Here is an 85156-nt window from a genome sequence, read left to right as displayed (position 1 = left end):
GACCGAACCCCTCAAGGTTCGGTCCCCGGCCGCCGCCGTTTCTCCGTTACGTATCCTGTGCCCGAACTGCTTTGCGGCGAAGGGGATCCGGGCGTGCCACTGCACAAGGATGACCCGAAATCGGTCGGCGGGTACAAGCTCGTGGACCGGCTCGGGGCCGGCGGCATGGGGATCGTCTACTGGGGCAGATCGCGCTCGGGCCGTGACGTCGCCGTGAAGGTGGTGCACGCCCAGTACGCCGAGGACAGCGTCTTCCGCGCCCGGTTCCGTCAGGAGATCGAGGCCGTCCGCAAGGTGAGCGGAGCCTTCACCGCACCGGTCGTGGACGCCGACCCGGAGGCGGTACGGCCCTGGATGGCGACCCAGTACGTGCCCGGCAGCTCGCTCGCCCAGCGGATCCGCGACCAAGGGGGGCTCCGCGGCACCGAACTGCGGCGGCTGGCCCTGGGGCTGGTGGAGGCGCTGCGGGACATCCACCGGGCGGGGGTCGTGCACCGCGACCTCAAGCCGGCCAATGTCCTGATCGCCGAGGACGGCCCGCGCGTCATCGACTTCGGAATATCCCGCGCGGCCGAGAACCACAACACCCTGACCGAGACCGGCCAGATGATCGGCACCCCGCCCTTCATGTCCCCGGAACAGTTCACCGACGCCCGCACGGTCGGCCCCGCCTCGGACGTCTTCTCGCTCGGGGCGCTGCTGGTGTTCTCGGTCACCGGGCGGGGGCCCTTCGACGCCGACAGCCCCTATCTGACCGCCTTCCGGGTCGTCCACGAGGCGCCCAGGCTGGACGGCGTGGCACAGCCGCTGCGTGCGGTCCTGGAGCGCTGCCTGGCGAAGGAGGCCGCGGACCGTCCCGAACTGGACGAGCTGGCCCAGGAGTTCGCGGACGCCCTGCCCGAAGCGAACCCCGCCGACCCGGCCACCGTGACGCTCCGCCGGGATGTGCTGGGGACCGGCGAGGAGACCGCCTCCGGGGCGGTCCCGGCGGCGGTGACGAAGCTCCCGCGGATCCGCCGCCGGGGCCGCCGGGCCCGCCCGCTGCTGGCGGCGGCCGGCACGGTGGGCGCGGTGGCCCTGGGCCTGCTCGGATACCTCATGTTCAGCCCGGGATTCGAGGACAGCCCTCAGGACGCGGCGAGCGCACCGATCGCGGCGTCCCGCTGGGGGGCGCTGCCCACCGGCTGGCAGCCCTGGCAGACGACGGCGTACGAGACGGCACAGCGGGGCGAGGCCAAGCCGCTGGGGAAGGAGAGCGGCTCCCCGACCGACGTCACCTGCCGGAGGTACGAGGACGCGGTCTACTGCGCGGGCAACAACATCCTTCCGGTACGTCTGGACGGCCGTACCGGCACCACCGTCTGGCGCTCCTCCCTCGCGTCCGCCGACTCCGGCGACACGGCGGTGAACAACTTCACGCTCCTCGGCGTGCGGGACGGCGCGGTGCTCCTGCGGCAGGCCGTCTACAAGGGCGCCTCCCAGGACAGGACCAGCGTCGTCGCCCTCGACACGGAGAGCGGCGAGCAGCTGTGGTCTCGCGACGTGAACGACGCCGGCATCGACCAGATGCTCTCCGGCGACCTCGTCCTGACCGTCGACAGCAGCGGCCGGCTGGTGACGGCCCGCTCCCCGCGCACCGGCACCGACCTCTGGACCACGCAGGTGCCCGCCGACAACTACTGCCAGTTCCTGACGGTCGGTTCCGGCCTGTACCGGCACTGCTTCCCGGACGACGAGACCCAGGCCGCCGAGTTCCTGGAGCTGAAGCCGGCCGACGGGTCGGTGGTCCGACGCCTGAAGATCCCGTACACGACCGTCCTGCTCGGCACCGTCGACGGCAGGCTTGCCTTCGCGGTCGGCCCCACAGGACCGGCGCGCCCCGAGGAGCTGACGTTCAGCACGGTCCTGCTGGTCGACCCGGACACCGGCGCCCTCACCACCACGAAACTGCCGAAGACCTACGAGGGCGCGGTGACGCTGGCCGCCGACTCCCTGTGGATCACCGCGGCCAACGGCCAGGTGACCGCAGTGTCCCCGCTGACCGGCAAGCAGCTGTGGCAGAACCGGACCGACGCCGAGGGCTCGGGCAGACCCACGTACGACGCCCGCACCCGAACCCTGTATGTGGCCAGCCTCAGCGGCCGGGTCGCGGCCCTCGACGCCCGCAGGGGCACGCTGCTGTGGGAGACGGACGCGCACGCCGAGCAGCTCGCGAGCGGCGAAACGACCAAGTCCGCGGTGCAGTCGTACGGCGGCGCGCTGATCGTGAACACCCCGGACGGCACCGTCTTCACCCTCGACCCGGCTCACCCCGAGCGGAACTCGGGGTGAGCGCGGGGTGAGCGCTCCTCGCAACGGTCCTACGGCAGCGCAGCGGTCCTAAGGCAGCGCCAGCATCCGCTCCAGCGCCAGCTTCGCGAACGCCTCGGTCTCCTTGTCGACCTCGATCCGGTTGACCAGGTTGCCCTCGGCCAGCGACTCCAGGGCCCAGACCAGGTGCGGCAGGTCGATGCGGTTCATGGTCGAGCAGAAGCAGACCGTCTTGTCGAGGAAGACGATCTCCTTGCCCTCGGGCGCGAAACGGTTCGCCAGTCGGCGCACGAGATTCAGCTCGGTCCCGATGGCCCACTTGGAGCCGGCCGGCGCCGCCTCCAGCGCCTTGATGATGTACTCGGTCGAACCGACGTAGTCCGCCGCGGAGACGACCTCGTTCTTGCACTCGGGGTGGACGAGGACGTTGACGCCGGGGATGCGCTCACGGACGTCGTTCACCGAGTCCAGCGAGAAGCGGCCGTGCACCGAGCAGTGCCCCCGCCAGAGGATCATCTTGGCGTCGCGCAGCTGCTCCGCCGTCAGCCCGCCGTTCGGCTTGTGCGGGTTGTAGAGCACGCAGTCCTCGAGGGACATGCCCATGTCCCGCACCGCGGTGTTGCGGCCGAGGTGCTGGTCCGGCAGGAAGAGGACCTTCTCGCCCTGCTCGAAGGCCCACTCCAGGGCCCGCTGGGCATTGGACGACGTGCAGATCGTGCCGCCGTGCTTGCCCGTGAACGCCTTGATGTCCGCGGACGAGTTCATGTACGAGACGGGGACGACCTGCTCGGCGATCCCGGCCTCGGTCAGCACGTCCCAGCACTCGGCGACCTGCTCGGCCGTCGCCATGTCGGCCATCGAGCAGCCGGCGGCGAGGTCGGGCAGGACCACCTTCTGGTCGTCGGAGGTCAGGATGTCCGCCGACTCGGCCATGAAGTGCACACCGCAGAAGACGATGTACTCGGCCTCGGGGCGCGCGGCGGCGTCCCGGGCCAGCTTGAACGAGTCACCGGTCACATCCGCGAACTGGATGACCTCGTCGCGCTGGTAGTGGTGGCCGAGCACGAAGACCTTGCTGCCGAGCTTGGCCTTGGCCGCGCGGGCACGCTCGACCAGGTCCGGGTCGGACGGCGAGGGCAGGTCACCGGGACACTCGACGCCGCGTTCGCTCCTCGGGTCGGCCTCACGGCCGAGGAGCAGCAGGGCGAGGGGCGTCGGCTGTACGTCGAGCTCCTGGGTCTGGGCGGTGGTCACGACACGCACCCTTTCTGTTCTGCGGCTCGCCGGCCCGGGGGCGGGTCGGCGGGACATGCGGGACACCGTTCACCGGCGAGAAGAAGCGACTTCTCGTCGATTTGACGCTATCTATCATAACTGCTTCACGTCAGTTTGACGATGGCCATCGCGTCGATGTGACGTGAATCCCGACACCTCGTCGTCGCATGGCGTTGTCGCGTTGTCCGTGCCGCTGTCCACAGGCCGCTGTGCGCTCCCGGGCGCATGTGCGAGCATGAAGAGACAAGCCAAGGGAAAGTCTCGGGCGGGCCCGGAATGAATCCGCGGCCGCGCCGGTTGCAACCGTCGGCAAGCAGTCTCCGTACTACCCGGGAGAGATGTAGATGTCCGTATCGGACGAGACCAGCACCGTCACCGACGGCATCATCCTGTCCGACGCCGCCGCGGCGAAGGTCAAGGCCCTGCTCGACCAGGAAGGCCGTGAGGATCTGGCCCTGCGCGTCGCCGTTCAGCCCGGCGGCTGCTCCGGCCTGCGCTACCAGCTCTTCTTCGACGAGCGTTCCCTCGACGGTGACGTGGTCAAGGACTTCGGCGGCGTCAAGGTCGTCACCGACCGCATGAGCGCTCCGTACCTGGGCGGTGCCTCCATCGACTTCGTGGACACCATCGAGAAGCAGGGCTTCACGATCGACAACCCGAACGCGACGGGCTCCTGCGCCTGCGGTGACTCCTTCAGCTAAGCCAGCTAAGCCTCGAGCTTCAGCCTGGCCTTTTGTGCATAAAGTTTCTGGTGCGCCTCATGGTTTTTTTTATGGGGGCGGCCCCCTCTGTGGGGGCCGCCGCCTTCACGCTTGTGTTGTGCGGCAGATCACCGGGCGCCGGACGTCTCCGGCAGCCGCGCCCCCGCCTTCTCCAGCGGGACCGCCTTGCCGTCCGCCCCTACGACCTTCCGGTCGCCCAGCGGCTCGTCCAGCTGGACGGTCTGGTGGTACTCCTTCGCGATCATGATGCAGACCTTGCCCGGCCAGGGCTTCTCGGTCACCGTGACCGTCACCTTGTCGCCGTCCTCGGCCGCCGTCGCCTCGTAGTCGGCGCAGACCCCGCCGGTGAAGGCCACGGTCAGCTCGCTGCCCTCGGCCGTGTAGCCCTCCACCGCCACCTCACGGGGGGCCGGCGCGGAGGTCGGCTCGTCACCGGGCGAGGTCGGCAGCGTGCTGGGCTGCCCGCTCGGCGCGGACGTCGCCGGCGAGGCCAGGTACTTCGGGTCGACCGCCGGATGCGTCACCGTGAAGGCGTCCTCGGCCCCCGGCGCCCGCACCTCGTACAACCAGGACGGCACCAGCGCCGGCTGCCCGCCCACGGTGTGCGAGGCCAGCCCGAACACCGCCCTCTCGACGGTGATCGTCGACTGCTGTGGGGCGCCGGTCTCCGCACCGCACGGCGCCTCCTGCCGGTCCTTCAGCGGTACGGGACTGGCGCATCCGCCGATGCCCATCCGGTGGTCGGCCGCCGGCGCCTTGTTCATCAGACCCAGCGTCTTCTCGGCGCTCAGCACGGGATACGTGTCCCCCTTCACCGGCGCCTCCAACTGACCGCTGCCGCCCACGACTTCACCCTCGGCGCCGACCGTCAGTCCGGTCGTCCAGCCGTACGTCGGCATTCCGCCGACCACCGGATTCGCGTTCACCACGCGGTGGGCGCCGATGACCTGGCTGGTGTCGATCTTGGCGTCGTCCTGTCCGACGGCCTTGAGGATCGGCGCGGCTGCCTGCTCGGCGGCCTCGGGGCTCACCGGATCGTCCGCCGGATTGGCGGGGTCCTTGGAACAGACGGTGGTGCTCTCGCAGTCGTCCGTCCCGGGCGCGTACCGGTGGAACGTCCACGTACCCGGCGCCGCCTTGTTCACCTGCAGACTCGGCCCCGCCGCGTCCTTCGCGCCCACCGTCCAGGCCTGTCCCTGGGCGACCGGTGTCCCGTCCACGCCCAGTGCGGCAGCCAGCTCGGCCACCTGATCCTGGGTGACCTCACCGCTCACCCGGTACACCGGCGCGGAATCAGGACCGTCCGGCATCTCACCCCCGGCCTTGTACGTCACCCCGTTCGGATCGGGCTCACCCGGCGCGATACCGGCGCTGCCCTCGGAGTACCCGTCGAGCGCGAGCGGCGGGGGAGTGCCGTCGCCGCCGGGGGCCCCGGACGACGTACGCCCGTCCGAACCACCGGACGCGGTGGCGGCGAAGTACGCCCCACCACCACCGACGAGCAGCACGGCCGCGGCGACGGAGGCAATGGCGACGGGCGAACGCCGCCGAGGGGGCCGTGCCGCAGAGCCCTCTTCGGGGGCGACCACGTGGAGGTCGGAGGTTTCGGGGGGCGCTTCGGCGCCGGGGGCGGGGGCGTCGGTGTCGAGGGCTTCGGCGCCGGGAGGTGTGGGGGCGAGGGAGTCGGGGTCGGGGGCAGGCGCTTCCTCGTCGTCGGCTGTGGCCTCGGGCCCTTCGACGCCGGGCGCTTCCGCGTCAGGTGCCTCGTCCCCGGAGCCGTCGCTCTCCGCCGAAGTGCCTTCGTCCTCCGGGATGCCCGGCTCCTCGGAGTCGCCGCTTGCCTCCTGGGCGCTCAGCTCCTCGGAGGTGTCGCCCGCCTCCCGGGCGCCCTGCTCCTCCGAGGCACCCTTTCCGGCGGTGTCCATGGCGTCCCGAGTCGTCCCGGCGTCTTCGGCGGCACCGGCGGTGCCCTTCTCCGCCCGTGCCTCCTCCGCGTCCTTGCCGGAGGCGCCCGCGTCGTCGTTGTCGGGTCGCTCGGTGTTCACCGCATCGCTCCTTCGCCTGCACAACTGTCCCTGTTGACCCGGCCCTGCCAATTCAGCGCGGGCGATGGGTCGTATTCCGCATCCCCTCTACGGGGGACAGCGATGGGACGCAGCGGGGGAGCGCGCGGTTCCCCTGACGGCGCTGAATCAGTCGCCGTAGTCCGACATGGCGTCCAGCAGCCGCGCGGACTTCTTCGGCACGCTCACCCCGTGAATGAGGGACGGGGAGACGGGAAGGGCGGCGCTCCGGTCCGGAACCGTCCAGTGGGGAACCATCCGGGCACAATCGCCGCGCAGCGACGCCAGATCCCCTTCCAGATCGACCGGGACCGGAGCATGGACGTCGAGTTTCGTCATAACGGCACCGTACGCACGTCCGAGTCGGCGAAGAAAGATCTACTATCGGGTAGTTTTGGTCGCTTCAACGTCACCACGCCGACCCGGTAGCGTTAACTGTCAATCCGCCTCCGCATCCGTTGGAGATACCTAGCCGTGCGCATCGCAGTCACCGGCTCCATCGCCACCGACCACCTCATGACCTTCCCCGGCCGCTTCGCCGACCAGCTCGTCGCGGACCAACTGCACACGGTCTCGCTCTCCTTCCTGGTCGACAACCTCGACGTACGCCGGGGCGGGGTCGGCGCGAACATCGCCTTCGGCATGGGCCAGCTCGGCACCAAGCCGATCCTGGTCGGGGCCGCCGGCTTCGACTTCGACGACTACCGCTCCTGGCTCGGCCGGCACGGCGTCGACACCGACTCGGTCCGTATCTCCGAGACGCTGCACACCGCCCGCTTCGTGTGCACCACGGACGCCGACCACAACCAGATCGGCTCCTTCTACACCGGCGCGATGAGCGAGGCCCGTCTCATCGAGCTCAAGACCGTCGCGGACCGCGTCGGCGGCCTCGACCTGGTCCTGATCGGCGCCGACGACCCGGAGGCGATGCTCCGCCACACCGAGGAGTGCCGCTCCCGGTCCATCCCGTTCGCCGCCGACTTCTCCCAGCAGATCGCCCGCATGGACGGCGAGGAGATCCGGATCCTGCTGGACGGGGCGACGTACCTCTTCTCGAACGAGTACGAGAAGGGCCTCATCGAGTCCAAGACCGGCTGGACCGACGCGGAGATCCTCGCCAAGGTGGGCACCCGCGTCACCACGCTCGGCTCGCGCGGCGTCCGTATCGAGCGGGTCGGTGAGGACCCGATCGAGGTCGGCTGCCCCGAGGAGGAGCGCAAGGCCGACCCCACGGGCGTCGGCGACGCGTTCCGTGCCGGGTTCCTCTCCGGTCTTGCCTGGGGCGTCTCGCTGGAGCGCGCCGCGCAGGTCGGCTGCATGCTTGCCACGCTGGTCATCGAGACGGTCGGCACGCAGGAGTACCAGTTGCGCCGGGCGCACTTCATGGATCGGTTCACGAAGGCGTACGGGCATGACGCGGCCGAAGAGGTCAGGGCTCACCTGGGCTGACGCTCGACCACTCGTCTGCCGGGCAATCGAGCGTTGTCGTGTGCGGGGGCGTGGGGGCTGGTCGCGCAGTTCCCCGCGCCCCTGGGTGGGTCACGTCAACCGGCGGATCAGATACGCCGTTCCCTTCTCCGCCGGCTCTTCTCTTACGTACTCCTGGCCCCGCATCTCGCACCACGCCGGAATGTCCAGCCGTGCCGCCTCGTCGTCCGAGAGGACGCGGACCGTGCCGCCGACCGGGACGTCCCCGATGACCTTGGCGAGCTCGATGACGGGGATCGGGCACCGCTTGCCGAGCGCGTCCACGACCAGGGTGTCCTCCCGCACGGTCGTCGTCGCGGGTGTCGGCGCCCCTAGCTTCTCCCGGACCGCCGCCACGGCCCCCGGCAGCACCTCCAGGAACCGGTCGACATCCTCCGCCGGAGTCCCGGAGGGCAGCGAAACCCGCACGTTTCCCCCACTCAGCACCCCCATCGCCCTCAGCACATGGCTGGGCGTCAGCGTGCTGCTCGTGCAGGACGACCCGGACGACACGGAAAAACCGGCACGATCCAGCTCGTGCAGCAATGTCTCCCCGTCGACATAGAGACAGGAGAAGGTGACGATCCCGGGCAGCCGCCGTACCGGATCTCCCACCACCTCCACATCGGGCACCGACTCCGCCACCCGAGCCCGGATCCGCTCCGTCAACTCCCGTAGCCGTACCGCCTCCTGCGCCGCCTCCGCCCGCACCGCCCGCAACGAGGCCGCCGCCGCCACGATCCCCGGCAGATTCTCGAAGCCGGCCGCCCGCCCCGACTCCCGCTCGTCCACGGGCCCTTGAGCGGCGAACCGCACCCCCTTGCGCACCACGAGCAGCCCAACCCCCGACGGCCCACCCCACTTGTGCGCACTGGCTGCCAACAGCGACCACTCACCCTCGACCGGCCTCCACCCCAGCGACTGCGCCGCATCCACCAGCAACGGCACCCCGGCCTCCCGGCACAACTCCGCCACAGCGGCAACCGGCTGCTCCGTCCCCACCTCATGGTTGGCCGACTGCAGACAGGCGAGCGCGGTATCGGGCCGAAGAGCGGCGCCGTATGCCTGAGGCGGGACCGCGCCCATCCGATCCACGGCCACCTGCGTCACCGTCCCGCCGTCCGCCTCATGCGCATCGGCCGAATGGAGCACCGAGGAATGTTCGACCGCTGACACGATCAGGTGACGCCCCACCCGCCGCCGCCCCGCCAACGCCCCCGAGATTCCCGAGTGCACAGCCCGCGTACCGGACGACGTGAACACCAGCTCATCAGGCCGGCACCCCACAACCTCAGCAGCAGCCTCCCGAGCAGCATCCAACAACAACCGAGCCCGCCGCCCCTCGCGGTAGAGCCGGGACGGATCGGCCCACCCCTCATCAAGAGAGGCCTGCAAGGCCTGCCGAGCAACAGGATGAAGGGGAGCGGCCGAAGCGGCATCAAAGTAGGACACACAGCAACGCTAAACCGCCGCTCACTGCAACGCCCTAAAGGGGCGCGGGGAACTGCGCGACCAGCCCCAACGCACCCGCACCCGCCAAACCAGCGACCCGCCCGAGTAAGTAGGCACCCCTCCCCGCGAACCGTCGGAGACAGTCGGCTAGGGTTTGGTCCGCATAAACATCCAAACCCCTGCCCGACGCAGGGCGGCGACCGACCAGCGAGAAGGCCGCAGCCAATACGCGCGGGCGAGACTCTCGGGAAGGCGCTACGTGAGTCCCTACGGCTCCGACCGCTCGCCGCGGCGCCCGATGCGGCGGAAGCTGCTGCAGGCACTGACCGCGGGCTTGGTCCTGGCGACTGCAACCGGTTGCACATACGAGGACTTCCCCCGCCTTGGTATGCCCACCCCCACCACTGAAGAGGCTCCGCGGATCCTCTCCCTGTGGCAGGGATCGTGGGCCGCCGCGCTCGCCACCGGCGTGCTGGTCTGGGGCCTGATCCTGTGGAGCACCATCTTCCACCGGCGCAGCCGCACCAAGGTCGAGGTTCCTCCGCAGACTCGGTACAACATGCCGATCGAGGCGCTGTACACGGTGGTCCCGCTCATCATCGTCTCGGTCCTCTTCTACTTCACGGCCCGCGACGAGTCCGAGCTCCTCAGCCTCAAGAAGAAGCCGGACGTCACCGTCAACGTCGTCGGCTTCCAGTGGAGCTGGGGCTTCAACTACGTCGAGAACGTCGACGGTTCCACCGGCGACGCGAAGACCGACAAGAACCTGGCCGCGATCCCGGACCGGTTCAAGGAGGACTTCCCGGCGAACGCCGGCGGTGTCTACGACGTCGGCACGCCCGGCACGCGGAACCCGCAGACCGGCAACCCGGGCCCCACCCTGTGGCTGCCCAAGGGCAAGACGGTCCGCTTCGTCCTCACCTCGCGTGACGTCATCCACTCCTTCTGGGTGGTGCCGTTCCTGATGAAGCAGGACGTCATCCCGGGCCACACCAACTCCTTCCAGGTGACCCCCAACAGGGAGGGCACCTTCCTGGGCAAGTGCGCCGAGCTGTGCGGCGTCGACCACTCCCGGATGCTGTTCAACGTGAAGGTCGTCTCCCCGGAGCGCTACGAGCAGCACCTCAAGGACCTCGCCAAGAAGGGGCAGACCGGTTACGTTCCCGCCGGCATCGCGCAGACGAGCCACGAGAAGAACCGGGAGACGAACAACCTGTGAGCATCCTCAACGAACCCCAGGGTGCCGCCGCAGCGGAGTCCCACTACACGGACGAGCTGCCGGTCAGGCGCAAGCAGCCCGGCAACGTCGTGATCAAGTGGCTCACCACCACTGACCACAAGACGATCGGAACGCTCTACCTCGTCACGTCGTTCGCGTTCTTCTGCATCGGTGGCGTGATGGCGCTCTTCATGCGCGCCGAGCTGGCCCGTCCGGGCCTGCAGATCATGTCGAACGAGCAGTTCAACCAGGCGTTCACGATGCACGGCACGATCATGCTGCTGATGTTCGCGACGCCGCTGTTCGCCGGCTTCACGAACTGGATCATGCCGCTGCAGATCGGTGCCCCCGATGTGGCGTTCCCGCGGCTGAACATGTTCGCCTACTGGCTGTACCTGTTCGGCTCGCTGATCGCGGTGGGCGGCTTCCTCACCCCGCAGGGCGCGGCCGACTTCGGCTGGTTCGCCTACTCCCCGCTGTCGGACGCGGTCCGCTCGCCGGGCATCGGCGCCGACCTGTGGATCATGGGCCTGGCCTTCTCCGGCTTCGGCACCATCCTCGGCGCGGTCAACTTCATCACCACCATCATCTGCATGCGCGCCCCGGGCATGACCATGTTCCGCATGCCGATCTTCGTGTGGAACGTGCTGCTCACCGCGGTGCTGGTGCTGCTGGCCTTCCCGGTCCTCGCGGCCGCGCTGTTCGCCCTGGAGGCGGACCGAAAATTCGGTGCGCATATCTTCGACTCCGCCAATGGCGGGGCCTTGCTATGGCAACACCTCTTCTGGTTCTTCGGCCATCCAGAGGTGTACATCATCGCGTTGCCATTCTTCGGAATCATTTCCGAAGTCATCCCGGTCTTCTCCCGCAAGCCGATGTTCGGCTACATGGGCCTGATCGGCGCGACCATCGCGATCGCGGGTCTGTCCGTGACGGTGTGGGCCCACCACATGTACGTCACCGGCGGCGTATTGCTTCCGTTCTTCTCCTTCATGACGTTCCTCATCGCCGTACCGACCGGCGTGAAGTTCTTCAACTGGATCGGAACGATGTGGAAGGGCTCCTTGTCCTTCGAGACACCGATGCTGTGGGCGGTCGGCTTCCTGATCACCTTCACCTTCGGTGGTCTGACCGGCGTCATCCTGGCCTCGCCGCCGATGGACTTCCACGTCTCGGACTCGTACTTCGTGGTGGCGCACTTCCACTACGTCGTCTTCGGCACCGTCGTCTTCGCGATGTTCGCCGGCTTCCACTTCTGGTGGCCGAAGTTCACCGGCAAGATGCTCGACGAGCGCCTCGGCAAGATCACCTTCTGGACGCTGTTCGTCGGCTTCCACGGCACCTTCCTGGTCCAGCACTGGCTGGGCGCGGAGGGCATGCCGCGTCGGTACGCGGACTATCTCGCGGCCGACGGCTTCACGGCCCTGAACACGATCTCGACGATCAGCTCGTTCGTGCTCGGCCTGTCGATCCTGCCGTTCTTCTACAACGTGTGGAAGACCGCCAAGTACGGCAAGCCCGTCGAGGTCGACGACCCGTGGGGCTACGGCCGTTCGCTGGAGTGGGCGACGTCCTGCCCGCCGCCGCGGCACAACTTCCTCACCCTGCCGCGGATCCGCAGCGAATCCCCGGCCTTCGACCTGCATCACCCCGAGATCGCCGCCCTCGACCAGCTCGAGAACGCGCCTCACGGTGAGAAGGCTCTCGCGGGCGGCAAGGAGGCCGGCAAGTGAAGATCCAGGGCAAGATGTTCATGTGGCTGAGCGTCTTCATGCTCGCCATGGCGATCGTCTATGGCGTGTGGTCGAAGGAGCCGGCCGGTACCACGGCCCTCTTCCTGGCCTTCGGCCTGAGCATCATGATCGGCTTCTACCTGGGCTTCACCGCCAAGCGGGTCGACGTGGGCGCCCAGGACAACAAGGAGGCGGACGTCGCGGACGACGCCGGCGAGGTCGGGTTCTTCAGCCCGCACAGCTGGCAGCCGCTCTCCCTCGCGGTCGGCGGCGCGCTCGCCTTCCTGTCGATCGCGATCGGCTGGTGGCTGATGTACTTCTCGGCGCCGCTGATCCTGGTGGGCCTGTGGGGCTGGGTCTTCGAGTACTACCGCGGTGAGAACCGCACCCAGTAACACACACCGAGCGCTCCGGGGCCCGGACACTCCGTCAAGGAGGGTCCGGGCTCCTCCTTTTGCCGCAATCGCGTTCCCCCGTACGGGCCACCCAGCGCGCCACCGTTGACGAGGCTTCCTAGCGTGAAGCCATGAACGACTCACCCCGCACCACCCGCACCGCGGTCGGCTGCACGCTGCTCGTGATGGCCCTCGGCGCGGGCGTCACCGGCTGCGGCAGCGACGGCAACCCGCTGTCCGCCGCACCTTACGACGCGGCGGACCAGATCGCCTTCAACGGCTCCTCCAAGGGCGGGAAGAAGGCCGACCCGGACAAGCCCCTGGAGGTCGTCGCGGAGGGCTCCGAAGGGCGCATCACGGATGTCACGGCCCGGGACGGCAGAGGCAGGTTCGTGGCCGGCGAGCTCGCCGCCGACGGCAGCCGCTGGCACAGCACCTCACCGCTGGCCGCCAACGCCCACTACACCGTCCGGGTGAGCACGGAGGACGAGGACGGGGCGCCCGGCCGCAAGGTCCTCCGCTTCGACACCGGCAAGCCCCTCACCAAGAAGCGCCTGAAGGTGGAGTTCGGGCCGCGGGCGGGCAAGTACGGCGTCGGCCAGCCCATCACGGCCGAACTCGACCAGCCCATCAACCTCAAGGCCCAGCGCGCCATCATCGAACGGGCCCTCAAGGTCGAGTCCACGCCCGCGGCGGAGGGCGCCTGGCACTGGGTGGACGACCGCAAACTCCACTACCGCCCCAAGGAGTACTGGCCCACCCACGCCACCATCCGGGTCCGCAGCACCCTGGAGGGCATAAAGATCAGCGACCGGCTCTGGGGCGGCGAGACGAAGCCGCTGAAACTCACCACCGGCGACAAGGTCATCGCCGTCACGGACGCCTCGTCCCACTCCATGACGGTCTACAAGAACGGCGAGGCGATCAACCAGATCCCCGTCACCACCGGCAAGCCCGGCTTCGAGACCCGCAACGGCGTCAAGGTCGTACTCGGCAAGGAGTACTTCGTACGCATGCGCGGCACCAGCATCGGTATCGCCGAGGGCTCCTCGGAGTCGTACGACCTGCCCGTCTACTGGGCCACCCGCGTCACCTGGAGCGGCGAGTACGTCCACGCCGCCCCCTGGTCCGTCGGCTCCCAGGGCTACGCCAACGTCAGCCACGGCTGCACCGGCATGAGCACCGGCAACGCCGCCTGGTTCTACGAGAACGTCCGCGAGGGCGATCTCGTCGAGGTCGTCAACTCCTACGGCGACACCATGGAACCCTTCGGCAACGGCTTCGGTGACTGGAACCTCCAGTGGAAGCACTGGCGCAAGGGCAGCGCCCTCGTCAAGGGCAACCCGGAGGGCCCGGCCCCGGAGGACGCGGCACGGCTCAGGCCGGCGGCTGTGTGAGGCGCCCCGTCAGGCGCTCAGCGCCTTGTTGTCCCGCAGCAAGGAAGCCAGCGCCGCGGCGAACTCCACCGGATCCACCGGCAAGGTCACCGCCGCCTCCGCCCGGCTCCACGTAGCCAGCCACGCATCCTGCGGCCGCCCCATCAGCACCAGCACGGGCGGGCAGTTGAACACCTCGTCCTTGATCTGACGGCAGAGCCCCATGCCCCCCATCGGCACGGCCTCACCGTCCAGCACACAGACGTCGATGCCGCCCTTGTCCAACTCGGCGATCACCGCCGCAGGCGTGGCGCACTCCAGGAACTCGACCAGGGGGACATCGGGAGCCGGCCGCCGGCCGGAGGCCAACCGCACCTGCTCGCGGGTGTTGGAGTCGTCGCTGTAGACCAGCACCGTGGCGGTCGGCTGCATGGTTCCTCCGTGACATCAGCGTCGTAAGGATCAGGCCCGTTGGGCCGGATGCTACTCCCTTCAACACCACGTCAACACCGGTACGGGCGGTAGAGACACTCCGAACGGCACCCCCGGAGTGAGGGCGGGATAAGCGACCGACATAATGTCGGTCGTGGCGACAGCAACGACAGTAGACAAGGGTCACGCGCACCCGTCGGTCAATCGACCGAACCTCACCAGCGTCGGAACCATCATCTGGCTGAGTTCCGAGCTGATGTTCTTCGCGGCCCTCTTCGCGATGTACTTCACCCTGCGATCGGTGACCGGGCCGGATCACTGGAAGGAGATGGCGTCCAGCCTGAACTTCCCGTTCTCGGCGGCCAACACCACGATCCTGGTGCTCTCCTCCCTCACCTGTCAGCTCGGCGTGTTCGCCGCCGAGCGCGGGGATGTGAAGAAGCTCCGGGGCTGGTTCATCGTCACCTTCGTCATGGGCGCGATCTTCATCGGCGGTCAGGTCTTCGAGTACACGGAGCTGGTCAAGCACGAGGGTCTCTCGCTCTCGTCCGACCCGTACGGCTCGGTGTTCTACCTGACCACCGGTTTCCACGGCCTGCACGTGACGGGTGGCCTCATCGCCTTCCTGTTCGTCCTCGGCCGCACCTACGCGGCCAGAAGGTTCACTCACGAGCAGGCGACCGCCGCCATCGTCGTGTCCTACTACTGGCACTTCGTCGATGTCGTCTGGATCGGCCTCTTCGCCACGATCTACATGATCAAGTAGCCGGGGCCGCGGTCCCGCACCGTTTTCCAGAAGCATCGACGCAGAAGATCCTGACACCGGGGTAATCCGTGAAAAAGCTCTCCGCACGACGACGCCATCCGCTGGCGGCGGTCGTCGTTCTACTCCTCGCGCTGGCATGCACCGGGGGGCTGTACGCCGTGTTCGCACCCGCGGACAAGGCGCAGGCCGATGAAACAGCCCAGTCCCTCGCCATCGACGAGGGCAAGAAGCTCTACGCCGTCGGCTGCGCCAGCTGCCACGGCACCGGCGGTCAGGGCACCACCGACGGTCCGAGCCTGGTGGGCGTGGGCGCCGCGGCCGTCGACTTCCAGGTGGGCACCGGCCGTATGCCGGCCCAGCAGCCGGGCGCACAGGTCCCGAAGAAGAAGGTCGTCTACTCGCAGGCCGAGATCGACCAGCTCGCGGCCTACATCTCCTCGCTGGGTGCCGGCCCGTCCGTCCCCACCGAGCGGCAGTACAACCCCGAGGACGCCGACATCGCCAAGGGCGGTGAGCTGTTCCGCACCAACTGCGCGCAGTGCCACAACTTCACCGGCAAGGGCGGCGCGCTCACGCACGGCAAGTTCGCACCCGACCTCGAGGGCGTCTCCCCGAAGCACATCTACGAGGCCATGCAGACCGGCCCGCAGAACATGCCTTCGTTCCCCGACACCATCCTGTCGGAGCAGAACAAGAAGGACATCATCGCGTACCTCGACGCGGTCAACAGCGACGACACCGAGAGCCCCGGCGGCCTCGAGCTGGGCGGACTGGGTCCGGTCAGCGAGGGTCTGTTCTCGTGGGTCTTCGGACTCGGCGCACTGATCGCGGTCGCCGTCTGGGTCGCCGCTCGGACCGCAAAGGCCAAGAAGTCATGAGTAGCCAAGACATTCCAGAAGAGAACCTGCCCGCTGAGCAGGACACGCACGGCGCAGTAGGCGTCGCGGACGAGAAGCACCCGTTCGCGGACCCCGGCCTGCCGCCCCACGAGCACCGGGTGCAGGACATCGACGAGCGGGCCGCCAAGCGGTCCGAGCGCACGGTGGCCATGCTGTTCACGGTGTCGATGCTGGCGACCGTCGGCTTCATCGCCGCCTATGTGACGATCCCCGCCGACAAGTCGGTCTACATCTTCCCGCTGGGCCACATCAGCGGGCTGAACTTCGCGCTGGGCATGACGCTCGGCATCGCCCTCTTCGCCATCGGCGCCGGCGCGGTCCACTGGGCCCGCACGCTGATGTCGGACGAGGAGATGGTCGACGAGCGCCACCCGATCGAGGCGGAGCCCGAGGTCAAGGCCAAGGTCATGGCCGACTTCAAGCAGGGCGCCAAGGAGTCCGCGCTGGGCCGCCGCAAGCTGATCCGCAACACGATGTTCGGCGCGCTGGCCCTGGTCCCGCTCTCCGGCATCGTCCTGCTGCGCGACCTCGGCCCGCTGCCCGAGACCAAGCTCCGCCACACCAGCTGGCGCCGGGGCCTGCTGCTCGTCAACATGAACACCAACGAGCCGCTGCGTCCCTCCGACGTCGCCGTCGGCTCGCTCACCTTCGCCAAGCCCGAGGGCCTGGAGGAGCACGACCACGACTTCCAGGTCAACATCGCCAAGGACGCCCTGATGATCGTCCGGATCCAGCCGGGCGACATCAAGGACAAGCGCGAGCTGGAGTGGTCCCACGAGGGCATCGTGGCGTACTCGAAGATCTGCACCCACGTCGGTTGCCCGATCTCCCTGTACGAGCAGCAGACGCACCACGTGCTCTGCCCCTGCCACCAGTCCACCTTCGACCTCTCCGACGGTGCCCGAGTGATCTTCGGTCCCGCCGGTCACGCCCTGCCGCAGCTGCGCATCGGCGTGAACGACGAGGGCTACCTCGAGGCGCTCGGCGACTTCGAAGAGCCCGTCGGTCCTGCATTCTGGGAGCGCGGATGAGTACTGCGACCAACAAAGAGTCCCGCGACCGCGGGAAGGCACCGGGCGGCGAGCGCGTAGCCGACTGGGCCGACGGCCGGCTGGGGATCTACTCCCTCGCCAAGACCAACATGCGCAAGATCTTCCCCGACCACTGGTCGTTCATGCTGGGCGAGATCTGCCTGTACAGCTTCATCATCATCATCCTCACGGGCGTGTATCTGACGCTGTTCTTCCACCCGTCGATGAACGAGGTGGAGTACCACGGCAGTTACGTCCCGCTGCAGGGCCAGCTGATGTCGGAGGCGTTCAGCTCCACGCTGCACATCTCCTTCGACGTCCGCGGCGGTCTGCTCATCCGGCAGATCCACCACTGGGCGGCGCTGGTCTTCCTGGCCGGCATGTTCGTGCACATGATGCGCGTGTTCTTCACGGGCGCGTTCCGCAAGCCGCGTGAGATCAACTGGCTGTTCGGCTTCCTGCTGTTCGTCCTGGGCATGTTCACCGGTTTCACCGGCTACTCGCTCCCGGACGACCTGCTCTCCGGCACCGGTGTCCGCTTCATGGAGGGCGCGATCCTGTCCGTGCCGATCGTCGGCACGTATCTGTCGTTCTTCCTCTTCGGCGGGGAGTTCCCGGGCGGCGACTTCGTGGCCCGCTTCTACTCGATCCACATCCTGCTACTGCCGGGCATCATGCTCGGGCTGGTGGTCGGCCATCTGATCCTGGTCTTCTACCACAAGCACACGCAGTTCGCGGGCCCCGGCCGGACCAACAAGAACGTCGTCGGCATGCCGCTGCTGCCGGTCTACATGGCCAAGGCCGGAGGCTTCTTCTTCCTGGTCTTCGGTGTCATCGCGGTCATCTCGGCGATCGCCACGATCAACCCGATCTGGGCCCTGGGCCCCTACCGACCGGACCAGGTGTCCACCGGCGCTCAGCCCGACTGGTACATGGGCTTCTCCGAAGGCCTGATCCGTGTCATGCCGGGCTGGGAGGTCAACTTCTGGGGGCACACGCTCGTCCTGGGCGTGTTCATCCCACTGATGATCTTCCCGCTGGTGCTGGTCGCCATCGCGGTCTACCCGTTCATCGAGTCCTGGGTCACCGGCGACAAGCGCGAGCACCACATCCTGGACCGCCCGCGCAACGCGCCGACCCGTACGGCCTTCGGCGTCGCCTGGATCACCTGGTACATGGTGCTGCTGATCGGTGGTGGAAACGACCTCTGGGCCACCCACTTCCATCTGTCGATCAACGCCATCACCTGGTTCGTCCGCATCGGGTTCTTCGTCGCCCCGGTGATCGCGTTCGTCATCACCAAGCGGATCTGCCTCGGCCTCCAGCGCCGGGACCGGGAGAAGGTGCTGCACGGCCGTGAGTCGGGCATCATCAAGCGCCTGCCGCACGGTGAGTTCATCGAGGTGCACGAGCCGCTCAGCCAGGACGCGCTGTACACCCTCACCGCGCACGAGCAGTACGAGCCGGCCGAGATCGGCCCGACGGTCGACGAGAACGGTGTCGAGCGCAAGGTGAAGGGCTCCGAGAAGCTGCGCGCGAAGCTCAGCAAGGCGTACTACGGCGAGGAAGCCCAGATCCCCAAGCCGTCCGTCGAGGAGTACAAGGAGATCACGAGCGGCCACGGCCATCACTGATCGCTGCGCCAGCCACGTCACGGTCGAAGGGCCCCGTCCGGTGTTCGGACGGGGCCCTTCGCTGTGCCCGCGGCTGGATAGGGTGGGAGCACACTCTTCTACGACCCACAGGAGCGGCTATGAGCGCTGTGACCCCCGCTGGAGGCGACATCGCGGCGGGCCGTTCCTGGCCCGAGGTGCTGAACGGGCTGCTGGAGGGCCGTGACCAGAGTGCCGATGACACGGCCTGGGCGATGGACCGGATCATGCGTGGTGAGGCGACCGACGCGCAGATCGCCGGGTTCGCGGTGGCGCTGCGTGCCAAGGGCGAGACCGTGGAGGAGATCGCCGGGCTCGTGCGGACGATGTACGAGCACGCGAATGTGATCGAGGTGCCGGGGCACACGGTCGACATCGTCGGCACGGGCGGTGACGGCGCCAAGACGGTGAACATCTCCACCATGTCCTCGATCGTCGTCGCCGGCACCGGCGCGAAGGTCGTCAAGCACGGCAACCGGGCCGCGTCCTCGGCGTCCGGGGCCTCGGACGTCCTGGAGAAGCTCGGCGTCAATCTGGAGCTGACGCCGCAGCGGGTCGCAGAGGTCGCCGAGGAGGCCGGGATCACCTTCTGCTTCGCGGTGAAGTTCCATCCGGCGCTGCGTCATGTGGCAGCGGCACGCGGCCAGTTGGGGATCCGGACGACGTTCAACTTCCTGGGCCCGCTGACCAACCCGGCCAAGGTGAGGGCGCAGGCCGTCGGCGTCGCGGACCTCCGCATGGCGCCGATCGTGGCCGGCGTCTTCGCCGAGCGCGGCAACTCGTCCCTGGTGTTCCGCGGCGACGACGGCCTGGACGAGCTGACCACGACGGCCACCTCCCGGGTGTGGATCGTCCGCGACGGCAAGGTCACCGAGGAGTCCTTCGACCCGCGGGACGTCGGCCTCGAACTGGTGCCGGTGCAGGCCCTCCGCGGCGCCGACGCGTCCTTCAACGCCGAGGTCGCCCGGCGCCTCCTGGACGGCGAGACGGGCCCGGTGCGGGACGCCGTACTGCTGAACTCGGCGGCCGCCCTGGTGGCCCTGGATCCGACCGGTGCCCCGCTCGCCGAGCAGATCCGCGCCGGGATGGAGAAGGCGGCGGAGTCGATCGACTCCGGGGCGGCGAAGCTGACGCTGGAGCGCTGGGTGGCCGCGAGCCACAAGTAGCGCGAAGCGCGAGGAGACGTCCCGCGATCCGGACACGGGTTGCGGGACGTCGATCATTTGACGTAATTTCCTGCCCAGGTCATGAGTGACAGTCATGAGGCCCCGGCCGACTGTCCGGCAACCCTCCGTCCGTGGCGGGGTGCCCCGGGTGAAGACCAGGCCGTGTGCAGCAAGGCTCACGGCAAGCGCGGACCCCTCGCGATACACCAGGGGTCCTGGGTCGATCGAGGGAGTCTTCCGTGAGCAAGCGAATGCGATAGGGCCGCCGAGCCCCGCCTCCGCACACCCTTCTTCTCTTCTCGCCCACCCTCACGGGAGTTCCGTCATGTCTGTCTCCACCGCTGCCCTCGACCGATCCGTTTGTGCCCCGCTGCCCGTTCTCGGCCGGGATGTCACCGTCCCGCTCGTCACCGGCGGCGAGGTCACCTACGCCGCGCTCGACTACGCGGCCAGCGCCCCCGCCCTCCAGCGCGTCTGGGACGACGTGGCGGCGTACGCGCCGTACTACGGCAGCGTGCACCGCGGAGCCGGCTACCTCTCCCAGCTGTCGACCGACCTCTTCGAGAACGCCCGCGCCACGGTGGCCGAGTTCCTCGACTGCCGCGCCGACGACCAGCTGGTCTTCACCCGGTCCACCACCGACTCGCTCAACCTGCTCGCCGCCGCGCTCCCCGCCGACTGCCAGGTCTTCGTCTTCGAGACCGAGCACCACGCCTCGCTGCTGCCGTGGCAGGACGCCCACGTCAGCTACCTCAACGCACCCCGCACCCCGCGCCAGGCCGTCGAGACCCTGGAGCGCGCCCTCGCCGAGCGGGACCTCGATGGCCCGGCACTGGTCTGTGTCACCGGCGCCTCGAACGTCACCGGCGAGCTGTGGCCCGTACAAGAACTGGCCGCGGTGGCGCACGCGCACGGCGCACGGATCGTCCTGGACGCCGCTCAGCTGGCCCCGCACCACCCGGTGTCCGTGCAGGACCTCGACGTCGACTGGGTCGCGTTCTCCGGGCACAAGCTGTACGCCCCCTTCGGCTCCGGCGTCCTGGCCGGCCGGGCCGACTGGCTGCGTGCGGCCGAGCCGTATCTCGCGGGCGGCGGTGCCAGCCGGAAGGTCACCCGGCGCGCGGACGGGGGAGTGGACGTGGAGTGGCACGACACGGCCGCCCGGCACGAGGCGGGCTCCCCGAACGTCATCGGCGCCTACTCCATCGCCTCCGCCTGCAAGGCCCTGACGGAGGCGGGCTTCGACACCCTGGTGGCCCGTGAGCAGCACCTGATCGCGCAGGTCAGGGAAGGCCTCGCCGAGGTCCCGGACGTGCGCGTCCTCTCGCTCTTCGGCGACGACGCCCCCCGCGTCGGCGTCATCTCCTTCGTCGTCGACGGCTGGAACAGCTCGCACTTCGCCGCCGCCCTCTCCGCCGAGTACGGCATCGGCGTCCGCGACGGCCTGTTCTGCGCCCACCCCCTGGTCCGCACCCTGCTCGGCAGCGACCCGCAGACCCAGGGCGAGTGCGGCGCCCCCGAGGCCGCGCCCGGCGAGAAGTCCCTCAACGCGATCCGCGTGAGCTTCGGCGCGGGCACGCCGGACGAGCATGTCGAGCGTTTCGTGACGGCCGTCAAGGAGCTCGTGCGGGACGGCGCCCAGTGGAACTACCGTACGGAGGACGGGCGTTGCGTTCCCGACACCTCCGCGTGAACCGGTAGCCGGGCGCCCAGCAGGATCATCCTCAGCGCGCGCTCGGTGGCGTCGGTGAGCAGTTCCGAGGCCCGCACCAGGGCCTCGGCCAGAGCCATCGGCGCCGGCAGGATCCCGCTGCACGCGTCCACGCCCGGCACCTCGTGCGCGCCCTCGCCGAGGGTGCCCGCCAGCGCGAGCACCGGGCGTCCGTGCAGCTTGGCCCGCCGTGCCACCTCGGCGGGGACCTTCCCGCGCGGCGTCTGGTGGTCCAGGGCGCCCTCGGCGGTGACCACCAGGTCGGCGCGGGCCAGCCGGGCGTCCAGGTCGAGGTGGTCGAGCAGGACGTCGAAGCGGGGCAGCAGACGGGCGCCGAGTGCGGCGAGACCGGCACCCAGGCCACCGGAGGCGCCGGTGCCGGGACCGCCGTACAGATCGGTGCCGGTGACGGCCAGGTCGCGGGTGAGGACCTCGGCCCAGTTCTCCAGGCCGGCCGACAACTCCTCCACCTGCGCGGGCGTCGCCCCCTTCTGTGGTCCGAAGACCCGGGCCACGCCCCGCTCTCCGCACAGCACGTTGTACGGGTTGCAGGCGACGAGCAGCTCGACCTGTCGCAGGCGCGGGTCGAGGCCGGACCCGTCGATCCGGCGCAGGCGGCTCAACTCACGGCCACCGTGGGGGAGTTCGAACCCGTCCGCGTCCAGCAGCCGGGCCCCGAGCGCCTGGAGTGCGCCCGCGCCCCCGTCCGACGTACCCGAGTCGCCGCAGCCGACCAGGATCCGCCGTACGCCGGCGTCGAGCGCGGCGCGGATCAGCTCGCCGACGCCGTACGTCGTGGTGGCGCCCGGGTCGCGCAAGGCAGGGGGGACGAGGGAGAGGCCGGCCACCGCGGCCATCTCCACGACCGCCGTGTCCTCGGAACCGAGCAGCGCGAAGTGGGTGCTGAGGGTTTCGCCCACCGGGCCCGTGGCGGGCAGCGCGACGAGCCGCCCCCCGGTGGCGGCGGCCAGCGCGGCCGCGGTGCCCTCGCCGCCGTCCACCAGGGGGATGAGGTCGAGGTCGGCGTCCGGGAGAACCCGGCGGACGCCGTCCGCGATGGCGTCGGCGGCGGCCTGGGCGGACAGGGACTCCTTGAAGCCGCTGGGCGCTACGACGACTCGAGTCAGCATGGGGGGTCTCCTAGCGGGTCAGCGGGACGCCGAGCAGCGGCCATACCGCGACGGCGAAGAGCAGGACGAGCGCCGCCGTCAGCGGTGCCAGGACGGCGGACAGACGCAGCAGGTCGCGGGGTGTGTAGGTGGGGGTGCCGGGGATCTCCGCAAAGAGCGTGACCGGTTTGGCCGAGGCCGGGAGCGTGTGGCAGAAGCCCGCGGCGGCGGTGGACGCCAGGGCGGCGGCGACCGGGTTGACCCCGGCGCCGACGGAGGCCGCCACGACCAGCGGGACCAGCACCGACGAGCGGGCCGAGCGTGACTGGAGTACCAGGTGTGCGGCCGTGCTGACCGCGATCACGACCGCCAGGAAGACGGTCGGGGTGACCCCCGCGGGCAGCCCCGAGACCAGCCACTTCGCCGCGCCCGAGTCGGCGAGCGCGACGCCCATCGCCATGGTCGCCGCCATGAACAGCAGCAGTGACCACGGCACCGTCTTCAGGGCGTCCTTCAGGCGTACGGTGCCCAGCGCGGGCGAGGCTGCCACGACCGCGCCGATCAGCGCGACGACCGCGGGCGGCACCCGGTGCAGCGGCTCACAACACCACAGCAGCACGACCGTGCCGAGCAACAGCGCGCACCGCGTCTCGGCCTGCGTCCAGGGACCGGTGACCGGGGTGTCGGTGTGCCGCTGGATCTCCTCGGCGGTGATGTGCACGGGACCCCGGCGCTCCGCGCGGCGGGTGGTCGTCAGCAGAACGGCCTCCGCGGCCAGGTGGGAGGAGGCCACGGCCAGCGGCAGCCCCAGCAGCAGCCACTCGGTGAACCCGATCCGCTCGCCGGCCGCCTCCCACAGCACCGACACGGTGATCAGGTGTGCGCCCGCCCCGATCAGTGTCGCCACCGCCGACAGAAGGATCACGGTCGGGAACAGCAGCGCCAGCATCACGACCAGTCGTTTCCGGTCGGCGAGCGCCTTGGCGAGGGCCAGGAAGACCGGTAGCGCGAGCGCCGCCCGGCCCGAGGTCGCCGGTACCGCGAACGCCGTGACCACCAGCGCGGCCGTCGTCAGATGCACCAGCTGCCGTACCGTGCGGGCCCCGCCGACCAGGAACGCCGCCGCACGCCCGGCGAGCCCGGTCCGGGCCACCGCCGCCGCCAGCACGAAGGCACAGATCAGCAGCCACACCGTGGAGTCGCCGAGGGTGCCGAACAGGGTGTCGCTGCTGATCACCCCGGTGACCGTGAGAGCGAGTCCGGCGCCCAGCGCGATGTACGTGTCGTCGATCGGCGTACCGATCCAGGCGCATGTCGCCAGCGCGAACACGACGAGGGTCAGCCGTGCCTCCCCGCCAAGACCGGGGAAGTTGCCCGGGACCGCGAACAGTGCGCAGAGGGACAGCGCCACGCACAGGGCGGCGGTGAGGCGGAGGTTCAGGGTCACGTCATCGAGAGTTCACCCGGGCCGTGAGTCTGCGATGAGCCGTGGATGAAGGGAACTTCACGCGGGCAGCCGGTACCCCATGCCACGGACCGTCTCCAGCCGCTCGGCCCCCAGCTTCCTGCGCAGCGTCCGCACATACACGTCCACGATGTTGGAGCCCGGGTCGAAGTCGTAGCCCCACACGTGCGACAGGATCTGCTCACGGGAGAGCACCTGGCCCGGATGGCGCAGGAAGAGTTCCAGCAGGACGAACTCACGGGCCGTCAGGTCGACCGTGCGTTCCCCGGCCCGTGCCCTGCGGGTCCGCAGGTCCAGGCTCAGCGTGCCGGACCTGAGCACCGTCACCTCCGGCGCGCGGGCCGCCGTACGCAACCTGAGGCGCACCCGGGCAAGGAGTTCCTCGAAGCGGAACGGCTTGGTCATCCAGTCGTCGGCGCCGCCCTCCAGACCGGCCACCGTGTCCCGCACCGAGTCCCGTGCGGTCAGCACGATCACCGGGACGGTCACCCGGGCCTCGCGCAGCTGCCGCAGCACGGTGAAGCCGTCCTGGCCGGGCAGGCCGATGTCCAGGACGACCAGGTCGAAGCTGCCGGTCAGGGCGTACTCGTAGCCCGCGTCGCCGTCGCCGACGACGGTCGTGGTGAAGCCGTTGGCGCGCAGGCCCTTCTCCACGAAGGAGGCGATGCGCTCCTCGTCCTCGACGATGAGAATGCGGTTCACGTGTGTGCCTCTTCCAGGGTGAGTACGAAGGTGGCGCCGCCGCCCTCGGTGTCGTGCAGGCGGATCCGGCCGCCGTGCGCCTCCGCGATCGCCCGCACGATCGACAGGCCGAGCCCCGCGCCCGAACCCCGGGCGCCCCGCCGGGCCGAGCCCCGCCGGAAGCGATCGAAGATCACCTCGACGTCCTGTGGCTGGACGCCGGGCCCGGAGTCGGCGACGTACAGCTCGATGCGCTGCCCTTCGGCGCGGGAGCCGATGCGGACGGTCTGGCCGGGTGTGGTGTGCTGCACGGCGTTCTGCGCGAGCTGCACCATGGCCTGGGTGATCCGCTGGGCATCCAACTCGCTCTCCCGGTCGGCGACTTCGGCGAGCTTCCAGTCGCGGTCGCCGAGGGTGCGGGCCTTGACGTAGACATCGGCGGTGAGTTCGGCGAGCTGGACCGGCTCGGGGGTGACGAAGTCGGGGCGCTCCGCCTTGGCGAGCAGCAGCAGGTCCTCCACGATCCGGCTCATCCGGTCCAGTTCGTCGGTGACGAGGCGGATGGTCTCCTCCCGCTCTGCGGGATCGTCGCCCATCAGCTCCAGATGGCCCCGGACGATGGTGATCGGGGTGCGCAGCTCGTGGCCGGCGTCGTCGACGAACTCGCGCTGGGCGGCGAAGGCACGCTCCAGCCGGTCGAGCATCGCGTTGAACGTCTCGGCGAGGGCCGCGATGTCGTCGTGGCCGTGCACCGGGATACGGCGGGTGAGGTCCTGTTCGGTGAGCTGTGCGGCGGCGGTCCGCACCAGTCGTACCGGCTTCAGGATCCGTCCGGCGACCACCCAGCCGATGCCGGTCGTCAGTAGCAGCGCGACCCCGGAGATGGCGAGCAGGATGCGGAACACCTCGTCCGCGCGCGCCTGTTCACGCTCCGGGTGGAAGGCGACGACGAACGCCGCATCGGGTGCGCTGCCGTGCCGCGCGACGGCGACCTTGGCCCAGCGGATCGCGCCGGAGGGCCGGTCCAGGGTGCCGGTGGAGTCGGGGGAGTCGAAGATCCGGCGCCGGGCGTCGGCGTCCTTGTGCAGGGGCACGGCGACCGGGATGTCGCGTGGCTGGCGGATCTGCGCCGGATCGCGGTCCGCCCGGCCGACCAGGCCGATCAGCTCCTCGTCCAAGTCGACGTACTGCCGCTCCAGGAAGACCGTGAGCAGCCGGGCGGGGTCGGTGAAGGGGTGGCCCGTCGCCGGGTCGACGCCGCGTTCCTCGAAGTTGGTGAACTCGCCCGCCTCCTGGGCGAGCAGGCCGCCGATCCGGTGGTCGGTGTCACGCAGCAGGATCGAGCGGGTCGTGGTGGCCACCGAGGCGAGCGCGACCGCCATCACGAACAGCAGCCACAGCAGGATGCGGACTCGGGCGGTGATCCGGCGGGGCGGGCCGTCAGCCGTCGCCGGGCCCGTCGTCGCCGGGTCCGCCGTCCGATCCGTCCTGGCCTCGGTCGTCGTCATCGTCGTCCCCCGAGGGGCTGTCGGTCACCTCGGGCCGCGAGACCACCGCGTCGCTCGGGGTGGGCTCGGGCCGGGTGGGCGGGGCCGAGGGCGAGCCGCTGTCCAGCTCCACTTGGGAGGGGACCTTCGGGGACTGCGGGCTGTCGGCGAGAGCGAAACTGGTCGCGGCGATACCGAGGGGGATCACCACGACGGCGGCGAGGGTCGCCAACCGGCGGGAGAAGACCATGGGCCCGATCCTGGGTGTTTCTCCCGGCGGCCCGGATGAGTCCAGGATGAAGAACTCTTCATCCTGGAAGGCGCGGGACCCTCAGTTGTCGAGCCCGATCGCGAACGCCGCCTCCAGGTCGTGCTGGGAGTACGTCCGGAACGCCACGTGCGTGTCGGTGCCCTCCACGCCGGGGATCTTGCTGATGCGGCCGGGGATGACGTCGGCCAGGTCCTCGTGCTCCTTCACCCGGACCATGGCGATCAGGTCATACGTGCCGGTGACGGAGAAGACCTCACTGACGGAGTCCAGCGCCGCGATCGACTCCGCGATCTCGGGGATCCGGTCCACGCTGGTCTTGATGAGCACGATCGCGGTGATCACGGCTGTTTCTCTCCCTCGGGGGCGGGCTTCGCTGCGGTGCGCCTCACTCTAGTGGTACGGCCGAATCGGGCCCACGCGTAACAGAGGCCCAGGCCGAAGCCGGTCAGATGGGCCAGGTAGGCCACGCTCGGGCCCTGGGAGTGGCGGGCCGCGGCCAGCCACTGCAGCGCCGCCCAGAAGGGCAGGACCACCCAGGCCGGGAAGCGCAGCGGGAGGAAGAAGAGAAACGGGAGGAGACTGGTCACCCGGGCTCCGGGGAACAGGTACAGGAACGCACCGAGGACTGCCGAGATCGCCCCGGACGCACCGACCAGGGACTGCTCGGAGTCGGCGTTGGCAGCCGCGTAGGCCAGTAGGGCCAGATAGCCGCAGCCGACGTAGAAGAGGGTGAACTGCATGCGGCCCATCCGTTCCTCGGTCATCGCTCCGAAGACATAGAGGAAGAGCATGTTGCCCAGCAGATGCACCCAGCTGCCGTGGACGAACAGGGCCGTGGCCGGAGTGAGGGCGGCCCGCGGGGAGCCCTCGAACAGTTCTGCGGGGACCACCCCCCAGCGATGGAAGTAGTCCCGCTGGGCGGCGAGCAGCGTGTCGCCGGAGCCGTACGCCGGATTGAGCCCGGCCGCCGGGCCGGCCAGGAAGAGCAGACAGCAGGCGGCGATCAGGGTGTACGTCATCGGGGCCGACGGGATCCGGATGGCTTTGACCGCCGATGCGCTCCAGTTGCCGATCATGACCCCAGAGCATGACGTAACGGGACTCAGCAGCACAGACCGCCTCGCCGCCGGACCGGCCCGGTGGACGGACGGGCGTCGAGTACGCGCCAGGCCGTAGGGTTACGAGCCACACGCATCAGGGAAGCTGGCGTGACACGGACACTAGAAGGAAAGCGAACAGTCACGATGACGGTTCCCCTGCCGACCGCCTCCACGCGGTGGCGCTGCACCCTCTGCGGCAATCTCACGCGCTTCGACGTGACCCGCTCGTCGAAGGTCGTCGAGTACGTCCACCTTGATCTTGCCGGGGAGCCGAAGGTGGAGGAGCGCGAAGTGGTCAGTGAGACGATCGAATCGGTGCGCTGTCGCTGGTGCAACGCGGTGGACCAGGTGGAACTCGTGGACAGGCCGGGCGCCGGCTCCTGACGGGAGAGCGGCCCCCGCACAGCTAATGGGGTGTGACGGATGGTGGAGAGCGAAAGCGGGGGGCCGGGCGACGGCGCCGCTGAGGTGCTCGACCGTCCGCTGCCCGACGGAGTGCGCCGCCGGGTCGTGCAGATCGTCTCGGACGGTTTCGGCGGGCTGACCGTCGCCGAACTGCCCGCCCAGCTGCGGCAGTACGCCCGGTTCGCCCCCAATCGCCGGGCCAAGTTCGCCGGCAACGCGATGGCGGCCGCCCTGGAGACCGATCCGCTGTTCCGGCAGCGCATCGGCGAGAAGTTCAGAGAGACGCAGCCGGAGCTGTCCGGCGCCCTCGACTCAGGCTCGCCGCCCCCGGCCGCGGACCCGCTCGACGTGGCGGCCGCGGCCTATGTACTGCGTCCCACCGGCTGGGTGAAGCTGGTGACCGCGGCCGGCGAGGAGGCCCAGCGCGCCGACGCCGAGCGGGCCGACGAGGAGAACCGCGCCGAACTGGAGCGGCTGCGCACCGAACTCGACCAGGCCCGTGAGCACACCCGGGCCGAGGCCGAGCGGCTGCGCACCGAGCTGGACTCGGCGAAGAAGGAAGCCGATTCGCTGCACCGCAAGCTGCGCGCCGCCCTCAGTGACGTCAAGCGGGGCGAGGCGGCGCTGCGCAAGGTGCACGGCGAGATGGAGGCCGTACGCGCGGAGACGCAGGCGCAGGTGTCCGCCGCGGAGAGCGAGAGCCGGCGGCTCAAGGCGCGGCTCGGGGAGGCGGAGGCCGCCCTGGAGGCCACGCGCCGGGCGGCCAGGGAGGGCCGCAGCGTCGAGGACATGCGGGTACGGCTGCTGCTGGACACCGTGCTCGACGCGGCCCAAGGGCTGCGGCGGGAGCTGGCGTTGCCGCCGGTTTCGGTACGTCCGGCCGAGACCGTGGATGCGGTCGAACCGGGACGAATGACGCCGAAAGACATCGCGGCACGGGCGTTGTCCGAAAACGACCCCGCGATCCTCGATCAGCTGCTGGCGCTGCCGCAGGCGCATCTGGTCGTCGACGGCTACAACGTCACCAAGACCGGCTATCCCCAAATGCCCCTGGAGAAGCAGCGGTTGAGGCTGCTCGGGCAGCTCTCGCAGCTCGCCGCGCAGACCGGCGCCGAGGTGACCTGTGTCTTCGACGGGGCCGAGCTGGCCGCGCCGGTGTTGCTCGCGCCGCCGCGCGGAGTGCGGGTGCTGTTCTCCAAACCGGGCGTCACCGCGGACGAGTTGATCCGCCAGCTGGTGCGCGCGGAGCCGCCGGGGCGTCCGGTCATCGTCGCCTCGACCGACCGCGAGGTGGCCGACGGGGTCGCGAAGGCGGGCGCCCGACCCGTGGCGTCTGCGGTGCTTCTCAAGCGACTGTCCTGAAGGTCAACGTACAGACTCAATGCCCGAATTGGCTGATCTGTCACGCAACGTAGTGTCAATCGTGCATCACCGCATGTGAGTTGCGGGTAAAGAATGCGATCCGTAACCGGGATATTTCGCCCAGGGATTTGATCTGATCACAGCTGTGTCACTAGGGTCTGGCTTCGAACCTCCGAGCGGGTGATCACTCTCAAGAAGGAGTTCGCCTCCGTGGCGTCCCATCGTCGACTCAAGCAGCCCAGTCGCACGCGCGTGACCGTGCTGACCACCGCGGCCGCTGCCGCCGTAGCCCTCAGCTCGCAGGCCGCCAACGCCGCGCCGAGCGAGAAGCCGAGCAAGGACGAGGTCAAGGCCAAGGTCGACAAGCTCTACGAAGAGGCGGAGCACGCCACCGAGAAGTACAACGGGGCCAAGGAGAAGCAGGAGAAGCTCCAGAAGGAGGTCTCCACCATCCAGGACAACGTGGCCCGCGGTCAGGAAGACCTCAACGAGCTGCGTGACTCCATGGGTCTGGCGGCCGCCGCCCAGTACCGCACCGGCTCCATAGACTCCTCCCTCCAGCTCTTCCTGTCGTCGAACCCGGACGACTACCTGGACAAGGCGTCCACCGCCGATCAGCTCAGCTCCCAGCAGGTCGAGCAGCTGAAGAAGATCCAGGAGAAGCAGCGCGAACTCGCCCAGGACCGCGCCGAGGCCTCCGACAAGCTCAAGGACCTCGCCGCCACCCGCACCGAGCTGGGCAGCCAGAAGAAGGAAGTCCAGGCCAAGCTCGCCGAGGCGCAGAAGCTGCTCAACACGCTGACGGCCGCCGAGAAGGCCGCCCTCGCCGCCGCGGACGAACGTGCCAGCCGCTCCGCCTCCGAGCGCGTGGACCTCGGTAACACCGCCCCCGCCTCCGGCCGGGCCATGGCCGCCTTCCAGGCCGCCCAGTCCAAGATCGGCTCGCCCTACGTCTACGGCGCCTCCGGCCCGTCCTCCTTCGACTGCTCCGGCCTGACCTCCTGGGCCTTCGCCCAGGCCGGCGTCTCCATACCGCGCACCTCGCAGGCACAGGCCGGCGCCGGTACGCAGATCTACTCGCAGAGCGATCTCAAGGTCGGCGACCTGGTCATCTTCTACGGCGACCAGCACCACGTCGGCTTCTACGCGGGCAACGGCCAGATACTGCACGCCCCCCGCACCGGCACGGTCGTGCGCTACGAGTCGATCAACAACATGCCGTTCCAGTTCGGCGTCCGGATCTGAGCCCTCTTCCGGCCTAGCAAGATCAGGACACCGTGCCGCCCGTTCGGGCGAATCACCACCACCGAGCCTGACCCCGCGCCCCGCCCATGACCTGCGTCTGAGGCGGGGCGTCACTTTGTGTGTCCGCGAAGGTCTTTGGCCGTCACCCCACCACGGGGCTACTGTCTGCCGCGCTTCCCCCTGCCGGGGAAGGTCCTTGTCCGCCAGCGGAAGGAATGCGGCTTCCTGTGGGGTCTCATCGTCGCCTTGCACCGACCGGATTCGACCGTGGCGCCAGTGCCGCGGTCTGTGTGCTGTCCGCCGCCGCCGCGGCCCTGGGCGTGATTCCGGCGGAAGCCACGCCGTACGACGACACCCGTGCCGAGGTGGACCGCCTCTACGGGGAGGCCGAGAAGGCCACCGAGGCCTACAACAAGGCCGACGAGCGCGCCGACAAGCTGCGCAGGCAGGTCACCGGCGCCCAGGACCGGATCGCCCGGCAGCAGGAGAGCATCAACACCATGCGGGAGGCGCTCGGTTCGCTGGCCGGCGCCCAGTACCGCTCCGGCGGCATCGACCCCTCCCTCGCCCTGCTGTTCTCCGACAACCCGGAGGACTACCTCGACAAGGCGTCCGTCCTCGACCGGATCACCGCCCACCAGGCGGGCGAGCTGAAGGACCTCCAGGACGCGATGCGCGTCCTCGGCCGGGAGCGCGCCGAGGCGACCCGGAAACTCGCCGAGCTGGAGAAGAGCCGCAAGGCCGTCGCCGCGCACAAAAAGACCGTCGAACGCAAGCTCGCCAAGGCGCGGCAGCTGCTCAACTCCCTGCCGGACGCCGAGCGCGCCGCCTACGACCGCGCCTCCCGCTCCGGCCGCTCCGACCTGCCCGACCTCGGCGGCGCCGTCCCGCCCTCGGGCCGCGCGGCAGCCGCCGTCGCCGCCGCCATGTCCGCGGTGGGCAGGCCGTACGTCTGGGGCGCCAACGGCCCCACCGGCTTCGACTGCTCGGGCCTGATGCAGTGGTCGTACGCGCAGGCCGGAGTCGCCCTGCCCCGCACCTCGCAGGCCCAGGCCGGATCGGGCACCCGGGTCCCCCTGTCCGAGGCCCAGCCCGGCGACCTCGTCACCTACCACGACGCCTCCCACATCGGGATGTACATGGGCAACGGCCAGGTGATCCACGCGCCGTACCCCGGCGCACCGGTGCGCTACGACCCGGTCGGGATGATGCCCGTCAACTCGGTCACGAGGATCTGACGGAGTCGCTGAACGGAGTCGTTGAACGGGGTCTGACCCGTACTCGACAGCCCCCGTACGATCGGAGCCGTGGCTGGTCAAAGGCGGGCGTCGGGATCCCTGGTCGTGGCGCTCTGTCTGCTGCTCGTCGCCCTTGTGTCGTGCGGGGGCGGGCCGGCGGCCGACAGGACCGAGGACGAGGTGCAGCGGGTCCTCGACATCCGGGCCACGGCGATACTCGGCCGGGACCAGGCGGCCTTCCTGCGTACGGGGGCGCCGGACTGGTTCGGCAATCTGCGGGAAGTGCCCCTCTCCGACTGGTCGTACCGGGTCACGAGCGTGCGGGACTTGGGCGGCACGGCGACCGCCGAGGCCGAGCTGCGCTACCGCGTCGAGGGGTACGACAAGGCACCCATCACCGTCGGCCGTACGCTCACCCTCAGCCTGGACGACGAGGGGGAGTGGTACGTCGACACGGAGCGGCCGGAGAAGAAGTCCGCCGAGCAGCTGTGGGACCAGGGCGCGGTGAGCGTCGTCCAGGGGGAGCGGAGCCTGGTGATGGGGGTCGGGCAGTCGCGGGAGCGGCTGAGCGAGTTCGCCGGCCTGGCGGACCGGGCGGTGCCCGCGGTGTCGGAGGCGTGGGGCACGGACTGGTCCCGGCACGTCGTCGTGCTCGTACCGAAGTCCCTGGAGGGCATGGCGCGGCTGCTGGGCTCGCCCGCCTCCTCGTACCGGGGGATCGCCGCCGTCACCACCGGCGAGACCGGCGCCCCGGCGACGGCGCCCGCGGACCGGGTGATCGTCAACCCCGACGCGTACAGCGTCCTCGGCGACACCGGCAAGCAGGTCGTGCTCACCCACGAGACCACCCATGTCGCCACCCGCACCCACACCAGCCCCGCGACCCCGCTCTGGCTGTCCGAGGGGTACGCCGACTGGGTCGGCTACCGGGGTTCCGGGCGCACACCGGCCGAGGCCGCGCCCGAGCTGGAGCGTGCGGTGACCGCGGGGGAGGTGCCGGACGCGCTGCCCGAGGACGCGGACTTCGGCTTCTCCGGCGACGCCGCCCGGCTCGCCCGCGCCTACGAGAGCGGCTGGATCGCCTGCCGGCTGATCGCGGACCGCTGGGGCGAGGTGCGGCTCGGCGAGTTCTACCGCGCCGTCGGCGCCCACCCGGAGCGGGCGGGCGCCGTCGAGGACGCGATGAAGAAGGTGCTCGGGACGACACCGGCGGACTTCACCGAGCAGTGGCGGGAGTATCTGCGGGCCCAGTTCGGCTGAGGCCAGGCTCGCGCTGGCCAGCTCCTCCCGCACGGGTTCAGCCTGAGCGAAGGATCCGGAAGCGACCAGGTTCCGCCGGATCGCGGTCGACGACCTGGACCGGCGCCGAAGCCCACTGCCAGACGCTGATGCCCGGCACGCGGGAGAACCGGATCTGCCCGCGAGTGCCGTCGACCGCGACGCGCGGCCAGGATGCGGCGGTGCGTGCCCGGTTCGTGCCGTGAGAACGCAGCACATCGGCGAGGACGGCGATCGTGTCGTAGCCCTCGAAGGCGACGAACGAGGGCGCTTCGGCCAGCCGCTCGCGCAGGGCCGTCTCGACCCGTGCGCCGAGTGGGGTGAGGTGCTCGGGCAGGTAGCGCAGGAACGGGACCGCGGCGCCGTCGTCGCCCAGCAGCGCCGCCCATTCGGCGAACTCCGGCTGCCCGGCCGGGGCACCGATCAGGATCTCGGCGAGGCGCTGGTCGCCGCGGACGGCCTTGACGATCGACACGGCCGGTTCCGGTTGGCCGACCAGAAGGAGGAGGGCTGTCGCGCGGTGGCCGACGAGTTCGGCGCACACGGCCGCGGGGGTGAGCGCGCTCATGTCGAGTTCGATGAGAGTGCCGCCGCGTGAAGCGAGGTGGTCCCGCAGAATGCGGATCCCGGCAGCCCAGTACACACTCGGCTGGGCCGCTACGGCGACGCGGCTGTGGCCCGCGTCGAGGAGCAAGTCCGCGTACAGCTGCCAGCCGCGGGACTGCGGCGGAGGGAGACGTGCGACCCATTGCGTCGGCTGCTCGGTGAGCGCGTCGAGCACCGCCGACGAGCAGAGGAACGGCAGGCCGAGGGCGTCGGCCCGGGCGGCAGCGGCGCGGGCGACGACGCTGTGATACTCGCCCGCCACCGCGGCCACGCCCAGGCCGGCCAGCTCGTCCACGGCTGCCGTGGCCCGCTTCGGATCGGCCGCGGTGTCCCGGACCACCAGCTCCAGCGGGCTTCCGTCGATCCCGCCGGCCTCATTGACTTCGGATACGGCCAGCTCGAGCCCGGCGAGCAGGTGCCGCCCCGCCTCGGTCCAGCCGGGCCGGGTCAGCGGAACGAGCGCGCCGATCCGGACGGATGCCCCGTCGGTCCGTGGCGTATTCATGCGTGGGCGTCTCCCCAGTGATGGTGCGGTCGCGGTCCGTCGGTCAGCTCGACGTGCCGGCGAACATGCCGGGCTCGTACGAGCCTCCCGGATTGTGCACGATCACGCTCATCCGGGTGGCCGCATTGATCAAGGAGACCAGGCAGACCAGCGCACCGACCTCGTCGTCGTCGTAGTGCTTGCGCACCTCGGCCCAGGTCCCGTCGGACACACCGTGATCGCCGAGCCGGGTGCCCTCCTCGGCGAGCGCCAGCGCGGCCCGCTCGGCCTCGGTGAACACGGTGCTGTGCCGCCAGGCGGCGACCAGGTGGAGCCGGAGCGCGGTTTCACCGGCGGCGGCGGCCTCCTTGGTGTGGATGTCGACGCAGAAGCCGCAGCCGTTGAGCTGGCTGACCCGCAGCTGCACCAGTTCGCTCAGGGTCTTCGACAGTGTCGACCCTTCCAGGGCCAACGCGGCGTTGTAGAACCGCTTGGCGACCTTCGCTGCGGTCGGGCTGTCGAACAGGTTGAAACGGGGTTCCATGATGTCGTCCTCACTCGTGGTGTCGGGTGGTGCTGCCGTGCTGGACGAACACAAGATGCCGACGGCCCGGTCCTTGTGACGGTGCGGCGATGTGGCGTGCGTCACCGGTCGCAGGTGTCACAAAGCGGTGGGGACCGGCGTCTCGTGTACGGCCGCACTCGCGAGCGAACGGGCAGGAGACGGCGATGAACGACCGTATGGACAGCGTGACCCAGGCATTCGTCACCCACCGCAATCTGCTGTTCACCGTCGCCTACGAGATGCTCGGCTCCGCCGCCGACGCCGAGGACGTCCTCCAGGAGACCTGGTTGCGGTGGGCGGGCGTCGATCAGGGCATCGTGCGGGACCAGCGCGCGTACCTGGTCCGGATCACCACCCGGCAGGCGCTGAGCCATCTGCGGACGCTCGGCCGGCGCAAGGAGTCCTACGTCGGCCCCTGGCTGCCCGAGCCGCTGCTGACCGCGCCCGACGTGGCGGAGGACGTCGAGCTGGCCGACAGCGTCTCGATGGCGATGCTGCTGGTGCTGGAGACGCTCGCGCCGACCGAGCGGGCGGTGTTTGTGCTGCGCGAGGTGTTCGACCTCGGATACGACGAGATCGCCGAGGCCGTCGACAAGAGCCCGGCGGCGGTCCGCCAGATCGCCCACCGGGCACGGGCCCACGTCGCCGAGCGCCGACCGCGCGGGGTCGCCTCCGCCGCCGAGACCCGCCGCACCGTCGAGGCGTTCCGGCGGGCGGTCGAGACGGGCGACCTGCAACGCCTCCTCGACATCCTCGCGCCGGACGTCGTCCTGCTGACCGACGGCGGCGGAGTCGTACGGGCCGCACTGGCGCCCGTCGTCGGCGCCGACGAGGTCGCGCACGTGCTGGGCAGGATCGCCACCGCGATGTCGCTGCAGCCGACACAGGTCAACGGCGACCCGGCGCTGATCGTCCGGCTGGACGGCGAGATCGACACCGTCATCGCGCTGCGCATCGACGACGGCCTCATCACCGGGCTCTACGCCGTGCGCAACCCCGAGAAGCTGTCGCATCTGGAGCGGGAGACCACCTTGCGCCGCTGAGCGCCGGCCCCGTCTGCTGCCCTTGGGTCAGGAGGGGACCGAGGTCTCCTTCGCGCGGGTGGCCTGAGCGGGCAGGGGCAGTGCGTCGGCGCCCGAGACGGACGACCGCCACAGCTCCCGGGCCGCCAGGACAGTGGCGAGCACCAGCAGGCCGTTGCGGACGAACAGCAGGGTGACGCCGAGGGAGTCGCTCGCCACGACATGCGCGAAGAAGACCGGGAACTCCAGCACCGTCACGAAGGACGCCGCCAGGACCAGCCCCGCGGGCACCCGCATCGGACTGGCGCGGAAGCAGAGGCAGACGGCTGCCAGGCCGACCAGCCACACCATGTACTGAGGGCTGATCACCCGGCTCGTCGTCGTGAACATCAGCACCGCCACGAACGCGGCGTCGGCGAGCGTGTGCGTCACGAACCGCCCGGCCAGCAGCCGCCACAGCAGCAGCCAGCCGAAGGCGAGCCCGGTCAGGGCCAGGGCGCCGGTGCTCACGAGGCCCACGTACGGGCCGAGGAATTCGACCGAGCCGTAGTTGAGCAGCACCTCCCCGCTCCAGCCGAACTGCCGGGCCACATGGAACACCAGGGAGCCCAGCGACTCGACCTCGGTGCCGCGGTCCCGCTGGAAGGTCAGGAAGGCGAAGGCGCCGGGCATCGCGGCGGCGAAGAGCGCGGCCAGCGCCACGACCGTCACCCCGGCCGCCGCCCAGGCCCGCCGCTTCACCGCGCCGACCAGCAGCAGCACCGGCCACACCTTGAGCATCGCGCCGAACCCCACCAGCGCGCCCATCACCCGCGGATGCCGGGCACCGGCGAGCAGCGCGGCCACCGCCACGGCCGTGACCATCACGTCGTACCGCGCGTACACGGTCGGTCCGAGCAGCGGGACGCCCGCCACCCACACCCAGGCGCCCCGCAGGGAGCGGCCGGGGCGCAGTCCCGCGTACAGCAGCAGGCTGAGGACGGCCAGGTCGGCGAGGAAGGCGAGGACGAAGAAGGCGTTCGCGTAGTCCAGGAAGAACAGCAGCGCGGGGGAGAGGATCGCGAGGGCCGCGGCGGGCGGGTACTGCCAGGTGACGTCGCCGAGCGGGAAGGTGCCGGTGCGCAGCACCTCGTACCAGCCCTGGTAGATGACCGACACATCGCTGGTGACGTCCGGCCCCGGGAAGACGAACACCTTGAACACGTACAGCAGCAGCACCAGCCGGGTCAGGCCCCAGGTACCGAGCAGCCACACCAGCGACCGCCTCGCGCCCGCACTGTCCACCTGAGCCCCTGTTCGTCCCTGTCCGTCCTGGCAGGGCCATGATCCCCCACCCGGCTGTGCGCGAGCCATGAAGCACCGCCACTCGGAGGCGCCGGGTAGGGTCGGCCGCGATGGACAAGACCCTGATCGTCACGAACGACTTCCCGCCCCGGCCCGGCGGTATCCAGGCGTTTCTGCACAACATGGCGCTACGGCTCGACCCGGAACGGCTCGTCGTCTACGCGTCCACCTGGAAGCGCACCCGCGAGGGCATCGAGGCCACCGCCGCCTTCGACGCCGAGCAGCCCTTCACCGTCGTACGCGACCGTACGACGATGCTGCTGCCGACGCCGCAGGTCACCCGGCGTGCGGCCGGACTGCTGCGGGGGCACGGGTGCACGTCGGTGTGGTTCGGGGCGGCGGCACCGCTCGGGCTGATGGCACCGGCGCTGCGGGCGGCCGGCGCCGAACGGCTGGTGGCGACCACGCACGGCCATGAGGCCGGGTGGGCCCAGCTGCCCGCCGCGCGTCAGCTGCTGCGCCGGATCGGCGAGTCCACCGACACGATCACCTACCTCGGCGAGTACACGCGCTCGAGGATCGCTTCCGCCCTGACGCGGGACGCCGCCTCCCGGATGGTGCAGCTGCCGCCCGGCGTTGACGAGAAGACCTTCCACCCCGAGTCGGGAGGCGACGCGATCCGCGCCCGCCTCGGCCTGACCGACCGCCCGGTGATCGTCTGCGTCTCCCGCCTGGTCCCGCGCAAGGGCCAGGACACGCTGGTCCTCGCCATGCCCCGAATCCTGGCCAAGGAGCCGGAGGCCGTACTGCTCATCGTCGGCGGCGGCCCGTACGAGACCGAACTGCGCAAGCTGGCCGCCGAAACCCGCGTGACCGACTCCGTACGCTTCACCGGCCCCGTCCCCTGGTCCGAACTCCCCGCCCACTACGGCGCCGGCGACGTCTTCGCCATGCCCTGCCGAACCCGCCGCCGCGGCCTCGACGTAGAGGGCCTGGGCATCGTCTACCTGGAAGCCTCCGCAACCGGCCTCCCAGTGGTAGCCGGCGACTCGGGCGGCGCCCCGGACGCGGTACTGGACGGCGAAACGGGCTGGGTAGTCCGAGGCGGCTCCGTCGAGGAGTCCGCGGACCGGATCACCACACTCCTGGGAGACGCCGAGCTGCGCCGCAGGATGGGCGAACGGGGCAGGGAATGGGTCGAGGAGAGATGGCGCTGGGACCTGTTGGCGGAGAAGCTGAAAACGCTGCTGTAGTACAGCGCCCCGTCAGGGGCGCGGGGCTGTGTCGATATGCGGCTCCGCCGCGTGGGCGCGACAAGCCACAACGAACCCGCACCCGCCCACGACGAATAAGCCGCACCCCACTAGGCGGAACCCAAAAATCCGCACATGCTGCCAAACATGACAGCAAACCTGATGCAGCGTCAGCTGACAAGACGTCAAATCCTAGGCATGGCGGCCCTCCAAACCGCCGCCACCCTCGGCTTCACCCGCATCGCCCTCCAGTCCTCCCACGCCGCCGAGCCCGACGCAGTCGATTCCGCGCCGGCGATCGTCATCGGCTCGGGCTACGGCGGCGCCGTAGCCGCCCTCCGCCTCGGCCAGGCCGGCATCCGCACCCTCGTCCTGGAGATGGGCAGGCTGTGGAACACCCCCGGCGCCGACGGCAAGATCTTCTGCTCCACCAGCGCCCCCGACCAGCGCTCCATGTGGTTCCGCACCCGCACCGAGGCACCACTGTCGACGTTCCTCTGGCTGGACGTCGTCAACAAGGACATCAACCCCTACCCGGGCGTCCTGGACCGCGTCCGCTACGACGCCATGTCCGTGTACGTCGGCCGGGGCGTCGGCGGCGGCTCCCTGGTCAACGGCGGTATGGCGGTCACCCCGCTCCAGTCGTACTTCGCCGAGCAGTTCCCGACCGTCGACACCGCCGAGATGTACGGCACGTACTTCCCGCGCGCCCGTTCCATGCTCGGTGTCAACACCGTCGACCCCGCCTGGTTCGAGTCGACCGAGTGGTACCGGTTCACCCGGATCTCCCGCAAGCACGCCCAGAACACCGGCCTGAAGACCACCTTCGTGCCGAACGTCTACGACTTCGGCCACATGCAGCGCGAGGCGGCCGGCACGGCGACCAGGTCCGCGCTCGCGGGCGAGGTCATCTACGGCAACAACCACGGCAAGCGCAGCCTCGACAAGACCTACCTCGCCTCGGCCCTCGGCACCGGCAACGTCACCATCCACACACTGGAGAAGGTGACCGGGATACGGCGGGACACCGACGGCTCGTACCTGCTCACCGCCGACCGGATCGACAACACCGGCACGGTCGTCGGGACCAAGGAGTACGGCTGCACGTACCTCTTCCTCGGCGGCGGCAGCGTCGGCACCACCGAACTCCTCGTCCGCGCACGGGAGTCGGGCACCTTGCCCGCGCTGAACGCGACCGTCGGCACCGGGTGGGGGACCAACGGCAATGTGATGCTCGGCCGGGCCAATCACCTGTGGGACACGGTCGGCGCCAACCAGTCGACCATGCCGGTGATGGGCATCGACGACTGGGCCAATGCCGCCAACCCCGTCTTCGCCGAGATCGCCCCGCTGCCGACGGGACTGGAGCACTGGGTCAGCCTCTATCTGGCGATCACCAAGAACCCCGAGCGTGCGTCGTTCTCGTACTCGAACGGCTCGGTGAAGCTCGGCTGGACCACCGGACAGAGCGCGGTCTCGGTCGGCATGGCGAAGAAGCTCTTCGACCGGATCAACGCGGCGAACGCGACGATCTACCGCTACGACCTGTTCGGCTCCGGCAACAAGGTCTTCGCCGACGACTTCACCTACCACCCGCTGGGCGGCTGCGTGTTGGGGAAGGCGACCGACAACTACGGCCGGGTGAAGGGGTATTCGAAGCTGTACGTCACCGACGGCTCGCTCGTGCCCGGGTCGATCGGGGTGAACCCCTTCGTGACGATCACGGCGCTTGCCGAACGGACGATGGCGCGGGTCCTCGCCGAGGACGCCGCGCCATAAGATCCCACGTGCCGGTCTACTTCTGGTAGATGGCCTCGATCTCGTCCGCGAAGTCCTTCGCCACGACATTGCGCTTGAGCTTCAGCGACGGCGTCAGGTGGCCCGAATCCTCGGTGAACTGGGAGGACAGAATGCGGAACTTCCGCACCGATTCCGCCTTCGACACCGCGGCGTTGCCGTCGTCGACAGCGCTCTGGATCTCCGCGAGCAGATCCGGGTCCTGACGCAGCGACGCCGCGGTGGAGCCCTCCGGCTTGCCGTGCTCGGCCGCCCAGCGGCCGAGGAACTCCTCGTCGATGGTGATCAGCGCGCCGACGAACGGCCGCGCGTCACCGACGACCATGCACTCCGCGACCAGCGCATGCGCACGGATCCGGTCCTCGATCACGGCCGGGGCGACGTTCTTGCCGCCCGCGGTGACGATGATCTCCTTCTTGCGGCCGGTGATCCGGAGGTAGCCGTCCTCGTCGAGGGTGCCGATGTCCCCGGTGTGGAACCAGCCGTCGGCCAGCGCCTCCTCGGTTGCGCCCGGGTTGTTCCAGTACTCCTTGAACAGGTGCTCGCCGTGCAGCAGCACCTCGCCGTCGTCCGCGATCCGCACGACCGAGCCGGGCAGCGGCTGGCCGACCGTGCCGATCTTCTGGCGGTCCCAGGGGTTGAAGGCGGTCGCGGCGCAGGACTCGGTCAGGCCGTAACCCTCCACGACCGGGAAGCCGATGCCGCGGAAGAAGTGGCCCAGGCGCTCGCCCAGCGGGGCGCCGCCGGAGATGGCGTACTCACCCTTGCCGCCGAGCACCGCGCGCAGCTTGCTGTAGACGAGCTTGTCGAAGGTCTTGTGCTTGATCTTCAGGCCGAGCGACGGGCCCGACGGGGTGTCCAGCGCCCTGCTGTACGCGATCGCGGTGTCCGTGGCCTTGTCGAAGATCTTGCCCTTGCCGTCCGCCTGCGCCTTGGCGCGTGCGCTGTTGTAGACCTTCTCGAAGACGCGCGGCACGCCCAGGATCAGCGTCGGCCGGAACGAGGCCAGCTCGTCGGTGAGGTTCTTGATGTCGGGGACGTTGCCCAGCTTGATCGGCGCCATCATGGGCGCGACCTGCACGAGCCGGCCGAAGACATGGGCCAGCGGCAGGAAGAGCAGCACGGAGCACTCGCCGGTGCGGAAGAGGGGCCGCATCCGCTCCACGATGTTCCCGCACTCGGCGAAGAAGTTGCGGTGGGTCAGTACACAGCCCTTGGGCCGTCCGGTGGTGCCGCTCGTGTACACGATGGACGCCGGGTCGTCGGCCTTGGCGCGCGAGCTGTGCTCCTCGACCGTCTCGTCGGACACGTCCTGCCCGAGCCGGCCCAGCTCCTCGACCCCGCCGGCCTCGATCTGCCAGACGTGCTTCAGAGCGGGCAGCCGGTCGCGCACCGAGTCGACGGCGGCCGCGTGGCTGTCCATCTCCACGACACAGGCCGTGGCGCCCGAGTCACCGAGGATCCACTGGACCTGCTCCGGCGAACTGGTCTCGTACACCGGCACGGTGACCGCGCCCGCGCACCAGATCGCGAAGTCGAGCAGCGTCCACTCGTAGCGGGTACGGGACATCAGGCCGACCCGGTCACCCGGCAGCACACCGGACGCGATCAGGCCCTTGGCGGCCGCGTGCACCTCCGCCAGGAAGGCGGTGGCCGTCACGTCCTGCCACGCACCGCCCACCTTGCGGGCGATCACGGCGACGTCGGGATGCTGCGCGGCGTTTCTACGGACGATGTCGGTGAGATTGCCGTCCGCAGGGACTTCGTACAGAGCCGGAAGGCTGAACTCGCGCAAGACTGCTGCTCCTCATAGGGCGCCGGCGCCACGACGTTGTGCGATGCGACGGTGCGGTCCAAGGCTCGGGCAGGTACTCAATGATTGAAACCCTGAGTACTAGTGGACTGCCCGGACGTTACCCGCCGGTATGGCTTCTTCGACAGGGGGTCCCGGCGAGATGTTCGCTGCGTCACACAGATTGGTGTTCCTTCTTGCACAGTAGTTCACGGTTTTGATGCCGTGCCAGTAACCGCAGGTCCAGCCTGCACTGTTCACGTACATCGCACAGGCCTACCCTTGATCGCCATGGCACCCTCACGACCCGGTAACCGCACGGCACGCATTCATGTGGTCAGTGACGTGCACGGCAACGTCCGTGACCTGGCCAGAGCCGGTGACGGTGCGGACGCCCTGATCTGCCTCGGCGACCTGGTGCTGTTCCTCGACTACGCCGACCACTCGCGCGGCATCTTCCCCGACCTGTTCGGCGTGGAGAACGCCGACCGCATCGTCGAGCTGCGCACCGCCCGGCGCTTCGAGGAGGCACGGGAGTTCGGGGCGAGCCTGTGGGCGGGCATCGGCGGGGACCGCGCCGCCGCGATCGAGAAGGCGGTACGTAAACAGTACGCCGAGATGTTCGCGGTGTTCCCGACGCCGACGTACGCGACCTACGGCAATGTCGACATGCCGCCCTTGTGGGCCGAGTACGCCGGGCCGGGCACGACCGTCCTCGACGGGGAGCGGGTGGAGATCGGCGGCCGGGTCTTCGGCTTCGTCGGCGGCGGACTCCGCACGCCCATGCGCACGCCGTACGAGATCAGCGACGAGGAATACGCGGCGAAGATCGAGGCGGTGGGAGAGGTGGACGTGCTCTGCACGCACATCCCTCCGGAGGTCCCCGAGCTGGTCTACGACACCGTGGCGCGACGTTTCGAGCGGGGCAGCCGGGCGCTGCTGGCGGCGATCCGCCGGACCAGGCCGCGCTACGCCCTGTTCGGCCACGTCCACCAACCCCTCGTCCGCCGGATGCGGCTCGGGGCCACGGAGTGCGTGAACGTGGGGCACTTCGCGGGGACGGGGAAGCCGTGGGCGCTGGAGTGGTGAGCGGTTTCCGGCAAGACGGGCCATGCGGGTGAAGTCGGCAGATCGGGTGCGCGGTAGCCTTCACGCTGCACACATCGTGCGCATGAGATCTGGACGATCTACCGGCCCGCATCTGGAGGAGCCACGGCGATGGCGGAACACACCAGCTCGAGCATCACGATCGAGGCGGCACCGGCCGACGTCATGGGGGTGATCGCGGACTTCGCCCGCTATCCGGACTGGACCGGCGAGGTGAAGGAGGCGGAAGTCCTCCGGACGGACGGGCAGGGGCGTGCCGAGGAGGTCCGCCTGGTCATGGACGCCGGGGCGATCAAGGACGACCAGACGCTGGCGTACACCTGGACCGGTGAGCACGAGGTGTCGTGGACGCTGGTGAAGTCCCAGATGCTGCGGTCCCTCGACGGCTCCTACATCCTCAAGCCGGCCGGCGCGGGTTCGACCGAGGTCACCTACCAGCTGACCGTCGACGTCAAGATCCCCATGCTCGGCATGATCAAGCGCAAGGCGGAAAAGGTCATCACGGACCGGGCGCTGGCGGGACTGAAGAAGCGGGTGGAGTCGGGGCAGGGCGAGTAGCCCCAGCTGCGGGCGAGTGGGGGCTGATCGCGCAGTTCCCCGCGCCCCTACGGGGCGCCAAGCTGCGGGCATGCGTGCCGCCTGGGGCGGCACGGGTGGGCGCAGGCGGCACCCCGTCAGCGCCGGGCTGCGCGGCCTACCCCTGAGCAGCAGCGCCGGGCACCTTGATACGAGGGCTGAGCGGCACGTCCGTTACGGTTCCAACCCATGCGCACCATCCTGATCACCGGCCCGGGCGGCAGCGGACGTACGACCGTCGCCGCCGCCACCGCACTCGCCGCCGCCCGCGACGGCATCGAGACGCTGGTGCTGAGCGGCGATCGGACGGACACGCTGGGGGCCGCCCTGGGGGCGAGCGTCGGTCCGGCCCCGAGCCGCGTCGCCCCGCACCTGACCGCCTGGCGCCCGGACGCCGCCGCCGCGTTCCGGGACGACCTCGCCGCCTTCCAGGAACGGGCGACCGCGGCCTTCGACCTGCTCGGCGCCTCACGGCTGGACCCGGAGGAAGTCACCCCGCTCCCCGGCGCGAAAGAGCTCACGCTGCTGCGCGCCCTGCGGGACGCCGCGCTAGCGGAGGCGCACGAACTGCTCGTCGTAGACCTCCCGGCCATCCCCGACGCCCTGGCCCTCCTCTCCCTGCCCGAGGAGCTCCGCCGCTACCTGCGCCGCCTCCTCCCGCCCGAACGGCAGGCGGCCCGCGCCCTGCGCCCCGTGCTGGGGCGGCTCGCCGGGGTCCCCCTGCCCGCGGAGTGGCTGTACGAGACCGCCGCCCGCTGGGACACCGAGCTGGCCGCCGTCGAGGCCGTCGTCGCCGACCGGAACACCGTCGTACGACTCGTCGCGGAGCCCGGCCCGAGCGGCGCCGACGCCGTACGCACCGCCACCCTCGCCCTCGCCCTGCGCGGCCTGCGCCCCGACGTTCTCGTCGCCAACCGCGTCCTGCCCGACACCGCCGCCGACGACTGGCTCGCCGGTCCCGTCGCCCAGCAGCGCAAGACACTGGAGGAGTGGGAGGGGTCGTACGAGATCCAGAGCGTCGCCCACCTGGGACGGGACCCGCGCGGCAGCGACGACCTCACCGCCCTCACCGTCCCCGGTGTCAACACACGCCCCTCCACCGTCGAGTGGCCGGTCACCGACGGGCTCGCCGACGACGGCGGCAGCCGGGTCCTCGTCTGGCACATCCCGCTGCCCGGCGCCCAGCGCGACGACCTGGACCTCGTCCGGCGCGGCGATGAACTCGTCGTCACCGCAGGGCAGTTCCGGCGAATCCTCCCGCTGCCGTCCGCCCTGCGCCGCTGCACCGTCGACGGCGCCGCCCTGCGCGACGGCGAGCTGCGCATCCGATGCGTGCCGGACCCCGATCTATGGCCCCGGACACGGTGAAACCGGTACGCCCGTTCGGGTAACGTCGTAGAGACGAACCGTAGTCAGGAGAGTCCGCCATGAGCGAAGAGCGCCCCGCGTCCGACCCCGCTCAGGAGAAGCTCGAGAAGTACGAGACCGCCGAGCGGGAAGCCGTCGACGAGGTACGCGCGACCGACGCCGACGCCTGGGCGACAGCGTGTGCCGAGGATCTCGCGGCGGAGAAGGCCCGCCGCCGCTCCGCCTACGGCCCGCCGCCGGGCTCGGCCGCCGAGGAACTGCGCAAGCTCGTCGACACCGTCGCGGACAAGCTGTCCGGTCTGCAGTCCCCGCTGTTCGGCGCGGTCGCCGGGCCCGCCGCCGAGCAGGTGGTGCGCCAGGTCGTCCAGCAGGCCAAGGCCGCCGTGGAGCCCGTGATCGAGCGCAACCCGGACGTCTTCGACCACCTCGCGGCAGCCGGCAACGAACTCCTCGCCGCCTACCGCTCCGCCGTCCAGGCCCAGGAACAGCGCTGGACCGGCCGCATGGACGAACTGAACGAGTCCACCGACCGCGACGACCCCGACGAGGGCACCGGCCCCGGCCAGCGGATCGACTTGGACTGACGCCCCCCTTGAGGGCCTGCCGCCAGGTTCCCGCCTGCCTGGAGGGGCCTGGCACGCACATCTGCCGCGTTGTCGTCACTCGCCATGGCTCCGCCATGACTCCCTCCTCCGCCTTGCAGCTGCACGCACCAGGCCCCTCCAGGCCCGCCCTACGGGCGGACGACGGGAACCTGGCGGCAGGCCCTCGGGTACGGTTGGCCGTAGCGGGGCTCGACCGAAACTGAGGGATTCATGGGACTCACCATCGGCGTCGATATCGGCGGCACGAAGATCGCGGCCGGTGTGGTCGACGAGGAAGGCAACATCCTCTCGACCCACAAGGTGCCGACCCCGGGCACGCCCGAGGGCATCGTGGACGCCATCGCCGCTGCCGTGGAGGGTGCGCGCGCCGGGCACGACATCGTCGGCGTGGGCATCGGTGCCGCCGGCTACGTCAACCGTCAGCGCTCCACGGTCTACTTCGCGCCGAACATCGACTGGCGCCAGGAGCCGCTGAAGGAGAAGGTCGAGGCGCGCGTCCACCTGCCGGTCGTCGTGGAGAACGACGCCAACGCGGCCGCGTGGGGCGAGTACAAGTTCGGCGGCGGCAAGGGCCACCGCAACGTCATCTGCATCACCCTCGGCACCGGCCTCGGCGGCGGCATCATCATCGGCAACAAGCTGCGCCGCGGCCACTTCGGCGTCGCCGCCGAGTTCGGCCACATCCGCATGGTCCCGGACGGCCTGCTCTGCGGCTGCGGCTCACAGGGCTGCTGGGAGCAGTACGCCTCCGGCCGCGCCCTGGTGAGATACGCCAAGCAGCGCGCCAACGCCACCCCCGAGAACGCCGAGCTCCTGCTGGGCATGGGCGACGGCACCCCCGACGGCATCGAGGGCAAGCACATCTCCATGGCCGCCCGCCAGGGCGACCCCGTCGCCGTCGACTCCTACCGCGAGCTCGCCCGCTGGGCCGGCGCCGGCCTCGCCGACCTCGCCTCCCTCTTCGACCCCTCCGCCTTCATCGTCGGCGGCGGCCTCTCCGACGAGGGCGAACTCGTCCTCGACCCCATCCGCAAGTCCTACAAGCGCTGGCTGGTCGGCGGCAACTGGCGCCCCGTGGCGGACGTGATCGCGGCGCAGCTGGGGAACAAGGCGGGGCTGGTGGGCGCGGCGGACTTGGCGAGGGAGCCGGACCCGGTCATGTGACGTCCGCTTCTCGGAGTGCGGCGACTGTGCCTACTCAGGGGCGCGGGGCTGTATCAACATGCGGCTCCGCCGCGTGGGCGCGACAAGCCACAACGAACCGGCAGTCGCGCACAAGCCTCGCGCCCCGACCCATTGGGCGTAAATTGATCCACATGGCGCTGCTACCCAACTCCCGCACCGAGCCCGACGGTTCCGCCCTCATCCGCGTCCTGAGCTACAACATCCGCTCGATGCGAGACGACACCGACGCCCTCGCCCGCGTGATCACCGCCTGCGCCCCCGACCTGGTCCTGATCCAAGAGGCCCCCCGTTTCTTCCGCTGGCGCAAGAAACTCGCCCGCCTGGCCCGCGCAGCGAACCTCGTCGTCCTCACCGGCGGAGCCACCGCCGCGGGACCCGCGATTCTCTGCGACCTCCGTGCCACCGTCGAGCGGACCGAGGACGTCCTCCTCCCGCTCACCCCCGGCCAGCACCGCCGCGGCTTCGCCACCGCCGTCGTCCGCTTCGGCGGCGCCCGCATCGGCGTCCTCAGCTGCCACCTGAGCCTCCAGAAGGACGAGCGGTACGACCAGAGCGGCATGCTCCTCGACCGTCTCGCCGGCATGGGCGTGGACCACGCGATCGCGGGCGGCGACCTCAACGAGCGCCCAGGAGGCCGCGCCTTCACCCGCATCGCGGACACCCTCCAGGACTGCCGGACCACCGCCCCCTGGGGCGCCGAGCACACCTGGACCCGCGACGAGCCTCACCGCCGTATCGACGCCATCTTCGCCACGAAGGGCATCGAGGTGCTGGGTTGCGGGGTGCCCCTCGGCCACCCAGGGATCACCGACGCAGACCTGAGGGCGGCCACAGATCACCTGCCGGTGCTGGCCGCCCTCAGAATCCCCGCAAGCTAAACGACCGCGCCCCGCCCGGGATCGTCATCGTCCTCGTCGTCCGTCCGCATCCGCATCACCAACGTGGCGAAGCCGCCCACGAAGCCGCCGATGCCGAGCGTGGTGAGCCACCAGGTCATCTCCCAGCCGAGGAGGACCGCGAGCAGCAGCAGGAGCGGCCCGCCGATCACGCCGAGCCAGGCGAACTTGGCGGTGGCGTCGGCGGCCGGGAGCGGTGGCGGCTCGGGCGGTACGAAGTGGCCCTCGTCGTCCTCCTCGAAGTCGTCCTCGGACGGCTCGGGAGTGGTGTAGTCCCGGGGGCCGACGCCGGGCGCGAAGGAGACGGAGCTGCCGAGCGGCTCGGCAGGCTTCGCCGCCTCCTCCTCACCGTCCTTGTCCTTGGAGCCTTTCGCGGAGCCCTTCGTGGAGTCCTGGGTCTCCTCGGCGCTCTCGTCGTTGGTCTCCGGCTCCAGCAGCGCCAGGTCCTCGACGGACTTGAACGGCTTGGCACCCGGCGGGTCCTTCGGCTCCTCGCCGTACCCCGCGACGATCGCCTCCCAGGCAGCGGCCTCGTCGAAGGGCACGCCCTGCTCGTCCGGCTCGCGGTCCTCGCGGTCGGAGTCGTGCTCAGCCACCTGCGGCCGTCCCTTCCTTGCCGAGACTGGGTGCGAGCCGGCCGATGAACGCGAAGCTCTCCGCGAAGATCCGGTCCGCATCGTGGTCCAACGTCGCCACGTGGTAGCTCTGTTCCAGCAGGATCTCCCGGACGTCCGTCGACGAGACCCGGCTGAGGATCCGCGCGGAGTCGGCGGGCGGCACGACATGGTCCTGAGGGCTGCGCAGCAGCAGCATCGGCTGGGTGACCTGCGGCAGTTCGCCGTCGACCAGCTGGAAGAACCGGCGCAGGGAGTGCGCGGCATGCAGCGGCACCTTGTCGTACCCGACCTCCGCGCTGCCGGGCAGGGCGATGTCGCTGGCGATCCCCTTCGTCGTACGGACGAGATGGCGGGCCACCGGAAGGGCGTACGCCGTGAGGCCGTGCACCTTGTTGGCCGGGTTGACGACCACGACACCGCTGATCGCGTCGCCGTGCTTGGCGGCCAGCCGCAGCGACAGCGCGCCGCCCATGGACAGGCCCGCGACGAACACCTGGGTGCACCGCTCGCGCAGGGCGCGCAGCTCGCGGTCCACCTCCGCGTACCAGTCCTGCCAGCCGGTGAGCTGCATGTCCTCCCAGCGAGTGCCGTGCCCGGGCAGCAGCGGCAGCGAGACGGTCAGGCCGCGCTCGGCGAGATACCCCGCCCAGGGACGCAGCGACTGCGGCGAGCCGGTGAAGCCATGGCAGAGGAGGACGCCGACCTCCCCGCCCTCATGGCGGAACGGCTCGGCTCCAGGGAGGAGCGGCACCTTGGATCTCCTGTCGATGAGCGTTCATGAGAAAGGCGGTGTGCTTCACCGTACGCGACCGCACTGACACCGACCAGGGTCGTCGGGTCCATTGACAGTGCGCCGGGTTAAGGTCTGATCGACGGACACGGGAGGCACTCGGTTGTTGTACGGCACGATGAAGGTCGCTGTTGGGGGACCGCTCAAGGTCGCCTTCAGGCCCTGGGTGGAAGGCCTGGAGAACATCCCCGCCGAGGGCCCCGCGATCCTGGCGAGCAACCACCTGTCGTTCTCGGACTCGTTCTTCCTGCCCGCGGTCCTCGACCGCAAGGTCACCTTCATCGCGAAGGCCGAGTACTTCACGACCCCCGGGCTCAAGGGCCGGATGACCGCCGCCTTCTTCAAGGGCGTCGGCCAGCTCCCGGTGGACCGCTCCGGTGCGCGCGGCGCCGGCGAGGCCGCCATCAAGAGCGGCATCGATGTTCTGGAGCGCGGTGAGCTGTTCGGTATCTACCCGGAGGGCACGCGCTCGCCCGACGGCCGCCTCTACCGGGGCAAGCCCGGCGGCCTCGCGCGCGTGGCGCTCGCGTCCGGCGCTCCGGTCATCCCGGTCGCCATGATCGACACGGAGAAGATCCAGCCGCCGGGGAAGGTGATGCCGAAGCTGATGCGCCCGGGCATCCGCATCGGCAAGCCGCTGGACTTCAGCCGGTACAGCGGCATGGAGCACGACCGCTTCGTCCTGCGCGCGGTGACCGACGAGGTCATGTACGAGATCATGAAGCTCTCCGGCCAGGAGTACGTCGACATCTACGCGACCGCCGCCAAGCGCCAGATCGCCGAGGCGGCCAAGGCCGAGAAGGAAGCGGAGAAGGCGGCCAAGGCCGCACTCGCACAGGCCGAGAAGGAACGGGCCGAGAAGGAGAAGTCCGAGTCCTAGGCAGGGCAGTTTCGGACTCAAGGGGTGGGGACACGTGACCAAGCGTGAGCGCGTCATGCGGATGTCGGTCGAGCAGCCGCTGTGGCGTGCCCTCACCGGCTACCGGATTCTGACGCTTCTGTACGCGATCGGGCTGTTCGCCACGTCCTACCACGAGTTCACCCGCCCCTGGGTGGCCATCGCGTACTACGCCGTGCTGTCCGTCTGGACGTTCGCGACCCTGCCCCGGGTGGCGAACGCGGCGAGCTGCACCAAGCGGTTCCTCGCCGTGGACCTCACCATCGCGCTCACCGGCATCCTGCTCACCGGGCTTGCCGTCAGCACCGAGCGGATCGAAGCCGGCGGCTCGACGCTGCCGTCGATATGGACCGCCGGGTCGGTGCTCGCGTTCGCCATCAAGGGCGGCTGGCGCTGGGCCGTCTTCGCCTCCACGCCGGTCGCCGTCGCCAACCTGATCTACCGCGGCGCCCCCGCCCGCGACACCGTCCACAACGTGATCCTCGTCTGGGTCGCCTCCATCGCCATCGGCTACGTCGTCGAGGTCGCCCGCGCCTCCGAGCGCACCCTCGCCCGCGCCCTGGAGATCGAGGCCGCCACCCGCGAACGGGAGCGCCTCGCCCGGGACATCCACGACAGCGTCCTCCAGGTCCTGGCGATGGTGCAGCGGCGCGGCTCGGTGCTCGGCGGCGAGGCGGCCGAGCTGGGCCGGATGGCGGGCGAGCAGGAGGTGGCGCTGCGCACGCTGGTCTCCGGCGGCATGGTGCCCGTCTCCCGGGTGTCGGAGGACGCCGCCGAGGGGGCGGTCGTACGAACGGTCGAAGAGCCGGACGAGGACGGGCCGGTGGACCTGCGTTCACTGCTCGCCCCCTACGCGGGCGCCCGGGTCAGCCTCGCCGAGCCCGGCGCCCCGGTGCCGTTGCCGCCGGCCGCGGCGAAGGAGCTGGCCGCCGCCGTAGGGGCCGCCCTGGACAACGTACGCAAGCATGCGGGGGACGACGCCCGTGCCTGGATTCTGGTCGAGGACGAGCCCGACGAGGTCGTCGTGACCGTACGGGACGACGGGCCCGGCATCCCCGAGGGGCGGCTCGCGCAGGCCGAGGGGGAGGGGCGGCTCGGGGTCGCCCTGTCGATCCGGGGGCGACTGCGGGACCTCGGCGGCAGCGCCGAGCTGATCTCGGTGCCGGGGCAGGGCACGGAAGTCGAACTGAAGATGCCGAAGAAGATCCCAGGGGGGACACGATGAGCGAGCGGCAGGGCCCGATCAAGGTGATGGTGGTCGACGACCACCCGATGTGGCGCGACGCCGTCGCCCGCGACCTGGGCGAGTCCGGCTTCGACGTGGTGGCCACCGCGGGCGACGGCGACCAGGCCGTACGACGGGCCAAGGCCGCCGGGCCGGACGTTCTGGTGCTCGACCTCAACCTGCCCGCCAAGCCGGGGGTCCAGGTCTGCAAGGAACTCGTCGGCCACAACCCGGCGTTGCGCGTCCTGGTGCTGTCCGCGAGCGGTGAGCACGCCGACGTACTGGAGGCGGTGAAGTCGGGCGCGACCGGCTATCTGCTGAAGTCGGCCTCGACCGAGGAACTGCTCGACGCGGTGCGCCGTACGGCCGTCGGCGACCCGGTGTTCACGCCGGGCCTGGCCGGACTCGTCCTCGGCGAGTACCGGCGGCTGGCCTCCGAGCCCGTGCCCGCCGCGGCGGACACCGAGCACCCCAAGGCCCCGCAGCTCACCGAGCGGGAGACCGAGGTACTGCGGCTGGTCGCCAAGGGCCTGAGCTACAAGCAGATCGCCGAACGCCTCGTCATCTCCCACCGCACCGTGCAGAACCACGTGCAGAACACCCTCGGCAAGCTCCAGCTGCACAATCGCGTGGAACTCGTGCGGTACGCCATAGAGCGCGGACTTGACGACGAGTAAACCAACCGCCCGCTGATTCACCGGAATTGCCCTTCCGACCCATCCCTTGGTGACCTGGATCACTATTAGCGTTGCCTCACCAGGCAACCGCGGCGAAGGGACATTTCCATGCGGGTCGGAGTACTGACCGGAGGCGGCGACTGCCCCGGGCTCAACGCCGTCATCCGGGCGATCGTCCGCAAGGGCGTGCAGGAGTACCACTACGACTTCGTCGGCTTCCGGGACGGCTGGCGCGGTCCTCTCGAGAACGACACCGTACGTCTGGACATCCCCGCCGTACGCGGCATCCTGCCCCGCGGCGGCACCATCCTCGGCTCCTCGCGCACCAATCCGCTGAAGCAGGAGAACGGCATCCGCCTCGTCAAGGAGAACCTCGCCAAGCAGGAGGTCGAGGCGCTCATCGTGATCGGCGGCGAGGACACCCTCGGGGTTGCCGCGCGGCTGTCCGACGAGTACGGCATGCCGTGCATCGGCGTCCCGAAGACCATCGACAACGACCTGTCCGCCACGGACTACACCTTCGGCTTCGACACCGCGGTCAGCATCGCCACGGAGGCCATCGACCGCCTGCACACCACCGCCGAGTCCCATATGCGCGTCCTGGTCTGCGAGGTCATGGGCCGGCACGCCGGCTGGATCGCCATCCACTCCGGGCTCGCGGGCGGCGCCAACGTCATCCTCATCCCCGAGCAGCGCTTCGACGTCGACCAGGTGTGCGCCTGGGTGACGTCCCGCTTCAAGGCGTCGTACGCCCCGATCGTGGTCGTCGCCGAGGGCGCCATGCCCAAGGACGGCGACATGGTGCTCAAGGACCAGTCCCTCGACTCCTTCGGGCATGTGCGGCTGTCCGGCGTCGGCGAGTGGCTGGCCAAGGAGATCGAGAAGCGCACCGGCAAGGAGGCCCGCACCACGGTCCTCGGGCACATCCAGCGCGGCGGCACGCCCAGTGCCTTCGACCGCTGGCTCGCCACCCGCTTCGGCCTGCACGCCATCGAGGCCGTCCGCGACGGCGACTTCGGCAAGATGGTCGCGCTGCGCGGCACGGACATCGTCCGCGTCCCGATCGCCGAGGCCACGGCCAAACTGAAGACGGTCGACCCGAAGCTGTACGAGGAGGTCGGGGTCTTCTTCGGCTGACAGCGACCGCTCGGTGCCGGGGCGTATGGGCCCCGGCACCGCCCGCCGGTTACGCCTGATCGAGCGCGACCACGGAAGTGAGCAGTTCCGCCACGATCCCCGTGCCGTTGAGTGTGAGCACCGACTCGGGATGGAACTGGGTCGAGGCGAACCCGGGCCCGCGCAACGCGTGCACCTCGCCGTTCGCGGCCCGGCCGACCTCGATGCCGTGCTCGGTCAGCTCCGCGTACGCCTCGTCGTCGCAGCGCGCCACGAAGCTGTTGTAGAAGCCGACCGTCTCCGGCCGCCCGAACAGGTCGATCGTCGTCTGCGCCCCCTGGTACGGCACTTCCTTCCGTACGATCTCCAGCCCCAGCTCGGCCGCGATCAGCTCGTGCCCGAGGCAGACGCCGAGGACGCCGTGGCCGTTCGCGGTGGTGCGGAGCACCTCGGCGGTGAGGCCACGCAGGAAGCTCATCTTGGGGTCCGCCAGGTCGCTCGGGTCGCCCGGGCCGGGGCCGAGGACGACCGGCCCTTCGTGCGCGAGGACCGCCTCCCGCAGTCCCGGCTCGTCGTAGCGCCGGACGGTGACGGTGAGGCCCGACGACCGCAGGACGTGCGCGAGCATCGCCGTGAAGGTGTCCTCCCCGTCGACGACCAGGGCGTGCCCGGTGAGCTCGTCGGAGCGCTCCTGCATCCGCAGCCAGAACGGCGCCAGCGAGGCCCGGCGCCCGTCGAGCGCGGCACGCACGCGTGGGTCCTCGGCGAGACGCACGCGCGCGTGCCGCTCACGCGGCCGGGACGGACGTACGCCCAAAGCCGTCAGCACACCCGCCGCCTTCGCATGGGTCTCCGCGACCTCGCTCGCCGGGTCCGAACCGCGTACGAGCGTGGCGCCGACCGGCACCCGCAGCCGGCCGTCGGCGTCGATGTCGGCGGTGCGGATGAGGATGGGGGAGTCCAGGGTCTGGGCGCCGCCGGAGTCCTTGCCGAGGAGGGCCAGCGCGCCCGCGTAGTAGCCCCGCCCGCCCACCTCGTGCCGCTCGATGACCCGGCAGGCGTTCTGCACCGGCGAGCCGGTCACCGTTGCCGCGAACATGGTCTCCTTCAGGACCTCCCGCACATCCAGCGAGGACCGGCCGCGCAACTCGTACTCGGTGTGGGCGAGATGGGCCATCTCCTTCAGCCGCGGCCCCACGACGACCCCGCCCATGTCGCCGACCGTGCACATCATCTTGAGCTCCTCGTCGACGACCATCGACAGCTCCTCGATCTCCTTGCCGTCGGCGAGGAAGTCCAGCAGATGCTCGGGGGTGGGGCCTTCGGCCGGGTAGCGGTACGTCCCACTGATCGGGTTCATCACGACCGTGCCGCCGGACATGCGGACGTGCACCTCAGGGCTCGCGCCGACCAAGGTGCGGTCCCCGGTGTGGACGACGAACGTCCAGTACGCGCCCCGTTCCCCCTCCAGGAGCCGCCGGAACAGCGCCAGCGCGTCGGCCCGTCCGAACCCCGGGATCTCACCCTCGTACGTCCGCCGGATGACGAAGTTGGCGCCCTCGCCCTGCCCGATCTCCTGGTGCAGCACGCGGCCGACGATCTCGGCGTACTCGTCGTCGTCGACGTCGAAGCCGCCGCCCTCGACGCGCACCTCGTGGGCGGGCAGGCTCGCGAGCGCCTCGTCCAGTGCAATGTCACATACCACCTCGGGCGTCAGCACCGCCAAGGGCGTCCCGTCGTCCCGCACATCGAACCCGCGCTCCCGAATCTGGCGAAAGGGGACCAGGACCAGGCCCTCGTCGGGGAGGTCGGCGAGGCGGTCGTATGCGGTGACCGGGCCGATCATGACCTCCACGGTCTCGTGATCGTGGCCCGGGGTGCGGCGGCGCAGCAGGGCGAACGGGCGGGGGTCGTCCAGCAAGCCGAGCAGGTTCATGGGTCCGTGCTCCTTCTCTGATGTCTCTGATGTCTCAGACGGAGAGGAGCGGCCCGGTCCCGGAAACGCCGAAGGCCGCCCCTCGGGCGGCCTTCGCGAAGTGGTGCGTACGCGCAGTCAGTGGGCCGCCGGAGTAGCGGTCCACCACCAGTTCTGGATCGAGTGCGCGAACATGGGGCGCACCTTACCCCAAGTCCCGGCGGACGGGATGTCTCATCTTCTGGGCAGCGGCCTGAGACCACGACATCACCCCGTAATGTTGACGTCGTGACCGTGAACGCTAAGACCAGCGCGAGCGCTGGCAACACCTGGCGAGACCTGCCCGCGGCGCAGCAGCCCGAGTACCCCGACCTTGAGGCTCTGCGCGCAGTCGTTGCGGACCTCGAGTCGTATCCGCCGCTCGTCTTCGCGGGCGAGTGCGACCAGCTGCGCGCCCGGATGGCGGCCGTCGCCAAGGGAGAGGCGTTCCTTCTCCAGGGCGGCGACTGCGCCGAAGCCTTCGACGCGGTGTCCGCGGACCAGATCCGCAACAAGCTCAAGACCCTGCTCCAGATGGGCGCCGTGCTGACGTACGCCGCGTCCGTGCCCGTGGTGAAGGTCGGCCGCATCGCCGGCCAGTACTCCAAGCCGCGCTCCAAGAACACCGAGACCCGCGGCGGCGTGACCCTGCCGACGTACCGCGGCGACTCGGTCAACGGGTTCGACTTCAACGAGGCCGCCCGCGTCCCGGACCCCGAGCGCCTGAAGCGGATGTACAACGCCTCCGCCTCCACGCTCAACCTGGTGCGCGCCTTCACCACCGGTGGCTACGCGGATCTGCGCCAGGTGCACGCCTGGAACCAGGACTTCGTGAAGTCGTCCCCGTCCGGCCAGCGCTATGAACAGCTGGCGCGCGAGATCGACCAGGCGCTGAACTTCATGCACGCCTGCGGGGCCGACCCGGAGGAGTTCAAGACGGTCGAGTTCTACTCGTCGCACGAGGCGCTGCTGCTGGACTACGAGTCGGCGCTGACCCGCGTGGACTCGCGCACCGGGCAGCTGTACGACGTCTCCGCGCACATGGTGTGGGTTGGTGAGCGCACCCGGCAGCTCGACGGCGCGCACATCGAGTTCGCCTCGCGGATCCGCAACCCGATCGGCATCAAGCTCGGCCCGACCACGACGGCCGAGGAGGCGCTGCAGTACATCGAGCGCCTGGACCCGGACCGTGAGCCGGGCCGGCTGACCTTCATCGTGCGGATGGGCGCGGACAAGATCCGCGACCGGCTGCCGGAGCTGGTGGAGAAGGTCACGGCGTCGGGTGCGACGGTGGCCTGGGTGACCGACCCGATGCACGGCAACACCTTCGAGGCGGCCTCCGGCCACAAGACCCGCCGCTTCGACGACGTGCTCGACGAGGTCAAGGGCTTCTTCGAGGTCCACAAGGGCCTGGGCACCCACCCGGGCGGCATCCACGTCGAGCTCACCGGTGACGACGTCACCGAGTGCGTGGGCGGCGGCGACGAGATCTTTGTCGACGATCTGCACCAGCGCTACGAGACGGCCTGCGACCCCCGCCTCAACCGCAGCCAGTCTCTCGACCTGGCCTTCCTTGTCGCCGAGATGTACAGGGACCAGTGACGGTAGCGCCTGTTACAGGGGCATGAAGTAGGGCGTGGATCACATACGATCCACGCCCTACAGCACTTTTGGGCTGCCTGTGCGGCGGGTAAGGTTAGGTTAGCCTCACCGATCATCGGGACGGCACGACCTTACGAATTCCCGTCGGGAGGTGAACCGCGTGTACGTCTGCAACTGCTTCGGTGTGACCGAGGCGCAGGTGAAGAAGCACGCGGAGGGCGGAGCCTGCACCCCCCGCCAGATAGCCTCGGCCTGCAAGGCCGGCACGGACTGCGGGTCGTGCGTCCGCCGGATCCAGGCACTGCTGGGCAGGGGTTCCTGCCCGCGCCGCGAGCTGGCCGACCAGGGTGAGCCGGTCCTCGCTGAGCTGGACGAAGCGGCCTGAGCGGGTAGCGCCCCGAAGGGGCGCGGGGAACTGCGCGACCAGCCACGACGGCGCCGCAGTCGGCTGTCGGCCCTTCCCGCGGAGCGTTCAGCTGGGCTGCTCGATCTGCTGTGCGATGTACAGCGCCTCGCCGAGCTTGTCGATGAGTTGCAGCTGCGTGTCCAGATAGTCGATGTGGTGCTCCTCGTCCTCGAGGATCGACTCGAAGATGTTCGCGGACGTGATGTCGCCCTTGGTGCGCATCACCTCGATACCTCGCTTGAGGCGGTCGATCGCCTCGACCTCCACCTGCCGGTCGGCCTGGAACATCTCGGTGACCGTCTGGCCGACCCGCACATGGAACAGCCGCTGGTAGTTGGGCAGGCCGTCCAGCATGAGGATGCGCTCGGTGATCTTGTCCGCGTGCTTCATCTCGTCGATGGACTCTTCACGCGTGTACTTGGCGAGCTTGGTCCAGCCGTTGTTGTCCTGGATCCGGTAGTGCAGCCAGTACTGGTTGATCGCCGTCAGCTCGCCGGTGAGCTGTTCGTTCAGAAACTCGAGAACCTCGGGGTCGCCCTGCATCGCAGAGGCTCCTTCCAAGCGGGGAACTGGCAGGTTGCGCCGCATCCTTGCACCGGCGACGAAGATCGTCCAGTAAGTCTTCACTTAGTAAGTAAGGGCATGCTTAGTCCGATATGTACGGTCGAGGGCGGTCAGGCGCACTGCCTCGGGTCTGTCAGGATGGAGACATGGGTCAGCCGGTGGAGAGCGAATCTGGAGGAACGGCACAGCCGGAGCTTCCGCCGGGGCAGCGAGTGCAGCGCGGCTGGCCGGTCACGCACTACGGTCCTGTCCCCAAGTTCCGGCCCGAGCGCTGGGAGTTCAGGGTCTTCGGCGCGACCGCGGACGGCGAGAAGGACTCCTGGACCCATGAGGAGTTCACGGCCCTGCCGTACACCACCGTCGTGGCCGATCTGCACTGCGTGACGAAGTTCAGCATGCTCGGCGCGGAATGGGGCGGGATTCCGGCCCGTACGATCCTCGAGATCGCCCCGCCCGCACCCGAGGTCACCCATGTGATGGTGTGGGCGGAGTACGGATTCAGCTCCAACCTGCGCCTCGAGGACTTCGCCGCCGAGCGCACGATCTTCGCCACCCACAAGGACGGCGAACTCCTCACCGCCGAGCACGGCTTCCCGCTCCGTCTCGTCGTCCCCCATCTGTACGCCTGGAAGGGCCCCAAATGGGTGCGCGGGGTGGAGTACATGACCGCCGACCGCCGTGGCTTCTGGGAGGAGCGCGGCTATCACAACCTCGGCGATCCATGGAAAGAGCAGCGGTACTCCTACCAGGAGGAGCCCGGGGACGGCCCCGAGCTCTGAGTCCTCCCGGCGTACCGGTCAGTGGTGGTACTGGTGCACCACCGCATGCCCCTTGCCCCGGCCGATCATCCACTTGTTGACCGGCGTCGTCAGGACGAAGGCGACGGCCGGCGCGATCGCCGGCACCCACCAGAACAGCGCGTCGTCGAGCCCGGCGTCCACGGTGACCGTGACTGGCGCCGAGGTGCCGTCCGCGCCGGTAAGCTCGTTGCCGGTTACTACGACAACCATGCAGGGAGCCCCGGATGGCCGTCTTCAACGTGATCTTCTCGGAGGCCGCGGCGCGCGTGCGCGACAGTCTTCCGGACGACCGCCTTGAGGTGCTTCAGCGCGGGCTTGCCATACTGGCCAAGGATCCCCGCACCAAGATCTCCGCGGCGATTTCCGGCGACGAGAACACACGCTCGCTCGCGCTGACCCACACCATGGCAGTCGAGTACGTCATCAGTGACGGTCTCCTGATCGTGCTCGTGGTCCACCTCGTCGACACGTCGCACGTCCTGTTCGAGACCGAGGACTGATCCGGCGCCTCAATCGCGGAGTTTCTTCAGCCGCTCCACGTCCGCCGCGTGCCCCTGCTTGCCGCCGGGCGTCTCGATGATCAGCGGGACGCCCTCGGTGGCGGGGTGGGTCATCAGTGCGCGGAACGGGTCCTCGCCGATGTGACCGGCGCCGATGTTCTCGTGGCGGTCCTTGTGGGCGCCGACCACGTCCTTGGAGTCATTGGCGTGGATCAGCTTCAGCCGGCCCTCGCCGACCGTGTCCACCAGCAGATCGAGCGTCTGGTGCATACCGCTCGGCCCGGTCAGGTCGTGTCCGGCGGCGAAGATGTGGCAGGTGTCCAGGCAGACGCCCAGCATCGGATGGGCGTCCAGTGCCTCGAAGTACGGCCCGAAGTCCCAGGTGCGGGAGCAGAGCGAGGAACCCTGGCCCGCCGTCGACTCCAGCAGCAGATACGGGTCGTCGTCGTGGGTCAGCTCGTCCAGCAGCGGCAGCAAATACTCGCGTACCTGCTTCAGCGCCACGGCACGGTCCCGGCCGCCGGTCGCGCTGCCCGTGTGCACGACAACGCCCAGCGCCCCGATCTCCCGCCCGCGCCGCAGCGCGTGCCGCAGGGACTCCACCGACCTCTCCGCGGTCGCCTCGGTGTGCGAACCGAAGTTGATCAGATACGGGGCATGGACGTACGCCGGGATCGACTCGGCGGCGCAGGCCGCCCGGAACTCCTCGTCCTGCCGCGGGTTTCCGACGGGCGTGGCCCAGCCGCGCGGGTTGGCGACGAAGACCTGCACGGTCTCGGCCTTGAGGTCGCGGGCGTACGTCAGGCCTACGGAGTTCAGGCCCCCGGCGACGGGGACATGCCCGCCGACGGGGTTGCGCGGTTGCTTGCCGGTCATTCTGTTCGCGGGTCCCGTCAGCGGATCTGGATGGTGATCGTCGACCCCTTGGGAGCCGTCTTGCCACCCTTCACGGACTGCTTCTTGACGGTGTCGCCGAAGAGCCCGAGCAGACCGCGGTCCTCGTCGACCTGGAAGCCGGCGGCCTCCAGTTCGGCCTTGGCGTCGTCGACGCTGTCGCCGACCACGTCCGGGACCTCGACCATCTCCGGGCCCTTGGACAGCGTCAGCGTCACCGTGTCGCCCTCGGCGGCCTCGCTGCCGGGGGCCGGGGACTGGCGGGCGACCTGGCCCTTGTCGAACTCCGAGGTGACCTGCTCGGCGGCGACCCGCACCTTCAGGCCGGCCTCCTCCAGCTCCGCCATTGCGTCCTCCAGGCTCGCACCGGCGACGTCGGCGACCTCCACCGGGCTGCCCTTGCTGACGGTGAGCGCGACCGCGGAGCCGGAGCGCCGGGTGGTGCCCGAGCCCGGGTCGGTGCTGATCACGAAGCCCGCCTCGACGTCCTCGCTGAACTCCCGGGTGACCATGCCCGGTGCCAGCCCTTCCTGCTTCAGCACGGACCGCGCCCGGTCGAGCCGGTAGCCCTCCACATCGGGCACCTGCACGTTCTGCGGGCCGTCGGAGATCGTGAGCGTCACGGAGTCGTTCTGCCGTATCCGGTCGCCCACCTCCGGCTCGGTGCTGATGACCGAACCGCGCTTCACGGTGTCGCTGTAGGCGTGCTTGACCTGGCCGACCTCAAGACCGGCCGACTCCAGCCGGTCCCGGGCCTGCGCCTCCGTCTTCGTCACCAGCGCCGGGACCCGGGTGAACTGGCCGGAGTTGATGTACCAGATACCGGCGCCCACGCCGAAGACCAGCAGGACGGCCGCGATGATCGTGAACAGCCGTCCCCGGGGCGGAGCGGAGCGGCGCGACGGCAGGGGCGGCGGGCTCTGGAAGCGGCTCGTGCGGTGGACCTCGGGCTCGTCCTCGTTCACCGGGAGGGTCAGCGCACGCGGGATCACGCTCGTGCGGTCGTCGGCGTTGAGGTGCTCGGACGCGATCGCCTGGGGCGGCACCGCGTCCAACTGGTCCGCGCTGAGCGCGCCGCGGGTCTCGCGCGCGTGGGCGAGCAGCGCCACGGCGTCGTACGGCCGGATGTCGGGGTTGCGGGCGGTGGCCGACGCCATCAGCTCGTCCAGCTCGTACGCCAGCCCCGGGACGGCGGCCGACGGGGGCGGTACGTCCTCGTGCAGGTGCTTGTAGAGCACGATCGCGGGGTTGTCGCCCTGGTGCGGCCGGTCGCCCGTCAGCATCTCGTAGAGCATCACGCCGCACGCGTACACGTCGACGCGCGGGTCGGTGGTGCCGTGCTCGATCTGCTCGGGGGCGAGATAGGAAACCGTGCCGAGGACCGCGCCGGTGGTGTTGGTGACCGTGTCCACGGCCCGCACCAGCCCGAAGTCGGCGACCTTGACCCGGCCGTCGTCTCCTATCAGCACGTTCTCCGGCTTCATGTCCCGGTGCACGAAACCGGCGCGGTGCGCGGCGCCCAGCGCGGCGAGCACCGGCTCCAGGATGTCGAACGCGGCGCGCGGCTGGAGCGCCCCGCGTTCGCGCAGCACGTCACGGAGCGTGCAGCCCGCGACGTACTCCATGGCCAGATAGACGTACGACCCGTCGGTCCCCTGGTCGAAGACCTGCACCACGTTCGGATGAGCCAGCCGCGCCACGGACTTCGCCTCGCGGATGAACCGCTCCACGAAGGAGCCGTCGGCCGCGAGCGTGGGGTGCATCACCTTGAGGGCGAGGACACGGTCGAGCCGGGTGTCCACGGCCCGGTAGACCGTGGCCATCCCGCCGACGGCGATCCGCGCGTCCACGCGATAGCGGCCGTCGAGCACCTGCCCGACCAACGGGTCCTGAAGGGTCGTATCCACGCAGGTGAGTCTACGAGCCACCGCTGACACAACCGCCGTTTCGGTCGTGATAGGGGCTCTACTGCAGCCGAGCTGTGACGCACGTCGCACGTACGGGATCAGAAGGCGGGGCGCTCGGGGTCCAGCCGTGCCATGCCCTCCGCCGGAGAGGACGCCTCCGCGAAGTGACGGCGCGGAATCCGCCCAGCCCGATAAGCCAGCCGCCCCGCCTCCACCCCGCTCCTCATGGCGGCGGCCATCAGCGCCGGCTCCTGCGCCCGCGTCACCGCCGAGGCGAGCATCACACCGGCGCACCCCAGCTCCATCGCGAGCGCCGCGTCCGACGCCGTACCGGCTCCCGCGTCCAGAATCACCGGCACGCGCGCGTGCTCCACGATCAGCTGGAAGTTGTGCGGGTTGCGGATGCCGAGTCCGGAGCCGATGGGCGAGCCGAGCGGCATGATCGCGGCGCAGCCGGCGTCCTCCAGCTTCCGTGCCAGCACCGGGTCGTCGTTGGTGTACGGCAGCACCGTGAACCCGTCGTCCACCAGCGTCTCGGCCGCCTCCAGCAGCTCGATCGGGTCGGGCAGCAGGGTGCGCTCGTCGGCGATGACCTCCAGCTTGACCAGGTCGGTGCCGAGCGCCTCCCGGGCCAGCCGGGCGGTGAGCACGGCTTCTCCGGCGGTGAAGCAGCCCGCCGTGTTCGGCAGCACCCGGATGCCGAGCCGCTCCAGCACCGACAGCACCGAACCGTGCACATCGGGGTTCACCCGCCGCATCGCGACCGTCGTCAGCTCCGTGCCGGAGGCGACGAGCGCCCGCTCAAGGACCTCCAGGCTGGGCGCACCGCCCGTCCCCATGATGAGACGGGACGAGAAGGCCGTACCGCCGATGACAAAGGGATCGTCAGCCATGGTCAGCCTCCTTGGACGGCGGTGAGGACTTCGACGCGGTCTCCCTCGGAGAGGGACGTGGCGGACCACTCCGCGCGCGGGACGACGGTTTCGTTCAGGGCGGCGGCCACTCCGGAGGGCGCCGCGGTGAGGGACTTCACGAGGGTGTCGAGGGCGGTGCCGTCGGTGACCTCCCGACGCTCACCGTTGATCCAGACGATCATGCGGGCAGCTCCGTGAGTGCGCCGAAGCGCTTCGGGGTGAAGGGGCGGGCCTCGTCCGGGAGTTCACCGGTGGCCAGCGCGTGGGCCATGGCGTCGCCGGTGACCGGTGTGAGCAGCACGCCGTTGCGGTAGTGGCCGGTGGCCAGCAGGAGTCCCGGGAGGTCCGTCGGGCCGAGCAGCGGCGCGTTGTCGGGGGAGCAGGGGCGCAGTCCGGCCCGGGTCTCCGTCAGCGGCAGCTCGGTGAGGCCGGGGACCAGCTCGTGCGCGTCGCGCAGCAGCTCGTAGACGCCGCCCGCCGTCACCGTCGTGTCCCAGCCCAGCTCCTCGCTGGTCGCGCCGATGACCAGCTCGCCGTTCGCGCGCGGCACCAGGTAGACATGGCTGCCGCGGACCACGGCGCGCACGGTCCGGCTCAGGAACGGCGCGCACCGCTCCGGCACGGTCAGCCGCACCACCTGCCCCTTCACGGGCCGTACCGGCGGCAGTACGTCCTCCGGGACGCCCGCGAGCCGCCCGCTCAGGCTGCCCGCGGCGAGGACGACCTGCCCCGCGCCCACGGCCCTGCCGTCGCGCGTGACGACACCGGCCGCCCGCTCCCGTACGACCGACAGCCGCTCGGCCCAGGTCCGGTGGAAGACCACTCCGGCCCGCTCGCACACGGCCACCAGCGCACCGGCGAGGCGCCGCGGGTCGATCTGGTGGTCGCCGTCGACGCGCAGCCCGCCGCGCACACCGGGCGCGAGCATCGGCTCCAGACGCCGGCACTCCCGCCCGGACAGCCACTCGGAGTCCAGCCCCGACGCCCGTTGCAGCGCGTGCAGTTCGCGCAGATGGGCGCGGTCGTCGGCGTCCAGGGCGACGGCGAGCGTGCCGCACTGGCGGTAGCCGAGGTCGTGGCCGGTCAGCTCGGTGAGCTCGGCCGCGAAGTCCGGGTAGCGGCGGGCCGAGGCGAGGTTCAGGCCGAGCAGGGTCTGCTCGCCGTAGTGCAGTTCCGTGACGGCGGCCAGCATCCCGGCCGCCACCTGCGCGGCTCCGCCGCCCGGCTCGGGATCCACGACGGCCGTGGCGAACCCGCGCTGCGCGGCCCGCCACGCCGTGACCAGGCCGATGATTCCGCCCCCGATGACAAGGACGTCCGCGGTGTCGGACGTGGCGTTGTCGAACGTAGCTGTGTCGGACGTATGCGACATGGGCGTCCAGCCCCTCCCTTCGCCGGCATGACCCGGATCAGGTTCGTACGGTCGGAGGCCGCCAGCCTCCCTCTCAGCCCGGTGCGTCCGGGCTCCCGCGAGTGCTCTACGTTGGCCACCCTAGCCCTTGGTTCCGCGCCTCTGTAAGGGAGCCTCTTGTCATGCCCCGCTCGCTCGACGGCCTCGTCCTGGCGCCTGTCGCCGACCAAGCCCCAGGTCAGGTGGGTACGCGCACGCGGTTCACCTACCACGAGGAGGACGGGACGATCTGGGCCGAGTACGCGGGCGGGGACGTCGTACGCGGGCATCTGGTGGGTACCCGTGAGGGCGACCGCCTCGACTTCCGGTACGTGCAGCTCAAGGGCGACGGGACGACGTCCTCCGGGCACTGCGTGTCGACGGTCGTGGAGCTGCCGGACGGCCGGGTGCGGCTCAAAGAGACCTGGGAGTGGGAGTCGCAGCCGGGCAGCGGGACGAGTGTGGTGGAGCAGGTCGACGAGGATTGTGGAGCAGGTCACTGAACCCGGCCGCTGACTGACGGATCGTCAGTTGTCTATGGTGATCAGGTGAGCGAGCAGACGCAGCAACGAGGCACGTCACAGCCGCGACGCGTGGTCGTGGCCGGCGCGGGCATGGCCGGGGTGCAGACGGCCGTCGCCCTGCGCGAAATGGGCTTCACCGGCACCGTGACGCTGATCGGCGCCGAGCCGCACCAGCCGTACGACCGGCCGCCGCTGTCCAAGGCCGTACTGCTCGGCAAGGCCGAGGGCTCCGCCTTCGACGTGGACTTCGAAGCGCTCGGCATCGAACTGCAGCTGGGGCGCGAGGTGCTGGGTGTGCGCCCCGCCGACCACGAGCTGGACACCGAGGCCGGGCCTGTCCCGTACGACGTCCTGGTCCTCGCCACCGGTGCGGAACCGATCCGGCTGCCGGGCGCCGAGGGCGTCCCCGGCGTCCATCTGCTGCGCACCCTGGACGACGCCGAGCGGCTGCGGCCGGTGCTCGCCCGGCAGCACGACATCGTGGTCGTCGGCGCGGGCTGGATCGGCGCGGAGTTCGCCACGGCGGCGCGCGAGGCGGGCTGCGCGGTGACCGTCGTGGAGGCCGCCGACCGGCCGCTCGCGGGAGCGCTGCCCGCCGAGGTGGCCGCGCCGATGGCCGCCTGGTACGCCGACAGCGGCGCGGTGCTGCGGACGCACGCGCGCGTGGAGCGCGTCGAGCCCGGCACGGTCGTCCTCGACGACGGCTCACGGCTGCCCGCGGACGCGGTCGTGGTCGGCATCGGCGCCCGGCCCGCCACCGCCTGGCTCGCCGGTTCGGACATCAAGCTGGGCAAGCACGGCGAGGTCGTGGCCGACGACCGGCTGCAGACCTCCGTCCCGGACGTCTACGCGGTCGGCGACTGCGCCTCCTTCCCTTCGGGAAGGTATGGCGAGCGCCTGCTGGTCCACCACTGGGACAACGCCCTCCAGGGGCCGCGCACGGTCGCGGCGAACATCATCGGCGAGGCCCCCGCGGTGTACGACCCGGTCCCGTACTTCTGGTCGGAGCAGTTCGGCCGCTTCGTCCAGTACGCCGGTCACCACGCGTCCGCCGACACGACCCTGTGGCGCGGCGACCGCTCCGGCCCGTCCTGGACGGTGTGCTGGCTCCGCGAGAACCGCCTGGTCGCCCTGCTGGCGGTGGGCCGCCCCAGGGACCTGGCGCAGGGACGGCGGCTGATCGAGGCGGGCGCGGAGATGAATCCGGTACTGATCTCGGATCCGGCGCGACCGCTGAAGACGGCGACGGCGACGGCGTAAGGAGTTCGTGTGGGCGCAACGGCTGTCATGGCGTAACGCGTTCGCGCAGGTCGGACGGGTCTGGCTTCCGACTGTCAGTCCGGGATGGCACGCTTGTCCCGTGACCGAGATTGACGCAAAGATCGATGCTCTCGTCCCCGCCTGGCTCACCCTGCCCGACATCGCGGAAATGCTCGATGTCGAGGTGACCCGCGTCCGGCAGCTGGTCAAGGACGGCCAGCTCATCGCCGTACGCCGTGGTGAGAACCGCGCGCTGCACGTCCCCGCCGCCTTCATCGACGGGACCGAGCAGAAGGTGGTCAAGGGCCTGTCCGGGACCCTGACGCTCCTGCGGGACGACGGCTTCACCGACGAAGAGATGCTGGAGTGGCTCTTCACCCCCGACGAGAGCCTGCCCGGCACCCCCGCGCAGGCACTGAGCGAGAACCGCGGCACGGAGGTGAAGCGCCGCGCCCAGGCGCTCGCCGTCTGATCACCGCACGCTGACCTGAACACGTCCGGCGTATGGGCCGCGGCCCGCGAAGGCCACGGCCACGGTCCAGTGCGGCCCACAGCGGCCGACGAGCGGCCTTGGCAGCCGACGGACACCCGCGACGACACGCGCCGCGGCCCGTACGCCACCGACCATCACCGTGGCCCGTTGCGCCACCGACAAACAGGGGACACCCATGCCCGACACCGCCGCCACGCCGCGCGACCGGCTCGCCGATGCCCGCGTCTACCTGTGCACGGACGCCCGCAAGAGCCAGGGCGACCTGCCCGAGTTCCTCGACGCGGTCCTGGCGGGCGGCGTCGACATCGTGCAGCTGCGGGACAAGGGCATGGAGGCGGCGGAGGAACTGGAGCACCTTCAGGTCTTCGCCGACGCCTGCGCCCGGCACGGCAAGCTCCTCGCGGTCAACGACCGGGCGGACGTCGCCCACGCCGCCCGCGCCGACGTACTCCATCTCGGCCAGGGCGATCTGCCCGTCCCGGCGGCCCGTGCGATCCTCGGCGACGACATCCTCATCGGCCGCTCGACACACGCCGGGTCCGAGGCGACCGCGGCCGCGGCCCAGGACGGCGTGGACTACTTCTGCACCGGCCCGTGCTGGCCCACCCCCACCAAGCCCGGCCGCCACGCGCCCGGCCTCGACCTGGTCCGCCACACCGCCGCCCTCGGCACCGACCGCCCCTGGTTCGCCATCGGCGGCATCGACCTGGCCAACCTCGACGAGGTGCTGGAAGCGGGCGCCCGCCGGGTCGTCGTCGTACGGGCCATCACGGAGGCGGCGGATCCGGGGGCCGCGGCGGCGGAGTTCGCGAAGCGGCTGAGGGCGGCGTAGCGCGTAACGCAATGTTTGTCCGATGGGTGGACAGTAAGACGACAAATCGGGCAAATTTCCGGGGTCCGGTTGGGGGACCGACGCGCCCCCACTAACCTGCCCGTATGGCCCTCGGAACCGCATCCACCAGGACTGACCGCGCACGCACCGTGCGTGACATGCTCGCAGCCGGCAAGACGACGTACTCGTTCGAGTTCTACGCGCCGAAGACCCCCAAGGGCGAGCGGAGCCTGTGGAACGCGCTGCGCAGGGTCGAGGCGGTCGCCCCCGACTTCGTCTCGGTGACCTACGGCGCCGGCGGCTCCACGCGAGCGAGCACGGTCAAGGAGACGCAGCAGATCGTCGCCGACACCACCCTCACGCCGGTCGCCCACCTCACCGCGGTCGACCACTCCGTCACCGAGCTGCGCAATGTCATCGGCCAGTTCGCCGACGCCGGCATCCGCAACATGCTGGCCCTGCGCGGCGACCCGCCCGGCGACCCCATGGGCGACTGGGTGCCGCACCCGAAGGGCCTCGCCTACGCCGCCGAACTCGTCCAGCTCATCAAGGAGTCGGGCGACTTCTGTGTCGGCGTCGCCGCCTTCCCGGAGATGCACCCGCGCTCCGCCGACTGGGACACGGACGTCGCGCACTTCGTCGACAAGTGCCGGGCCGGCGCCGACTACGCGATCACGCAGATGTTCTTCCAGCCGGAGTCGTATCTGCGTCTGCGTGACCGTGTCGAGGCCGCCGGCTGCGCGACCCCGGTCATTCCCGAGGTGATGCCGGTCACCAGCGTCAAGATGCTGCAGCGGTTGCCGCAGCTCAGCAACGCGGCCATCCCGGCCGTTCTGAAAGAGCGGATCCTCACAGCAAAAGACGATCCGGCCGCTGTACGCTCGATCGGGATCGAGTTCGCCACGGAGTTCTGTGCGCGGCTGCTGGCCGAGGGAGTGCCCGGGTTGCACTTCATCACTCTCAACAACTCCACGGCGACACTGGAAATCTACGAAAACCTGGGCCTGCACCACCCACCGCAGGCCTAGACCGGCCACACCGGTATACGACACACTGCGTAGCGGCCACTGGGAGAGGGGCGTACATGGGCTGGACGGTCCTCTACATCGCGTTCGGCATCGTCGCGCTGTGGCTGCTCGGCGAGGTGCTGCTGCAGTACAAGGCACGGCTGCGCTGGCGGGTGCTCGCCTTCGTCGGCTTCCTCGGCGTCGTCCTCGGTGTGCTGCTCGCCAACGTGATCGTCATCGGTCTGGGAGCGGCTGCCTTCGCGGTCGGCCAGACGTACGTGACGCTGTCCTTCCGCAGCGGCTTCGCGGCCGGCTGGGCGGTCGCTGGCCGTCCGTCGTTCGGCGGGAGCAAGCGCCGCCGCGGTGAGCCGGACCGCCAGGACCCGACGCTGGAGGTCACCGACCTCCAAGCGGCCGACGGCGGTTACGGCCCCGACAACCTCAAGTACGGCCAGGGCAACGCCGGTTACGACCAGGACGACGACTACGACCGCGACGACGTCTTCACCCCGGCGCGCGCCACCGATCCCACGGCCGCCGAGACGACCTCGGTCTACGAGCCCCAGCCCCTGCCGGACGACACCGGTTCCTACGGCATATACAGCGACACCTCCGCCTACCCGGCCGGCGCGGACCCGTCGTACGCGGCCGCCGGCCAGACCCAGGACCAGTACGCGGCGGCGGCCCAGGGCGCCGACCAGGCCTACGCGTACGACTACTCGGGCTACGACCAGCAGCAGTACGGCTACGACGCCAACGGCCAGCAGCAGTACGCCGCCTACTCCGACCCGTACATCGGCACCCAGACCTACGACGGCTCCGGGTACGACGCCAACGCCACCTACGGCGGCCAGCAGCAGTACGGCCAGCAGGGCTACGGCCAGGACCAGTACGCCACCGGCGAGTACGGCTCGCAGACCCCGCCCGGCGGTGTGTGGGTTCCGCAGCAGCGCACCGACGAGGCCTACGGCGGCGAACTGCCGCCGGAACAGCCGTATCCGTACCAGGGCGACGGGCAGCCGCAGGGGAACGGATACGACGAGCAGCAGTACCGGTTCTGAGGCGCCCTCAGCTCACTGAGAGCCCCGGAAGTCCGGTCCCTCGACGATCAGTCCGGCGACCAGCGCTCCCGACATGCCCGCGTGCGGGAGACCTCCGCCGGGGTGCGACCAACCGCCGACCGTGAACAGCCCTGGTATCGCTGTGCTGTTGGCCGGGTGCAGCATGGTCCCCTCCGCCGCGGCCAGCGCGGGTGCGGGGACGCCACCGCCCTCGGCGCCGGTCTCCTGGCGGGTGTGCTCCGGCGTACGGACCTCGCGCCACAGTGTCCGCTCGCGCAGCCCCGGTATCGCGCGCTCGGCCTCGTTGACCATCCGGTCCGCGAAGGCGTCGGCGGCGCCGGGCGCGGTCCAGTCGTGGTGTGTCAGGGACGGCACCGTCGCCGTGAGCACCACCGCTTCGTGGGCGTCGTCGGGACGCAGCGCCGGGTCGTCCGGCCGGTCGATCCGGACCGTCGGCCGAGCGGGCGGCTCACCCAGCCCGAAGAGGTCCAACTCGCCCTCCCGGTCCGGGGTGTGTACCACCGTGCGGTGCGCGGCCCCCGCCTCCCGCGCTCCGCGCAGCGCCAGGCAGACCACGACCCGGCCGGGGGCCATGCCCTCGGGGTGGGGCTCGACGGCCTCCGGTGGGTACAACGCGTGCCCGCGCAGCAGATCGGCCACGCGCCAGGGGCCGTTACCGACGACCGTGTCCGCCTCCGCCACACTCCCGTCGGCGAGTTCCACGCCCGCCGCCCGGCCGTCCTTCTCCACGACCCCGGTGACCTCGGCACCGAAGTGGAACTCGACCTTGCGGGCCAGGCACCGCTCGTACACCGCGCGCGCCAACTCCCGCATACCGCCGCGGACATACCAGGTGCCGAAGGCATGCTCCATGTAGGGCAGCACGGCCGCGCTCGCCGGGGCGACGCGCGGATCCAGGCCGTACGCCAGCGCGTGGCTCTCCAAAAGGGCGGTGAGCCGGGGGTCGCGCAGCTCCCAGGCGGCGATCTCGGCGAGTGTGCCGGCCCTGCGGGTGCGCAGCAGGCGCTTGTGCGGGACCGCCGGGTAGGGCTCGCGCTCGGCCAGCACCGACCAGTTCGGCCACAGGGGCTCCTCCAGGAGCGGCCGGCGCGTGCGGTCCCAGGCCTCGCGGGCCCGGACCAGGAAGTCGCCCCAGCGGGCGCCCGCGCCGGCGCCCAGCGCCTCGTCCAACGCCGCGACGACGCCCGCGCGCGACGCGTTCGGCAGGGACACCTCGGTGCCGTCCGCGAAGACATGCCGCGCCGACGGGTCGACCTGGGTCAGCTCGACGCACGCCTCCAGCGGCTCCTTGCCGGTCTTGAGGAACAGGTCGCGGTAGACCGCGGGCAGCGGCAGCGTCCCGGGGCCGGTGTCGAAGGCGAACCCGTCGCGCTCGAGGCGGCGCACCGCACCGCCGTACGTCTCCGTCCGCTCGTACACCGCCACCCGGTGGCCCGCGACGGCCAGCCGGGCGGCAGCCGCCAGCGCGCCCATCCCGGCGCCGATCACCGCAATTCGTGCCATGCCAGGGACTTTATCGGCCGCCACTGACAATGCCGTCGCGGGAGGTCGGTCGCCCCGGCCTCGCCGGTCGCCTCGGCCCAGGCGCCAGCGGCCCCGGGCCGGAGGGAGTACCTGGGCCCGCGTGCGCAGGACTGAGTACATGTACCTAGTGAGTGAGATGAGTACGCGCGCGGATGGGGCCCAACCTGCGAGAACGAGAGAGTGGGGGCACGGAAAGGGGCACGGTCCGGCACCGGCGACACGGGGCGCCGGAACGGAGCGGGCCACGATCCGCTCCTTCCGCCGGCCCCGGTCGGCGGGAGCGAGACGGGGGACCCGGGGGAACGACCGAAACGGGGTCCAACGGGGGATACGGGGGACAACGGGGGAGCACGAGGAAGCGCCGGTTCGATGGTGGCCCGCGGGGGACGCGGCCATATCGGACCGGCGCTTTCCATTGCGCCTACTGCCTGGCGCCTTCCGCCTTCCGTCGGCGGTCTACTTCCTGCCGCTCACGCGCCCCTGGAGCAGCCGCGAGAGCGCCGCGTGCACATCGTCCAGTGACCGTTCCGGCTGGAAGGCCTGCCAGTCCAGCGCGGCCACCAGCACCATGCCGACCAGCGCGGACGCGGTCAGCGGGATGTCGATCTCGTCGCTGAACTCGCCGGCCTCGATGCCCGCACGCAGCACGTCCTCGATGACCGCCACGGCCTGCTGCCGGACCACCATGAGGGTGGACTGCCAGGACCGGTTGGTGCGCCACAGCTCGGCCACATACAGCTGGGTGAACGCCGGATAGCGGTCGATGAAGACGAGTCCGGCCCGGATCATCGCGTCCAGGGCGTCGACCCTGCTGCCGCCCTCCCGCGCCGTGCTGTCGGCCGCCTCCCGGAGGGAGGCGGTGAGGAGGCCCACGCCGTGCCGCAGCAACTCCTCGAAGAGGACCGACTTGCTGGCGAAGTTGTAGTAGACCGTGCCCTTCGCGACCCCGGCGCGTTCGGCGATCTCGTCCACGGTGGTGGCGGAGAAGCCCTGCTCGGCGATGAGCGTGACGGCTGCCTCGTAGAGCTTCTGCCGGGTGGCCTCGCGGCGCGTACTGACGCCCGACGTGGCGCTGCTGCGTTCCATGGCCCCGATTCTCACAGGAGCCGGCCCCGCCGGAGTCACCGGAGGCGTCACCGCGGGGCTCACAGGGTCAGCTCCGGGTGCAGCCGGTCCAGCGTCCACACCTGGCGGCGGCGGGCCGACAGGGCGGTCAGGGCGAGGGCGCCCGCGGTGAAGGCGGTGAGCACCACGCACGCGTGCCACACCGGTTCCAGGCCGCCGCCCGTGATGAGCCTCCTGAGGGCCTCGACGACGTAACTCATCGGCAGGAACGGATGGATCGCGTTGAAGAAGCCCGGACTCGTCTGCACCGGGTATGTGCCGCCCGCGGACGTCAGCTGGAGCATCAGGAACGCCAGGACGAGAATCCGGCCCGCCGCTCCGAAGCGGGCGTTCAGCCACTGCACGATCGCCGCGAAGCAGGCCGCCACCAGGAACAGGAAGCCCACCGTCCCGGCCGCCCGCGCCATCTCCAGGCCGACCGCCCAATGCAGCACCGCGACCAGGGCGACGGACTGGAGCACCCCGATCGCCACCACCGGCAGCCAGCCGGCCAGCGCGATCCGCCAGGCCGAGGCACCGGCGGCGAGCGCACGCCGGTTCATCGGCGTGATCAGCATGTAGGCCACCATCGCGCCCACCCACAGGGACAGCGGGATGAAGTACGGGGCGAAACCCGTGCCGTAGTTGGGCGCCTTGTGCAGGTCCTCGGAGACGAGCCGGACCGGGTCCGCCATCACCTGGGTGCGCCGGTCGCGGTCCCGCGTGCCGTAGTCGGGGATCTGCTCGGCGCCGTCGTGCAGCCCGCCCGCGAGCTTCCCCGAGCCGTCGACGAGCTTGTACATGCCGCCGCTGAGGTCGTCCGCGCCGGTCCTCAGCTCCCCGACGCCCTCGTCCAGGTCGATCGCGCCGGTCTTGGCGGTGCCGAGCCCCGAGTGCAGCTTCTTGGCACCCGCGGCGACCTTCGCGGCGCCCTTGTTGAGCTCGTTGATCTTGGTGACGGCGTCGTCGAGGTTCTCGGAGAGATGCGGTGCCCGGTCGGCGAGTGCCTGGGCCTGCTTCTGGAGCGTGGCGAGGTTCTTGTCGAGCTTCTTCAGGTCGCCGTCCTGGTCGGCGATCAGCGTGTTGAGGTCGTCGGCGATCTTCGCCACGTCGGTCGCGAGCTGCTCGGCCTTCTTCAGGTCGGCACAGGCGGCGTCGGCCAGGACGGCGTCCTCGCAGCGCCTCTTGTGTATGCCGTCCAGCGTCTCGGCCCCCGCGTGGGCGCCCTTGGAGGCGACCGGTGCGGCCTTCACCAGGGCGCCGAGGTGGTTGCGGATCGCGCCGGACGAGTCGGCGACCAGCCGGGCGGTGTCACCGATGGTCTTCTCGTTGCCCTTCAGGAAGGGCCCGATCCTGTCGTCGACTCCGTTGACCTTGTCGGCGAGCGTCTGTGTGCCCTCCGCGACCTGCTGCGAGCCGTCCTCCAGGTCGCCCGCGCCCTTGGTGAGCTTCTTGAGGCCCTTGGAGAGCGTGCCGCTGCCGTCCTTGGCGTCCTTCAGACCCGCCGCGAGATCCTTGGAGCCCTTCTCCGCCTTGCCGATGCCGCCCTTGAGCTTGTCGGCCCCGTTCGCCGCCTTGACCGTCTGTCCGTGGATGTCGGAGAACGAGATGAAGATCTTGTCGAGGAAGGACCGCGACGCCTTCGTGGACGCGGCCTGGCGCACCTCGCCGAACACCGTCCGCGAGATCTGCCCGACGATGTAGTTGTTCGCGTCGTTCGTCCGCACCTGAAGCGCGCCCGTCTCGGGCGACTCGCCCGCACTGGAGGCGATACGGGCACTGAAGTCGGCGGGCATGGTCAACGACAGGTAGTACGTGCCGTCCTCGACCCCCGCCCGGGCCTCGTCGGCACTCACCTCGCGCCAGTCGAAGACCTTGCTGTCGCGCAGCCCCTCCGTGATGTCCTCGCCCGCGGTGAGCTTCTTGCCGTCGGCCGTCGCCCCCTTGTCGTCGTTCACGAGCGCCACCGGGATCCGGTCCAGACGGCCGTACGGATCCCAGAACGACCACAGGTACAGCGCGCCGTACAGCAGCGGCAGCAGCAGGAGCGCGACCAGCGCGGCGCGCGGCAGCTTCCCCCTGCCGAACCGCCGCAGTTCAAGCGCGGCCAGTCGTGGCGAGCGCATCGGCTTCCCCCTCCTCGCGTGTGGTCACCTTGAGCACGTCCTCCGGGGCCTGACTGCACACCGCCATCACCGTCGTCCCCGACGCGGCGAGGGACCGCAGCAGCCCCCAGGCTTCCTCCCGCTCGGCGTCCGACAGCTTGAGATCGACGTCGTCGACGCCAAGCAACTGCGGGCGCCCGATGAGGGCCAGGGCCAGGGACAGCCGCAACGCCTCCAGACGCTCCAGATCGCGTACGGCCGTCCGGGAACCCTTGGGCAGCGCCTCCCGGTCCAGTCCTACGGCGGTCAGAGCGGCGTCGATCCGCAGCCCGGCCTCGGCGATCCGAGCCGCTCGGGGTTGGGTCAGAGCACGCAGCGAGTCTCCGAACCGGCGCTGCAGCAGAGCCCGTTCGCGCAGGTGCTCCCCGACGGTCAAGGCCGGGTCCAGGTCGGTGACCCCGGCGACGTGCGCCAGCGCGCTGACCCGGCGTACCGCCGCCATCCGCTTCGGCAGCCCCAACTCGCCGACGCAGGCCAGCCCTTCCGTGGCCTTCATCCGCCCGGTGAGTGCGAGTAGCAGGCAGGTGCGCCCGGACCCGGACGGCCCCTCGACCGCGACGAGCGAGCCGGGCTCCGCCTCGAAGGAGACCCCGCGGAAAGCCCAGCCGCGGGGTCCCTCGAGGCCGAAGTCCCGGGCCATGACAGCGAGTCCGCCCATGGCTCCCCCAACTTCGGTATTTGAACTGACTGGTCAGTGCAAAAGTTAGCCCGAACTGTCGATCGAAGCAAAAGCCCAGGTCAGAACGGATTGTCAGTGCCATACCTCACGATGGGCACATACGGCACCTCATAGCGTGCCGACCACAGACGACAGGAGGTTCGTCATGGCCAGCTATCACGCAGCAGCCGCCCGCCGGCGCCGCGCCTCCGGCCCTGCCCCCTCACTGACCGGCCCGGCGAGCGACGTGCACCCCGTGCTGCGCCGGGCGACGGCCCCGCCCGCCGCCCTCGACCTGCTCGCCCAGGCCCGTGCCGGACTGGACGAGGCCGCCGTTCTGGAAACGCCGAACGAGCGCTATGCGACCGCCCACCTCGCGGCTCTGCGCACAGCCGCCGCCGTGCTTGCCGCCCGCGGGCGCCCGGAGCCCACTTCACGACGCCGGGCCCGCATCAGGAGCGCATGGGAAGTGCTCCCCGAAATCGCGCCCGAGCTCACCGAATGGAGCGCCCTGTTCGCCTCCGGAGCCCGGCGCCGTGCCCGGGCCGAGGCCGGCATCCAGGGCGCGGCCACCCGCCGCGACGCCGACGACCTGATACGCGACGTGGCGATGTTCCTCCGCCTGGTCGAGCGGATGCTGGTCCTCCAGCCGGTCCTGCCGCAGCCACGTCAGGACGGGGATCAGCCGGAGGAGGAAGAACGGGCCGAGCCACGGGACATGCCGGACGCGGGCTGACGGGGGCTCCTGTTCGGGCGGGGCAGAGCTGAGCAGACGGCATTCTGCCCGGGCGTGCCACAGCCCGGGTGCGGGACAGCATGGCGTGCCCGGGAGCCCGGAGCCGGGCGCTCAGCGCGACGCAATGCCGCGCACCGCAGTGACCAGGTGCGGTGCCGGAGGCAATAGGGTGGAGGGCGCCTGACGCCTTCCTTCTCCCGTTGCCGGGGCCGGGAGGCAGCCCGTTCGCTCCGCCGCGTGAGGCGGTGCCGCGCCGAGGAGTCAACTGCCGTGTCGGACCCGATGCGCCCGCCCGTCTCCCACCGCCCCGAATCGACGCCGCTGCGCTCCGACCCCTCTCGCCCCCGTGGCTCGCTCCGTACCGCGGTGGTCTGGGAGGTCCTCCAGGACGCCCTCGACCGCTGGGTGAAGGCCACGGGCCGGCAGGTCCTTGACGTCCTTGACACCGGCGGCGGCAGCGGCAACTTCGCGGTGCCCGTGGCCCGCCTCGGCCACCGTGTCACCGTCGTCGACCCCAGCCCGAACGCCCTGTTCGCCCTGGAGCGCCGCGCGGCCGAGGCCGGCGTCGCCGACCGTGTGCAGGGTGTGCAGGGCGACGTCCACGGCCTCTTCGACGTGGTCGAGCGGGGCGGCTACGACGTCGTGCTGTGCCACGGAGTCCTGGAGTACGTGGACGACCCGGCCGAGGGCGTCCGCAACGCCGTGGCCGCCCTGCGTCCCGAGGGCGTCCTGAGCCTGCTCGCCGCCGGCCTCGGCGGCGCCGTGCTCGCGCGGGCGCTCGCCGGGCACTTCAAGGAAGCCCGGCAGGCCCTCGACGACCCCGACGGCCGCTGGGGCACCGGCGACCCCATGCCGCGCCGCTTCACCGCGAAGCAGCTCACCGATCTGGTCGAGGCCGCGGGCCTGAGCGTGGGCGCCGTGCACGGCGTACGCGTCTTCGCCGACCTCGTCCCCGGCGCGCTCGTGGACACCGAGCCCGGTGCCCTGGACGCGCTGCTCAGGCTGGAGGCGGCCGCCGCCGAGCTCCCGGCGTTCCACTCCGTGGCCACGCAGCTTCATGTGCTCGGTGAGACCCGGGGTGCGCTCGAGGCCTGAGTCATCTCCCGTGGTGAGGCGCTGATCAGGGACTTGGCTGCACATGGAGTACGCCACAGGCCCCCCGATCGGGCGCTCTGCGCCGTATGATCGAGGGAGACCGCCCGGCATGACGGGTCGGCTGCTGGGGAATGGAAGTCTCAGCGGGCCGGGACGTCCATGGCGGATTCCGGTTGGCCAATTGGCGTAGAGGGGCGGGTTTCACGGGGGCGATTCCCTGCCTATCCTGAAGGGACCCCCCGGGTCGCCCCGGCGACTGCACGATGAGGAGGACTCCGTGCCGCTCTCGGAGCACGAGCAGCGAATGCTCGAGCAGATGGAGCGAGCGCTGTACGCCGAAGATCCCAAGTTCGCGACAGCGCTTGAGGGAAGCGGGCTGCGCACGTACACCCGGCGACGGGTCTACCAGGCGGTCGCGGGCTTCCTCGTAGGTATCGCGCTCCTCATGGCAGGAATGGTCGCCAAGCAGGTCTGGCTCAGCGTGGTGGGCTTCCTCGTCATGCTGGGCTGTGCGGTACTCGCCGTGACCGGCTGGCGCAAGGCTCCCAAGCCGGGCGAGCAGCCCGCCGCGGGTGCCCAGCCCGCGAGCCGTCAGGGACGGCAGCGGCGCTCCATGATGGACCGTATCGAACAGCGTTGGCAGCGCCGCCGGGATGAACAGGGCGGCGGCCATTAGCTCCACGCCCATACTCTTCTGAGCATGGCGTGAGGGGGTGCCCACCACCGGGTGGTCACCCCCTCACGCATGCCCTCCGGTCGCAGTCCGGCACGCGGCGAGGCCCCGCCCTCCGAGGCGCTGAGGCTTCGGAGGGCGGGGCCCGAGGGAGCGGATTCAGCCAGGTTCCACGACCGGGCACGGCTTAGGGCCTGCCCACCAAGCCCTCAGCTCTGCTGCCCCGACGGCTTGCGTAGGTTCGGTCGGGCGGCTGCCGCGCGTGCCGTGAGGCCGGTCCACCAGGCCGACGCCGCCCAGACCACCCGTACGGCCGACCGTGGAACGAACAGCGCGCGCAGCTTGGTGCCGCGGTCGACGGTGCTCCGCAGGGTGCCGATGACCCGGCGGACATCGTCCGCGAGGCCCGCCGTCGGGCGCGGGTGCGGGGCGTAGAGCACCTGCTCCACCGCGTCCGCCACCCGGTGCACCGAGGCCGCGGCCGTCGGATCGAGCTGACCGAGCCGGACGATACGGGCCGCCGCCTTGCGCGGAGTCTGCGACTCCTCCGGCGCGATGCCGAAGTCCCAGGCCGTGTCCGTCAGTTCCTGCCAGACCGCCAGGGTGTGCAGCGCCGTGCCGGCCTCGCTGCGGCCGTGCGCCCCGAGCCGTACGGACCGGATGCGTAGCCGCCACAGCATCGGCGCCAACGGGATCGCCACCGCCGCGAGCCCGCCGAGGATCCAGGCCAGCACGACGTACCATCTCCGGCCGTCGTCGCCACCGGTCAGTGCGGCCGCCTGGGACTCGCTCGGGCAGGCCTCCAGCTTCTTCTGCTCCGGCGTGCAGGACTCGCTCGCCGACGTCGACGCGGACGGCGCGGCGCTCGTGGACTGGGTCGGCTGTGACACCTCCGGAAGCGTGCTGCCGGGGGCGTCCGGCTGCGTGTACTCCGGCGTCGTACCCCGCGTCGGCGTCGGCTCGAAGCGGGTCCAGCCCACGCCCTCGAAGTACAGCTCGGGCCAGGCGTGCGCGTCCCTCAGCGACACCGACACCGAACCGTCCGCCTGCTGTGAACCGGGCGCGAAGCCCACCGCCACCCGGGCGGGTATGCCCAGGCTGCGGGCCATCGCCGCCATCGCGAAGGAGAAGTGGACGCAGAAGCCCTGCTTGTCCTTGAGGAAGCGGGCGATCGCCGCGGAGCCGCTGCCGACCTGGACCTGGGTGTCGTACTGGAAGCCGCCGGTCAGCGAGAAGTACTCCTGCAGCTTGACCGCCTCCTGGTAGTGGTTCTCCGAGCCCTCGGTGACCTCGCGGGCCGTCTCGGACACCACCGCCGGCAGCGACTCGGGCAGCTGGGTGTACTCGCGCTTCAGCGGCGGTTCGGCCTCCGGGGCCGAGGCCAGCTGATCCGCCGTCGGCTGCACGTCGAGGCTCGTCACCTCGTACGTCTGGCCGCGGGTGCTCTGGCCGCGGTCGCCGACCAGGGTCATGCCCACGGGTTCGTACCGCCAGGTGCCGTCGATGTCGACGCCGCTCGGCGGGTACGGCATCGGCAGCCAGTCCTGGGCGTACCAGTCGGCCGCCGTGATGCGGCTCTGGACCACCGAGCGCCGGACATCGGGCTCGAGGCCCGGCGGTGTCGGGAACTCGTCCGGCACGGCGTTGATATCGCGCCGGGCCGGCTTCCACGTCGTGCCGTCGAACTCGTCCAGGGACACGATCCGCAGATACAGGTCCGAGGCGTCTTCCGGGACGGTACGCAGGGACAGGACCTGGCGGTCCTCGTCCACGTTCAGACTGTCGCGCAGGGAGACCAGCGGGTTGACCGCGGAGATCGTGCCGCCGCCTCCGTTGCCGGAGCCGACGCCCGTCCCGGCGCCGTCCAGCAGGCCGCCGTTCATCGCGGGCAGAGCCAGCGGCACCACCAGGGCGAGGCCGAGCGCGACCACGCCGATCCGTCTGCCGGTGCGGATCGGTGCCACCGCGCCCCCGGACTCCACGCCAGGGGTGCGCGGGGCCCCGCCGAAGACCCGGCCCCACTGGGAGAGCCGGTCACGTCCCTCGGCGAGGAGCAGCGTCAGGTAGCCCGCGGCGGCGACCACGAACCACAGCCAGTCGGCGCCGCCGTCGGACAGCCCCGCCGCGACCGAGTACAGCGCGAGCAGCGGCAGTCCGGCCGGGGCCGCGGCGCGGAACGTCACCGCGAGGATGTCCACCGCCAGCCCGATGATCAGGACGCCGCCGACCAGCATCAGCCGGATGCCGGGGTTCAGCGGCGCCGGGATCGAGTAGCGGTTGATGTCGTCCGCGCCCTGCTGGAGCAGCACGCCGAACTGCTGGAAGGCGTCCGGCCCGGGGATCAGGCCGACGAGGGCCTGCTCACGGACGAAGGCCAGGGTCAGCAGCATCAGCGTGACCAGCACCTGCACGGCCACGGTCAGCGGCCGGGCCAGTGGCACGCGTCGGGTCGCCGCGCCCACGCCCGTCTGGATCGCCAGCAGGAAGGCCGCCTGCAGCAGCCAGGTCGCCGGGTCCACCAGCGGGAGCAGGGCGCATGCCGACATCAGCGTGGCCGCCCAGGCGCACAGCGCCAGTCGTGCCCGTCCGCTCATGACCGCCCCTCCCCGCCGGCCGCGGCCAGACCCGTGCGCTCGCGGTCCGCCCGACGCCACAGCTCGTTCAGCGAAGCGCCCCGCGGCACGCTCACCGCCGTCCAGCCGGCCTCACGCAGCATCCGCAGCCGCTCCTCGCTACCGTCCAACGGCCCGGGGACATCGGTCGGTTCCCGCACCCACGTGTCACTGTCCAGCAGGAAGGCGACCGCGCCTCCGCTGCGCTGGCGCATCTTCGCGGCCACCGCGGCCTGCTCCTCGTCGAGATCGCCGAGGAAGGCCACCAGCAGCCCTTCGTTGCCGCCGCGCAGCACGTCGTACGCGCGCGACAGACCCGCGCCGTCGGAGTGGTCGACCACCGCGAGGGTGTCCATCATCAGCCCGGCCGCGTCCGCCGACTCCTGGCTCGCGCCCGCGAACCCCTCGGCGCCCTCGCCGGGCACCGAGGTCCCGGTGTCCGTCAACAGCCGCACCGAGAAGCCCCGTTCGAGCATGTGCACCAGCACGGACGCGGCGCCGGACACGGCCCACTCGAAGGCCGAGTCGGGGCCCGCGCCCTGATAGGCGAGGCCCCGGGTGTCGAGCAGCACCGTGCACCGGGAGCGCTGCGGCTGCTCCTCGCGGCGCACCATCAACTCGCCGTAGCGCGCGGTCAGGCGCCAGTGCACCCGGCGCAGATCGTCGCCGTAGCGATACCCGCGCGGGATCACGTCGTCCTCGCCGGCCAGCGCCAGCGAGCGCTGCCGCCCGTCGCCGTACCCCTTCGCCTCGCCGGTGAGCCGCACCGGCGGCAGCGGTTCCACGCGCGGGATGACGGTCAGGGTGTCGTACGTCGAGAAGGACCGGGTCAGTTCGCACATGCCGAACGGGTCGGTCAGGCGCAGTTGCAGGGGCCCGAGCGGGTAGCGGCCACGCAGGTCGGAGCGGACGCGGTAGGACACCTCGCGCCGGCCGCCCGCCTCCACCCGGTCCAGGACGAACCGGGGGCGCGGGCCGAGGACGTACGGCACCCGGTCCTGGAGCATCAGCAGGCCGGTGGGCAGCCGCGAGACGTTGTCCATCCGCAGATGGACCCGGGCCTCGCTGCCGGCGGGCACGCGCGCGGGGGAGAGCCGGCGGCTGCCGGCGACCCGGTAGCGGGTGCGGTAGAGCACGGTCGCGCAGACCAGGGGCAGGGCGGCCAGCAGCAGGCCGACCCGCAGCAGATCGCTCTGCCCGAGGACGTACGCGCAGATCGCCGCCGCCACTCCGGCGGCCAGGAAGGAGCGTCCCCGCGTGGTCAGCCCCGCCAGCGCCGTGCGCACACCGTTCTTCTCGCCCCGGTCGTCCTCCGTCGCGTGCGGAGTGCCACCGGTGGTCATCACAGCCTCCGCGGCGGCTGTGAGCCGTACGCCGTCGCGCCGTGGGCCAGGCCGAGGCCGGGCTGCTGCTGGGGCGCCGCGGGAACCGGGGTGCGCTGCAGGATCTCCTGCACGACCTGCTCCGCCGTACGGCGGTTGAGCTGGGCCTGGGCGGTGGGCAGCAGCCGGTGGGCCAGCACGGCCACGGCGAGGGCCTGGATGTCGTCCGGCAGTGCGTACTCCCGGCCGCTGAGGGCGGCCGACGCCTTCGCCGCGCGCAGCAGGTGCAGCGTCGCGCGCGGGGAGGCGCCGAGTCTGAGGTCGGGGTGGCTGCGCGTGGCGGCGACCAGCTCGACGGCGTACCGCCGGACCGTTTCGGCGACGTGCACCTCGCGCACGGCCTCGACCAGCTTCACGATCTCGTGCGCATGGGCCACCGGCTGGAGGTCGTCCAGGGGGTTCACCCCGCCGTGCACGTCCAGCATCTGCAGCTCTGCGTCCGCGCTCGGGTAGCCGATGGAGACACGGGCCATGAAACGGTCGCGCTGGGCCTCCGGCAGCGGGTAGGTGCCCTCCATCTCGACCGGGTTCTGCGTGGCCACCACCATGAAGGGGCTCGGCAGCTCGTAGGTCTGCCCGTCGATGGTGACCTGGCGCTCCTCCATGGACTCCAGCAGCGCGGACTGCGTCTTCGGCGAGGCGCGGTTGATCTCGTCGCCGATCACGATCTGCGCGAAGATCGCGCCGGGCTTGAACTCGAAGTCACGGCGCTGCTGATCCCAGATGGACACACCGGTGATGTCCGAGGGCAGCAGGTCGGGCGTGAACTGGATACGCCGCACCGAACAGTCGATGGACCGCGCCAACGCCTTTGCCAGCATTGTCTTGCCCACACCTGGAACGTCTTCGATCAGAAGATGCCCCTCGGCGAGCAGCACGGTCAGCGAAAGCCGTACGACCTCGGGCTTGCCCTCGATCACTCCTTCCACCGAACTGCGGACACGCTCCACAGTGGCGGTCAGATCAGTGAGGCTCGCTCGATCGTCATAGGTCGTCACCCGGCCCTCCTCGGCCCGTTCTGTCCGGGCCGTCGCGCTGTGCTGCGGACCGGCCCACCCCTGGAACACGGACACCACGCGTGAATAGTTCCGCGTGACGTCACACTCGCATTCTTGCTGCCGTTACCGATTCGTGTCACTCGACTGTGGACAACTGGCCGCGATTTGCCGGTCTTATGGCCGTTTGGGCACCCCAGAACCAGAAATCAACAGCGAAACGACAGCTTTGGCGGCCGGTTACGCGGGCTCCGCAGCCGGTTACGCGGGGTCGATCTCGCGCAGCCGGCCCGTCTTCACGTCGAATACGAAGCCCCGGACGTCGTCGGTATGCAGCAGGAACGGCGAGGTGCGCACGCGCTGCATCGACTGCCGTACGTCCTGGTCGACATCCCGGAAGGCCTCCACCGCCCACGCGGGCCGCTGGCCGACCTCCATCTCCAGGTCGTGCCGGAACTCCTCGGTGAGGGTCTCCAGGCCGCAGCCGGTGTGGTGGATGAGAACGACGCTGCGGGTGCCGAGCGCGCGCTGGCTGATGGTCAGGGAGCGGATCACGTCGTCGGTGACCACGCCGCCCGCGTTGCGGATGGTGTGGCAGTCGCCCAGGTCGAGGCCGAGCGCGTCGTGCAGGTCGAGGCGGGCGTCCATACAGGCCACCACGGCGACGCGCAGCACGGGACGGGCGTCCATACCCGGGTCGGTGAAGGCGGCGGCGTACCGCGCGTTGGCCTCTACGAGACGATCGGTGACGGTGCCACTCGATATGGCGCCTTCGGGTCCAGCGGGAACTGATGCGGAGGTCGTCATACCCATGACGGTACTGGTCACGTCCGTTCCGGGCCCGCTGTGAGAGAGGACAAAGAACATCAATGAACCTTGTTGTGAGGTAACCCACAAGCGTGACCGGGGAGCGCCCGGACGAGTGGTTTTCCGCGCCCGGCCGCTTCCTTCGCGCCCCGAGCCGCGACGCGCAGGCCGGTTGATTGACCGCGAGACAGCGTGGACTAAAGTGACGCGAAGCGGGAGGCGAGACTCCCCCTGCTGGACTGAATTCCCCCGGAGACCCCGGTGATGTTCCGGAGATCTCCTCGCGTGCGCGGCGCGTACGTACGGCTCGGCCTCCTCCCGCTCCCGGTCGGCTGACGCTTCCGGCGCCGGCAGGCCTTCCCCTTCTCGAGCGGGCGGGGACCCGGCGGTGCGTACGGGCCCGCCGGATCTGAGAGGGCCCCTTGAGCGATCGACACGTCCCGGTGATGCTCCAGCGGTGCCTGGACCTGTTGGCCCCCGCCCTCCAGGCCCCCGGAGCGGTGGTCGTCGACTGCACGCTCGGCCTCGGCGGCCACAGCGAAGCCCTGCTCAGGCAGTTCCCCGAGGCGCGGCTCGTCGCCCTGGACCGGGACAAGGAGGCCCTGCGCCTGTCCGGCGAGCGGCTCGCCCCCTTCGGCGAGCGGGCCACCCTGGTGCACGCCGTGTACGACGAGCTGCCGGACGTACTGGAACGGCTCGGCATCGCGCGCGTGCAGGGCGTCCTCTTCGACCTCGGCGTCTCCTCCATGCAGCTCGACGAGGCCGACCGCGGCTTCGCCTACGCCCAGGACGCGCCGCTGGACATGCGCATGGACCAGACGACCGGCATCAGCGCCGCCGAGGTACTCAACACCTACCCGCCGGGCGAACTCGTCCGGATCCTGCGGTCGTACGGCGAGGAGAAGCAGGCCAAGCGGATCGTCTCCGCGATCGTGCGGGAGCGCGAGAAGGAGCCATTCAGCAACAGCGCCCGGCTCGTGGAGCTGATCCGGGACGCGCTGCCGCAGGCCGCCAAGCGCACCGGCGGCAACCCGGCCAAGCGCACCTTCCAGGCCCTGCGGATCGAGGTCAACGGGGAACTCTCCGTGCTGGAGCGGGCGATCCCGGCCGCTGTGAAGGCGCTCGACGTGGGCGGACGGATCGCCGTGCTGTCGTACCACTCGCTGGAGGACCGGCTGGTCAAGCAGGTGTTCGCGGCCGGCGCCGCCACCACCGCGCCCCCCGGCCTGCCGGTCGTCCCCGAGCGCTACCAGCCGCGGCTCAAGCTGCTCACCCGCGGTGCCGAACTTCCCACCGAGGAAGAGGTCGCCGAGAACCGGCGAGCGGCACCGGCGCGACTGCGCGGAGCCCAGCGAGTCAGGGAAGACGTTGAGTAGGGGCGTGAGGGCGTGAGGGGCATGAGTGGGTTGGGAAACCGGACTCGCAGGCGGATGAGTCGGTTGGGAAACCGGACTCAGGGGAGGGTGAGTGAGTAGGAAACCCCCACTGAGGGGGCGCGCGGCCCGCCTCGCACGCCTCATCCCAGGAGCCGGTGGCCGCAACCAGGCCGCCCGTACCCCCTTCGTCCTCCTGGTCGTCCTCCTCCTCGGCGGCGGCCTCATCGGGCTCCTGGTGCTGAACTCGGCGCTCAGCGAAGGGGCGTTCAGACTCGACGACCTGCAGAAGGAGACCCAGAGCCTGACCGACGAGGAACAGGCCCTGCAGCGGGACATCGACGCCTATTCGGCCCCCGACGCCCTCCAGCGCCGCGCCCGCGAGCTCGGCATGATCCCCGGTGGCGACCCCGCCTTCCTCGACCCCGACGGCACCGTGAAGGGCGTCCCCTCACCCGCCGAGGGCCTCCAGAGCGACGCGTTCGCCCCCCTCGTCCTCGCCCCCGAGGCGCTGTCGGCCGACCCGGCGGCAGGCCCGGCCACGGTCCCGACCCTCACACCCACCCCCCAGGACGCCGCGGCGCTCCCGACGCCCGCCGCGCCCGCAGCACCGGCCCTCACGCCCACCCCGACCACGAATTTCGGCAGGTGACGGAAGTGTCCGACAGGGAACCGCCGCGCCGCCGCGTGCCCGGCCCGGCCCGGCCCGACCGCCCCCGCAGCGGCGGCC

81 protein-coding genes and 2 riboswitches are annotated in these 85156 nt (G+C 70.5%); of the genes, 46 read left to right on the top strand and 35 right to left on the bottom strand.

Going from position 1 to position 85156, the window contains the following annotated elements:
• The first annotated feature begins 93 nt into the window (after positions 1-93).
• Positions 94-2331 carry a serine/threonine-protein kinase gene (locus AB0I98_RS33395; protein WP_362948461.1) on the top strand — a complete coding sequence of 746 codons (2238 nt, stop codon included), beginning with the start codon at positions 94-96 and terminating at the stop codon, positions 2329-2331.
• Between the two features lie 48 nt (positions 2332-2379).
• Here AB0I98_RS33395 and nadA read toward each other — a convergent pair whose 3' ends face one another.
• Positions 2380-3564, bottom strand: coding sequence for a quinolinate synthase NadA (gene nadA / locus AB0I98_RS33390; protein WP_328366085.1), 1185 nt, complete (start codon positions 3562-3564; stop codon positions 2380-2382).
• Positions 3565-3929: 365 nt separating this feature from the next.
• On the opposite strand from nadA, the gene AB0I98_RS33385 reads away from it, so the two are divergent.
• Entirely contained in the window at positions 3930-4286 is a 357-nt protein-coding gene (locus tag AB0I98_RS33385) for an iron-sulfur cluster assembly accessory protein (protein WP_093827773.1), read from the top strand.
• A gap of 128 nt (positions 4287-4414) precedes the next feature.
• On the opposite strand, the gene AB0I98_RS33380 is transcribed toward AB0I98_RS33385, so the two are convergent.
• Both AB0I98_RS33380 and AB0I98_RS33375 read right to left on the bottom strand, forming a co-directional pair.
• Positions 4415-6352 carry a hypothetical protein gene (locus tag AB0I98_RS33380; protein ID WP_362948459.1) on the bottom strand — a complete coding sequence of 646 codons (1938 nt, stop codon included), beginning with the start codon at positions 6350-6352 and terminating at the stop codon, positions 4415-4417.
• Positions 6353-6499: 147 nt separating this feature from the next.
• On the bottom strand, positions 6500-6709 hold the full coding sequence (locus AB0I98_RS33375) for a hypothetical protein (protein ID WP_362948457.1): 210 nt from the start codon (positions 6707-6709) through the stop codon (positions 6500-6502).
• 135 nt (positions 6710-6844) lie between these two features.
• On the opposite strand from AB0I98_RS33375, the gene AB0I98_RS33370 reads away from it, so the two are divergent.
• Entirely contained in the window at positions 6845-7819 is a 975-nt protein-coding gene (locus AB0I98_RS33370; protein ID WP_362948456.1) for a carbohydrate kinase family protein, read from the top strand.
• Between the two features lie 90 nt (positions 7820-7909).
• Here the strand turns inward: AB0I98_RS33370 and AB0I98_RS33365 are convergent, their stop codons facing one another.
• Positions 7910-9289 carry an aminotransferase class V-fold PLP-dependent enzyme gene (locus tag AB0I98_RS33365; protein ID WP_362948454.1) on the bottom strand — a complete coding sequence of 460 codons (1380 nt, stop codon included), beginning with the start codon at positions 9287-9289 and terminating at the stop codon, positions 7910-7912.
• Positions 9290-9548: 259 nt separating this feature from the next.
• Between AB0I98_RS33365 and coxB the strand changes: the two genes are divergently transcribed.
• The 4 genes from coxB to AB0I98_RS33345 all read left to right on the top strand — a co-directional run bounded on the left by coxB (position 9549) and on the right by AB0I98_RS33345 (position 14033).
• Positions 9549-10508 carry a cytochrome c oxidase subunit II gene (coxB, locus tag AB0I98_RS33360; protein ID WP_362948453.1) on the top strand — a complete coding sequence of 320 codons (960 nt, stop codon included), beginning with the start codon at positions 9549-9551 and terminating at the stop codon, positions 10506-10508.
• A complete protein-coding gene (gene ctaD, locus AB0I98_RS33355) occupies positions 10505-12241 on the top strand; it encodes a cytochrome c oxidase subunit I (protein ID WP_210576196.1) in 1737 nt (578 codons plus the stop codon). The genes coxB and ctaD overlap by 4 nt, the downstream gene beginning before the upstream one ends.
• A complete protein-coding gene (locus AB0I98_RS33350; protein WP_210576195.1) occupies positions 12238-12636 on the top strand; it encodes a cytochrome c oxidase subunit 4 in 399 nt (132 codons plus the stop codon). Before ctaD ends, AB0I98_RS33350 begins: the two co-directional genes overlap by 4 nt.
• 131 nt (positions 12637-12767) lie before the next feature.
• Entirely contained in the window at positions 12768-14033 is a 1266-nt protein-coding gene (locus AB0I98_RS33345) for an Ig-like domain-containing protein (RefSeq protein ID WP_362948452.1), read from the top strand.
• Between the two features lie 9 nt (positions 14034-14042).
• Here AB0I98_RS33345 and AB0I98_RS33340 read toward each other — a convergent pair whose 3' ends face one another.
• Positions 14043-14444, bottom strand: coding sequence for a response regulator transcription factor (locus AB0I98_RS33340; protein ID WP_210576193.1), 402 nt, complete (start codon positions 14442-14444; stop codon positions 14043-14045).
• 145 nt (positions 14445-14589) lie between these two features.
• Here AB0I98_RS33340 and AB0I98_RS33335 point away from each other — a divergent pair, with 145 nt between their 5' ends.
• From AB0I98_RS33335 to AB0I98_RS33310, 6 genes are all read left to right on the top strand, one after another.
• Entirely contained in the window at positions 14590-15210 is a 621-nt protein-coding gene (locus AB0I98_RS33335) for a heme-copper oxidase subunit III (protein WP_362948450.1), read from the top strand.
• Between the two features lie 68 nt (positions 15211-15278).
• Positions 15279-16088 (top strand): c-type cytochrome, encoded by an 810-nt coding sequence (locus AB0I98_RS33330; protein WP_362948449.1) that lies wholly within the window; start codon positions 15279-15281, stop codon positions 16086-16088.
• Complete coding sequence (locus AB0I98_RS33325; RefSeq protein ID WP_362948447.1) at positions 16085-17140, top strand: Rieske 2Fe-2S domain-containing protein; 1056 nt, start codon at positions 16085-16087, stop codon at positions 17138-17140. The genes AB0I98_RS33330 and AB0I98_RS33325 overlap by 4 nt, the downstream gene beginning before the upstream one ends.
• Entirely contained in the window at positions 17137-18774 is a 1638-nt protein-coding gene (locus AB0I98_RS33320) for a cytochrome bc complex cytochrome b subunit (RefSeq protein WP_362948446.1), read from the top strand. The genes AB0I98_RS33325 and AB0I98_RS33320 overlap by 4 nt, the downstream gene beginning before the upstream one ends.
• Positions 18775-18893: 119 nt before the next feature.
• Entirely contained in the window at positions 18894-19958 is a 1065-nt protein-coding gene (gene trpD / locus AB0I98_RS33315) for an anthranilate phosphoribosyltransferase (RefSeq protein ID WP_362948444.1), read from the top strand.
• A 77-nt stretch (positions 19959-20035) separates the two neighbouring features.
• A riboswitch (SAM riboswitch) is annotated at positions 20036-20152 on the top strand.
• Positions 20153-20283: 131 nt separating this feature from the next.
• Positions 20284-21651, top strand: coding sequence for an aminotransferase class V-fold PLP-dependent enzyme (locus AB0I98_RS33310; RefSeq protein ID WP_362948443.1), 1368 nt, complete (start codon positions 20284-20286; stop codon positions 21649-21651).
• Here AB0I98_RS33310 and AB0I98_RS33305 read toward each other — a convergent pair.
• The 7 genes from AB0I98_RS33305 to AB0I98_RS33275 form a co-directional block, all read right to left on the bottom strand.
• Positions 21606-22799 (bottom strand): glycerate kinase, encoded by a 1194-nt coding sequence (locus tag AB0I98_RS33305; protein WP_362948441.1) that lies wholly within the window; start codon positions 22797-22799, stop codon positions 21606-21608. The genes AB0I98_RS33310 and AB0I98_RS33305 overlap by 46 nt on opposite strands.
• Before the next feature lie 10 nt (positions 22800-22809).
• Positions 22810-24225, bottom strand: coding sequence for an SLC13 family permease (locus tag AB0I98_RS33300; protein ID WP_362948440.1), 1416 nt, complete (start codon positions 24223-24225; stop codon positions 22810-22812).
• 57 nt (positions 24226-24282) lie between these two features.
• Positions 24283-24945, bottom strand: coding sequence for a response regulator transcription factor (locus AB0I98_RS33295; RefSeq protein ID WP_362948438.1), 663 nt, complete (start codon positions 24943-24945; stop codon positions 24283-24285).
• The gene (locus AB0I98_RS33290) at positions 24942-26432 is read right to left on the bottom strand and encodes a HAMP domain-containing sensor histidine kinase (protein WP_362948436.1); all 1491 of its coding nucleotides are present in this window, start codon (positions 26430-26432) and stop codon (positions 24942-24944) included. Before AB0I98_RS33290 ends, AB0I98_RS33295 begins: the two co-directional genes overlap by 4 nt.
• Positions 26365-26661: a small secreted hydrophilic protein gene (locus AB0I98_RS33285; protein WP_362948434.1), complete on the bottom strand. Its 297-nt coding sequence runs from the start codon at positions 26659-26661 to the stop codon at positions 26365-26367. Before AB0I98_RS33285 ends, AB0I98_RS33290 begins: the two co-directional genes overlap by 68 nt.
• 81 nt (positions 26662-26742) lie before the next feature.
• On the bottom strand, positions 26743-27024 hold the full coding sequence (locus AB0I98_RS33280) for an Lrp/AsnC ligand binding domain-containing protein (protein ID WP_210576181.1): 282 nt from the start codon (positions 27022-27024) through the stop codon (positions 26743-26745).
• Entirely contained in the window at positions 27021-27758 is a 738-nt protein-coding gene (locus AB0I98_RS33275; RefSeq protein ID WP_362948433.1) for a rhomboid family intramembrane serine protease, read from the bottom strand. The genes AB0I98_RS33280 and AB0I98_RS33275 overlap by 4 nt, the downstream gene beginning before the upstream one ends.
• 168 nt (positions 27759-27926) lie before the next feature.
• Here AB0I98_RS33275 and AB0I98_RS33270 point away from each other — a divergent pair, with 168 nt between their 5' ends.
• The 5 genes from AB0I98_RS33270 to AB0I98_RS33250 all read left to right on the top strand — a co-directional run bounded on the left by AB0I98_RS33270 (position 27927) and on the right by AB0I98_RS33250 (position 33292).
• Positions 27927-28166: a hypothetical protein gene (locus AB0I98_RS33270; RefSeq protein ID WP_037719539.1), complete on the top strand. Its 240-nt coding sequence runs from the start codon at positions 27927-27929 to the stop codon at positions 28164-28166.
• 39 nt (positions 28167-28205) lie between these two features.
• Positions 28206-29549 carry an NYN domain-containing protein gene (locus AB0I98_RS33265; protein WP_362948432.1) on the top strand — a complete coding sequence of 448 codons (1344 nt, stop codon included), beginning with the start codon at positions 28206-28208 and terminating at the stop codon, positions 29547-29549.
• Positions 29550-29759: 210 nt separating this feature from the next.
• A complete protein-coding gene (locus AB0I98_RS33260; RefSeq protein ID WP_362948466.1) occupies positions 29760-30794 on the top strand; it encodes an NlpC/P60 family protein in 1035 nt (344 codons plus the stop codon).
• Between the two features lie 227 nt (positions 30795-31021).
• The gene (locus AB0I98_RS33255) at positions 31022-32032 is read left to right on the top strand and encodes an NlpC/P60 family protein (protein WP_362948431.1); all 1011 of its coding nucleotides are present in this window, start codon (positions 31022-31024) and stop codon (positions 32030-32032) included.
• 69 nt (positions 32033-32101) lie between these two features.
• Positions 32102-33292: a hypothetical protein gene (locus AB0I98_RS33250; protein WP_362948430.1), complete on the top strand. Its 1191-nt coding sequence runs from the start codon at positions 32102-32104 to the stop codon at positions 33290-33292.
• A gap of 37 nt (positions 33293-33329) precedes the next feature.
• On the opposite strand, the gene AB0I98_RS33245 is transcribed toward AB0I98_RS33250, so the two are convergent.
• Together AB0I98_RS33245 and AB0I98_RS33240 are read right to left on the bottom strand one after the other, a co-directional pair.
• A complete protein-coding gene (locus AB0I98_RS33245; RefSeq protein WP_362948428.1) occupies positions 33330-34421 on the bottom strand; it encodes an ABC transporter substrate-binding protein in 1092 nt (363 codons plus the stop codon).
• A gap of 43 nt (positions 34422-34464) precedes the next feature.
• The gene (locus AB0I98_RS33240) at positions 34465-34944 is read right to left on the bottom strand and encodes a carboxymuconolactone decarboxylase family protein (RefSeq protein ID WP_362948427.1); all 480 of its coding nucleotides are present in this window, start codon (positions 34942-34944) and stop codon (positions 34465-34467) included.
• 185 nt (positions 34945-35129) lie between these two features.
• Between AB0I98_RS33240 and AB0I98_RS33235 the strand changes: the two genes are divergently transcribed.
• Positions 35130-36008, top strand: coding sequence for an RNA polymerase sigma-70 factor (locus AB0I98_RS33235; RefSeq protein ID WP_362948425.1), 879 nt, complete (start codon positions 35130-35132; stop codon positions 36006-36008).
• A 27-nt stretch (positions 36009-36035) separates the two neighbouring features.
• Here AB0I98_RS33235 and AB0I98_RS33230 read toward each other — a convergent pair whose 3' ends face one another.
• A complete protein-coding gene (locus AB0I98_RS33230) occupies positions 36036-37271 on the bottom strand; it encodes a glycosyltransferase family 87 protein (RefSeq protein ID WP_362948423.1) in 1236 nt (411 codons plus the stop codon).
• Between the two features lie 110 nt (positions 37272-37381).
• Here AB0I98_RS33230 and AB0I98_RS33225 point away from each other — a divergent pair, with 110 nt between their 5' ends.
• A complete protein-coding gene (locus tag AB0I98_RS33225; RefSeq protein ID WP_362948421.1) occupies positions 37382-38524 on the top strand; it encodes a glycosyltransferase family 4 protein in 1143 nt (380 codons plus the stop codon).
• A 198-nt stretch (positions 38525-38722) separates the two neighbouring features.
• Positions 38723-40303, top strand: a complete 1581-nt coding sequence (locus AB0I98_RS33220; RefSeq protein ID WP_362948419.1) for a GMC oxidoreductase — start codon at positions 38723-38725, stop codon at positions 40301-40303.
• 16 nt (positions 40304-40319) lie between these two features.
• Here the strand turns inward: AB0I98_RS33220 and AB0I98_RS33215 are convergent, their stop codons facing one another.
• Positions 40320-42116 carry an AMP-dependent synthetase/ligase gene (locus tag AB0I98_RS33215; protein WP_362948418.1) on the bottom strand — a complete coding sequence of 599 codons (1797 nt, stop codon included), beginning with the start codon at positions 42114-42116 and terminating at the stop codon, positions 40320-40322.
• A 288-nt stretch (positions 42117-42404) separates the two neighbouring features.
• Here AB0I98_RS33215 and AB0I98_RS33210 point away from each other — a divergent pair, with 288 nt between their 5' ends.
• The 6 genes from AB0I98_RS33210 (at position 42405) to AB0I98_RS33185 (ending at position 47832) form a co-directional block, all read left to right on the top strand.
• Complete coding sequence (locus AB0I98_RS33210) at positions 42405-43202, top strand: metallophosphoesterase (RefSeq protein ID WP_362948417.1); 798 nt, start codon at positions 42405-42407, stop codon at positions 43200-43202.
• A 129-nt stretch (positions 43203-43331) separates the two neighbouring features.
• Complete coding sequence (locus tag AB0I98_RS33205) at positions 43332-43778, top strand: SRPBCC family protein (protein WP_362948415.1); 447 nt, start codon at positions 43332-43334, stop codon at positions 43776-43778.
• A 207-nt stretch (positions 43779-43985) separates the two neighbouring features.
• Positions 43986-45164: an ArsA-related P-loop ATPase gene (locus AB0I98_RS33200; protein WP_362948414.1), complete on the top strand. Its 1179-nt coding sequence runs from the start codon at positions 43986-43988 to the stop codon at positions 45162-45164.
• A 59-nt stretch (positions 45165-45223) separates the two neighbouring features.
• Positions 45224-45748 carry a DUF5304 domain-containing protein gene (locus tag AB0I98_RS33195; RefSeq protein ID WP_362948413.1) on the top strand — a complete coding sequence of 175 codons (525 nt, stop codon included), beginning with the start codon at positions 45224-45226 and terminating at the stop codon, positions 45746-45748.
• A gap of 231 nt (positions 45749-45979) precedes the next feature.
• Positions 45980-46933: an ROK family glucokinase gene (locus AB0I98_RS33190; RefSeq protein ID WP_362948411.1), complete on the top strand. Its 954-nt coding sequence runs from the start codon at positions 45980-45982 to the stop codon at positions 46931-46933.
• Positions 46934-47085: 152 nt separating this feature from the next.
• Entirely contained in the window at positions 47086-47832 is a 747-nt protein-coding gene (locus AB0I98_RS33185; RefSeq protein ID WP_362948409.1) for an endonuclease/exonuclease/phosphatase family protein, read from the top strand.
• On the opposite strand, the gene AB0I98_RS33180 is transcribed toward AB0I98_RS33185, so the two are convergent.
• Complete coding sequence (locus AB0I98_RS33180; protein ID WP_362948408.1) at positions 47829-48446, bottom strand: hypothetical protein; 618 nt, start codon at positions 48444-48446, stop codon at positions 47829-47831. The genes AB0I98_RS33185 and AB0I98_RS33180 overlap by 4 nt on opposite strands.
• A complete protein-coding gene (locus AB0I98_RS33175; protein ID WP_362948406.1) occupies positions 48439-49218 on the bottom strand; it encodes an alpha/beta fold hydrolase in 780 nt (259 codons plus the stop codon). The genes AB0I98_RS33180 and AB0I98_RS33175 overlap by 8 nt, the downstream gene beginning before the upstream one ends.
• A 157-nt stretch (positions 49219-49375) precedes the next feature.
• On the opposite strand from AB0I98_RS33175, the gene AB0I98_RS33170 reads away from it, so the two are divergent.
• The 4 genes from AB0I98_RS33170 to AB0I98_RS33155 all read left to right on the top strand — a co-directional run bounded on the left by AB0I98_RS33170 (position 49376) and on the right by AB0I98_RS33155 (position 53194).
• A complete protein-coding gene (locus AB0I98_RS33170; protein ID WP_362948404.1) occupies positions 49376-50137 on the top strand; it encodes a lysophospholipid acyltransferase family protein in 762 nt (253 codons plus the stop codon).
• A 34-nt stretch (positions 50138-50171) separates the two neighbouring features.
• A complete protein-coding gene (locus AB0I98_RS33165; RefSeq protein ID WP_362948402.1) occupies positions 50172-51380 on the top strand; it encodes a DUF5931 domain-containing protein in 1209 nt (402 codons plus the stop codon).
• On the top strand, positions 51377-52057 hold the full coding sequence (locus AB0I98_RS33160; RefSeq protein WP_210576163.1) for a response regulator transcription factor: 681 nt from the start codon (positions 51377-51379) through the stop codon (positions 52055-52057). The genes AB0I98_RS33165 and AB0I98_RS33160 overlap by 4 nt, the downstream gene beginning before the upstream one ends.
• A gap of 108 nt (positions 52058-52165) precedes the next feature.
• Positions 52166-53194: a 6-phosphofructokinase gene (locus AB0I98_RS33155; RefSeq protein WP_362948401.1), complete on the top strand. Its 1029-nt coding sequence runs from the start codon at positions 52166-52168 to the stop codon at positions 53192-53194.
• Between the two features lie 49 nt (positions 53195-53243).
• Here AB0I98_RS33155 and AB0I98_RS33150 read toward each other — a convergent pair whose 3' ends face one another.
• On the bottom strand, positions 53244-55109 hold the full coding sequence (locus AB0I98_RS33150) for an anthranilate synthase family protein (RefSeq protein WP_362948399.1): 1866 nt from the start codon (positions 55107-55109) through the stop codon (positions 53244-53246).
• A 117-nt stretch (positions 55110-55226) separates the two neighbouring features.
• Complete coding sequence (locus AB0I98_RS33145; protein ID WP_362948465.1) at positions 55227-55283, bottom strand: trp operon leader peptide; 57 nt, start codon at positions 55281-55283, stop codon at positions 55227-55229.
• Between the two features lie 93 nt (positions 55284-55376).
• Here AB0I98_RS33145 and AB0I98_RS33140 point away from each other — a divergent pair, with 93 nt between their 5' ends.
• Both AB0I98_RS33140 and AB0I98_RS33135 read left to right on the top strand, forming a co-directional pair.
• The gene (locus tag AB0I98_RS33140) at positions 55377-56729 is read left to right on the top strand and encodes a class II 3-deoxy-7-phosphoheptulonate synthase (RefSeq protein ID WP_362948397.1); all 1353 of its coding nucleotides are present in this window, start codon (positions 55377-55379) and stop codon (positions 56727-56729) included.
• 160 nt (positions 56730-56889) lie between these two features.
• A complete protein-coding gene (locus AB0I98_RS33135; RefSeq protein ID WP_362948463.1) occupies positions 56890-57114 on the top strand; it encodes a (2Fe-2S)-binding protein in 225 nt (74 codons plus the stop codon).
• Positions 57115-57201: 87 nt separating this feature from the next.
• Here AB0I98_RS33135 and bfr read toward each other — a convergent pair whose 3' ends face one another.
• Positions 57202-57678 (bottom strand): bacterioferritin, encoded by a 477-nt coding sequence (bfr, locus tag AB0I98_RS33130; RefSeq protein WP_301979280.1) that lies wholly within the window; start codon positions 57676-57678, stop codon positions 57202-57204.
• Positions 57679-57845: 167 nt separating this feature from the next.
• Here bfr and AB0I98_RS33125 point away from each other — a divergent pair, with 167 nt between their 5' ends.
• A complete protein-coding gene (locus tag AB0I98_RS33125; RefSeq protein WP_362948395.1) occupies positions 57846-58478 on the top strand; it encodes a sulfite oxidase-like oxidoreductase in 633 nt (210 codons plus the stop codon).
• Between the two features lie 18 nt (positions 58479-58496).
• On the opposite strand, the gene AB0I98_RS33120 is transcribed toward AB0I98_RS33125, so the two are convergent.
• Positions 58497-58709, bottom strand: a complete 213-nt coding sequence (locus tag AB0I98_RS33120) for a DUF4396 domain-containing protein (RefSeq protein WP_362948393.1) — start codon at positions 58707-58709, stop codon at positions 58497-58499.
• A gap of 14 nt (positions 58710-58723) precedes the next feature.
• On the opposite strand from AB0I98_RS33120, the gene AB0I98_RS33115 reads away from it, so the two are divergent.
• Entirely contained in the window at positions 58724-58999 is a 276-nt protein-coding gene (locus AB0I98_RS33115) for a hypothetical protein (RefSeq protein ID WP_362948392.1), read from the top strand.
• Between the two features lie 9 nt (positions 59000-59008).
• Here the strand turns inward: AB0I98_RS33115 and AB0I98_RS33110 are convergent, their stop codons facing one another.
• The 5 genes from AB0I98_RS33110 to thiO form a co-directional block, all read right to left on the bottom strand.
• Positions 59009-59875 carry a deoxyribonuclease IV gene (locus AB0I98_RS33110; protein WP_362948390.1) on the bottom strand — a complete coding sequence of 289 codons (867 nt, stop codon included), beginning with the start codon at positions 59873-59875 and terminating at the stop codon, positions 59009-59011.
• Positions 59876-59892: 17 nt separating this feature from the next.
• Positions 59893-61800 (bottom strand): Stk1 family PASTA domain-containing Ser/Thr kinase, encoded by a 1908-nt coding sequence (gene pknB, locus AB0I98_RS33105; protein WP_362948389.1) that lies wholly within the window; start codon positions 61798-61800, stop codon positions 59893-59895.
• 98 nt (positions 61801-61898) lie between these two features.
• Positions 61899-62693: a thiazole synthase gene (locus AB0I98_RS33100; RefSeq protein ID WP_362948387.1), complete on the bottom strand. Its 795-nt coding sequence runs from the start codon at positions 62691-62693 to the stop codon at positions 61899-61901.
• A 2-nt stretch (positions 62694-62695) separates the two neighbouring features.
• Positions 62696-62896, bottom strand: coding sequence for a sulfur carrier protein ThiS (gene thiS / locus AB0I98_RS33095; RefSeq protein ID WP_301979270.1), 201 nt, complete (start codon positions 62894-62896; stop codon positions 62696-62698).
• Entirely contained in the window at positions 62893-64086 is a 1194-nt protein-coding gene (gene thiO / locus AB0I98_RS33090) for a glycine oxidase ThiO (protein WP_362948386.1), read from the bottom strand. Before thiO ends, thiS begins: the two co-directional genes overlap by 4 nt.
• Positions 64084-64195, bottom strand: a riboswitch (TPP riboswitch). It overlaps the preceding gene by 3 nt.
• A 52-nt stretch (positions 64196-64247) precedes the next feature.
• Here thiO and AB0I98_RS33085 point away from each other — a divergent pair.
• The 6 genes from AB0I98_RS33085 to AB0I98_RS33060 all read left to right on the top strand — a co-directional run bounded on the left by AB0I98_RS33085 (position 64248) and on the right by AB0I98_RS33060 (position 69281).
• Positions 64248-64607: a hypothetical protein gene (locus tag AB0I98_RS33085; RefSeq protein WP_362948384.1), complete on the top strand. Its 360-nt coding sequence runs from the start codon at positions 64248-64250 to the stop codon at positions 64605-64607.
• Positions 64608-64652: 45 nt separating this feature from the next.
• Positions 64653-65888, top strand: coding sequence for an FAD-dependent oxidoreductase (locus AB0I98_RS33080; RefSeq protein WP_362948382.1), 1236 nt, complete (start codon positions 64653-64655; stop codon positions 65886-65888).
• A gap of 100 nt (positions 65889-65988) precedes the next feature.
• Complete coding sequence (locus AB0I98_RS33075; protein WP_362948380.1) at positions 65989-66360, top strand: Rv2175c family DNA-binding protein; 372 nt, start codon at positions 65989-65991, stop codon at positions 66358-66360.
• Positions 66361-66556: 196 nt separating this feature from the next.
• Entirely contained in the window at positions 66557-67213 is a 657-nt protein-coding gene (gene thiE / locus AB0I98_RS33070) for a thiamine phosphate synthase (RefSeq protein WP_362948379.1), read from the top strand.
• A 104-nt stretch (positions 67214-67317) separates the two neighbouring features.
• Positions 67318-68241 (top strand): methylenetetrahydrofolate reductase [NAD(P)H], encoded by a 924-nt coding sequence (gene metF, locus AB0I98_RS33065; RefSeq protein ID WP_362948377.1) that lies wholly within the window; start codon positions 67318-67320, stop codon positions 68239-68241.
• A 56-nt stretch (positions 68242-68297) separates the two neighbouring features.
• Positions 68298-69281 (top strand): hypothetical protein, encoded by a 984-nt coding sequence (locus AB0I98_RS33060; protein WP_362948375.1) that lies wholly within the window; start codon positions 68298-68300, stop codon positions 69279-69281.
• A gap of 12 nt (positions 69282-69293) precedes the next feature.
• Here AB0I98_RS33060 and AB0I98_RS33055 read toward each other — a convergent pair whose 3' ends face one another.
• From AB0I98_RS33055 to AB0I98_RS33040, 4 genes are all read right to left on the bottom strand, one after another.
• Positions 69294-70805, bottom strand: coding sequence for an NAD(P)/FAD-dependent oxidoreductase (locus AB0I98_RS33055; protein WP_362948373.1), 1512 nt, complete (start codon positions 70803-70805; stop codon positions 69294-69296).
• A gap of 477 nt (positions 70806-71282) precedes the next feature.
• Positions 71283-71912 (bottom strand): TetR/AcrR family transcriptional regulator, encoded by a 630-nt coding sequence (locus tag AB0I98_RS33050; RefSeq protein WP_362948371.1) that lies wholly within the window; start codon positions 71910-71912, stop codon positions 71283-71285.
• Between the two features lie 59 nt (positions 71913-71971).
• Positions 71972-74056, bottom strand: a complete 2085-nt coding sequence (locus tag AB0I98_RS33045) for a YhgE/Pip domain-containing protein (protein ID WP_362948370.1) — start codon at positions 74054-74056, stop codon at positions 71972-71974.
• Positions 74028-74753 (bottom strand): ATP-binding cassette domain-containing protein, encoded by a 726-nt coding sequence (locus tag AB0I98_RS33040; RefSeq protein ID WP_362948368.1) that lies wholly within the window; start codon positions 74751-74753, stop codon positions 74028-74030. The genes AB0I98_RS33045 and AB0I98_RS33040 overlap by 29 nt, the downstream gene beginning before the upstream one ends.
• Positions 74754-74919: 166 nt before the next feature.
• Between AB0I98_RS33040 and AB0I98_RS33035 the strand changes: the two genes are divergently transcribed.
• The 3 genes from AB0I98_RS33035 (at position 74920) to AB0I98_RS33025 (ending at position 77260) form a co-directional block, all read left to right on the top strand.
• Complete coding sequence (locus AB0I98_RS33035; RefSeq protein WP_362948366.1) at positions 74920-75489, top strand: SAV_6107 family HEPN domain-containing protein; 570 nt, start codon at positions 74920-74922, stop codon at positions 75487-75489.
• A gap of 270 nt (positions 75490-75759) precedes the next feature.
• On the top strand, positions 75760-76584 hold the full coding sequence (locus AB0I98_RS33030) for a methyltransferase (RefSeq protein WP_362948364.1): 825 nt from the start codon (positions 75760-75762) through the stop codon (positions 76582-76584).
• 277 nt (positions 76585-76861) lie between these two features.
• Positions 76862-77260: a DUF3040 domain-containing protein gene (locus tag AB0I98_RS33025; RefSeq protein ID WP_210576139.1), complete on the top strand. Its 399-nt coding sequence runs from the start codon at positions 76862-76864 to the stop codon at positions 77258-77260.
• 206 nt (positions 77261-77466) lie between these two features.
• Here AB0I98_RS33025 and AB0I98_RS33020 read toward each other — a convergent pair whose 3' ends face one another.
• The 4 genes from AB0I98_RS33020 to AB0I98_RS33005 all read right to left on the bottom strand — a co-directional run bounded on the left by AB0I98_RS33020 (position 77467) and on the right by AB0I98_RS33005 (position 83053).
• The gene (locus AB0I98_RS33020; protein ID WP_362948362.1) at positions 77467-79851 is read right to left on the bottom strand and encodes a DUF3488 and transglutaminase-like domain-containing protein; all 2385 of its coding nucleotides are present in this window, start codon (positions 79849-79851) and stop codon (positions 77467-77469) included.
• On the bottom strand, positions 79848-81212 hold the full coding sequence (locus AB0I98_RS33015; protein WP_362948360.1) for a DUF58 domain-containing protein: 1365 nt from the start codon (positions 81210-81212) through the stop codon (positions 79848-79850). Before AB0I98_RS33015 ends, AB0I98_RS33020 begins: the two co-directional genes overlap by 4 nt.
• On the bottom strand, positions 81212-82249 hold the full coding sequence (locus tag AB0I98_RS33010) for a MoxR family ATPase (RefSeq protein WP_362948359.1): 1038 nt from the start codon (positions 82247-82249) through the stop codon (positions 81212-81214). The genes AB0I98_RS33015 and AB0I98_RS33010 overlap by 1 nt, the downstream gene beginning before the upstream one ends.
• Positions 82250-82507: 258 nt before the next feature.
• Positions 82508-83053, bottom strand: coding sequence for a carbonic anhydrase (locus tag AB0I98_RS33005; RefSeq protein ID WP_362948357.1), 546 nt, complete (start codon positions 83051-83053; stop codon positions 82508-82510).
• 422 nt (positions 83054-83475) lie between these two features.
• Between AB0I98_RS33005 and rsmH the strand changes: the two genes are divergently transcribed.
• Both rsmH and AB0I98_RS32995 read left to right on the top strand, forming a co-directional pair.
• The gene (gene rsmH / locus AB0I98_RS33000) at positions 83476-84429 is read left to right on the top strand and encodes a 16S rRNA (cytosine(1402)-N(4))-methyltransferase RsmH (RefSeq protein WP_362948355.1); all 954 of its coding nucleotides are present in this window, start codon (positions 83476-83478) and stop codon (positions 84427-84429) included.
• Between the two features lie 91 nt (positions 84430-84520).
• Entirely contained in the window at positions 84521-85078 is a 558-nt protein-coding gene (locus AB0I98_RS32995) for a septum formation initiator family protein (RefSeq protein ID WP_362948354.1), read from the top strand.
• The last annotated feature ends 78 nt before the right edge of the window (positions 85079-85156 follow it).

The sequence above is a fragment of the Streptomyces sp. NPDC050211 genome, from assembly GCF_040656035.1.
Classification (GTDB): Bacteria; Actinomycetota; Actinomycetes; order Streptomycetales; family Streptomycetaceae; genus Streptomyces.
The sequence above is the reverse complement of the archived record's forward strand: the minus strand, read 5'-3'. Positions and strand labels throughout refer to the sequence as shown.

Excerpts from the sequence above, each read along its gene's own strand:
- AB0I98_RS33305 (WP_362948441.1), bottom strand. The coding sequence starts at position 22,799 with ATGCTGACTCGAGTCGTCGTAGCGCCCAGCGGCTTCAAGGAGTCCCTG.
- AB0I98_RS33325 (WP_362948447.1), top strand. The coding sequence starts at position 16,085 with ATGAGTAGCCAAGACATTCCAGAAGAGAACCTGCCCGCTGAGCAGGAC.
- AB0I98_RS33235 (WP_362948425.1), top strand. The coding sequence starts at position 35,130 with ATGAACGACCGTATGGACAGCGTGACCCAGGCATTCGTCACCCACCGC.
- thiS (WP_301979270.1), bottom strand. The coding sequence starts at position 62,896 with ATGATCGTCTGGATCAACGGTGAGCGTCGGGAGGTCACCGACGGCACC.
- AB0I98_RS33150 (WP_362948399.1), bottom strand. The coding sequence starts at position 55,109 with ATGAACCTGCTCGGCTTGCTGGACGACCCCCGCCCGTTCGCCCTGCTG.
- AB0I98_RS33035 (WP_362948366.1), top strand. The coding sequence starts at position 74,920 with ATGGCCAGCTATCACGCAGCAGCCGCCCGCCGGCGCCGCGCCTCCGGC.
- AB0I98_RS33195 (WP_362948413.1), top strand. The coding sequence starts at position 45,224 with ATGAGCGAAGAGCGCCCCGCGTCCGACCCCGCTCAGGAGAAGCTCGAG.
- AB0I98_RS33125 (WP_362948395.1), top strand. The coding sequence starts at position 57,846 with ATGGGTCAGCCGGTGGAGAGCGAATCTGGAGGAACGGCACAGCCGGAG.
- AB0I98_RS33190 (WP_362948411.1), top strand. The coding sequence starts at position 45,980 with ATGGGACTCACCATCGGCGTCGATATCGGCGGCACGAAGATCGCGGCC.
- AB0I98_RS33120 (WP_362948393.1), bottom strand. The coding sequence starts at position 58,709 with ATGGTTGTCGTAGTAACCGGCAACGAGCTTACCGGCGCGGACGGCACC.
- thiO (WP_362948386.1), bottom strand. The coding sequence starts at position 64,086 with ATGTCGCATACGTCCGACACAGCTACGTTCGACAACGCCACGTCCGAC.
- AB0I98_RS33340 (WP_210576193.1), bottom strand. The coding sequence starts at position 14,444 with ATGCAGCCGACCGCCACGGTGCTGGTCTACAGCGACGACTCCAACACC.
- AB0I98_RS33335 (WP_362948450.1), top strand. The coding sequence starts at position 14,590 with ATGTCGGTCGTGGCGACAGCAACGACAGTAGACAAGGGTCACGCGCAC.
- AB0I98_RS33085 (WP_362948384.1), top strand. The coding sequence starts at position 64,248 with ATGCCCCGCTCGCTCGACGGCCTCGTCCTGGCGCCTGTCGCCGACCAA.
- trpD (WP_362948444.1), top strand. The coding sequence starts at position 18,894 with ATGAGCGCTGTGACCCCCGCTGGAGGCGACATCGCGGCGGGCCGTTCC.
- AB0I98_RS33285 (WP_362948434.1), bottom strand. The coding sequence starts at position 26,661 with ATGGTCTTCTCCCGCCGGTTGGCGACCCTCGCCGCCGTCGTGGTGATC.
- AB0I98_RS33055 (WP_362948373.1), bottom strand. The coding sequence starts at position 70,805 with ATGGCACGAATTGCGGTGATCGGCGCCGGGATGGGCGCGCTGGCGGCT.
- AB0I98_RS33320 (WP_362948446.1), top strand. The coding sequence starts at position 17,137 with ATGAGTACTGCGACCAACAAAGAGTCCCGCGACCGCGGGAAGGCACCG.
- AB0I98_RS33210 (WP_362948417.1), top strand. The coding sequence starts at position 42,405 with ATGGCACCCTCACGACCCGGTAACCGCACGGCACGCATTCATGTGGTC.
- AB0I98_RS33270 (WP_037719539.1), top strand. The coding sequence starts at position 27,927 with ATGACGGTTCCCCTGCCGACCGCCTCCACGCGGTGGCGCTGCACCCTC.
- bfr (WP_301979280.1), bottom strand. The coding sequence starts at position 57,678 with ATGCAGGGCGACCCCGAGGTTCTCGAGTTTCTGAACGAACAGCTCACC.
- AB0I98_RS33220 (WP_362948419.1), top strand. The coding sequence starts at position 38,723 with ATGGCGGCCCTCCAAACCGCCGCCACCCTCGGCTTCACCCGCATCGCC.
- AB0I98_RS33170 (WP_362948404.1), top strand. The coding sequence starts at position 49,376 with ATGAAGGTCGCTGTTGGGGGACCGCTCAAGGTCGCCTTCAGGCCCTGG.
- AB0I98_RS33045 (WP_362948370.1), bottom strand. The coding sequence starts at position 74,056 with ATGCGCTCGCCACGACTGGCCGCGCTTGAACTGCGGCGGTTCGGCAGG.
- AB0I98_RS33205 (WP_362948415.1), top strand. The coding sequence starts at position 43,332 with ATGGCGGAACACACCAGCTCGAGCATCACGATCGAGGCGGCACCGGCC.
- AB0I98_RS33200 (WP_362948414.1), top strand. The coding sequence starts at position 43,986 with ATGCGCACCATCCTGATCACCGGCCCGGGCGGCAGCGGACGTACGACC.
- AB0I98_RS33110 (WP_362948390.1), bottom strand. The coding sequence starts at position 59,875 with ATGACCGGCAAGCAACCGCGCAACCCCGTCGGCGGGCATGTCCCCGTC.
- AB0I98_RS33050 (WP_362948371.1), bottom strand. The coding sequence starts at position 71,912 with ATGGAACGCAGCAGCGCCACGTCGGGCGTCAGTACGCGCCGCGAGGCC.
- AB0I98_RS33245 (WP_362948428.1), bottom strand. The coding sequence starts at position 34,421 with ATGAATACGCCACGGACCGACGGGGCATCCGTCCGGATCGGCGCGCTC.
- AB0I98_RS33155 (WP_362948401.1), top strand. The coding sequence starts at position 52,166 with ATGCGGGTCGGAGTACTGACCGGAGGCGGCGACTGCCCCGGGCTCAAC.
- AB0I98_RS33005 (WP_362948357.1), bottom strand. The coding sequence starts at position 83,053 with ATGACGACCTCCGCATCAGTTCCCGCTGGACCCGAAGGCGCCATATCG.
- AB0I98_RS33040 (WP_362948368.1), bottom strand. The coding sequence starts at position 74,753 with ATGGGCGGACTCGCTGTCATGGCCCGGGACTTCGGCCTCGAGGGACCC.
- AB0I98_RS33100 (WP_362948387.1), bottom strand. The coding sequence starts at position 62,693 with ATGGCTGACGATCCCTTTGTCATCGGCGGTACGGCCTTCTCGTCCCGT.
- AB0I98_RS33385 (WP_093827773.1), top strand. The coding sequence starts at position 3,930 with ATGTCCGTATCGGACGAGACCAGCACCGTCACCGACGGCATCATCCTG.
- metF (WP_362948377.1), top strand. The coding sequence starts at position 67,318 with ATGGCCCTCGGAACCGCATCCACCAGGACTGACCGCGCACGCACCGTG.
- thiE (WP_362948379.1), top strand. The coding sequence starts at position 66,557 with ATGCCCGACACCGCCGCCACGCCGCGCGACCGGCTCGCCGATGCCCGC.
- AB0I98_RS33345 (WP_362948452.1), top strand. The coding sequence starts at position 12,768 with ATGAACGACTCACCCCGCACCACCCGCACCGCGGTCGGCTGCACGCTG.
- AB0I98_RS33265 (WP_362948432.1), top strand. The coding sequence starts at position 28,206 with ATGGTGGAGAGCGAAAGCGGGGGGCCGGGCGACGGCGCCGCTGAGGTG.
- AB0I98_RS33225 (WP_362948421.1), top strand. The coding sequence starts at position 37,382 with ATGGACAAGACCCTGATCGTCACGAACGACTTCCCGCCCCGGCCCGGC.
- AB0I98_RS33375 (WP_362948457.1), bottom strand. The coding sequence starts at position 6,709 with ATGACGAAACTCGACGTCCATGCTCCGGTCCCGGTCGATCTGGAAGGG.
- AB0I98_RS33160 (WP_210576163.1), top strand. The coding sequence starts at position 51,377 with ATGAGCGAGCGGCAGGGCCCGATCAAGGTGATGGTGGTCGACGACCAC.
- AB0I98_RS33275 (WP_362948433.1), bottom strand. The coding sequence starts at position 27,758 with ATGATCGGCAACTGGAGCGCATCGGCGGTCAAAGCCATCCGGATCCCG.
- AB0I98_RS33240 (WP_362948427.1), bottom strand. The coding sequence starts at position 34,944 with ATGGAACCCCGTTTCAACCTGTTCGACAGCCCGACCGCAGCGAAGGTC.
- AB0I98_RS33020 (WP_362948362.1), bottom strand. The coding sequence starts at position 79,851 with ATGAGCGGACGGGCACGACTGGCGCTGTGCGCCTGGGCGGCCACGCTG.
- AB0I98_RS33185 (WP_362948409.1), top strand. The coding sequence starts at position 47,086 with ATGGCGCTGCTACCCAACTCCCGCACCGAGCCCGACGGTTCCGCCCTC.
- AB0I98_RS33310 (WP_362948443.1), top strand. The coding sequence starts at position 20,284 with ATGTCTGTCTCCACCGCTGCCCTCGACCGATCCGTTTGTGCCCCGCTG.
- AB0I98_RS33115 (WP_362948392.1), top strand. The coding sequence starts at position 58,724 with ATGGCCGTCTTCAACGTGATCTTCTCGGAGGCCGCGGCGCGCGTGCGC.
- AB0I98_RS33015 (WP_362948360.1), bottom strand. The coding sequence starts at position 81,212 with ATGACCACCGGTGGCACTCCGCACGCGACGGAGGACGACCGGGGCGAG.
- AB0I98_RS33290 (WP_362948436.1), bottom strand. The coding sequence starts at position 26,432 with ATGACGACGACCGAGGCCAGGACGGATCGGACGGCGGACCCGGCGACG.
- AB0I98_RS33060 (WP_362948375.1), top strand. The coding sequence starts at position 68,298 with ATGGGCTGGACGGTCCTCTACATCGCGTTCGGCATCGTCGCGCTGTGG.